The 115343-nt window shown below is 64.3% G+C and carries 106 protein-coding genes and 1 pseudogene (2 of these 107 only partly in view); 44 read left to right on the top strand and 63 right to left on the bottom strand.

Going from position 1 to position 115343, the window contains the following annotated elements; all coding sequences use genetic code 11:
* On the top strand, positions 1-1163 hold the 3' portion of the coding sequence (locus HU230_RS06095) for a glycoside hydrolase family 71/99 protein (protein WP_224943040.1). The gene continues 79 nt to the left of window position 1, outside the view; the window shows 1163 of its 1242 coding nt (coding positions 80-1242); its start codon lies off the left edge, out of view; it ends in the stop codon at positions 1161-1163.
* Positions 1164-1417: 254 nt separating this feature from the next.
* On the opposite strand, the gene HU230_RS06090 is transcribed toward HU230_RS06095, so the two are convergent.
* From HU230_RS06090 to HU230_RS06035, 12 genes are all read right to left on the bottom strand, one after another.
* Entirely contained in the window at positions 1418-2341 is a 924-nt protein-coding gene (locus HU230_RS06090; RefSeq protein WP_176532474.1) for a glycosyltransferase family 2 protein, read from the bottom strand.
* 11 nt (positions 2342-2352) lie between these two features.
* Entirely contained in the window at positions 2353-4176 is a 1824-nt protein-coding gene (locus tag HU230_RS06085) for a glycosyltransferase WbsX family protein (RefSeq protein ID WP_224943038.1), read from the bottom strand.
* 718 nt (positions 4177-4894) lie between these two features.
* Positions 4895-6931, bottom strand: a complete 2037-nt coding sequence (locus tag HU230_RS06080) for a tetratricopeptide repeat protein (RefSeq protein WP_176532476.1) — start codon at positions 6929-6931, stop codon at positions 4895-4897.
* On the bottom strand, positions 6928-8274 hold the full coding sequence (locus HU230_RS06075) for an HlyD family type I secretion periplasmic adaptor subunit (RefSeq protein WP_176532477.1): 1347 nt from the start codon (positions 8272-8274) through the stop codon (positions 6928-6930). The genes HU230_RS06080 and HU230_RS06075 overlap by 4 nt, the downstream gene beginning before the upstream one ends.
* Entirely contained in the window at positions 8264-10498 is a 2235-nt protein-coding gene (locus tag HU230_RS06070) for a peptidase domain-containing ABC transporter (RefSeq protein WP_176532478.1), read from the bottom strand. The genes HU230_RS06075 and HU230_RS06070 overlap by 11 nt, the downstream gene beginning before the upstream one ends.
* A 196-nt stretch (positions 10499-10694) precedes the next feature.
* Positions 10695-11309: a class I SAM-dependent methyltransferase gene (locus HU230_RS06065; protein WP_176535125.1), complete on the bottom strand. Its 615-nt coding sequence runs from the start codon at positions 11307-11309 to the stop codon at positions 10695-10697.
* 345 nt (positions 11310-11654) lie between these two features.
* Entirely contained in the window at positions 11655-13424 is a 1770-nt protein-coding gene (locus tag HU230_RS06060; RefSeq protein WP_176532479.1) for a calcium-binding protein, read from the bottom strand.
* A 203-nt stretch (positions 13425-13627) separates the two neighbouring features.
* Complete coding sequence (locus HU230_RS06055) at positions 13628-14899, bottom strand: calcium-binding protein (protein ID WP_176532480.1); 1272 nt, start codon at positions 14897-14899, stop codon at positions 13628-13630.
* Positions 14900-15569: 670 nt separating this feature from the next.
* Positions 15570-16727: a glycosyltransferase family 4 protein gene (locus HU230_RS06050; RefSeq protein ID WP_176532481.1), complete on the bottom strand. Its 1158-nt coding sequence runs from the start codon at positions 16725-16727 to the stop codon at positions 15570-15572.
* On the bottom strand, positions 16724-18718 hold the full coding sequence (locus tag HU230_RS06045; protein WP_176532482.1) for a heparinase II/III family protein: 1995 nt from the start codon (positions 18716-18718) through the stop codon (positions 16724-16726). Before HU230_RS06045 ends, HU230_RS06050 begins: the two co-directional genes overlap by 4 nt.
* Positions 18715-20901, bottom strand: coding sequence for a bi-domain-containing oxidoreductase (locus HU230_RS06040; RefSeq protein WP_176532483.1), 2187 nt, complete (start codon positions 20899-20901; stop codon positions 18715-18717). Before HU230_RS06040 ends, HU230_RS06045 begins: the two co-directional genes overlap by 4 nt.
* Before the next feature lie 112 nt (positions 20902-21013).
* Positions 21014-22252, bottom strand: coding sequence for a glycosyl hydrolase (locus HU230_RS06035; protein ID WP_224943035.1), 1239 nt, complete (start codon positions 22250-22252; stop codon positions 21014-21016).
* Between the two features lie 117 nt (positions 22253-22369).
* Between HU230_RS06035 and HU230_RS06030 the strand changes: the two genes are divergently transcribed.
* The 3 genes from HU230_RS06030 to HU230_RS06020 all read left to right on the top strand — a co-directional run bounded on the left by HU230_RS06030 (position 22370) and on the right by HU230_RS06020 (position 25834).
* Positions 22370-23722, top strand: a complete 1353-nt coding sequence (locus HU230_RS06030; RefSeq protein ID WP_176532484.1) for a glycosyltransferase family 4 protein — start codon at positions 22370-22372, stop codon at positions 23720-23722.
* 73 nt (positions 23723-23795) lie between these two features.
* The gene (locus HU230_RS06025; RefSeq protein WP_176532485.1) at positions 23796-25106 is read left to right on the top strand and encodes a nucleotide sugar dehydrogenase; all 1311 of its coding nucleotides are present in this window, start codon (positions 23796-23798) and stop codon (positions 25104-25106) included.
* A gap of 17 nt (positions 25107-25123) precedes the next feature.
* Positions 25124-25834: a class I SAM-dependent methyltransferase gene (locus tag HU230_RS06020; RefSeq protein WP_210284551.1), complete on the top strand. Its 711-nt coding sequence runs from the start codon at positions 25124-25126 to the stop codon at positions 25832-25834.
* A 21-nt stretch (positions 25835-25855) separates the two neighbouring features.
* Here HU230_RS06020 and HU230_RS06015 read toward each other — a convergent pair whose 3' ends face one another.
* From HU230_RS06015 to HU230_RS05965, 11 genes are all read right to left on the bottom strand, one after another.
* On the bottom strand, positions 25856-26527 hold the full coding sequence (locus HU230_RS06015; RefSeq protein ID WP_176532487.1) for a class I SAM-dependent methyltransferase: 672 nt from the start codon (positions 26525-26527) through the stop codon (positions 25856-25858).
* A gap of 85 nt (positions 26528-26612) precedes the next feature.
* The gene (locus HU230_RS06010) at positions 26613-27239 is read right to left on the bottom strand and encodes a class I SAM-dependent methyltransferase (RefSeq protein ID WP_176532488.1); all 627 of its coding nucleotides are present in this window, start codon (positions 27237-27239) and stop codon (positions 26613-26615) included.
* A complete protein-coding gene (locus HU230_RS06005; RefSeq protein WP_210284272.1) occupies positions 27236-28525 on the bottom strand; it encodes an MATE family efflux transporter in 1290 nt (429 codons plus the stop codon). Before HU230_RS06005 ends, HU230_RS06010 begins: the two co-directional genes overlap by 4 nt.
* A 26-nt stretch (positions 28526-28551) precedes the next feature.
* The gene (locus tag HU230_RS06000) at positions 28552-29844 is read right to left on the bottom strand and encodes an O-antigen ligase family protein (protein WP_176532490.1); all 1293 of its coding nucleotides are present in this window, start codon (positions 29842-29844) and stop codon (positions 28552-28554) included.
* Positions 29841-30956, bottom strand: a complete 1116-nt coding sequence (locus tag HU230_RS05995) for a glycosyltransferase family 4 protein (RefSeq protein ID WP_176532491.1) — start codon at positions 30954-30956, stop codon at positions 29841-29843. Before HU230_RS05995 ends, HU230_RS06000 begins: the two co-directional genes overlap by 4 nt.
* Before the next feature lie 3 nt (positions 30957-30959).
* A complete protein-coding gene (locus tag HU230_RS05990) occupies positions 30960-31718 on the bottom strand; it encodes a class I SAM-dependent methyltransferase (protein WP_176532492.1) in 759 nt (252 codons plus the stop codon).
* Positions 31715-32557, bottom strand: a complete 843-nt coding sequence (locus HU230_RS05985) for a hypothetical protein (RefSeq protein ID WP_224943034.1) — start codon at positions 32555-32557, stop codon at positions 31715-31717. The genes HU230_RS05990 and HU230_RS05985 overlap by 4 nt, the downstream gene beginning before the upstream one ends.
* Positions 32541-34814, bottom strand: coding sequence for a polysaccharide biosynthesis tyrosine autokinase (locus HU230_RS05980; RefSeq protein ID WP_176532494.1), 2274 nt, complete (start codon positions 34812-34814; stop codon positions 32541-32543). Before HU230_RS05980 ends, HU230_RS05985 begins: the two co-directional genes overlap by 17 nt.
* A 129-nt stretch (positions 34815-34943) precedes the next feature.
* Positions 34944-35603, bottom strand: a complete 660-nt coding sequence (locus HU230_RS05975; protein ID WP_224924331.1) for a hypothetical protein — start codon at positions 35601-35603, stop codon at positions 34944-34946.
* Positions 35604-35661: 58 nt separating this feature from the next.
* On the bottom strand, positions 35662-37176 hold the full coding sequence (locus HU230_RS05970) for an O-antigen ligase family protein (protein ID WP_210284273.1): 1515 nt from the start codon (positions 37174-37176) through the stop codon (positions 35662-35664).
* A gap of 31 nt (positions 37177-37207) precedes the next feature.
* A complete protein-coding gene (locus HU230_RS05965; protein ID WP_176532495.1) occupies positions 37208-38392 on the bottom strand; it encodes a polysaccharide biosynthesis/export family protein in 1185 nt (394 codons plus the stop codon).
* Between the two features lie 226 nt (positions 38393-38618).
* On the opposite strand from HU230_RS05965, the gene HU230_RS05960 reads away from it, so the two are divergent.
* From HU230_RS05960 to HU230_RS05940, 5 genes are all read left to right on the top strand, one after another.
* On the top strand, positions 38619-38915 hold the full coding sequence (locus tag HU230_RS05960) for a hypothetical protein (protein WP_176532496.1): 297 nt from the start codon (positions 38619-38621) through the stop codon (positions 38913-38915).
* A gap of 128 nt (positions 38916-39043) precedes the next feature.
* The gene (locus tag HU230_RS05955; protein WP_176532497.1) at positions 39044-39307 is read left to right on the top strand and encodes a hypothetical protein; all 264 of its coding nucleotides are present in this window, start codon (positions 39044-39046) and stop codon (positions 39305-39307) included.
* 125 nt (positions 39308-39432) lie between these two features.
* Positions 39433-40725: a hypothetical protein gene (locus tag HU230_RS05950; RefSeq protein WP_176532498.1), complete on the top strand. Its 1293-nt coding sequence runs from the start codon at positions 39433-39435 to the stop codon at positions 40723-40725.
* 7 nt (positions 40726-40732) lie between these two features.
* On the top strand, positions 40733-41512 hold the full coding sequence (locus HU230_RS05945; protein WP_176532499.1) for a metallophosphoesterase family protein: 780 nt from the start codon (positions 40733-40735) through the stop codon (positions 41510-41512).
* A complete protein-coding gene (locus HU230_RS05940) occupies positions 41505-42101 on the top strand; it encodes a hypothetical protein (RefSeq protein WP_176532500.1) in 597 nt (198 codons plus the stop codon). Before HU230_RS05945 ends, HU230_RS05940 begins: the two co-directional genes overlap by 8 nt.
* A 32-nt stretch (positions 42102-42133) precedes the next feature.
* On the opposite strand, the gene HU230_RS05935 is transcribed toward HU230_RS05940, so the two are convergent.
* Complete coding sequence (locus tag HU230_RS05935; protein ID WP_224943032.1) at positions 42134-43576, bottom strand: undecaprenyl-phosphate glucose phosphotransferase; 1443 nt, start codon at positions 43574-43576, stop codon at positions 42134-42136.
* Positions 43577-43671: 95 nt separating this feature from the next.
* Here HU230_RS05935 and HU230_RS05930 point away from each other — a divergent pair, with 95 nt between their 5' ends.
* Complete coding sequence (locus tag HU230_RS05930; protein ID WP_173641812.1) at positions 43672-43977, top strand: hypothetical protein; 306 nt, start codon at positions 43672-43674, stop codon at positions 43975-43977.
* Positions 43978-43989: 12 nt separating this feature from the next.
* Here HU230_RS05930 and HU230_RS05925 read toward each other — a convergent pair whose 3' ends face one another.
* On the bottom strand, positions 43990-44364 hold the full coding sequence (locus HU230_RS05925) for a helix-turn-helix domain-containing protein (protein ID WP_176532501.1): 375 nt from the start codon (positions 44362-44364) through the stop codon (positions 43990-43992).
* Between the two features lie 668 nt (positions 44365-45032).
* On the opposite strand from HU230_RS05925, the gene HU230_RS05920 reads away from it, so the two are divergent.
* On the top strand, positions 45033-45221 hold the full coding sequence (locus HU230_RS05920) for a hypothetical protein (RefSeq protein WP_176532502.1): 189 nt from the start codon (positions 45033-45035) through the stop codon (positions 45219-45221).
* Between the two features lie 194 nt (positions 45222-45415).
* Here HU230_RS05920 and HU230_RS05915 read toward each other — a convergent pair whose 3' ends face one another.
* The 8 genes from HU230_RS05915 to HU230_RS05880 all read right to left on the bottom strand — a co-directional run bounded on the left by HU230_RS05915 (position 45416) and on the right by HU230_RS05880 (position 49943).
* The gene (locus HU230_RS05915) at positions 45416-45628 is read right to left on the bottom strand and encodes a hypothetical protein (RefSeq protein WP_176532503.1); all 213 of its coding nucleotides are present in this window, start codon (positions 45626-45628) and stop codon (positions 45416-45418) included.
* Between the two features lie 836 nt (positions 45629-46464).
* Complete coding sequence (locus HU230_RS05910; RefSeq protein WP_224943030.1) at positions 46465-46722, bottom strand: hypothetical protein; 258 nt, start codon at positions 46720-46722, stop codon at positions 46465-46467.
* 61 nt (positions 46723-46783) lie between these two features.
* Positions 46784-47812, bottom strand: a complete 1029-nt coding sequence (locus HU230_RS05905; RefSeq protein WP_420840845.1) for an NAD-dependent epimerase — start codon at positions 47810-47812, stop codon at positions 46784-46786.
* A gap of 95 nt (positions 47813-47907) precedes the next feature.
* Positions 47908-48324: a hypothetical protein gene (locus HU230_RS05900; RefSeq protein ID WP_092125202.1), complete on the bottom strand. Its 417-nt coding sequence runs from the start codon at positions 48322-48324 to the stop codon at positions 47908-47910.
* Positions 48325-48379: 55 nt separating this feature from the next.
* Entirely contained in the window at positions 48380-48655 is a 276-nt protein-coding gene (locus HU230_RS05895; protein WP_176532504.1) for a hypothetical protein, read from the bottom strand.
* 157 nt (positions 48656-48812) lie between these two features.
* Positions 48813-49148 carry a hypothetical protein gene (locus HU230_RS05890; RefSeq protein ID WP_176532505.1) on the bottom strand — a complete coding sequence of 112 codons (336 nt, stop codon included), beginning with the start codon at positions 49146-49148 and terminating at the stop codon, positions 48813-48815.
* 25 nt (positions 49149-49173) lie between these two features.
* Positions 49174-49332, bottom strand: a complete 159-nt coding sequence (locus HU230_RS05885; protein ID WP_171948113.1) for a hypothetical protein — start codon at positions 49330-49332, stop codon at positions 49174-49176.
* A gap of 458 nt (positions 49333-49790) precedes the next feature.
* A complete protein-coding gene (locus HU230_RS05880; RefSeq protein ID WP_176532506.1) occupies positions 49791-49943 on the bottom strand; it encodes a hypothetical protein in 153 nt (50 codons plus the stop codon).
* A 255-nt stretch (positions 49944-50198) separates the two neighbouring features.
* Here HU230_RS05880 and ku point away from each other — a divergent pair, with 255 nt between their 5' ends.
* A complete protein-coding gene (ku, locus tag HU230_RS05875) occupies positions 50199-51176 on the top strand; it encodes a non-homologous end joining protein Ku (RefSeq protein ID WP_176532507.1) in 978 nt (325 codons plus the stop codon).
* Between the two features lie 329 nt (positions 51177-51505).
* Here the strand turns inward: ku and HU230_RS05870 are convergent, their stop codons facing one another.
* The 3 genes from HU230_RS05870 to HU230_RS05860 form a co-directional block, all read right to left on the bottom strand.
* Positions 51506-51952, bottom strand: a complete 447-nt coding sequence (locus HU230_RS05870) for a hypothetical protein (protein WP_176532508.1) — start codon at positions 51950-51952, stop codon at positions 51506-51508.
* Between the two features lie 52 nt (positions 51953-52004).
* Positions 52005-52676, bottom strand: coding sequence for a transposase (locus tag HU230_RS05865; protein WP_176532509.1), 672 nt, complete (start codon positions 52674-52676; stop codon positions 52005-52007).
* Positions 52677-52830: 154 nt separating this feature from the next.
* Positions 52831-52995 carry a Flp family type IVb pilin gene (locus HU230_RS05860; RefSeq protein WP_176532510.1) on the bottom strand — a complete coding sequence of 55 codons (165 nt, stop codon included), beginning with the start codon at positions 52993-52995 and terminating at the stop codon, positions 52831-52833.
* A gap of 323 nt (positions 52996-53318) precedes the next feature.
* On the opposite strand from HU230_RS05860, the gene HU230_RS05855 reads away from it, so the two are divergent.
* A complete protein-coding gene (locus HU230_RS05855; protein ID WP_176532511.1) occupies positions 53319-54953 on the top strand; it encodes a thiamine pyrophosphate-requiring protein in 1635 nt (544 codons plus the stop codon).
* An 82-nt stretch (positions 54954-55035) separates the two neighbouring features.
* Positions 55036-56250 carry an NAD(P)/FAD-dependent oxidoreductase gene (locus HU230_RS05850; RefSeq protein WP_176532512.1) on the top strand — a complete coding sequence of 405 codons (1215 nt, stop codon included), beginning with the start codon at positions 55036-55038 and terminating at the stop codon, positions 56248-56250.
* A 198-nt stretch (positions 56251-56448) separates the two neighbouring features.
* Here the strand turns inward: HU230_RS05850 and HU230_RS05845 are convergent, their stop codons facing one another.
* From HU230_RS05845 to HU230_RS05825, 5 genes are all read right to left on the bottom strand, one after another.
* On the bottom strand, positions 56449-57693 hold the full coding sequence (locus tag HU230_RS05845) for an ABC transporter substrate-binding protein (protein ID WP_176532513.1): 1245 nt from the start codon (positions 57691-57693) through the stop codon (positions 56449-56451).
* A gap of 41 nt (positions 57694-57734) precedes the next feature.
* Positions 57735-59213, bottom strand: a complete 1479-nt coding sequence (locus HU230_RS05840; RefSeq protein WP_176532514.1) for an ATP-binding cassette domain-containing protein — start codon at positions 59211-59213, stop codon at positions 57735-57737.
* The gene (locus HU230_RS05835; protein ID WP_176532515.1) at positions 59214-60140 is read right to left on the bottom strand and encodes a branched-chain amino acid ABC transporter permease; all 927 of its coding nucleotides are present in this window, start codon (positions 60138-60140) and stop codon (positions 59214-59216) included.
* A gap of 1 nt (position 60141) precedes the next feature.
* Positions 60142-61017 (bottom strand): branched-chain amino acid ABC transporter permease, encoded by an 876-nt coding sequence (locus tag HU230_RS05830; RefSeq protein ID WP_050404977.1) that lies wholly within the window; start codon positions 61015-61017, stop codon positions 60142-60144.
* 94 nt (positions 61018-61111) lie between these two features.
* Positions 61112-62335: an ABC transporter substrate-binding protein gene (locus HU230_RS05825; protein ID WP_176535132.1), complete on the bottom strand. Its 1224-nt coding sequence runs from the start codon at positions 62333-62335 to the stop codon at positions 61112-61114.
* 621 nt (positions 62336-62956) lie between these two features.
* Between HU230_RS05825 and HU230_RS05820 the strand changes: the two genes are divergently transcribed.
* On the top strand, positions 62957-63961 hold the full coding sequence (locus tag HU230_RS05820) for an IS30 family transposase (RefSeq protein ID WP_176529999.1): 1005 nt from the start codon (positions 62957-62959) through the stop codon (positions 63959-63961).
* Between the two features lie 101 nt (positions 63962-64062).
* Here the strand turns inward: HU230_RS05820 and HU230_RS05815 are convergent, their stop codons facing one another.
* Both HU230_RS05815 and HU230_RS05810 read right to left on the bottom strand, forming a co-directional pair.
* Positions 64063-65658, bottom strand: a complete 1596-nt coding sequence (locus HU230_RS05815; RefSeq protein WP_176532516.1) for an MDR family MFS transporter — start codon at positions 65656-65658, stop codon at positions 64063-64065.
* A gap of 192 nt (positions 65659-65850) precedes the next feature.
* Entirely contained in the window at positions 65851-66372 is a 522-nt protein-coding gene (locus HU230_RS05810; protein WP_176532517.1) for a YcgN family cysteine cluster protein, read from the bottom strand.
* 287 nt (positions 66373-66659) lie between these two features.
* On the opposite strand from HU230_RS05810, the gene HU230_RS05805 reads away from it, so the two are divergent.
* Genes HU230_RS05805 through HU230_RS05795 form a run of 3 tightly spaced genes read left to right on the top strand, consistent with a single transcriptional unit; the run spans position 66660 to position 70130 of the window.
* Entirely contained in the window at positions 66660-68933 is a 2274-nt protein-coding gene (locus tag HU230_RS05805; protein ID WP_176535133.1) for a transglycosylase domain-containing protein, read from the top strand.
* Between the two features lies 1 nt (position 68934).
* Entirely contained in the window at positions 68935-69513 is a 579-nt protein-coding gene (locus tag HU230_RS05800) for a DUF1214 domain-containing protein (RefSeq protein WP_176532518.1), read from the top strand.
* The gene (locus HU230_RS05795; protein ID WP_176532519.1) at positions 69510-70130 is read left to right on the top strand and encodes a DUF1254 domain-containing protein; all 621 of its coding nucleotides are present in this window, start codon (positions 69510-69512) and stop codon (positions 70128-70130) included. Before HU230_RS05800 ends, HU230_RS05795 begins: the two co-directional genes overlap by 4 nt.
* 88 nt (positions 70131-70218) lie before the next feature.
* On the opposite strand, the gene HU230_RS05790 is transcribed toward HU230_RS05795, so the two are convergent.
* Entirely contained in the window at positions 70219-71052 is an 834-nt protein-coding gene (locus tag HU230_RS05790; protein WP_176532520.1) for an MBL fold metallo-hydrolase, read from the bottom strand.
* Between the two features lie 91 nt (positions 71053-71143).
* On the opposite strand from HU230_RS05790, the gene HU230_RS05785 reads away from it, so the two are divergent.
* On the top strand, positions 71144-72001 hold the full coding sequence (locus HU230_RS05785) for a LysR family transcriptional regulator (RefSeq protein WP_176532521.1): 858 nt from the start codon (positions 71144-71146) through the stop codon (positions 71999-72001).
* On the opposite strand, the gene HU230_RS05780 is transcribed toward HU230_RS05785, so the two are convergent.
* Together HU230_RS05780 and HU230_RS05775 are read right to left on the bottom strand one after the other, a co-directional pair.
* The gene (locus HU230_RS05780) at positions 71998-72765 is read right to left on the bottom strand and encodes a hypothetical protein (RefSeq protein WP_176535134.1); all 768 of its coding nucleotides are present in this window, start codon (positions 72763-72765) and stop codon (positions 71998-72000) included. The genes HU230_RS05785 and HU230_RS05780 overlap by 4 nt on opposite strands.
* A 4-nt stretch (positions 72766-72769) precedes the next feature.
* Positions 72770-72964 (bottom strand): hypothetical protein, encoded by a 195-nt coding sequence (locus tag HU230_RS05775; protein WP_176532522.1) that lies wholly within the window; start codon positions 72962-72964, stop codon positions 72770-72772.
* A gap of 295 nt (positions 72965-73259) precedes the next feature.
* On the opposite strand from HU230_RS05775, the gene HU230_RS05770 reads away from it, so the two are divergent.
* Positions 73260-74192: a DUF2336 domain-containing protein gene (locus tag HU230_RS05770; RefSeq protein WP_224943028.1), complete on the top strand. Its 933-nt coding sequence runs from the start codon at positions 73260-73262 to the stop codon at positions 74190-74192.
* Here HU230_RS05770 and HU230_RS05765 read toward each other — a convergent pair.
* Entirely contained in the window at positions 74189-74533 is a 345-nt protein-coding gene (locus tag HU230_RS05765) for a DUF1491 family protein (RefSeq protein WP_176532524.1), read from the bottom strand. The two genes, HU230_RS05770 and HU230_RS05765, sit on opposite strands and share 4 nt — an antisense overlap.
* 226 nt (positions 74534-74759) lie before the next feature.
* On the opposite strand from HU230_RS05765, the gene HU230_RS05760 reads away from it, so the two are divergent.
* Together HU230_RS05760 and HU230_RS05755 are read left to right on the top strand one after the other, a co-directional pair.
* Positions 74760-75050, top strand: coding sequence for a hypothetical protein (locus tag HU230_RS05760; RefSeq protein WP_224943026.1), 291 nt, complete (start codon positions 74760-74762; stop codon positions 75048-75050).
* Positions 75051-75119: 69 nt separating this feature from the next.
* The gene (locus HU230_RS05755) at positions 75120-76403 is read left to right on the top strand and encodes an ankyrin repeat domain-containing protein (RefSeq protein ID WP_224943024.1); all 1284 of its coding nucleotides are present in this window, start codon (positions 75120-75122) and stop codon (positions 76401-76403) included.
* A 60-nt stretch (positions 76404-76463) separates the two neighbouring features.
* Here the strand turns inward: HU230_RS05755 and HU230_RS05750 are convergent, their stop codons facing one another.
* Complete coding sequence (locus tag HU230_RS05750; RefSeq protein ID WP_224943022.1) at positions 76464-77213, bottom strand: peptidoglycan-binding domain-containing protein; 750 nt, start codon at positions 77211-77213, stop codon at positions 76464-76466.
* On the bottom strand, positions 77206-79017 hold the full coding sequence (locus tag HU230_RS05745) for an ATP-binding protein (protein ID WP_176532525.1): 1812 nt from the start codon (positions 79015-79017) through the stop codon (positions 77206-77208). Before HU230_RS05745 ends, HU230_RS05750 begins: the two co-directional genes overlap by 8 nt.
* Positions 79018-79451: 434 nt before the next feature.
* On the opposite strand from HU230_RS05745, the gene HU230_RS05740 reads away from it, so the two are divergent.
* Together HU230_RS05740 and HU230_RS05735 are read left to right on the top strand one after the other, a co-directional pair.
* On the top strand, positions 79452-79829 hold the full coding sequence (locus HU230_RS05740; RefSeq protein WP_173643073.1) for a DUF5330 domain-containing protein: 378 nt from the start codon (positions 79452-79454) through the stop codon (positions 79827-79829).
* Between the two features lie 143 nt (positions 79830-79972).
* The gene (locus HU230_RS05735) at positions 79973-80404 is read left to right on the top strand and encodes a SufE family protein (RefSeq protein ID WP_173641789.1); all 432 of its coding nucleotides are present in this window, start codon (positions 79973-79975) and stop codon (positions 80402-80404) included.
* A 5-nt stretch (positions 80405-80409) separates the two neighbouring features.
* On the opposite strand, the gene HU230_RS05730 is transcribed toward HU230_RS05735, so the two are convergent.
* Both HU230_RS05730 and HU230_RS05725 read right to left on the bottom strand, forming a co-directional pair.
* Positions 80410-80823, bottom strand: a complete 414-nt coding sequence (locus tag HU230_RS05730; protein ID WP_176532526.1) for a Ros/MucR family transcriptional regulator — start codon at positions 80821-80823, stop codon at positions 80410-80412.
* A 182-nt stretch (positions 80824-81005) separates the two neighbouring features.
* Positions 81006-81878: a DUF308 domain-containing protein gene (locus tag HU230_RS05725; RefSeq protein ID WP_338077366.1), complete on the bottom strand. Its 873-nt coding sequence runs from the start codon at positions 81876-81878 to the stop codon at positions 81006-81008.
* 341 nt (positions 81879-82219) lie between these two features.
* Between HU230_RS05725 and HU230_RS05720 the strand changes: the two genes are divergently transcribed.
* Together HU230_RS05720 and HU230_RS05715 are read left to right on the top strand one after the other, a co-directional pair.
* Entirely contained in the window at positions 82220-83869 is a 1650-nt protein-coding gene (locus HU230_RS05720) for a glycosyltransferase family 39 protein (RefSeq protein ID WP_176532528.1), read from the top strand.
* Positions 83870-84094: 225 nt separating this feature from the next.
* Positions 84095-84874: a class II aldolase/adducin family protein gene (locus HU230_RS05715; protein WP_173641786.1), complete on the top strand. Its 780-nt coding sequence runs from the start codon at positions 84095-84097 to the stop codon at positions 84872-84874.
* Between the two features lie 105 nt (positions 84875-84979).
* Here the strand turns inward: HU230_RS05715 and HU230_RS05710 are convergent, their stop codons facing one another.
* The 3 genes from HU230_RS05710 to HU230_RS05700 are packed head-to-tail and all read right to left on the bottom strand — an operon-like array spanning position 84980 to position 89379.
* Entirely contained in the window at positions 84980-86344 is a 1365-nt protein-coding gene (locus HU230_RS05710; protein WP_234633907.1) for a M20/M25/M40 family metallo-hydrolase, read from the bottom strand.
* A complete protein-coding gene (locus tag HU230_RS05705; RefSeq protein ID WP_234633853.1) occupies positions 86256-87707 on the bottom strand; it encodes a glycosyltransferase family 87 protein in 1452 nt (483 codons plus the stop codon). Before HU230_RS05705 ends, HU230_RS05710 begins: the two co-directional genes overlap by 89 nt.
* Before the next feature lie 49 nt (positions 87708-87756).
* Positions 87757-89379 (bottom strand): helicase HerA-like domain-containing protein, encoded by a 1623-nt coding sequence (locus tag HU230_RS05700; protein ID WP_176532530.1) that lies wholly within the window; start codon positions 89377-89379, stop codon positions 87757-87759.
* Between the two features lie 354 nt (positions 89380-89733).
* Here HU230_RS05700 and HU230_RS05695 point away from each other — a divergent pair, with 354 nt between their 5' ends.
* The 11 genes from HU230_RS05695 (at position 89734) to HU230_RS05645 (ending at position 98486) form a co-directional block, all read left to right on the top strand.
* Positions 89734-90099 carry a hypothetical protein gene (locus HU230_RS05695; protein WP_092127034.1) on the top strand — a complete coding sequence of 122 codons (366 nt, stop codon included), beginning with the start codon at positions 89734-89736 and terminating at the stop codon, positions 90097-90099.
* A 62-nt stretch (positions 90100-90161) separates the two neighbouring features.
* On the top strand, positions 90162-90569 hold the full coding sequence (locus tag HU230_RS05690; RefSeq protein ID WP_092125172.1) for a DUF4332 domain-containing protein: 408 nt from the start codon (positions 90162-90164) through the stop codon (positions 90567-90569).
* A gap of 98 nt (positions 90570-90667) precedes the next feature.
* Complete coding sequence (gene folP, locus HU230_RS05685) at positions 90668-91525, top strand: dihydropteroate synthase (protein ID WP_420840843.1); 858 nt, start codon at positions 90668-90670, stop codon at positions 91523-91525.
* Entirely contained in the window at positions 91522-91902 is a 381-nt protein-coding gene (gene folB / locus HU230_RS05680; RefSeq protein WP_092125171.1) for a dihydroneopterin aldolase, read from the top strand. Before folP ends, folB begins: the two co-directional genes overlap by 4 nt.
* Positions 91903-91922: 20 nt before the next feature.
* Positions 91923-92414: a 2-amino-4-hydroxy-6-hydroxymethyldihydropteridine diphosphokinase gene (gene folK / locus HU230_RS05675; protein ID WP_176532531.1), complete on the top strand. Its 492-nt coding sequence runs from the start codon at positions 91923-91925 to the stop codon at positions 92412-92414.
* Between the two features lie 107 nt (positions 92415-92521).
* The gene (locus HU230_RS05670) at positions 92522-94396 is read left to right on the top strand and encodes a methylmalonyl-CoA mutase family protein (RefSeq protein WP_176532532.1); all 1875 of its coding nucleotides are present in this window, start codon (positions 92522-92524) and stop codon (positions 94394-94396) included.
* Positions 94393-94863: a GFA family protein gene (locus HU230_RS05665; protein WP_176532533.1), complete on the top strand. Its 471-nt coding sequence runs from the start codon at positions 94393-94395 to the stop codon at positions 94861-94863. The genes HU230_RS05670 and HU230_RS05665 overlap by 4 nt, the downstream gene beginning before the upstream one ends.
* A 12-nt stretch (positions 94864-94875) precedes the next feature.
* Complete coding sequence (gene scpA / locus HU230_RS05660; protein WP_176532534.1) at positions 94876-97032, top strand: methylmalonyl-CoA mutase; 2157 nt, start codon at positions 94876-94878, stop codon at positions 97030-97032.
* A 34-nt stretch (positions 97033-97066) separates the two neighbouring features.
* Entirely contained in the window at positions 97067-97363 is a 297-nt protein-coding gene (locus HU230_RS05655) for a nucleotidyltransferase family protein (RefSeq protein WP_176532535.1), read from the top strand.
* A gap of 1 nt (position 97364) precedes the next feature.
* Complete coding sequence (locus HU230_RS05650; RefSeq protein ID WP_224943019.1) at positions 97365-97619, top strand: HepT-like ribonuclease domain-containing protein; 255 nt, start codon at positions 97365-97367, stop codon at positions 97617-97619.
* An 84-nt stretch (positions 97620-97703) separates the two neighbouring features.
* Entirely contained in the window at positions 97704-98486 is a 783-nt protein-coding gene (locus tag HU230_RS05645) for a DUF3298 and DUF4163 domain-containing protein (protein ID WP_224944114.1), read from the top strand.
* A 15-nt stretch (positions 98487-98501) separates the two neighbouring features.
* Here the strand turns inward: HU230_RS05645 and HU230_RS05640 are convergent, their stop codons facing one another.
* Positions 98502-98972: an SRPBCC family protein gene (locus HU230_RS05640; protein WP_176532536.1), complete on the bottom strand. Its 471-nt coding sequence runs from the start codon at positions 98970-98972 to the stop codon at positions 98502-98504.
* A 158-nt stretch (positions 98973-99130) separates the two neighbouring features.
* Between HU230_RS05640 and meaB the strand changes: the two genes are divergently transcribed.
* On the top strand, positions 99131-100123 hold the full coding sequence (meaB, locus tag HU230_RS05635) for a methylmalonyl Co-A mutase-associated GTPase MeaB (protein WP_176532537.1): 993 nt from the start codon (positions 99131-99133) through the stop codon (positions 100121-100123).
* Positions 100120-100765 (top strand): annotated as a pseudogene (locus HU230_RS05630) (pyroglutamyl-peptidase I). Before meaB ends, HU230_RS05630 begins: the two are co-directional and overlap by 4 nt.
* A 134-nt stretch (positions 100766-100899) precedes the next feature.
* Here HU230_RS05630 and HU230_RS05625 read toward each other — a convergent pair.
* Positions 100900-102228 carry an adenylate/guanylate cyclase domain-containing protein gene (locus tag HU230_RS05625; RefSeq protein ID WP_176532538.1) on the bottom strand — a complete coding sequence of 443 codons (1329 nt, stop codon included), beginning with the start codon at positions 102226-102228 and terminating at the stop codon, positions 100900-100902.
* A 348-nt stretch (positions 102229-102576) separates the two neighbouring features.
* Between HU230_RS05625 and HU230_RS05620 the strand changes: the two genes are divergently transcribed.
* Positions 102577-103947, top strand: a complete 1371-nt coding sequence (locus HU230_RS05620; protein WP_176532539.1) for a TIGR03808 family TAT-translocated repetitive protein — start codon at positions 102577-102579, stop codon at positions 103945-103947.
* A gap of 8 nt (positions 103948-103955) precedes the next feature.
* On the opposite strand, the gene HU230_RS05615 is transcribed toward HU230_RS05620, so the two are convergent.
* The 4 genes from HU230_RS05615 to HU230_RS05600 all read right to left on the bottom strand — a co-directional run bounded on the left by HU230_RS05615 (position 103956) and on the right by HU230_RS05600 (position 108028).
* The gene (locus HU230_RS05615) at positions 103956-104450 is read right to left on the bottom strand and encodes a TIGR03809 family protein (RefSeq protein ID WP_176532540.1); all 495 of its coding nucleotides are present in this window, start codon (positions 104448-104450) and stop codon (positions 103956-103958) included.
* Between the two features lie 543 nt (positions 104451-104993).
* On the bottom strand, positions 104994-106670 hold the full coding sequence (locus tag HU230_RS05610; protein ID WP_176532541.1) for a S8 family serine peptidase: 1677 nt from the start codon (positions 106668-106670) through the stop codon (positions 104994-104996).
* 42 nt (positions 106671-106712) lie between these two features.
* Positions 106713-107459 (bottom strand): hypothetical protein, encoded by a 747-nt coding sequence (locus HU230_RS05605; RefSeq protein ID WP_176535138.1) that lies wholly within the window; start codon positions 107457-107459, stop codon positions 106713-106715.
* Positions 107459-108028: a sigma-70 family RNA polymerase sigma factor gene (locus HU230_RS05600; protein ID WP_092125157.1), complete on the bottom strand. Its 570-nt coding sequence runs from the start codon at positions 108026-108028 to the stop codon at positions 107459-107461. The genes HU230_RS05605 and HU230_RS05600 overlap by 1 nt, the downstream gene beginning before the upstream one ends.
* A 418-nt stretch (positions 108029-108446) precedes the next feature.
* Here HU230_RS05600 and HU230_RS05595 point away from each other — a divergent pair, with 418 nt between their 5' ends.
* On the top strand, positions 108447-109595 hold the full coding sequence (locus HU230_RS05595) for a GGDEF domain-containing protein (RefSeq protein WP_176532542.1): 1149 nt from the start codon (positions 108447-108449) through the stop codon (positions 109593-109595).
* A gap of 61 nt (positions 109596-109656) precedes the next feature.
* Positions 109657-110763 (top strand): DUF2336 domain-containing protein, encoded by a 1107-nt coding sequence (locus HU230_RS05590; RefSeq protein WP_176532543.1) that lies wholly within the window; start codon positions 109657-109659, stop codon positions 110761-110763.
* Here the strand turns inward: HU230_RS05590 and HU230_RS05585 are convergent.
* A complete protein-coding gene (locus HU230_RS05585) occupies positions 110760-111398 on the bottom strand; it encodes an NrsF family protein (protein WP_176532544.1) in 639 nt (212 codons plus the stop codon). The two genes, HU230_RS05590 and HU230_RS05585, sit on opposite strands and share 4 nt — an antisense overlap.
* 2 nt (positions 111399-111400) lie before the next feature.
* On the bottom strand, positions 111401-111946 hold the full coding sequence (locus tag HU230_RS05580) for a sigma-70 family RNA polymerase sigma factor (protein ID WP_176532545.1): 546 nt from the start codon (positions 111944-111946) through the stop codon (positions 111401-111403).
* A gap of 326 nt (positions 111947-112272) precedes the next feature.
* Here HU230_RS05580 and HU230_RS05575 point away from each other — a divergent pair, with 326 nt between their 5' ends.
* Entirely contained in the window at positions 112273-112944 is a 672-nt protein-coding gene (locus HU230_RS05575) for a hypothetical protein (protein ID WP_176532546.1), read from the top strand.
* Positions 112945-113067: 123 nt separating this feature from the next.
* Complete coding sequence (locus tag HU230_RS05570) at positions 113068-113847, top strand: enoyl-CoA hydratase (protein WP_176532547.1); 780 nt, start codon at positions 113068-113070, stop codon at positions 113845-113847.
* Here the strand turns inward: HU230_RS05570 and HU230_RS05565 are convergent.
* Positions 113844-115343, bottom strand: partial view of an acetyl-CoA hydrolase/transferase C-terminal domain-containing protein gene (locus tag HU230_RS05565; protein WP_176532548.1) — the 3' portion only. The gene runs 363 nt beyond the window's last position; 1500 of the gene's 1863 nt are visible here — the last part of the coding sequence; its start codon lies off the right edge, out of view; the stop codon is at positions 113844-113846. The two genes, HU230_RS05570 and HU230_RS05565, sit on opposite strands and share 4 nt — an antisense overlap.

Below are 115343 nucleotides of genomic sequence, written 5' to 3'. Positions count from 1 at the left end.
TCGCGCTTACGAGACGGATGTTTTTGACATCGTTATCCGCAAGCCTCCTGCCCGGCTCGCTCAGCGTGCTGGGTTCCAGCCATCCTGCTGCGGCCGCGGCACCCTCCCGGCCGCTGGTCGGAGCGATCCGATGGGACGCCTGGTATTCACCGGGCTCGCAGCCGACGGAAGCCATGAAGCAATCGCTTGGTCCCGAAAAATATCGTTGGCGAACGCCCTTCTTCGGAACACAAATGAACCGCGATCCCAACGCGCTCGATTTTTCGGCTTCGATCGAGGCCGAGATGGACAAGGAGATCGACCAGGCCATCTTTGCAGGACTGGACTATTGGGCGTTTGCCGCCTACGGCGCAAACCACCCGATGTCGAAAGCCCTGTACGCGTTCAGAGCCCGGCCAAAGGCAGCCGAACTGAGATACTGCATGTTCACCGAGCTCGGGCGATGGGGATCGGCAGCCAAGCTGTCCTCACTGCCCCAGGAGCACATCGGCCTCATGGCGGACAAGAACTATCTGAGGGTGGAGAATGATCGGCCGCTGTACTTCCTAGGCTTCATCAAGGGAGCGGATGTGCAACGAAGCTGGGGGGGCGTGCAAGGTCTCCGCACCCAGCTCGGCAAGTTCAAATCCGACGCCAACGGCGCCGGGCTTGCCGATCCCTACGTCGTGCTGGCGGGAGACACGAAATTCCTGAGCCAGGAAGCCGCCAATCTGGGCGCCGACGCGGTCGGGTCATATGCGATCACAACCGGCAACGGCCGCGGAAGCTTTGTAGATCTCGCGAAGTATGCCGAAAAAGGCTGGAACGATCTTTCCGCGAGCCAGGTCCCGGTCGTGCCCACGGTGATGACCGGATGGGACAGGCGCCCGCGCATCGAACGTCCCGTGCCCTGGGAAAAGTCGCAGCGTCCCGGCGATGGCGTCACCAATTTCTATGCCGCGCCGACGAAGAAGGAATTGGCCGGCCATCTGGCGCAATCGATCAGCTGGGTGAACAGCCGTGCGCCGGATCGCCGGGCCCCCGCGGTGCTGATCTATGCCTGGAACGAAAATGACGAAGGTGGCTGGCTGGTCCCCACCGTGCCCTGCCAAACCGATCGCCTGGAAGCGCTGCGCGAAGTTCTCAAGGCGACCGCAAAGACGGCGTCGAAGAACCTCTGCTAAAGCATGATGAGATTAGGTTGAGCTGGAACGGCGTCGGAAGTTTACCTCTCCCTTTGGGAGAGGTCGATTTGCACAGCAAATCGGGTGAGGGGTTACGGTCGACCGAAATCGCGGCAAGCCGATTCAACCAAAATTCATCCCGCTCTAGGTCGGTCTTAGAGACGTGCGTCGCGGCTTGCGTGAAGCCGCGACGCACTCTCAATCAGGGCTCCGTTCCGACTGCATCGGAACGGATAAGGCAGGCTTTCCCTCGATCAGCGCCAGCGAAGCGGTCTGGTCCGATCGTTCGACTCCACCGTCCGATGTTCCGGATGATAGGGCGCGTAGATCTGCTTGACCCAATAATTGAAGTTCGGGTGCAGCTTCACGAAGCCATAGAACGAATCGCCGAAATTGGACGGGCTGAGGCAGGTCTTGTTTTGCGGCCGCGACGAGATTGCGTTCAGGCAATACGACTCCATGCAGGCCTTCGTCTCGCTCTCCGCCACCTTGCTCAGACTTCGAAAGCTGTTGGTTGAGTGAAGTCGATACAGATAGCGGTCGGACTCGAGATAGGTCGGCTCGACCTTGGTGACAGCGCGCAGGGCGAAGTCCCAGTCGTGACAGTATTTGAGGTCGGCGAGCCAGCCCACCTGCCGCAGCAGTTCACGGCTGAAGACGAAGTTTCCGGTCGACGCGGCAATCTGGGAATCCAGGAATGTCCATGACAGCGGCGCACCTGCGATCTGGGCCCGATCGATTGCATAGCGCAGGCGCGTGGGAAACTGGTAGTTGCTGATCGACTTGCCGTGCTCGTCGATCGGCTCAACGGCCGAGAAGCCGAAGAACAGCCGCTCATTGGCATATTGATCCGCGAACAGCCGAACCCGCTCCTTCGAAAAGGCATCGTCCGAATTCAAAAGGAAGATCATGTCGCCGCTCGTCAGCGACAATGCCCTGTTCCAGGTGTAGTGGGCGCCGAGGTTTTGTGGGTTCTTGAGCAGCTTGCAGGAGACAAAGCGCTTTCCAAACGACCGCTTCTTGATCACCTTCTGTGCGACTTCAAAACTCCTGTCCGGCGAATGGTCGTCGACGATGACGAGCTCAATGTCGGCAAAAGTCTGCTGATAGACAGTCTCGAGGCATTCCTCGAGATACTGCTCGTGCTTGTAACACGCGATGACGACACTTGCGAGCATCGGCGGCGACCTCAACGTCTCACGATGATCGAATGGCGGGACCGCACCAGCGCGCTGGCGCCGTCGCCGACCTCCAGGACCGCGAGCTGATATTCACCGTCCGGCAGATCCCGAATCGAGAAGGACAGCTGGAAGCCGAAATAGCAGTCCTTGCTTTCGGCCTTCATGTACTCCTTCACGTCCACGCGCTCGTGCCAATCGACGATCAGGCAGTACCCGCTATTGACCGCGCCATCCGGCGCAAACGCCGACAGCACCAGGAATCCCGTTCGTTGCCGGCTTGCTTCGAACGTATTGCCCGCGCAGATCCAACCCCGCACCAATATCTCGAAGCGCGGATCGACGATCACCCGCTCGCCGGTTTGCGAATTGATGTTCTCGATGACCAGCAATGAACCTGCCGGATTATCGGATGCGCCTTCTGCCTCGACCGGCGTGCCGTTCCTGACACGCTGCACGCCCGAATGAGTGAGACCCGACCGGTGCAGGTTTGCGAGCACTTCGACATGGGTCGAAGCCTCCTTCACCGCCCACTCGAGCTCCTGCCTGCTCAGGCAATCGAGCAGATCCGGGCTATTCCGGATCTGCGCCGAAATCGGCTCAGCCGAAGCCACCCTTCGCACGACGTCGAGAAACGCTCGTCCGTGGCGCGAATCCGGCTCGAGATGAGCACCCTCCGCCCACTCGTTCCAGGAATTGATGAACACCAACGACTCGGAGAAGCTGTTGCCCTTGGCCCGCAGCGTCGCGTCGCGAAGCCAGACCTCAAACGCCTCCGGACTGGACCTGGTGAAGACGTGACCGCGCGCGCCCTTGCGAGGCGTATTGTCCCAGCGCGGCATCACGGCAGGAAAGAACGGGAAATCGTAGGTCTTGCCGATCGACGATCGCATCGCATCGACATAGTCGTACACCTTACCGGCGAAGGTCGGCGGAGCATCGACGTCGGCCGGCGGCACCTCCCGCGTCGAGACCGTGTGCGGCGGAAACTCGATCGCAGCATCACAATTGACGTCGCGCGGATCGAACTCTCCGAAGGTCATCGCGTTGCAAATCAGCAGCTCGCCGATTCCAAGCTCTCTGGCCCGCTCGCGCCAAATCTCGAACAGACGCTGCTTGTCCGGCAACAATGACGGCCTGTAGACGACGATGATCTTTCGACCATCGACAGTGATGTAACGCTCATCGAGCAGCAGGTCGGCCATGTCGTCGATAAAGCGGACATCGTCGTCGAGCGAGTGATTTTGTCCCAACAGAAGCTCGGCATCCGAGCCATCCCACCGGCGGGACCAGTTCTCGTTTGCCCAGCAGATGCAGAATGGCAGGTTCGGCTCGCCGTCCTCGAGCAGGAGCTGAAGCGGCTTTTCCAGCAACCGTCGCCCCTGAAACCAGTAGACGTAGTAACAAAATCCATCGATGCCGTATTTGCGCGCGAGGTCGCCCTGCTGGCGGCGCGTTTCCGGCAGCCGGACGTCATAGAATCCGAGATCGGCCGGCAACCACGGCGATTCGTGAGCCGGAAACTGGGCACGCATGCGCGCGACGTTGGTCCACTCGGAGAACCCCGGCCCCCACCACCTGTCATTTTCTTCAAATGAATGGAATTGCGGCAGGTAGAAACAAATGTAGCGCACCTCTTTGGTGGCGACGGCCGCCGGTCCGGCAATTGTCCTGTTGTCGTTGTTCGGAAACAGCAGATCATCGTAGTCTTCGATCGAGAAGCCTAACGCTACGACCACTTCGCTCGGCGTGAAATTCTCGAACAGCGGTATCTCGTAGTATTCGCCATCGTTCAGGCTGATGCGCAGATAGATCTGCGCATGCTTGGGCTCCACGAGCGTGTTTCGGAGGGCGCGCGCCAGCCGACGGCGCACACCCGGCGTGGATAGATCGATCCGGAATCCGGGACGTCCGATCACGCTCCGCGGACCGATGCGGGCCGGCATGGATCGGCCGGTGCGTCCTTCTTCGACACAGTGGGAAGCGACAAAGAGCGCTATCGAAACCGTTGAAGCAGGCGACTGGGCATCGACAATCCAACCCGAGATTCCCCGCCCCGAATATTCGAGGATCGCGCCACGCAACCGCGATCCTGACTGGAGATCGCTGATATCGGGATCCAGGAACAGGCTCTGCGGATGGTCTTCCTGCTGAACCGGACTGGCAACGGGCAACATATCCTTCGTATCCCTGACGCTCCGTTCGACCATCTTGTTCATTGCCACTCAATCTCCTGCCAACGTTTAACGCCGGCTCCAGTTTCTTTCCCGGTCACGCGGACGTTCGATCCCGGGATCACATTGCCTGACACGCTCCGGATCGTGACCTCTCGGTTCTTATCGATCATCTTCACACAACCAGAGGTGCAATGAGCATTTATTCCGCGAACCCACATTAACGCAATCTCTCTATCGTCGATATGAAAGCCATTGTTAGTTCTGCCTAGATTGTCACGCGGACATGCACGCTTCAGTGCCTTCGCGCCCAAAAACAAAGCCGTGTCACTGTCTCTGCCATTGCTTGCGCGCGACGTGATGTCCGCCTCCAACAATCTCAGCCGACGCTCTCGCCCATCGCCTGCAGACGACGCAGCGCACCTTCGTTGTTCTGTTGCGCCGCCAGTCGATACCAGCGCAGCGCCTGATCGCGGTCCTGCGCGACACCGTTGCCGGCACGCAGTGCATCGCCAATGGCGACTTGGGCTTCGGCCATGCCCTGCTCCGCAGCTGCCGCGAACCACTCGGCCGCCTTCGCCGGATCGGCGTCGCGGCCCTGACCTCGCCCGAGCATCACGGCAAGGTTGTATTGCGCGGTCGTATGGCCCTGGCGCGCCGCGGCCTCGTACCATTTCACGCCCTGGGCAAGATCCTGCTCGATGCCCTGCCCGGTGCAATACATCACCGCGAGCTTGAACTGCGCTGCGGCGCTGCCGCCATCGGCAGCCTTGACGATCCAGCCGGCTGCCGCCTGCGGATCCTTGAGGGCGCTCTTGGGATCGGAATACAGCAACGCCAATGTGTGCTGGGCCTCGACATGGCCGGCACTTGCCGCGCGCTTGAACCATTGGGCCGCGGCCGGTAGATCGACGGCGCCACCGGACCTTCCCATGTGAAGACCGCCCAACTGGAATGCCGCGGCGGAATGACCGACCTCGGCGGCATCGGTGAGCAACATGCGCGCTTGCGCAAGACCCGCTTCGGACGGCTCCTGCTGGATGAGAAACAGGGCATAGGCCGTCTTTGCATCGGCGTCGCCGCCCTTGGCCGCCTTGCTGAGCCATTCGGCAGCGCGCACCTGGTCGCGCGGCACACCGTTGCCCGCCGAGTAGAGCCGGCCGAGTTGCACGCCTGCGGCGCCGATGCCTCCCTCGGACGCGCGCTCGAACCACTTGATCGCGGCCGCGACATCGCGCGTCACGCCGTTGCCGTTGAGATAGAACACCGCGATGTTGTGGGCCGCCGTGGCATGGCCGCTCTCAGCGGCGCGTTCGAACCATTTCGCAGCCTGACGGATGCTGGGTGGAACGCCGGTGCCGGTGGCGTAGAAGCGCCCGGTAAAGAACTGCGCCTGCGCATCGCCGCGCTCGGCCGCCTTCTCGTACCAGTACGCCGCCTCGCGCAGATCCGGCTCGGCGGCGGTGCCGAGCGCGTAGAACTCGGCCAGCGCCTGGATCGCCGGCAGGTAATCCTTCCGTGCCGCCTTGCGCAGCGCGGTCTCGGCCTTGTCGAGGTCCTTGGCCACCCCTTTGCCGCTCAGCCGCAACAGCGCGATGTTGTAGAGCGCGATGGTATCGTCATGGGCAGCGGCACTCTGAAACAGCCGCGCGGCCTCTTCGACATTTTCGGGCAGCCCGGTGCCCTTGAGACACATGAAAGCGAGCGCAACCTGCGCGCGCACATGCCCCTGCTCCGCGGCCTTGTGATACCAGATCGCGGCCTGCGCAAAATCGACGGGAACACCGCGTCCCTGATAATGCACGTCGCCAAGCGCAAATTCGCCGGCCGCCGCCTTCTGCTCGGCCGCGGCCTCGTACCAGCGCAGGGCAACTGCGTGATCCTTGGTGCAGCCTTGCCCGTTGGCGTACATGTCGCCCAGGAGCGCCTGTGCGTCCGCCTTGCCGGCCTCCGCCGCCACCGACATCCAGAGGAAGGCGGCGTCGAGGTCCCTGGGCACGCCGATTCCGTTCGGGAACACCAGATCGTGGAGGTTGGTCGCCTTGTCACCCAGCCGCGCCGCGGTGGATTGCCGCCACATCTCGGGCCTGTTCGGTCCAAGCGCGGCCCAAAAACCGTGGAAGTAGATCAAGCCGAGCTGGAATTGCGCGTCGGTGTGTCCGTTCAGGGCGGCGCGCTCATACCACGCGACCGCGTCCGGAATGTTGCCGATGACGCCCTCGTTCCGCGCATAGAGCAGTCCGATCCGGTAATCCGCCTCCGGGTTGCCCGCGCGCGACGCAAGCCGCCACAAGCGCAACGCCTCGAGATATTGCCGGTTCTCGTAAGCCTCCAGCCCCCGTTCAAACTGCGATGAGTCTGAACGGGAGGAACCGGGCCGGAGCAAGTCGAGAAGGGATCGCGTCGATACCGTCATGGCTCGCGCATTGCTTCTTTTGCACTGCGCAGCATGCCGCCGAGCAGATACATCGCCACCGAACGGGTGCCGACATTGACATCGCCCTGCAGCGTCATGCCGGGAATGAGGCGGAAATTCTTCGGAACATCCTTGAAGTTGGTCTCGTCGACCGAGCATCGCGCCTTGTAGTAGGCATCGACCGGCTTTCCGTCATCATCGGTCGTGAAGGCGCCTTCGCTGATCCAGCGAATCTTGCCCTGCGCCGTACCGTGCTCCGCCGCGTTGAAGGCGTCGACCTTCATCGTGCAGGGGTCGTTCGGCCGGACGAAGCCGACATCGCGCGACAGGATCTGGATCTCGGCCTCGAGCCGGGTCTTGAGCGGCATCAGCGTGATGAAGGGATCGCCCGGCTTCAAGACCGATCCAACCGAGAGCTTGGCGAGGGTCAGGACGACCGAGGGCTCGGCAGCCGTCCACCGCACCAGGTCCTGATGCTTGATGGCCTTGTCATAGTTCGAGCGGGCGGTATCCAGGCTGTTGCGCGTCGTGACCAGATCCTGGCTCAGCTGCGCATTCCATTGCTCGGTGAAGGCCTTGCGATCGGCCTTCAACGATTCCAGCTGGTGTTGCGCCTCCAGCAGGGTGTTGTGCGTGTTGTCAATCTGGCGCAACAGCTCCAGGCGATTATCCTGAGACAGATACAGGTTCAGCTTGGACCCGCTGCCGCTTTCGGCAAGCGTCGAGCGCATGTCCTCGATCTTGCCGGCGATCTCGGCACGTTGACTGTAGCGCTCGTCGTCCTTCTTCGACTTCTGGATCGTCGCTTCGGTCTGGCTGATCTTGGAGTCGTAGCTGTTCACCTGCGCGTTGTACTGGGCGACGCGCTGGTCGTAGAGCGCCTTCTGCAAGGCATTGTACCGGGTAACTTCCGGATCGTTGGACTGACCGAATGTCAGCGGCTTTCCGGACAATTCGGCCTCGTCGCGGGCAACCTGTGCGTCAAGGCTGGCAATCTGCAGCTTGTACTGCGTGACATCGGCCACGGTGAAGGTCGAGTCGAGCGTCGCGAGCAGCTGACCCGTCTCAACCTGCTCACCTTCCCGAACATCGATCGTCTTGATGATCGATGCGTCCAGGGCCTGCAGCACGTTGATCTGATCGACCGGAACGATCCTGCCGCCCACGCTTGTGATGACCCGATCGACGCGCGTGAAGCACATGATCGCCACGACGGAGACCAGGAACGCCGACAGCACGAACAGCGTCGCGCGAGCCAGCAACGGCTCGGCCGCCTCGCGGATGGCATCGGTTTCGGACTGGAACTGGCGAACGGTCGCGAGCGAAGCCTGATTAGGAGACAAGGGTCGGACTCCTGAAGTTCTTCTCGTTGCGGCCCGCCGGCACGAGATGCGTATTCTGCTGGTACCAGAGCGAGCTATAGATGTCGTTTCGTTCCAGAAGCTCGTCGTGACGCCCGATGTCATTGACCACGCCGCGATTGAGCACGAGGATCGCATCGGCCTTCGTGAGCGACGACAGCCGGTGCGAGATGATGATCAGCGTGCGCCCCTGGGCGATCCGCGAAATATTCGCGTTCACGATCGTCTCGCTCTCGGCATCGAGCGCGCTCGTCGCTTCGTCGAGGATCAGGATCGGCGGGTTGACGATCAGCGCCCGCGCGATCGCGAGGCGCTGACGCTGCCCGCCGGAGAGATTCGTGGATCCCTCGTAGATATAAGTCTCGTAGCCGCGCGGCAGCTTGTCGATGAACTCCTCGGCGCCGGCCAAACGCGCCGCCCTGACAATGTCGTCGAAGGTCGCATCCGGCTTCGCGGCTGAGATGTTCTCGCGGATCGTGCCGCTGAACAGGAAGTTCTCCTGTAGCACGACGCCGACGTTGCGCCGGAGATGGTCGACATCGTATTCGCGGACATCGATGCCGTCGACCTTGATCAGACCGCCGTAGTCGGAGTGCAGCCGCTGCAACAGCCGCGTGATCGTGGTCTTGCCCGAGCCGCTCTTGCCCATCACGCCCAGTGTCGTGCCGAGCGGAATCTCGAACGAGATGTTGTTCAGCGCCGGCGACACCGCCCCCTTGTACTTGAACGTGACGCCGGAGAATTCGACCAGTCCCTTGAGCGGGACCCGCACGCCATGGCCGGAACGTCCCTCCTCAGGCGGCTGATTCACCAGCCGGCCGACGATCGTGACCGCCGTGCGCGCCTCGTCGTACTGGTTGATGAGTTGGGCCATCTGCATCAGCGGGCCGGCAACGCGTTGCGACAGCATCAGAAAGGCAAACAGCGCGCCGACATAGACCGGATCGCCGCTCGACACGGCCAGGTAGACACCGAACGCATAGGGCGCACTCACCGCCAACCGTTCCAACGGACGCACCACCGTCTGGATCGCGGTTCCGGTCAGGCCTTCGGCAAGACGCGCCTTGGCGACGCGCGCCACAAGCACATCCCACATGTGGCGCTGCCGCGTATCGAGCGCCAGCGATTTGATGGTCCGCATGCCGTTCAGGCTCTGGATCAGGAACGCGCCCTGTGCGCCTTCGGCCGCCAGGGTTGCCGAGGACTTCTTCCGGTAGGTCGGGAGCATCAGGACAAGCCAGGTTACGATCACCCCAGCAAAGCCGAGAACCATCAACGTCATGATCGGGCTGAAGAAGAACATGACCGGCAGGAAGAAGAACAGCGTCGTCGAATCGAGAACGGTCCCGAACAACTGCCCGGTCAGGAAGCCGCGAATTCGAAACACCTCGCGGATGTCCCGCGAAATCAGGCCGACGGCGTTCTGTTCGAAGTAGTCGATCGGCAGATTGAGCACCTTCTCGAACACATAGGTCGACAATTTGACGTCCAGGCGTGCCGTCAGGCGTTGCACCAAATATTGCCGCAGGAAGGTGAACGCCGCCTCGAACATGATGACCACGAACATGGCGATGCAAAGCACGTAGAACGTGTTGTAAGCCTTGTAGAAAATCACCTTGTCGGAGAGCAGCCGCCAGAACATGATCGGCGCCAGGCCCATGAAGCCCAGGATCAGCGCCGCGATCGCGACGTCGCGCAGGATCCGCCGTTCGCGGAACAGCAATGCGGTGACAAAGCCGAAGCTGAACGGCTGGGTCTCGTCGGAGATCTCGTAATCGCGCTTGGCCATGACGACATCGCCCGACCAGATGTCCTCAAAGCGCGGTTGATCGATGACGAGCAGTGCATCCTCGCTCGCGTTCGGATCCTGCAAGACCACCCGGGTGCTGTTTTCATCGCCTTCGAGGCGCAGCAAGACCATGTGGCTGCCATCGCGCAGCCGAACGATTACCGGCAGTGCCCGCTTGAGCTGGCTCAGCCCCTTCCAGTCCAGCGTGACGGCCTTTGCCGTCATGCCCGAGGAATTCGCGCACTTCAAAAGCTCGGCAAGCGTGACTTCCTGGTCACCGAGGAGATTGTCATGGATGAGCTGGGACGGGGTCAGGTGCAAACCATGCTGTCTTGCCACGATGACGAGACAGGCGAGACCCGAGGGCGGCAGCGCCTCCACCGAAGGTGCGCCGACGAGCGAGAGGTGTTTGGTCATGGAAGCCTCGAGGTTTCGACTGCGCAAGATCCGGTCCCTAGCGAGATATAACTTATCACTGTTAGTTCGCTAACGCAGCATTTTCAGCGCATCGTTCCGAAAAGATATGTGTCGCAACAAGCACAGAAGCCAGTTCCGGCTATTGCTACCGGTGGTTTAACCACGGAACCCTTATAACATTATTTAACATCAACGATCACGGGGCGACGGTCTCCGTCTCCCGGAAGTCGAAGCCGCAGGCCTCGAGCTGCGGCCGGAGCCGCCTCTCCTCGGCCTCCGGCATGAGCGCCAAGGCGCAGACCTCGAAGTTCCCGCTGCGAACGGACACCGTCGGAAACCCGGCGCTCAGCAGCAGGTTTCCCATCCGGTCGCACGAAAACCCGGTCTTGTGCGCCATGTGGTGGCGTCCCTGCTCGATCGCGCCGGAATGCCCGTAGATCATGTCAAGTGGCCGGATCGGACCGGCCGGCGAGACATAGGCGACTGCACCGAGGCCCTGGGTCAGCATGTGCTGAGCCACCGCCTCCAGGTCGGGCGACATGATGAGCGCGAACCCGTCCGGCTTGAGAACCTCGCGGAACTGGACGAATGTGGGATGTATCTCATGGGCATAGAGATGCTCCATCAGATGGGAGCACCAGATCGCGTCGAACGAGGCCGGCCGGCACAGTTTGGCGAGATCGGTAATCGAGCCGACGATGTCCGGACTCACGCTGCCGTCGACATCGAGGCGAACCTCCTCCCATTCATGCGACGTCAGGAGCGGCTGGATCCGCTTGGCAACCGTCGATCCAGCGCCGGCGTTCAGCATTTTCTTCTTGGCCAATTCGAGAGCTCCGCGGTTCGCGCATTAAGCGGCTGATTTCTGCAGCGATCGCTCGTCCTGACCAAAGTTGCCGGCGCCGCGGGAAACCATCGGCCACGGCACCACTCAATCGAGCGAGCCACACGCCTTTACAAAAGCTCCATGGTCCGAATGTGACGAACTAACGTTCTAACGTCCGGTAACGGAATGTCTGGAGCGGAACTTGAGACGGAGTTCGCCCGATCCGACGCCAAATGATCGACAAGTTCCGATCACCGTGTTCGCACACCAACAAAAGCGCCGCCCAACCGAGGTCGAGGCGGCACCCTCACTTCGTGAAGACCTGGGATGTTACAACCTGGTCGAGTGACCATCGTTGAAGATCAGGTATTCGATGTTGCTGATCTGGGTCACCTGGCCATTGCTGAAGTTGATGTCCAGAGAACCGTCCTTGCCTGCACTGATGTCGGTCACGTCGGTCGAGGCGTGATCCAGGAAGGTCAGCGAGTCCTTGTTGCCGGCGCCACCGTCAATGGTGTCTTTGCTGCGGAGGTTGGACAGGTAGAAGCAGTCCTGACCCGAGCCACCGACCATCGAGGCCGTGCCGGTGGCGGAGCCAACGAACGACGAACCGCCATTGCCGCCGATCAGCGTCTGCGTGCCCGAGCCGGCAACCATCGTATCGTGGCCGGAACCGCCATGCAGCGTGTCGTTGCCGGCACCGCCATAGAGCGAGTCGTTGCCGTCACCGCCGTAGAGCGAGGTCGCACGCGAGGCATCGCTGCCTGAATAGAGCACGTCGTTGCCGGCGCCGCCGTATTCCGCAACAGTGCCGGTGCCGCCTACCAGCAGGTCGTTGCCCGCGCCGCCATCCAGCGTGTCGGCACCGGCATCGCCATAGAGCGAGTCGTTGCCGGCACCGCCATAGAGCGAGGTCGCGTGCGACACATCGCTGCCCGAATAGAGCACGTCGTTGCCGCTGCCGCCGTATTCGGCAACAGTGCGGATACCGCCGACCAGCAGGTCGTTGCCGGCGCCGCCATCCAGCGAGTCGGCACCGGTACCGCCATAGAGCGAGTCGTTGCCCGCACCGCCGTCCAGCGTGTCGGAACCGATATTGGCAGGATTATACCCTGCACCGGCAACCAGCGTGTCGTCGCCCGCACCGCCATCGAGCAACGTGCCGAGCCCATAACCGGCGCCTGACTTGAGAACGTCGTTGCCGCTGCCACCGTACTCCGCAGCAGTGGCGGTGCCGCCCTGCAGCAGGTCGTCACCGGCGCCGCCATCCAGCGTGTCGGCAACGCCACTGGCACCACCTTCCAGCGTGTCGTTGCCGTCACCGCCCGACAGAAACGAGCCGTACCACGCAAACAAGTTCGCGTAGAGCAGGTCGTCGCCGGCTCCGCCGTAGATCTGATCGCTGTATGTGCCGGCGACCAGCGTGTCATTGCCCGCGCCACCGTCGAGAAACTGGTTGCCGAAACCCGCGCTCAACCAGTCGTCACCGGCGCCACCATACAGGCTATCATCGCCCCAGCCACCGAGCAGCTCGTCGTTGCCGCTACCGCCGTAAAGCGCACTGGAAACGCTCGTATCGAACACCGGGCCGCCGGACAGCAGCGTGTCGTCGCCGCTACCGCCAAACAGTTGCGCTGAGGTACCGCCCCAAAGCCAGTCGTTGCCGGCGCCGCCGTCCATCGTTTCGTGACCCACGCCGCCGCCGTACACCGTGTCGTTGCCAGCGCCGGCAAGAACCGTCGTCCCGCGGTTGTTGTTAAAGGTGATTTCGTCGTTGCCGGCGCCGGTCGCGATCAGCACCGGGGCGGCGCCGTTCACGGTCAGCGTCACGTCGCTCTTGGTGGCTTCGATGATCGCCTTCAGCTTGGGATCAAGCTTGATCGTATTATTGGCGTTGGTTTCGATCAGAACGTTGGCGTCCGGATCCGGGTTGCTGATCCCCGCCCCCACCTCGACCGGGATCGTCGCGCCGTCATCCGGGCTGGTGTAACCGATCCCCGCGCTGATCAGATAGTCGAGAATCTGTTGCCGGGTTGCGTGATCGATCGTGGAGCGGATCGCGGCCTTGAGCCCCGTCTGGTTCAGGTTTTGCGTCACCATCGATGGAGCCCCTGCTTCGACGCGCTACGTCATCTCTAAGCAAATACTCAAATTATCTCGATGACTCACAATTGGAGCAGGCTGCAAGACTATCAGACAACATTTTCGAGCACCACCTGCAATCGAAAAAAAGCGCCGCCTCAACCATGGTTGAGGCGGCGCCTTCGCTTAGTGCAGAGCTAGTTTAGTGCAGACCTGGGATCTTACAGCTTGGTCGAGTGACCATCGTTGAAGATCAGGTATTCGATGTTGCTGATCTGGGTCACTTGGCCATTGCTGAAGTTGACGTCCAGAGAACCATCCTTGCCCGCGGTGATTCCGGTCACATCGGTCGAGGCGTGATCCAGGAAGGTCAGCGAGTCCTTGTTGCCGGCACCGCCGTCAATGGTGTCGCTGCTGTGGAGGTTGGACAGGTAGAAGTAGTCCTGACCAGAGCCGCCGACCATCGAGGCCGTACCCGTGGCGGAGCCAACGAACGAGTCGTTGCCGCCGCCGCCGAGCAGCGTCTGGTTGCCCGAACCGGCGACCAGCGTGTCGCTGCCGGAGCCGCCATACAGCGTGTCGTTGCCAGCACCGCCGTAGAGCGTGTCGTTGCCGTCACCGCCGTAGAGCGAGGTCGCGTGCGACGCATCGCTGCCCGAGTAGAGCACGTCCTTGCCGGCGCCGCCGTACTCGGCAACGGTGCCGGTGCCGCCGACCAGCAGGTCGTTGCCGGCACCGCCATACAGCGTGTCGGCACCCGCACCGCCATAGAGCGAGTCGTTGCCCGCACCGCCGTCGAGCCGCGAGCCGTGCGACGCATCCGAGTTCGAGTAGAGCGCGTCGTTGCCGGTGCCGCCGCTGAGCAGATTGTTGCCCGTACCGCCAACCAGCACGTCGTCGCCGCGACCGCCCACCAGATCAGACGACGTACCGCCGTAGAGCGTGTCGTTGCCGGAGCCGCCGAGCAGCGTGTCGGCTCCAGTGCCGACCAGCAGATCGTTGCCGGTGCCGCCATCCAGCGTGCTGTGACCGGAGGCGTTGTCGACAAGCACGTCATTGCCGGCACCGCCGCTGAGCGAGTCATGACCCGCGCCACCGAAGATCGTGTCATTGCCGCCGCCGGCGAGGACCGTCGTATCGCCGGTGTTGTTGATGAAGACCTGATCGTTGCCGGAGCCGGTCGCGACCAGCACCGGGGTGCTGCCGTTGACCGACAGCGTCACGTCGCTGTTGGTGGCCTCGATGATCGCCTTCAGGTTGGCGTCAGTGTTAACAGTGTTATTGGCGTTGGTTTCGATGAGAACGTTGGCAGCCGGATCCGGGTTGGAGATCCCGGCACCCACCTGCACCGGAATCTGCGTTCCGTCGTCCGGGCTGGTGAATCCGACCCCTGCGTTGATCAGATAGTCAAGAATCTGTTGCTGGGTCGCGTGATCGATCGTGGAGTTGATCGCGTGTTTGAGGTCAGTCTGGTCGAGATTGTAAGTCGCCATCGATGTAGCCCCTGCTTGGGATACGAGGATTCAAGCCGCTCGCCCGCACTTAGGCTGTTGATTCACAACTGGTTTGTTGCGACGCAGCTCAAATGTGGACACAGGTTACGAACTTGTTAAGTCAATTGTTAAGTCCGCAATACCGAAGTGTCAATCAGCAATGCGCTATTAACGTCTGGTTCCATGAGACTTATGTGAGACTTAGCACCACCTCGGTCGCGGACTAACATTCAACGCAGGCAGCTCACAAATGTTAGCCGCAATGCAAAAAAGGGTAGTGATTATACGGGGTTTCATCCAGTCCCAAGATGGCGCCAGGGCGCGGAATCTCGCAGCCTTTGCGTGCGCTTCGACGCGATTTTCTGATCTGAAAAAATATTTCTGCGTCGCGTGAGAGCTTTTTCAGAAAAGCGTCAAACGTCACAACCGGCCGGCACGCGAGCGGCGTTATGCCGGGTTCTGGTTGCAGGCTGCGAGTGTCAAGCGGACAAAAACCGGGGAATCGATCGTAGAATCGGGGTAATTGAGCCGCTCGCCCAAAGCCGGAGGAGGCGAGATCAAGCATCCGATATAACAAATTAACATCAGATTCGTCGGAACCCGTTAGGGACAAGAGCGCGGCAACGGCAAGACGGAGCCCGATCACGGGCGAAGCATCCGTCTGCGGCAATCATCCAGCGGCGGCACGCGCGTAGATGGCCTCGAGCAGCCGCAGATTCTCGTCCGGCGCGTAGCGCTCGAGATAGGCGGTCCGTGCAGCCTGCCCCCATGCCGTTGCGAGATCGGACGCGCCCAGAAGCTCAACAATCCGCTGTCTGAGCCCTGCCGTATCGCCCGGCGGCACCACAGCGCCGGTCTTGCCGGCGCTCACCACCTCGGCAAGTCCGCCGATCTCGGATGCGATCACCGGCGTACCCTGCGCGAAGGCCTCGACCACGACCATCGGAAATCCCTCGTACCATAGCGACGGCACGACCAGCGCCCGGGCACTCGCCATCTCCCCAAGCACGTCTGCACGCGAGAGCGCGCCGAGGAACCTGACATTGGCGGGCGCCCGAGCTTCGAGCGCAGCGCGCTCTGGTCCTTCACCGACGATCCGCAAGGGCATGCCGGTCCCCGCAACAGCATCGAGCAATACGCCGACGCCCTTCTCGCGGCTCAGCCGTCCGACATAGAGGAGCCCCGTGCGCGGCATCGCCGGATCGGGTGCACCCGGATCGGCCATGAAGTTCGGCTTCACGTCGATCCGGCCTGCATCGAAGCCTGCCTGCGTGAACAACGTTCGGGCAAACTGCGTCAGCGCGATCAAGCGCACACCGGGACGCGTCCAGGTGCCGCGGCGCTGGTGCCGCGCGATCATGTAGGCCGAGGCCAGCGAGCCCGGCAGCGATCCGCGGTAGCAGCGATGGGCAACGCCCCAGAGATGGCCGCGGTCCAGGCACTTGTGGCAGATACGGCCGTCGCGCAGCAGCATGCCACCGGTGCAGATGGTGCGATAATTGTGCAGCGTCACTACCGCAGGCACGCGCTGTTGCCGGCAGACATCGAACACGGCGGGCGAGAGCAGCGGAAAAAAATTGTGGACGTGGACGATGTCGGGACGAAAGCGGTCGAGCGCCTCCGCGACGGCCCGTTTTCCCTCCGCATTATCGGCGATCGACAGCGTCGTCGCGATCCGCGCGGCAAGCGAATTGATCGCCTCGTTGCTGACCGTGAGCGTCTCAACGCTGTGTCCTGCGCCGCGCAACAAATCGACTTCGGCCTCGAACACGACGTCCTCGCCGCCGCGGCCCCCCTGATACCGGTTGTGAGCGACCAGTATCTTCATGATCGGCGTGCCGGCTCGGGAAACCAGCGCAGCTCCGTCACTAGGCTTTGGCTGGCGGCCAGCGTTCCGGAGCCGATCAGCGTCGTCGCCGGCACCTTGAGATCGAACGACGGCGAATACCAGCCGGCCGGCACGGTTTCGTCACCGCGATACACAGTCCAGCTAAGCGCCGCCGGCAGCTCGAGCTCGCCGTGTCCGCCGGGCCATGACAGCTGCGCGTTATGCCCTTCGAGCTTGCATTCGACGTCGGGACCAAGATGCCAGCTGAGGCTCGCCGGCGCAGCAAGCCCTTTATCGGCAAGCACAATATCGGTGACGACGAGCCGTGCCGCCAGACGCTGCAATTGCACCGAACGGCGATGCACGAGACGATCTGCTGTGTCCTGATATCCCGAATGCTCCGCGACGCAGCTTGCGTCCGCATCACGATCGTCCAGGCCACTCGACGCGATCAGCCGGCTCTGCGCATGCCGCGTCCACAGAAACGGCCCGCCCGACACCGACTGGTCGCGCCCGAACAGGCAGAGCGTGTTGTGCGCCAGCGTGGAACGGAAATGGGCACGCCATCGCGGATCGCCGTGATAGCAATAGGTGCCGGGGTCGGCGAGGATATCGACGCCGCCGATCCTGCATTCGAGCGACAGCGCATCCGCATGCGCATGCCCCGCAATGCGGCCGAAGCCATGCGGGCCGTGATCGCAGCGGCACCACACCGCCCGGTCGGCATCGACGAGAAAGGTCTGTCCCGCCTCATCAAGCAAATGCGGGCGGCGCGCGGGCCGCGCGGCGATCGCACGCGCCTTGATGCCGTCGGTCAGAAGAAACGTGCGCAGGTCGGGCTCCGGCAGCTTGGGCCACCACGGCAGATCGCCGAACAGGCGCGCGCCGGTGCCGAGCAAACCGAGCCAGCGATTGCCGGCGTGATCGTCGAGCAGCAGGCCAATGCCCTCGTCGCCATCACCCTGACGCGGAGGACGCGCGCGGTCGTCGAGCATCGCGGCGATGACGTCGCTCATGCGGCATATCGTGGTCCAGACCATGTCGCCCAGCTGGTGCCCGGACGCTTCGCCCTGCACTGCCGCGGCCAGCAGCAGTTCGAGGACAAAGCCGTGATAATCGGTCGCGAGCTCACGATTGCTGCCGCAGGCGAAGGTTTGCGCAACAGCCTCGTCTGCCAGCGTCCTGGCGGCATTCTGGCGCCACAGCGCGCTGTCGCGGAAAAAGGGAAACACACAGGCCGCCGCAAACTGCCCGGCAGCCTCCGCGATGATGTGGTTGTTGGCGGAGGAGCCACGGCTCGGGAACTGCGACAGCCAGTATTGATGCGCATAGAGCTGCGTCAGGAACTGGTCATTGTCGTCGAACAGCGCAGGCGCGCCGGGCCAGTTCTGTAGCAGCTGGCGCACCCAGGCCCACGAGATCAGCCGCACGCCGAGCTCGATGCCGCTGATCCAGTGCGGGCCGCGCGGAAACGGATTTTCGCGCCACCAGCTTGTGAGATGCGCGGCCACGCGCCTGGCGTAGCGTTCGTCCGAGGTCAGGTAATACGCCGATGCGAGCACCGTCAGATGGTGGTGACGCGACGGCTCCCAGATGTATTTGATGTTCCCGACCGCGGCTTTGTCGCGATAGGGCACCGCAAACGCGTACATGTCAGCGGGCGCCCGCTTGCCGCTGCGGACATCGACGAACCAGTCCGGCCGCTCGCCCAAAGCATCATGATCTCTGGCGAAGACCTGCCAATGTCCGGCGAGAATCCGGTCGGCAGCATGGATCAGCCGCTCGGTGGCGTGCTGCGGAGCGTGCGCCGGCAAAGGCAGCAGCTTCAGCCGCGGCCGCCGCGGGCCCGGGACAAGCCGGGCGCTGGCGTGTCGTGCGACATCGGGCGGCGTGATGCGCCAGAGCAGGCGCAGCAGCTGATCATTCACCCGGCCCGCAAGCTCGGACGGCTCCATGCGCTGCAGCCTGCGCAGATACCAGGCCGGATTCATCTCACGCCGGTCGAGGCGCGCGCGACGCCCTGCTCTGCTGCGCCGATCGTCAGATCGACCGGCATCCCGGCAGCGGCGCTCTCCTGCACCGCGAGCGTTGCGCGGGTGGTCGCAAGCAGCGATTCGGGCCCGATCGGCATCGCGGCCCCCGATGCGACCGCGGCGATGAAGGCATCCAGCATGGGCCGCTGCCCCTTGTCGAGCCGCGCTTTCTTCGCGGTCCGCTGTCCGGCGTGCCAGACCTCGAAGCCCGAGAAATTGTCGAAGGCGGCAAAGCCGGTGCTTGCCGATATTTCGAGCGCCTCCTTCGGCACACGCGGATCGCCGCCAGTGAGATAGCTGAGGCTCGCAACCGAGCCGTCGGCAAAATCGAACGTGGCGACGAGATTGTCGACATCCTTGCCCGCGGTACGCGCCGAGACGCGCACCGGCTCGGCGCCGAGCCACCAGGACAATACGTCGATGAAATGGCCGCCCTCGCCGACGAAGCGGCTGCCCTCGCTCTCGGCCTGCAGATACCAGGATGTTTTCTCCAGCGGGCCGGCGATCACGCGATATTGCAGCGCCTGCGGTCCCACCGGCGCGAACGCCGCGCGCATGCCCTGCAGCAGCGGCGAGAAGCGGCGATTGAAGCCGACCATCAGCCTGTTGTTGCCGGTCTCGCGGATCACCTGCTCCAGCTGATCGAGCGAGCTTGTGTCGATCGCGAGCGGCTTCTCGACAAACACCGCCTTGCCGGCGCACAGCGCTTGGGTCGCGAGGTCGGCGTGGGAGGCATGGCGCGTTGCGATCAGCACGGCATCGATGTCGTCGGCCTCGAGCACCGAGGCCGCATCCGTCGAGGCACGCGCGAAGCCGAACTTGCGCACCGCGGTGGCGCCGCTCAGGCCGGTGTTAGTGGCGACCTCGACGAGATCGACGCGCGCGTGATTTGCAAGCTGCGGCAACAACATGCTGGAGGCATAATTGCCCGCGCCGATGACGCCGAGCCGGACCCGGCCGCTGCGCAGCGCAACGGCCGGACGATAGACCATCTGCATCGCGCGGGGAGCGGCGTCCGGATAGGCGAACACCATGCCGAGACCAACCTCGCCCCGGCTCATGCGCTCGAATGCCGACGTTGCCTGCTCCAGCGGCACCACTTCGGAAATCAGCGAAGAAAAATCGAGCCGCCCATCGGCGAGCAGGGCGACGATCGCCTCCATGTTGCGCTTCTCGGTCCAGCGCACATGGCCGATCGGATAGTCGATGCCGCCCTCCTCGTAGAGCGGATCGTAGCGGCCGGGGCCGTAGGAGCGCGAGAATCGAACGTCGAGCTCCTTGTCGTAGAATTCGTTCCACGGCAGGTTCAGCGTGCATTTGCCGATGTCGACGATGCGGCCGCGGTCGCGCAGCAACGCGGCCGAACGCGACGCGAGATCCGGATCGTCGCTGCCCGCCGTGATGAACACGCAATCGACACCGTTGCCTGCGGTCAGCTGATCGATCCGGGCGCGAAACCCGGCCGCAGCATCATCAGATGCGACCGCGCAGATTGCGGCGCCCGCCGCCTCCGCCTGACGACAGCGCGGCTCCAGCCTGTCGAGCCCGACGACCACGACACCGGCGCTGCGTAGCAGGCGCACCATGATCTGCCCGATCAGGCCGAGGCCGATCACGCAGGCGGTCTCACCGAAACCGATTTCCGACTGGCGCATCGCCTGTAGCGCGATCGAGGCGATCGTCGTGAACGCGGCCTGGTCGAGCGCTGCACCGTCCGGCAGCGGCACGCAGAGGTTCACCGGCACCCAATTATATTCAGCATGGGTTGCATACTGATTGCCGCCGCAGCAGACCCGCGCTCCGACCGAGAAGCCGCCGACACCCTCGCCCACCTCCACGACGGTGCCCGACAGCGAATAACCGAGCGGCGTGTAGGAATCGAGCCGGTTCATCACCTTCTGATAGGTCGCAAGCAATCCCTGCTGGCGGACCGAGCGCACCACCTTGGCAACCTGATCGGGGCGCGCACGCGCCTTGCCGAGCAGCGACAGCCGGCCTTCGGTGAATTTCATCATCTCGGTGCCGGTCGACACCGCCGAAAATGCCGTGCGCACCAAAACCCCGCCGGGGCGGCAGCGCGGCGCCGGCACGTCGATCAGCTTGAGCTCGCCGCTCTTATAGTTTTGCGCGATCTGCTTCACGGTCGGTTCAATCGCCTCAAGTTAACAGTGCCCGTTGTATCGCGCCCGCCGCCCGCAACGAAGCCGGGAACATCGTCATCGTTATCTCATCGCCGAGGGTTTAACATCGTTATCATTCCAGCAACAGGACCGGTTTAGGCGAGATCTCGACCTCACCGTTGGCGACAGCTCCTTCGCCGCCGTCCAGGCCCTGGTAACGGCTAAAACGCGGGTCGACCCGATGTACGGACCGCCCCTTGGTGGTCCAGAGGATCAAGCCGTTGCGGCCATCCGGCATGCGGAGTTCGACGCGCCAGGTCGACGGCGACGTCCTGCCTGCCGCCACGACGCTGGCGCCGACCAACCATGACTGGACCGTGCGATAGGCAATTCCGCTCGGAAGCAGCCCGCGCGCCCGGTCCCACAATTTGCCGAAGTCGCTGCCCCCGCCGGCGAACTCGTACCAATAGAACCGGTCGACACCGCTGATCCATTTCAGGATATAGGCGCGCGCCAGAAAGCCATCCGGGTTGTCCTCGTGGGACGACCAGCCGGCCTCGGTGTCCCAGATCGGCCTTGTGGAGAGATCGTGCGCGGCGAGGATCTGCTTGAAGCGGGCGATGATTCCGATCACCGCTTCGGGTTCGCTCGTATAGCCGTGGAAGGCGAAGACATCGGCATATTGTCCGCCGCCTTGCGCCATGAAGGCCGTTTGCCAGCGATAGCCGTCGGGCGTGCCGTTGGACGACGGCGTCAGCACAGTCAGGGCGGGATCGCTGGCCTTGATGATCTGGTAGGCCCGTTTCTGCATCTGGACCATGGTCGCGATATCGCCCGAGTAATATTTGGGATCCTCGGGCTCGTTCCAGATTTCCCAGTATTTGATGCGGCCGGCGGCGCGCGTAACGGCCGCACGCACCCATTCGTCCCATGACGTGAGATCGGCAGGCGGCGAGCTTGCGCCCGGCGTGAATGCCGGCGGCGCATCCTTCACCGACGCGGCCCAACGCGGCGTGAAGGCGAGATTGAGGACGATCTCGACGTGCTCGCGCTCCGCCGCCGCAAGAATGGCGTCGAAGCGCGCCCAATTGTAGATGCCGGGCGCCGGGTTGATCTGCGCCCAGTAGATCGCGCCCCACAGGCGGACGCCGTCAAACTTGAGCGCCGGCCATGGCTGTGACTGCCCGATCGCATTGATCGTCATGCCGAAAAGCGTCGGCGGGATCACCACGTTCACATGGCTCACATTGAGCACATCGTTTGCCGCCGCACCGGCCCACTGCAGCGGCCATTTGTGAGCCAGCGGCGCCAGCGCACTCAAAACCAGCGCGATCAACGCCCTTTGTGCCCAATCCCTCACTCTACCTGCCATGTCGGTGTCTCGTCGCCGTCACATCCGCGGCGGGATTGCAAAATGGAAGCTACGCATGTTAATGCCGATGTTAGTCCGATTGTGATGTTGTTAGGTCAATGGTATAGATCATCGCAGATGTCGAGAGCTGAACCATCACCGCGGCGGATCCTGATCATCGTCGAGAACCTTCCGGTTCCTTTCGATCGCAGGGTGTGGTGCGAGGCAACGTCGCTGCGCAAGGCAGGCTATGAAGTTTCGGTGATCTGCCCGAAGGGTCGCGGCCATAACGAATCCTACGAATGCCTCGACGGCATTCACATTTACCGTCATCCGATGCCGGTGGAAGCGCGCGGGATCGCCGCCTATCTCATTGAATATCCGGTCGCGCTGTTCTGGGAGACCTGGCTTGCGATCAAGGTGGCGTGGAAGCAAGGCTTCGACGTGATCCATGGCTGCAATCCGCCCGACCTGATCTTCCTGATCGGCCTGCTGTTCAAGCTCGGCGGCAAGCGCTTCGTGTTCGACCATCACGACGTCAATCCCGAGCTCTACGAAGCAAAATTCGGCCGCAGGGATTTTTTCTGGCATCTGCTGCGGCTGGTCGAATATCTCACCTTCAAGACCGCGAGCATCTCGATCGCGACCAACGAATCCTATCGCGAGATCGCGATCACCCGCGGCCGGATGCCGGCCAACCGGGTTTTCGTGGTGCGCTCAGGCCCCAATCTCGAACGGGTGCGCTCCCGCCCCGCCGATCCGGCTTGGCGCCGCGGCCGGCGCTACAGTGTCGGCTATGTCGGCGTGATCGGCCAGTCGGAAGGCATCGATCTCCTGCTGCAGTCGATCAGCCACATCGTGCACGATCTCGGCCGTACCGACATCCAGTTCAACATCGCCGGCACCGGGCCGGAGTGGAATGCGGTGGTCAGACTCTGCGAAGAGATGCAGCTCTCCAACTATGTGAATTTCACCGGCGCTATCGCCGACGAGGCGCTGTTCACGATGCTCTCGACCGCAGACGTTTGCGTCAATCCGGATCGCGTCACGCCGATGAACGACATCTCCACCATGAACAAGATCATGGAGTACATGGCGCTCGGACGGCCGATCGTTCAGTTCGAGGTTCGCGAAGGCCGGCGCTCCGCGCTCGACGCCTCGCTCTATGCGGCGAAGAACGACCCGCAGGATTTCGCCGGCAAGATCATCACGCTGATCGACAATCCGTCGCTACGGCAGACGATGGGGGCATTTGGCCGCAGCCGCGTCGAGCGCGAATTGTCCTGGACGCACGAGGAGCCGAAGCTGCTCGCCGCCTATGAGGCGTTGTTCGCCAGGAAGCTCCCCTGGCAGAGCCGCGCGCCGCGCGCGACCGCCACCGCCACCGCCACCGCCACCGCCACCGCCACCGCCACCGCCACCGCGGAGCGGTCAACCTCGCAGGCGTCTGGTGTCAACGCCAATGCAGCCGCCGGGCGGGCATCGCGTTGAACGCCCCGCCGCCTCACTCACGCGAAACACGACGCGGCCACGCGCAGGTCGCTGGATTGTCGAAGGTCGAAGCATGAACGTCAGCATTTTCGGCCTCGGCTATGTCGGAACGGTCTGCGCGGCCTGCTTCACCGAACTCGGCCACCAGATCATCGGCGTCGACAAGAGCATCGCGAAGGTCGATCTGATCCGCGAGGGCCGATCGCCGGTCATCGAGCCGGGCATCTCGGACAAGGTGGCGCACGCGGTTGCAACGGGTCAGTTGACCGCAACCACCGACGCCACCGAGGCGATCGTCAACAGCGACATATCGATGGTCTGCGTCGGCACGCCGTCGTCCGGCAACGGCAATCTCGACCTGACCGCGATCCGGCAGGTCGCTATCGAGATCGGCCGCGGGCTGCGCGCGAAGAACGCGCCGCATACCGTGACGATCCGCTCCACCGTGCTGCCCGGCACCACCCGCGACACCGTCGGGCCGCTGATCGAGGAAGCCTCCGGCAACAAGATCGGACGCGATTTCGACCTCGCCTTCAATCCGGAGTTCCTGCGCGAAGGCAGCGCGATTGCGGATTTCAACGCGCCGTCCAAGACCGTGGTCGGCGCCTTCAACCAGGAAACCGCCGACCGCGTCATGGCGCTCTACAAGGATTTGCCGGGCGCCAAGATCACGCCGCCGGTCGAGACCGCCGAACTGGTCAAATATGTCGACAACAGCTGGCATGCGCTGAAGGTCAGCTTTGCCAACGAGATCGGCACCATCGCAAAGACGCTCGGCATCGACGGCCGCGACGTCATGAACATCTTCCTGCAGGACACCCGGCTCAACATCTCGCCTGCCTATTTGCGGCCGGGTTTTGCCTTCGGCGGCTCCTGCCTGCCCAAGGACGTCAAGGCGCTAAAGCACCTTGCGCACCGCCGTGGACTGTCGACACCCGTGATCGAAAGCATCCTGCCGAGCAACGACATGATCATGTCGCGCGGCGCCGACTGGATCCTGTCGCATGACGGCCGCCGCATCGCGTTCCTCGGCATCAGCTTCAAGGCCGGCACCGACGATGTCCGCGACAGCCCCTTCGTCGAACTGGTCAAAAGCTTGCGTGGCGAGCAGCGCGACATCCGGATCTACGACCCGAACGTGCAGCTGTCGCAACTGATCGGCGCCAACCGGGAATTCTTGATGCGCAACCCTGAGCTGGTCGGTTTGCTGCATGACGATGTGACGGCGACGATCGAATGGGCCGACATCATCGTGCTGACGACGGCCGATCCGCGCTTCGTTGCGGCACTGAAGGCAACCCGGCCCGATCAGGTGGTGCTGGAACTGTCGGACATTGGACTGCCCCGAGAGGTGCGCGCCAAAGTGAGCGGCTTCCACTGGTAGGGAACACCGTGGCTACCATGGCCCAGACCCGCGACCGACCCGAAATCCGCTTTCACGACGAGATCTCGTCGGAATGGGAGAGGCTGCATCAGAGCCGCACCTTCAAGGCGCGCACCGCCGCGATGTTCGATCTGCTCGGGAACGCGGACCTCAATGGCCAACGCTGGCTGGATGCAGGTTGCGGCACCGGAACGCTCTCCCGCCTGCTCGCCGCGCGCGGCTGCGACGTCACCTGCGTCGACGCCTCATCGGAGATGATTGCGGCCGCGCGCGACCGCCCCGCCAACGGCCCGCCGGCCGACCGGCTCACATTCCGGCAGATTCCGACCATCGCAAACCTGCCGTTTGCGGATCGATCCTTCGACGGCGTGCTCTGCGCGAGCGTGCTGGAATATGTCCCCGACGTGGCGCAGTGCCTCGCCCAGATCCATCGCGTGCTCAGGCCCGGCGGACTGCTCCTGGTCTCGATCCCCAACCGCGGATCGCTGCTGCGCCAGGGCTACAAGCTCGCGCATGCGGCTTCGTCGCGCGTGTCTTCGCGGCCGCTGTTCCGCTACCTCGCCTTTTCCAAATTCGACACCACGCCGGCCGTCATGCAGGGCCTGCTGCGACAACATGGTCTCACAATGCTCGGCGTCAGCTTTGGCGGCTCGCCGCTCCCGCCGGCGCTCGATCGCCGGCCCACGGTCGGCACGCTGATCAATATGCTCGCCCGCCGCGACGATTGATGCGGCGGGCAGATGCCTGCCTCACGCCTTGATCGCCATCAGCGACTTGGTCATGCCGAGATATCGCTCGCGATAGATCTTCGCGTCCGGGAATGTCTCCGTCATCTCGCGCCCGTCGAACAGGTGCCAGTCGGGCGCGGTCCGTTTGAACCAGAAGCGGTTAGACCTTTCGATCAGTGCGATTTGCTGTCGCCTCGGCAACAGGACGATGATTCCGGGCAGCCAGGTATGGCTCTCGATCGGAAAGTACCGATACGGCGTCTGCACATAGAACGACTTCGCGACCCGCGAGATCTCGCCAGCAAAGCGATTCTGGTGCTCGCGTGCGATATTGCGGAATGCCGTGTCACTCTCGATCGTCACGACGGCCTGCTTCGGCCCGGTGACATGTTCGATCACCGACGAGCAGAAGCAGAAGTCGAACGCCTGATCCTCGAACGGCAGGCGCTCGGTCTCCTGCAGCAGCACGGTCTTGAACCCGAAGCGCTCGCGCGCCGCCTTCAGATCGTCGGCCGAAATGTCGCAGACGGTGATGTCGGTATGGCGCGGCAGAACCGCGCGAATGTGCCGGCCGGTGCCGCCGCCGAGATCGAGGATCTTTGCGTCGAGCGGCAGGTTCACGGTGCGGACGAGGAACTCGCCGCGCCGCTTGCGCGCTGCACCGGAAAATCGGGCTTGAATTGCGCCCAGCAATGTCAGTCTCCTGCTACCGCTTGCGTGCGTCTAGCACGGCACGCGCAATTCTTCACGCAACGGCATATCGGCTCCCTGCTTCCGCTCACTTGATCGCCTCAAAGAAGATCGACTCGTCCGGCCGGTTGTCGAGCCGGTCGATGTCAGGGCAGATGCCCTCGCGATAGGCCCGGGTGTGGGTCTCGGAACAGCCCGCGTCGCGGAACAGCGCCGCGAGGGAGGCGCGCGTAAAGCCCCAGTGATGCGCGAAGGCGGCCTCCTTGCGGCGCTCGATCTCGAACACGCCCTTGAGGAAGGCCTGCGGCGCTGCCGGATCGTAGAGCGCGACGATCCTTTCCATGTCGGGGACGACGATGCGGCATACCCCGCCCGGCGCCAGCACCCGCGCGATCTCGCGCGCCAGCCGCTCGACCTCGTCAGGAAACAGATGCTCGAAAACATGCGCACTGAACACCGCCGCAAGGCTGCGATTCGCGAACGGCAACGGCTTGGTCAGATCCATGTAGCGGAGCCCGGCAAACTTCCCCTGGCGGTGCTCGGCATAGCGGGCGTCGCTTAACAGGCCGGCGAGATGCAACGCTTTCGCCGCGAGCGGCACCCGCGCGATCCACAGATGCATCGTGATGTCGGTGTTGATCCAGCCCGCGATGCCGCAATTGAAGGCGCCGATATGCAGCCGCTGCAGCGCGCGGCCGGGTGCGTCGTCGGTCATGTCTTCTCCCGCACCGAATTGGTCAGCACAACCACGATCACCGACGCCGCGCTGGAGGCCACCATCGCCGCTACCGCTCCCATCACCTGCCAGGCTTCCGCCGCAAGCGGCAGAACGCAGCACAGCGCGACGAGGCCAGCGATCCGGCTCAGCATGAACCGCTGCGGCCTGCCGGTCGCAAACAGCGGCAGCGCGAGGCCAAGCCACACCGCGTCGAGCGCCATCGCGGTCCCCATCAAGGCGATGCTGCCGGTCCCGATCTCGTAACTCTGGCCGTGAATGACAAGCGCGAGCATGCGCTGACCGAGCAGCACGACCATCGCGCCATAGGCGAGCGCGATCGAGCCGAGCAGCACCGCATTTTCGCGCGCAGCAGCGCCGACCGCACTGCGCCGGCCGGCGCGCAGCTCGGCTGCGATTTCCGGCAGGCGGACCGAGAACATCGTCGCGCAGAACTGGCTGAGCGGTGCGAACGCCAAGAGCAGGATCCGCAGCGACGCGCTCGCGTCCAGCCCGATCAGGAAGCCGCAGACCGGGATCAGCCCGATGCTGCCGATCCAGTAGGTGAGCGAGGTCGCGACGAACCAGCGGCCGTTCCGAAACAGCCGCCGCAGCGAGCCGCGGAAGATCCGGGTCTGCGGCCAGGCCAGGTCGCTGGTGTGAGCGAGCAACAGGCTGCCGGCGAGTGCCGCGGAGATCGCGATGCACGCCATCGCGGCGGCAGCGCCGGTCAGCTTGAGCGTGATCATCAGCCCGGCCGAGACGACGAGCGCCGCGCAATAAGTCAGCGACGACGCCACCGCGCGCGGCAGCCGCCCGTCGAGATAGCAGATGCGGCGGAACATGCTTTGCAGCCGAACCGCAGGGATCGCGAGCCCGGTTGCGATCACGAGCCCGCCCGCGACGCCGCCGACCGCACCGATCACGAGGCCGGCAATCACCAGCAGCAGGCCAAGCGCCGCCGAGAGCAGCAGCGACGACAGATAGAGGCCGAGCCGCAGCTGCGGCCACAGCGATTTCGGGATGCGATGCGCGGTCGCCGGCAGCCCGTCGTCGAACAAGCCGCGCAGAAACACCGCCTCGATCAGGATCGAGAACGACCAGGCGATGCTGAATTGGCCGAATGAATTGATATCGAGCACATTCGCCAGCACGATCGTCAGCACGAAGGCCGAGCCGCTGAGCAGCGCCTGATCGATCAGGCCGAGCGCGACATTGCCCCCGGCGCGCCGCAACCGGCCGAGCGCTCCGCGCGCAGCACCGGCGACCCGGTTCTGGGCCGCCATACGATCCAGCCTTTCCGTCAACGCACTCACGCCTCACTCACACGCAGTCTGGAAAACGCCCGCCGCGGCGCCATTTTCAGCCTGGCTTCCGGTCCGAAATAGCACCAGAACACCAGCACGCAGCCGAAATAATTATGCAGCAGCTGGCTCGAATCGTTGGCTGACGCGATCACGACGAACAGCAGCATCGCGAACGGCGCCAGCCAATACATCCCGCGCCGCTCGAAGGTGAAGACGATGGTGTTCCACAGCGCCCGCGCCAACAGCAGCATATAGAACGCGCCGCCGAGCAGGCCGAACTGGAGGAAGGCATCGAGATAGGAATTCTCGAACGAGCCGAACTCGGTGTTCCATGGCGCCATGCTCGTCAGCTCGTTCACGGGCGAGTTCGGCAACTCGTTGAAGAACCCGGAGAAGCCGTAGCCGAGCCAGGGGTGTTGCCAGAAGAAATGCGGCCAGACCGCCCAGAGGAACGAGCGGCCGGTCAGGTTTCCGCTGCGGCCGACCAGCCCGTACAACTCGTCGCTCGGCACGGCGAACACGACCAGCGCAACAAAGGCGAGGCCGAGCCAGTAGATTGAGGCAGCTCCCCTGCGCCCAAGCACCACCAGCAGCAGCCCGAAAGTCACGGCGAGTGCCGTCAACATGCTGATCAGCGGTCCTGCGGCGCCGGCCGCGGCGAGCGCAAAGAGATGACACCCCATCAGCAACAGCGACCAGCCGAACTGCCGCCGCGGCCCCGCCAGCATGCGGACGAAACAGATCAGCACCATGAGACCGAAGAAGGCGCCCGCGAGATTCTTGTGGCCGAACACGCCGGCATAGGCCTGGGTCCCGAGCACGGTCGGCCGATGCAGCGGATCATAGTCCCATTGCGAGCCGATCACCGGAAACAGCAGGACGTGAACGATCAGCACCGCGATTCCGATCCGGAACAGGGTGTCGACGAGCCGATCGACGGGGCACCTGATCACGACCCATGCCGAGAACAGCGTGGTCAGGAGATACATCGCGAACTTGATCGACGCGCCCGCCGGGTCGGCGCTCAGCGCCAGCGACACCAGCGCGAAGGCAATGAACGTCAGGTAGAGATGCGATTGCAGCATCAGCAGGCCAAAGCGCTTCCGATCGACCGCAACGTGCAGCAACAGCAGGATGTAAAGCAGCAGCCACGCGCCGCGGAACAGCGTGGACTCCCCGGCCCGTTCCGCGAACGAGATGCCCTCGATGAAATTGAACAGGAAATAGATGCAGCCGAGCACCATCACCAGATAACCGTGCAGAAAGACCTCGGTTCGAAACCACCATCTGCCGATCATTGAACGGCTTCCTGCCGGGCTGGCGCCCTCAAGAGATGATCGACCGCAGCCGTGAAGCGTGCCGCGGCATCAGCAAGCGCATCTCGTCGCACGCTCTGCCGGGCCTGTCGCGACATCGCCTCCCAGCGCGCGGGATGTTCGAGCAAGCCACGCGCCGCGTCGACCCAAACCTGCTCATCGAGCACGCAAACATGGCCATTAACCTGGTCGCGCACCAACTCGCCGCCTGCCCCAACATGGGGCGACACCAGGCAAGGAACCCCACACTGCAAGGCCTCGTTGCACACCAGACCCCACGGTTCCAGCAACGAGGGCAGCAGCAACAGCCGCGATTGCAGATAGACCTCCGATATTGCCTGCCACGGCACATAGCTGTCGTGGCTGACATCGATGCCGGCGCCCCCGAGCCGCGCCAGCATGCGCTGCCCGGCAGCGCCGGACCCGACCACGCGTACCCTTAAGCCGGGCAAGACCCGGCCGAGCGCGATGGCGGCGCTCTCGAAGAAGATCGCGTTCTTGGCGTCGTCGTTGATGCGGGCGCACCAGAGCAGGTGAAATGGACGGTCGTGGAAACCCGGGACGGTGTCCGGCGGATCCCATGCCGGCACCAGCGGCACCACGAACAGATCGTCGTCGCCGACACCCTCGCCACGAAAATACGCCCTGCCCTTGTCGCTGCAGCACACGACCGCGTCGCACTGGCGCAGCAGCCATGGCCGCGCCAGGCGATGATAGGCCGTGTTAGGCATCGTCTCGCGCCAGCCGTCGATCGTCAGCGCAAGCGCCCTGCCGTTGGCGCGCGCCCATGCCGCGCCGGCCAGCATCGAGGGATAAAGCCCATTGACGAACAGCAGGTCGGGTGCCAGCGCGTTCAAGGCGCGCCCGATCCCGATATTGAGATGGGTGTAACGCGACCGCGACAGCGGGATCGAGACACCGGGCACCGTGCGCGTCGTGTAGCGCGGCGTGAACGATCCGGCCCAGGAGCGATCGGCCTCCTGCGCGGTACAGGACAGCACCGCGAGATTGAGCCCACGGTCAACCAGCTCGTTGTAGAGCCGGTTGGTGTAGGGTGTGATCATGTTGTTGAAGACGACCACGCGCTGCGCCATGGCTTATCGGTCCCGCGGCGGCGGCGCCGCCTCGGCGCGCCGGCAGAGCGCCCCGCAATGATAGGTCGCAAGCCGGGTCGCAAGCTCGGGGCTGACCGACAACAGCGACTTCCGCACAAGGCTCTTGGCAAGCCCCTTGACTCGCGATGAATAAAAGGCGTGCACCGGCAGGCTGTGATCATAGGTACCGAAGCCGACAACATCGAGCCCCGCGGTCTCCAGCACCAGGCGAAACGTGTCCGGCGTGTAGAAATTGATGTGGCCGATGTCGAGCGTCGATTGCAGCGCCCGGCGATTGGTCCGCGCATGCAGCTCGCACGGCACTTCGAGATAGATGAAATTCCGCGCCACCCGGGCAAGCTCGTGCAGGAACGCGCGCGGCTCGGGCACGTGCTCGAGCACGTGGCTGGCATAGACGAGGTCGAACGATCCATCGGCGAACGGGATCGTTGCACCGTCATAGCTCGACCAGCGGAACGGGGCTGAAGCGGCGCCGTCGATCTCCAGATTGGTTGCGGGATCGATGACGTCGATGCCGGTGAAGTCGCGGCCGATGCCGATCGCGGACAGCCGCGCCAGCACGGCGCCGGTGCCGCAGCCGACCTCGAGCACACTGCCGACACTGGAGGCGGACGCGCCGAGCAAGCCGGCGATATGATCGGCCTTGTCGACCGCGCAGACGCGGCGCCAGTCGCGCTCCTGCGCCGAATAGACGCCCTCATAATGCGCGTTGTGCTGTCCGATGCTGAATTCCATCGTCATGGTCTAGCCATCGCTGCGGGCGGCATTCGGGCAAGCTCGTCGAGGCGGTCGTTCGATTTGCGCTCCAGATCGCGTCGCTCTGCCGGCGAGAGGTGGTCGAGATCGTATCCAATGTCGGCCATGGTGCGGGTCAGGATGTCGACGTTCCGTTGCGGGACAGCCGCAAGGCCGGCCAGCAGCCTGTCCCGGTGCAGCCAGCCCGGGCCCTTCAGGAGATCGATCGCCTCGGTGTACAATTCGGTCTTCACCAGACGTGCGAACTCGGCAACGACCACGCCCGACAAATCGGGCGGCAGGGCATCGAGCATCGCGAGCGCCATCGCGCTGCGCTTGACAGCGATCCAGCCCTCATTGGGTCCGAGCCGGTAAGACATCCGCAGCAGGTCGAAATTGGCGTCGCTCAAGCCCTGCCTCGTGTTGCGCAGCCAGAACAGCACCAGCCAGAGATACGGATCGGCCGGTGCGCAGCCGAGCGATTTGCGGACGGCCGCGTCGAGCTCGCCCATCCGGTCGTCCACCCGATCGCCGGATGCGAGCGCGTTCTCCGCGAGCCGCAGCCGGATCACCGCCGCGCTGCGGTCGACCGCCGGCATGCAATCCGATCGCGCCGCGGTGCGCGACAACAGCGGGCCGAGGTCATCGAGCTCGGCATCGCTGACCGGCACGTTGCGCAGGATCAGGTCCCTGGCGCCATCCAGCCGCGTCTGGGCCACGAAGGCCGGCAAGGTGGTCGCGCCCCAGGCGACCGACGAGCACGCGACCGCGGCCAGGAAGCCGCGCGCAAGCCAGATGGCGGCACGCCCGGGCATCGCACCGTGCGTCTCACTCGGTGTAGCCATATCGCCCATAATGCGAGTTGTAGTAGTAGTTCTTGCCGCCATAGCCGCTATAGCGGCTCATCGCGGCGATATCGGCCTTGTTGAGCACGACGCCGAGCAGGTTCTCGTTGACCGCGCGCGCGCTGCGCAGCGCCCGCTCGACCACCTGCACCTGGGTCTTGCCCCATTCCACGATGAAGACGAAGGAATCGACGAAATGCGCGGTGATGCGGACATCGACCACCGGCGTCAGCGGCGGGAAGTCGACGATCACGTAATCATAATGGCTACGGACCCCGTCGATGAAATCCTTCATCTGGTCGGAGGCCAGCACCTCGTGCGAATGCGCGATGCGCGACCGTGTGGCGCCGGGCAGGAAGGCAAGGCCGGTCTCGGGATCGCGCCACAACGTGTCCTGCAATGTCGCATTGTTCGACAGGACGTCGAGAATGCCGCGCTCGGCGCTCGCGGCGACCTTGCGGCTGAGCGAGGGATTGCGCAGGTCGCAATCGACCAGGAGCACGCGTGCCCCGCTCTGCGCGACCAGCTGCGCGAACACGAAGGCCAGCGTCGACTTGCCCTCGTTGGGCAGCGCCGAGGTCAGGCCGAGGATCTTCGACGGCTTGGTGACGTTGAGGTCCGCATTGACCTTGATCGAGCGAATTGCTTCCGAGAACCGTGAGAACGGCGAATCGATTGCAGCCCACAGCACCGGTTCATCGCCGCGCTGGATCATGCGCGCGCCGACCGGCAGGTTGGGACGAACGACCACCGGCGCCTTGAGCTGGCTTGGCGAGAGGCGGGGAACGATGGCAACGCAATCGGCGTCGAGGATGGTCTCGACCATTTCAGCGGTGCGGAACACCCGGTCATAGAGGTCACGCAACACGCCGAGCCCGAGCCCGGCGATCAGGCCGCCGAGCGCCGAGAGCGCGAGCACGACCAAGGTCTGCGGGTGGCTCTTGCTGAGCGGACGCGAGGCACGCGTGATCACCCGCGCCTCGCTGACCGGGAACGACTGCTGCTGCACATTTTCCATGTAGCGCTGCAGGAAATTGTCATAGAGCGAGCGGTAGGTCTGGGCCGAGCTCTCGAGCTCGCGCAGCGTGACCTGCGCCTGGTTGGTGGACTGCGACTGCGAAACCGACTCGTTCACGGCGCGCTCGATCTCGGCCTGACGCTGCAGGGCGATCGCATAGTCGCTCTTGTAGCTTTCGGCGAGCCGCTTCAGCTCGTCGATGATCGACGACTGGATCTCGCGCATCTGGTTGCGCAGATTGACGGCGGCCAGGTGATTGTAGCCGTAGCGCGACGACCAGTCGGCCTCGCGGTTGGCCAGCTCAAGATACTGCGATCGCAGCTTGGTGATGACCTGGTTGTTCAGGGTATCGGCAACCGTCGCGTCGGCGACGCCGCCCTTCACCACCGCCTCGATGCGGTCGAGCTTGGCCTTGGCGTCGGTGACCTGCGACTTCACATGGACCAGCTGGGTGTTGAGCTCGCCGAGCTGCTGCTCGTTGAGCAACTTGCCGCTGGATGTGACGATGTTGTTGGTCTTCTTGTAGTCGAGCACCGCGCGCTCGGCATTGGATGCCTGCGTGCGCAGCTCCTGGATGCGGTCCTGCAGCCAGACGCTGGCGCGGCGGGTCGCCTGATACTTGGAATCGAGCTGGTCGACGATGTAGGCGTCGGCAACACCGTTGGCGATCTGCGCAGCACGTTCCGGATCGAGCGAGCGGAAAGAGACCTCGATCACATAGGTCATGCCGCGGCGGCGGACGTCGAGTTGCTTCTGGAAGGTGCGGACCGCGCGCCGAGTCCGGTCGAACTCGTTGGGCGGCGCGCTGCCGGCGAACAGGCCGGATACGAAATCGAGCACGGCTCCCGCCGCGCCGGCCCTGGAGCCGATGAATTCCGGATCCTCGTTGAGCTTGAGGTCGCGGATCACCGCGAGCGCCACGTTCTCGGATTTCAGGATTTCGACCTGGCTCTCGACCGCGGAGGAATCGACCGGGAGCTCGCTCACCGGCGATTGCTGCTGGAAGGTCTGGAATTTGCGCGTGTCGATGATCATCGTGGCGAGCGCGGTATAGCTCGGGGCCGCCGTCATCAGGTAGCAGATGCCGCCGAACAGGCAGAGGCCCGCCGTCCCGAGGATCACCCAGTACTGCCGGAGCAGATAGGTGACAAAGGCGTCGAAGGTCTCCGCCAGCGACGGCAATTCGGCCGGACGATTTCTCAGATCGACAGACGGCGAAATCTGGTTACGCTGAAGCATCTCGTCCTATCGCCGCGCCGGCAGGATACACCCTGCCCTCGCGCCCTCCAGTGATCCCGGGAAGCGTCCCGCCGCCGACACCAAAGCGCGTTGCTGCAGAGAGTTCTCCATTGGGGATCGAACGCCCGCTCAGGGAGTAACTGTTGAAAGCAGCGTGGTGCCGCCGGTAGTCGTACCCGTCGTCCCGTTGCCGGATCCGGTGACCGACGAGGTAAAGCTGAAAATGCCGGTGTTCACGCTGTTGCCGTTGATGGCCTCGAGCGTGCCGCCGCCTGCGCCGCCGGCACCGAGGGCGCTGGTCTGGCCGCCGGATGCACCGGCGCTGCCCGCGCCGCCGGCGCCGGTCGCAGCGGTGCCGCTATCACCCGACGCCGCGGCAAACGCCATCACGGTGTCGAGGTCCTTGGTGTCGGCGATCGCCTGCTGAATGCGCGTCGCGTAGGGCTGATCGCTGCGCACGACGATGCGCGCGGCCTGGGCGAGGCCGGCGGCGATCGCGGTCTTCTGGTCCTTGCTGGCCTTGGCGAGCAGCGCAACGAGCGGATCGAGCGACGTCGGATCGTTGAGGGCGAAATCGCGCGCCCGCGAGGTCAATTCCACGCCGGCGTTCGGATATTGGGTCAGTAACTGTTCCGGATTGGCCTTGAAATTCGTGACCGCCTGCGAGAGCTGGATCAGCCCGCCGGGCGTTTCCGCCATCGCGGCGCCGCCGGGCGCCGCCAGCGCCAACATCGCCAATACCGCCAGGCGTAAGGCGGAAAAGCCGCCGGTTCGTTCAAATGTGAACACCGCTATCTCCCTAACGAATACTAACAGTTCGTTAGCATAGTCAGAGTTATCGCGCCAATTAAAACCCCTGCCCGGCCGCGCCGCCGGGCTCAGGCGCGAAATCAGCGTTAACTGGCGAACCGGCCGCAATACAGGCGTCCCTGTCGCCGCGAGCACTGCCGGCGCCCCTGCCGGAGCGGAAGGACTGTGACAGGCCCGCCCCGAGCATCGCGGCGATAACAACGGCATAGCCGGTGATCTGGAGCGAGAAATCAATCATCGAATGGAGTGCGCCGGCGGTCGACGCGCCGAGCGCCGCGAGCGGCACGATCACGTCGCGGCGACGGGTCCGCACGCCATGTGCGAGCACCCCGAAGGCTCCGAGCAGCGCGATCATGACCGCGCCGGCCATTAACATTCCACCGTCGGACGCCAGCTCGAGCCAGCTGTTGTGGGCCCGGTTCCAGGTCCCGCGCAACGAGATGTCGTCGGTGCGATAGGCCGGATAGACCCATTCGAAGGACCCGAAACCATCGCCGAGCCAGGGATGATCCCAGATCATCCGCAACGTCGCGCGATAGGTCGAGAACCGTCCCTCATCCGACAGGCCGATCGTGCTGAAGCGCGCGCCGACGCCGCCGCCGAGAAGTTGCAGCAGCGCCAGCGCAACCAGGCTGCCGACGCAAAGCGCCATGATCAGGCCGTAGCGACGCGGCATCCGGTTACGAAAGAAGATCGCGACAGCTGCGACCGCAGCGAGCAACGAGATCCCGACGCCGCCGCGCGATCCGGTCAGAAACATCGCCAGCAGGCAAGTGAGCCAGCCGAACGCATAGCCGGCGAGCCGACGCCGTGCCGGCATATCGAGGCGCGTCAACAGGCGTGGCAGGCTTGCCCGGTGCGACGGCCAGTGCCGCTCGATCAATTCGCAGCCGAACAACAGCCAGATCAGCGCACAGCAGCCATAATAGATGGCCGCCGTGTTGCGGTTGACGAAGGGAGACGTCAGCCATTCCAGATGGGCCTGCTTGTCGTGAAGCAGGAAGATCCGGGTGGGATCGATCGCGAAAGTGATGACGCCGAGGATCGCGTAGACCAAGCCGGCAATGGCCACCGCCCGCAGCAATCCGCGCGCCACTACGCGGTTCGCACCGAGCACGACCCCGATCGCAAAGCTGAGCAGGCAGACGATCCCGACGCCCGCTGAATAAAACGGCTGGTTGCGCGCGATCGTCGCGGCGGGCGGAAGCTCGGCCGGCAGCAATTTGCCGGCCTCTGCCCACAGCGCGTTCGGCGCCACGCCCAACCAGGGCCGCACCGCCGACTCCTCGTGCAGCACCAGCGTGGCGAGCGCGGTCAGCAGCGCCGTTACCGAGAGGATTGCAAGCTGGCTGCCGCGCAACGGCATCGGCAACACCCCGAGCAGCGCGACGCCGAGCAGAATCGACCAAATCGCCGGCGCGACGACCCCGACCGAGCCGAGCGGCAGCGGCGCCAGCGCGACGACGGCGCAGAACAGCCACGACGACCAGCGCACGGGCAACGGCAGTGCCGTCGCCTCGCCCGACCCGGAAGCTAATCGCAAACGTGTCATGAAGCCGGCCGCGCCGGCTCACGCCCGAGCATCAGGGCGCAAGCTTGATCGAATTACGAAGTAAAGTTGCGTTGTAGGCGGCCACGATCGGATCGTTCACCGTTGCGGTGACGAGGCGGATTTGCTGCATGAGCTTGGCGTCCTCGACAGATGCCGCGTTCGATACATAAAGCACGTCCTTGTTGCGCAACTGGAAACGCGTGGCCAGGAAATAGCCGGCCGGATCGCGGAAATTGATGTTGTAGACGACCGGGATGATCGGCCCTGAATATTTGCTGATGTCGACGCCAAGCTTGGCCGCCACTTCCGGCAGCTCGCCGCGATAGACGAACACCGAGGCCGGATCGGCCGAGGAATCGTTCAGGCCACCCGCCTTGGCGACCGCCTCGGCGAGCGAGATGCGCCAGGCCTCGAAATTGAACTGGCCCTGCGCGCCCGACGCGCCGAAGGCGACGAAGGTCTGCGGCTCGCGGTAGACATAGATGGTGTCGCCCGGATGCGCATAGATGTTGCTCTTGGGCTCGTAAACCAGCTGGCCGAACGGCACCGTGGTGCGCTTGCCGTCGCGCTCCAGCATCACCCAGGTATCGAAGCCCTGCCCCTTCGGGCCACCGGCGCGCGTGATGGCGTCGAGCACGCGCTCGCCCGCGGCGTTGGCGGGGAAGCGGTTAGGTGTGTTGACCTCGCCGAGCACAGAGATCAGCGAGGTGCGCTGCTCGATCAGGGCGACCACGGCCTGCGGCTCGATCGCGCGGTTCTTCAGCGCATCGACGATCGAGCGCTGCACCTCGGTCGGGGTGCGGTTCTTGGCGCGGATCGCGCCGGCATAGGGCACCGAGATGTTGCCGTCGGTATCGACGTTCTGGTTCGGCAGCGTGATGTAGTTGCCGGGACGCACGCCGGCCTCGGCCGGAATGAACAGACCGCCGGCGGCGGCCTCGAAGATCGTGACGCTGACGACGTCGCCAATACCGAAATGGATATCCTTGGGCGGCGGGCCTTGAATGCCGCCGGCGAGTTGCGGCGCGAATGACGCCAGCACGTTCTCGACCTGCGGCGTGATCTTGACCATCGCGTAGGGCAGACTTTCCGGATCCCGCTGCCCGGCGACGACATCAGAGCTCGTCGGACCGTTGGTCGGCATGTAATGGCAACCGCCGACCCAGCAGGCGGCCGCAAGCAATAACATTGCTCGAATGAAATTCGCACGCGACATTTAAAATGCTCCGGCCGTGCCGTAACACGCCGACCATCATAATCACAAGATTACGTGATATAGTGCACTGCAATTGATAAATAATGTTAGCAAGGTGAGGCAATTGAGCGACACCGGCGCGGCGCCGTGAGGCAACGGCCCGCGTGACCTCACTCTGGCTTTGATTTCGTGTGATGTTCCGATTATCTGTGAACGAGATGGTTTCAGTTAACCGATTGAGGGTTCGATGGCTCGCATAAGGCCGCTGGCGATTGCATTGGGAACCGTTGTGGTCCTGCTTGGCGGATCGGGCGCATTTGCTGCGGAATTGAGCATTTACAAGGCCCCGCGCACCGTCGAGCGGGTCAGCGCCAACTGCCAGCGGCTGCAGTATTGTCATGGCGATGTCTGCCAGTGGAAGCGGGTCTGCTGGCACGGTTGCCCGGATCGCTATTCCTGCGCGCCGCTCTATGGCGCCTATGGGCCGTATGGCGGCCGCGACTACTGGGCCGCCTACAGTTACGGCGACCTGCGCCCGTTCTGAATGTTATTCGATTAACAAAACCGTTGGCTACTCCAACGCCGGCCGGCACCGCGCCGACCGGTTTGCGACGACCGGTTTAACCCCGGCTTAGGATCCGGCCCGATAATATGCGGGCGCAGGGTTTGGTTATGTTATTTGTTTTGCTTGGCAATTTGATCGGCGGCGCTGTGCTCGGGCTGCGCCAGCACTGTCTGGTGCTGGTGCCGGTCGTGCTTGCGGAACTCATGCTACTGGCCGCCGTCGGCGTAGCGCGCCTCTTGTGGTCGGAGACCGCGCTGCTCATGATCACCGCCATGGTATCGCTGCAGGGCGGATATCTCGCGAGCACCTTCGCACCGCGGCTCCGGACCCGCACCTCGACACCGCTCGTCGCCCTGCGCCGCCCGCATTAACGCGGCATAACGCTGCCCCACCTTGCGTATCCGATTTCGATTGACCTCGCAGCGAGCCCGGGGCATCCCGCTGCCTTGCGTTCTCACCTTCCGCAGGACCTGTTTTCCAAGGATTTGCCCCTCCCGTGTGGAACGTCACGGCTTTCATCTGCATCTTGATCGGGACGTCGATTCCGGTGGGCTTCATCGACGCATCGCTCGCCATTGGCCTGGTCGGCGCAGCAACGTCGCTCGGGCTGCTGGCAAGCCTGACGGCGATCCGTCCAGGTGAACTGTCTTTCCTGAAGCGGGTTGCCGGGCCCGCCGTTGCGGTCGCCCTGGCGCCGCTGCTCTGGATCATCGTCCAGATGCTTCCGCTGCCGTTCTGGGCGCATCCGGTGTGGAAGTTCGCCGGCGAAACACTGGATGCATCGCTCACCGGCAGCATCACGATCGACACCGGCGCGAGCCTTGGCGCGCTGCTGCTCTGGCTGTCGCTGCTCTCGGTCATGATCACTGCTGCGGCGATCGCGATCGATGCCCGCCGGGCCGACATGGTGACCCGTAGCATCGTAGCGACGGCCGTAGCCGCGACCCTGATCCTGCTGTTGTACAGCGAGCCGATCAAAGCCTGGCTTGGCGCGGCCGACGTTGGGCGCGACGGGACAGCAAACGGATTCCTCGTCGTCACTCTGATTGGCGTTCCGCTCAGCCTTGTGCGCGCGCTCGACGTGGGAGGACATGCTGACGGCCGCACGGCGGCGCAGTTGGTGCGATTGCGCTGGCTGCTCGCCGCAAGCGCACTGTTCTGCGCTGCCAGCGCCTGCTGGTACGGGCGGCGCGGCGCCGCGATCGCGATCGTTGCAGGCATCGCGCTCGTCCTGATGACCTTCGCCGCGCGAAAACTTCATCTGCATCGCTGGAGCAGCGCTGCCGCTGCGGCTGCGATCGCGCTGATCGCGCTGGCAACGGCGATCGCCAACCGTCATCCCGACGTGGCGCTTGCCATCGCCTTCGTCCACGCGCCGGCCGAACTCGTGCAGTCGACCCACAATCTGCTCGCCGACCTGCCCGCGCTCGGCGGCGGCGCCGGCACCACGGCAACGCTGGCATCGACCTACATGGACTGGCAGGGGGCGACCACGCGGCCCGTGGTGGCGACCAGTGCCGCAGCCTTGATCGCGCAGTTCGGTTCCGCCATGTTCTGGACTTCACTCGCGGTTACGATCGTGGGCATCGCTGCGTTCACGGCCGGTGCACGCAATCGCGGCCGTGACTGGTCCTATCCCGCGGCGGCGGCAGCCGTGTTGCTGACGCTGACGCTCGCCGCCTTTACCTTGCCGGAATTGCCGGCGCTGCCCGGAGTGATCGTGTTGGGAGCCGTGATCGGAACAGGACTGGCACAGCGGATCAGCCGTTCACCGTTGCAGGCGGGCTAGACTACAGATGCGCAGCCTCCTCCGGCGTATGGTCGGCCAAACCGGCGACCTCGAACATGACGAGGGCGACGAGACCTGCATCTATGCCGTCGGCGATATCCACGGACACGCCGACCTGCTGCACGAGATCTGCGCACGGATCGATGCCGATATGCGCAAGTCGCGTCCGGCGCGGCCGATCCAGGTCTTCCTTGGCGACTACATCGATCGCGGACCGGATTCGCGCGATGTGATCGCGATGCTCGAACAACGCCGCCGGACCCACAGCGTGGTCTGCCTGCTCGGCAATCACGAGGCCTGCCTGCTGGAGTTTCTCGTCAATCCCGACATGCTCGCGCAATGGCGGCAATTCGGCGGCCTGCAGACGCTGATGTCCTATGGACTGACGCCCTCGCTCAATCCCGACGCCGCGGAACGCAGGGCGCTCGCCGGGCAGTTGGTCCGCCAGATGCCGCCGGCCCATCTCGCCTTCCTGCGCTCGCTGCCGATCACCTTTTCCTGCGGCCGCTATTTCTTCGTGCATGCCGGCGTCAGGCCCGGCGTCGCGCTCAAGCGGCAGCGCAAGGAAGATCTGCTCTGGATCCGCGACGACTTCCTGGTGTCGGAAGATGATTTCGGCAAGGTCGTGGTCCACGGCCATACGCCGGTGCACGAGGCCGAGCTGCTGCGCAACCGCATCAATGTCGACACCGGCGCCTATGCGACGGGCCGCCTGACCTGTGTCAAGCTGGAGGGCGCGCGGCGAACCCTGCTGATGACCGGCAACCGGGCAGCGCGCCATGGCTGATGCGAAGGCTGACGCGACCCGGCATCACCCACGGCAGCTGTCGCCGGCCTTCGTGCCGGCCGCAATCCTGATCGGCGCCGCGACGCTGGCGTTGTCGATCTGGTGGCTCGCCGCCGATGCATTGCGCGGCAAGCCTTCGCTCGCGGCCGCCCTCGGCGTGGTCAGGAGCGAGCTGTGGCTCGCCGACGGCTGGAGCGAGTTGCAGACCTCGCCCGAGGCGGCCGAAGCCGCCTTCACCCGCGCGCTGCGGCTCTCGCCGATGGACGCCGGCGGCTGGTTCGGCCTCGCCTCGGCGACCGGGCGGTTCGACTGGCTGAACCCGACCGCATCGAAGGCGCTGAAGATGTCCTACTACACCGGCTTCAACCGCAGCGACCTGGTCGCGCCGCGCCTGATCCTGCTGGCGCAGGTCGATACCACGCGCGATGTGGAACTGGTCGATCTGCTGCAGCGGCAGGTCCGCCTGATCCTCACCCGCGCGCCGGAGCTGAAGCCGGCGCTCGGCCAGGCCTATCGCATGGCAACCGATGCCAACCGGCGCATCATCGAGGCGGAATTCAAGGACGCCAGCCAGAGCATTCCGGAGTAGCGGGCGCCGGCACACGTCGGATGCCCGATCCGCTAGATTCCCTTGTGCCGCAGCACCGCGCCCACGGTGCGCAGCAGGATGCGCAGGTCGAGCACGAAGCTCCAGCTCTTGATGTAGATGAGGTCGTGCGCGACGCGCAGCTGCATGTCCTCGATCGCGGGAGTCGCGCCGCGCAGTCCCTGCACTTGTGCGAGACCGGTGATGCCCGGCTTGACGTGCTGGCGCTGCGCGTAGCTTGCGATCAACTTCGAATATTTGTCGTCATGCGCCAGCGCATGCGGCCGCGGCCCGACCAGCGACATGTCGCCGCGCAGCACGTTCACCAGCTGCGGCAGCTCGTCGATGCTGCGGCGGCGCAGCGTGGCGCCGATCCCGGTCAGCCGCGGATCGTTCGCGCGAGCCTGCGTGATGACATCGCCGTCCTCGAGCACATGCATGGAGCGGAACTTGAGGATGGTGAATTGCCTGCCGTCGAACCCGTTGCGGCGCTGCCGGAACAGGACCGGCCCCCTGGAGTCGAGCTTGATCGCAATCGCGGTCCCGATCAAAAGCGGCGCGAACAGCACCAGAAGACCACTCGATGCCACGATGTCGAACAGCCGCTTGCCGGCTCGCTCCACCGAGGTCAGTGGCGAGCGCTGCATTTCCAGCGTCGGTATCGGGCCAGACGCCACCATCCGCAGCGCCAGGAACCGCTCCGCCGTCCGATCCGGCAGCAGCCGCACCGGCAGCGGTGACGCCCGCAGCTGATCGCACACAAACTGGATGCGCGGTTCCTGCTGCCAGGGCATCGCCAGGATGATCTCGTCGGCGCCGCACTCCCGCGCCGCGCGAATGGCTGACGCGACGGCGGCGCGGTCGCCCGCGTCGTCGGACAGGCCGGACAACTGGATCCGTCGCACCTCGCTGAGGCCGAAATCGCGCAGCAGGCTCGATTGCCGCACCCGGGACAATTCGTCCGCCGTCCCGACCACCACCGCACGGCGCGTCGCCAGCATGCCGCGGTCGATCGCACGTTGCAGCGGCGCCTGCAGCAGCATCCGTCCGGCCACCAGCCCAAGGCCGCCGATCACGCCAAACGACATCACCGACCCGCGCGAGACGCCGGAGCCAACCTTCAGAAGGAAGATGATCAGGGTCATCAGCAGGACCACCAGCAGCCACCCGCCGAGCAGGCTGCTCCAGCGCCGGTCGAGACCGGCCAGCACCTGCGCATTGTAGAGGCCCTGCGACTTCGCCACGAACATGTGAAGGATGGCGGCGAGGACCCCGATCCCTAGAAAACCCTCGAAGCTGTTGCTATAAACCGTGTGGTAGTAAAACAGGTGATAGGCCGCGCCGCCAATGATGCTGGACAGCCCGACGATGATCATCTCGAAGACGACAGCAAACGCTTCGAGCGAGGCAAAAGCGAACGAGAAGGCGCCGAAGCTAACCGGTACCTTCGCTATTCGAGCGTCCGAAAGGTCCGCCATCGGGAATTAACATTCGTGTTAACAATTCACATGTTTAATATCAGGCAGGTCGTGAGCTCGCAAGACCTGCCGGCAATATCAGGCAGAGAGCGTCTATGAGTTCATCGGCTGGCGAAACCGAGGCCGCGCTGCTGGCCCTCCTCCATCTCATCCGCCTGATGGGCGCCGAGCTCGTCGCAGGCCAGCACCGCGACGACGTCGAGGTGCTGGTCAAGGCGGTCGAAACAAAGCTGCGATCAGCCCGCTTTCCGGCCGAAATGCCGAATCAGGACATTGTCAAAGGCCTGGATCTCGCACAGGCGAGGCTGCGTCCGATCCTCGAGGAGCTGCGCGCAAGATCCGAGAAAGCGCATCTGAGCGACCAGCTGCTGCTGGCTCCCAGGCCCTCGCGTATCCACTAGCGGCAGCTTACGTCAGCTCTGGACTTCACCACGGCGGGGCAAACCGTTCCCGCCGCTGGATCTGAGCGCAAGCTTCTCCTCGATCTTCATTTTCTCGAGCAGCAGGTCGGTCACAATCCGGCGCAGCCGTTCATTTTCCAGCCGCAATTCGTCAATACGGTTGTGGGCGTGGGGAATACCATCTCGATCATCTGCGCGAGCGGCAAGCTCGGTCACAGTACCATTCGGGTGATGGCCGCGTGCAGCCTCCTGCTTGCGCCAGCGGTGAAATGTCATCACGCTAACGCCCAGCACCTTGCACGCTTGGGCTTGTGACTGCCCCCGCGCCATGAGTTCCTCGGCTTGTTTGACCTTGGAACTGATCTCGTCAGTTGAATGACGCCTCATTGGTCATCTCATTGCCCCCTAGATTAGCAATCATCGCATGGCCTATAAGCTATGTAAATGCAACAGGAAATTCAAATTGAGGATTTCCCGGGGGGCCTTCGGGAGCCTCGAACTTGCCGTCGGCAGCGCCGCATTGTGCGAAGAAACACCGAAGCTGCAAGGTGTTTACCGGAATATATGAGCAATATTCCTGCCGTAAGACGACCTCACAGAAAAAGTTATACGACTTTTCTGCGCATGACAATTTGATCTGGATAACTGGCGCACCGTTTGCATTCCCGAATGAGAAGCAAATGAGAACATCCAATCGGTCCCGCGACAGATTGTGAGTGCACCATGCCTCTCCGCGATATCTACGCCGCCGGTCAGGCGAGAGTTTCACAACATTCTAACAAATTAATCCCGCGACCTTCGCGTCCGGCAGCTTGCGGGCACGCACGCGCAGCGGTAGTTACTAAGACGTTAGGTGTCATGAGAGTTTCAACATATTTGAGGATCATTTTCAGAAAACCTAACACTCATAGCTCGATCCGCGAATTATCAATTAGGCGCTTTCCCACCCGAGGCCATCAGGCGGAACCACGACCGCCCGACAATCCGCGAACTATTCTGTGCTGACGCTTGTCAGAGCCAGCCTCTGATCGACACATTTTACGAGGATCGACACTATGGCGCGTCTCAAGGTCTTCGAGGGGAAGCAATCCGCGTCCAACGAGGCGACCGACGCTTTGGAACGCCTCCTCGCGGAGAATTCCGAGCTCCGGCACACCGCCGTCGAGTTGATGTTGCAGACGTGGATCCTGCGCGAGCGCCTGTCCTACGTCGTGGCGCACAAGCCGGTGCGGCAAGAGCACTGACTGCCTGCCCTCACGACCACAAATTGTCCACGGCAAGATCAGCTAGATCGAGCCAGCTCGCCCAAAACCAGGATCGGGCGAGACAATATTCAATTTAAAATTGAATTGTCCATAGCAGCAGGCGCCGACATCCTCGCCAGACTGGCTTGGATGTGGCCGCAAATTCTGCTCAGTGAGAAATAGGCTGACGGACTTCAGCTGTGGTGAACCCGGCGCAATGCGACACGCGGGGCGTTCTGCTCACGCGACATGCCGAACGAACGAGACGCGGCTGGGCGCTCGTGGATTTCACGCAACGCGGCGATATCAAGCATCAGCGCAACGACTTCGTTGCGCAGCGATTGATTGGTTGCGAGCAACGCCTCTTCGATTGGCTGATGCGAATGTTGAACTTTGTGCTGCTTCATGGCGCGCCCTCGCTCTGCGGTTAGGGGTATGAGCGATGTGATTGAAGTTTCGATGACAGGGTTAGATCACACATATGGAATGCGGTTAATGGGGCAGGTTTGCGACGAACGTGGCTCCGCGATAAATTTTCTCAACCAGGTTCCACAACCTGATCGCGAAACGTTCGATCGACGGCCTTAAATGTGTCGTCGCGATGGGATGTCAGCGGCAGCGACGCGGCGCGCCGCCAAAGAGCGCAGCCGGCACTGACCGTGAGGCGCGAGCAAGAGCATGAAATCATTTGACGATCGTTGATCGCAGCGATCGCCGTCGAAACCGGCGACACGTCTGCTGGCTATCACAATGTCGCCGCGTCGATGGCTCGGGACGTGATGAAGTGTTCCAGCCTCGAACCAGATATTCCACCAAACACGGCGTGCACACACTAAATCTGCTGCTTTCGATCAATCAGCTTTCTTCGCCGCGCATAACAGGTTGAACCGAACAGCATGGATGCAGCGAACCGGCACCGCGTCCTCTGCAGTGATCGCAGAATATTTCGATCCGTTTCGGATCTCGAGGTCGCGGATCTGAGCATTCGGATCCGCCCTGACGATGCGGCGGAGGGAATCAACGCCACACATTCGATCATGCAAGATATTCACCTCGACCTGGCCGAATGCGACAATGCTATTCTAATTCGAAATGAGTGGTAATGAGGCATTCCGGCTTCAGCAGAGGCAGCGAAATGCCTTCGCGTCTCACATGCGCTTGCACGATTGCCACGGCGGACAGCAGCGGATTCGACCAACCGCCATAAGCATCGCTAATTCGCAACGTGCGTCGCGATCGTGCGCTATTTCGATTTGGGAGGCGTGTCGTCGCCCATCTTGCCGCCATTGGCGACGCATTTGTTGAAATAGTCGCGCTGATCCTTCGCCCCGCCCCTCGCGCTGCCGGAAGCAGGATTGCCGGGCTCTCGCGGCGGAAACGCCCGCGCGACCAAGGCATCGCAGGTGCGTGCGACCTGGGCGTCGATCGCGTGCGCCGGAACGATTGCGCCGGACATGATGATCACGGCTGACGCGAATGCAAAACCACTGATAACTCTCATTGCCGCGCTCCGTTCCACGCCGCGCCAGGTTTTTCTCGAGCCGGAATTCGCAAGGAGCGCACTAAGTCCGATCGACATTGTGATAAGCCCGATACCAGGCGACAAATTTGGCAATGCCGTCCTCGATCCGCGTCTGCGGCCGAAAGCCGATTTCACGCTCCAGATCGGAGACATCGGCTGACGTCTCCATTACATCCCCAGGTTGCATTGGCAACAACTGCCTTTCAGCCTGCCGGCCGAAGCCCTGCTCGAGCAGCGCGACCACATGCATCAGTTCTTCCGGCCTGCTATTACCGATGTTGTAGACGCGCCACGGCGCCTTGCTCGAACCGGGGTCGGGATGCGCGCCCGACCAGTTGACGTCGCCCTCGGGCGCGCGGCCGATCAGCCGCACCATCGCCTCGACCACGTCATCGACATAAGTGAAGTCGCGCCGCATGTTGCCGTTGTTGAACAACTGGATCGGCTTCCCTCCGGTGATCGCATCCGCAAACTTATAGAGCGCCATGTCCGGCCGATACCACGTCCCATATACGGTGAAGAACCGCAGCCCCGTCGTCGGGATGCGATAGAGGTGGCTGTAGGAATGGGCGAGCAGCTCGTTGGCCTTCTTGGTCGCGGCATACAGGCTGACCGGATGATCGACGTTGTCGTGGACCGAGAACGGCAGCTTGGTGTTGGCGCCATAGACCGACGATGACGACGCAAACAGCAGATGCCGGCACGCAGTATGCCGGCAGCCCTCGAGGACGTTGAGGAAGCCCTCCAGATTGGAATCCATGTAGGCATGCGGGTTCTGCAGGGAGTAGCGCACGCCGGCCTGGGCAGCCAGATGCACCACGACCTCGAAGCGATAGCGCTCGAACAGCGCTTGCATCCCGGCGCGATCGGCGAGGTCGAGTTCCAGGAAGGTGAAGCCACGGTGCTGCTTGAGCAGATCGAGCCGCGCGTGCTTGAGCGCCGGATCATAATACTGGTTGAGATTGTCGATGCCGATGACCGGCTGCCCTGCCCGCAGCAAATGCTCCGCCAGATGGAAGCCGATAAAGCCGGCGCAGCCCGTGACGAGTAGATTGCCTGCGATCACCACGTTTCGCCTGTGCCTTTCGCCTTGCGCCGGACCAGGTCGCACGCCGTCAGGCGCGGGCCGCAGCTTCCGGCTTGGCGTTGCGGCCGCGGGGCGCGTCAGTTGCTGGCGGCCGGAGGTTTGTAGTCAGGAAAGCGGCTCAGTACCGCGGCCTTCATGAACTTGAAGTGCGCAATCTCGGTCGCCAGTTCCTTCAGCCGACGCTGGCCGTTGGAGATCTCGGCGTCAAACAGGTCTTGATGATAGTTGTCAAGCGCCTCGCGTTCCAGATACTCGTCGGTGCCGTTGCCCAGCGTCACCGCCGCGCGGGCCAGAACATCGTCGACACGGCGGCCAAGGCCGGATTGCTCGCTTTCGGCCGCCTGCAACGCGGCCTCGATCGCTGCCATGATCGATCCGATTCGGGCGCGATCGGTCTCGGCATCGCGCTCGGCCGAGCGTGCCTTGAAACCTTCCTCGCTCCGCCGCGACCTGATCAGGTCATGCGCGCGAGCCCGCAGAAACAGTTGAAACATCTGTCAGTATCCGGTTCGGGCCCACTCAGGCAGTATCGCTCAAAATCGCCCGGTCTTAGTTAAAAAAGGGTGAACTATCCTGTTGCCCGGCCCTCAGGTCGGCCTTCCACTTGATCCAGGCCTTGTCGTGCTTGTCATAGAGCTCGACCCACCGTCCCTCGACGGCTGACGGCATCAGCTCCGCACCGTGGGCTTCCCCGCCCAGCATCGGCAGGGAGGCGTCCAATCCTTCGAATTCCGACGTCTCTTCAAGCGTAAGACCGACCAGCACGCGCCGTCCGCTGACATCGACGACATACCGCCTTGGCGAATGCCCCCTGAGATCACTCATACGTGCAAGTTCCCTCACGATGCGCGGGCCAACGGCAACACCCCGCCGGCACGCGAACCCAGCCCGGCTGCCGCAACGAAGACAAGATGACCGATTGCATGTCGCCCGCCAACCCCAACTCACGCCACTGTCGCGCTACCTCTGCCGAGCTAGCCCGCTAGAACGCGCGGCGCATATGGCCGAATGCGGTGACCGGCTGTTCCCGCCTCGCCGATTTGGCGGCTGGCGGCGCCACATACGGCGCATAGATCCGATATTGCGCGCGGCGCTTGCGCGATCGCCACGAGCGCGTGGCGAAACCGGAGAAGAAGCCGGCAACGAACGCCGCCGCAAGGATGAGAACAGGAGAAAGCATCACATTCATCCACGTTATAACCGATGTTATTAACATTCGGAGTTGTGACGACATCATGATTGCGCGCGCCGAAAGAATGTTCAGCCGCTGGAATTTTTTGTGCAATCGAACGGCGCGACAATGACCCGGCGCCCACATCGGTTGTTCTCGCGCGCGAGGCGCCTCAGGAGAACCACCACAGCATGAATTTCAGGAACATCGAGCTGAGCAGATAGATCCACCCCGCCATCGCCAACAGCGTCAGTCCGACGAAGGCACCTGAAACGCTTTTCTCCTTGAGGCGCGCCAGCAGCGAGTTTTTTTCTTCTTGCGGATAGAACATCTCAAGCTCAAGACGCATCTGATTCAAATCAGCTAGCAGCCAATTTCGATGATCTCATGACGCGTCACGGCGGCAATTCGCTTCGCACGTCACAGATCTCGGCTGCAAAATCTCGTGAAGGCGAAGGCCGTCGACGACGATTCATGGCTCACGTCCTGGCTGACAAAGTCTTGGCTCAAGAAAATTCCGCGTGACACGGTCAGCGATCGGCTCCCGCGACCTCAGCAGTCCGCGCGCCGGAATTTTTCAGTTGCGTGATATTGCGCGCTGCGCCGCGGATGCGCGTCGCGCGTCAAACCAATCGTCGAGCCAGAGAATGCCATGCGACCGCACGCACGAGGGCCGTGGCGAGCTGTAGGCGTGATCGACCGCACACCCCGCAAGCGCATGGTGGCCGCCCTGCTTGTATCTCAGTTTAACAAGCAAGATCTCGCATGCGGGAGGCCGCGATCGCAGCGTTACACCCGGAAAAAGGCGAACCAGATAATTCCGAGGATCAAGACTGCGAGCCCGGTCGAGGCCGTGAGCAGCGCGAGAACCGATGGTCCGGGCTCGGCCTGGCGCGCCTCGGTCGGGGTTTCGATGATCTGACCGTGTCGTTCCGTTGCCATGGCGACCTCGTTGCTTAAGTGCCTGAAATTCCGGCGATTGCCGCTCCCCTTCGGAGGGCCAACGCGTGATCCGGAGCGATGTTCCGGGGCCGTTTGACTGTTGCCCAACCGTTGTCGCCGCCACCGCGTCAAACGGGCGCAGGCTTGAGGCCACGGTTAACGCCGTTGCCAAATTCACCGGGCCGCGATGTTTCAAACCGGGGTTCCCGGTGTTATCCTTGATCGTTCCGTCGGTTGCGTAATCGGAGTTTCCCTATGGCCCCCCGCGCCAACTGGAAGGGCTTTTTGCGCCTTTCGCTCGTGACTTGTCCGGTTGCCCTGTATCCGGCGACGTCGGATACCGAGAAGGTCTCCTTCAACCAGATCAACCGCAAGACCGGCCACCGGATCAAATACGCCAAGGTCGACGCGGAGACCGGTGAGGAAGTCTCCGCCGATGACATCATGAAGGGCTACAAGGTCGACACCGACACCTATATCGAGGTCACCAAGGAAGAGCTCGACGACATCGCGCTGGATTCGACCCGCACCATCGAGATCGACGAATTCGTGCCGCGCAGCGAGATCGACAGCCGCTATCTGATCCGCCCCTATTATCTCGTTCCCGACGGCAAGGTCGGCCACGACGCCTTCGCGGTGATCCGCGAGACCATCCGCAGCATGGACAAGGTCGCGATCGGCCGCGTGGTGCTGACCAACCGCGAGCACATCATCGCGCTCGAGCCGCTCGACAACGGCCTGATGGGCACGCTGTTGCGCTACCCCTACGAGGTGCGCAGCGAGAAGGAATATTTCGACGACATCCAGGATGTGAAGATCACCAAGGACATGCTCGACCTCGCCAAGCACATCGTCGAGCAGAAGTCCGCCGAGTTCGATCCGGAGGATTTCGAGGATCGCTACGAGCAGGCGCTGATCGACCTGATCAACCAGAAGCGCAACGGCATCAAGATCGCCAAGCCCGCGGCGAAGGCCGGCGGCAATGTCATCAACCTGATGGACGCGCTGAAGAAGAGCCTCGCCAACGAGAAGCAGGCCGCTCCGGCCAAGGCCGAGGCAAAGGCGGCGAAGGGCAAGAAGCCGAAGAAGCGCATCGAGGGCCAGCGCGAGATGCTGCTGCCGATCTCGGGCAGCGGCAAGCGCGAGCCCAAGGAGGCGGTCAAGCCCGAGCCGAAGAAGGCCGAGAAGCCCGCGCGTGCACAAGGCACCGCGGCGCGGAAGAAGGCGGGTTGAGGTCGCGGCGCTGCGATTGTCGATTGATCCCGAGCCGAAATGCCCTGGTCGACGAACGGATCGCGCTGCATCGCGATGACACGCTTGTCACGTTGCAGTGCCTGCGCCGCGTCCGGCCGCGTTGATCAGATGCTCGACCGCGATCTGCCAGCGCGGCTCCTGCTGGGTGCCTTCCGATAGCTTCATAATGTAGTCGGTGCACCGACGCCAGCGTGGCATCTGAGAGCACCAGAGGAGGTGCACGTTCGCTGGACGGGAGTAAATTGAGTGCACTGTCACTGCAATTGAACTGTTGCAGTTTATTGCGGGTCGATTTGAGCTGCAGAAGGTCAATGCCTTCGTCCCCTCAGCGTCACATCCGCCGCTCGCACTGCTTCCACTTGATCGTCCGATGCAACAATCGCTTCGTACATAGCCTCGTGAAGCTGTCCAGGATCAGGAGATAGCGCGAATGCCAATGCTGCTGCCGCCCTCGCCTTCCGAAACACGAGCAAAGCCTCTGGTGTTGTCCCGTCGGCATCTTCGCTAAGCTTGAGATATTGCTCGTCGAACTTCTCAGTTAGAGAGTCGAGCTTGCGCCGCACGGCGAGTTGATCTCCTCGTCCACGACGAAGAAAGTCAACGGCGGCGTCTATTTCATTTCCCTGTAAGCCAGTGCCCGCGACAGCAACGAGACATGCTGTCAAGGTCGCATGTCGCCGTTGCTCATCGTCAGCCTTTCGGAAAGAATCCGCCAAACTTGGTGATATCGAATCAAGACGCAGACGAACTCCCATCAAGGTACTTTCAATGGTGTTACGGTGACAGTGCACTCAATTCTTCCGATGATCAATCTTCATCCTCGGCCGATGGCTTGGGTCCGCGCTTGCCGGGCTTGAGAATTCGTCCGGTCTTGCGTTCGAGGCGGCTGAGAAAACGGTCGTCACCGAGCGGCCTGCCGACGCTCTCCGCGGCGCGGAGCGAAGCGAACAGGTCGGCCTCCGGTTCGGATGCCAGCAGATCGGCGAAATTCGGGAAGCGATCGCGCACCGGCGCCAGCGTCGTGACGCCGTCGTCCTTGCCGCGAAGATGCGCTCGCACGCTCGACCAGCGCCAGTCCTGCGCCCGCGCCACCAGGCGCGCCCGCACCGGGTTCAACGACACGTAGCGCAGCGCCGCCGTGAGATGCTGCTCGTCCATGACGACGGCGCCGAACCTGCCCTGCCAGAAATGGCCGGTGCGCTTGCGCCGCCCCTGGATCGTTCCGGCATAGGTCCGATGCACGCGGGCCAACGCCCGGCGCAGCCCGTCGCCATCGGAGGGCACAAGGATGAGGTGCACGTGATTTGGCATCAGGCACCAGGCCCACACCTCGACGCCGGCCGCAGCGCAATTGGCGCCGAGCAGATCGCGATAGAGCGCATAGTCGCCATCCCCGAAAAACGTCTGCGCGCGGCCATTGCCGCGCTGAGTGACGTGGTGCGGATGACCTGGGACGACGACGCGGGCGAGACGGGCCATACGGCATGATGCCCGTCCGGCAGACGGAAGTCAAATTTAGTGCACTGTCACCGTAATTTGTAATTTGATGTTCGCGCGCATCGCGATGCTCGCGCGCTAAATGGAGACGGCGGAGGCGACTGAATCAGAAGGTGTGAAGCGTGTCCGGCGGCGATTATTTGAATGCCGAAGTGACGGCAGTGAACTGGCCGCTCACACTGGTGCCGATGCCTCTGACGCCGGCGACGATCACGATGCTGATGCCGCCGGCAATGATGGCGTATTCGATCGCCGTAGCCCCGACGTCATCGCGCAGAAATCTTGCAAGCAACGCGCGCATGAAAAGCTCCTGTCCGACGCCCGCGGCTTTTTCTCCCGCGCCGTAGCAATATTCCAGCAAAACTAGGCCACATTGGTTGACGGCCCATTGATGGACACGATGAACGATCGCTTAAGGGTTGCAGAGAAACTCGCTGCTAGTTCTGCCTGCATCCCGTCCTCGCCCCGCAAGGCGGCAAGCCGCGATTGGGCGTAAACGCATATCAGGACTACCTGATCCGGCCCCGGCGGCGCTTTACCCTCGCGGCGGAATCCTGTTCCTTTATCGGACAGGACGACAACGAGGCCGGAACGAACCGGCCGCATCCAAAGGGAGTGAGCGTCATGAAGCTCGGCACCGCGATCGCGGAAATCATGAAGCGCGAGGGGATCGAGATCCTCACGGGCTACCCGGTCAACCATCTGATCGAATACGCCGCCAGCGCGGACATCCGCCCCGTGATGGTACGCCAGGAGCGCATCGGCGTGCACATGGCGGACGCAATCTCCCGCGTCACCTCGGGCGAGAAGATCGGCGCGTTCTGCATGCAGCACGGACCGGGCGCCGAGAACGCGATGGGCGGCGTCGCGCAGTGCTACGGCGAATCCGTACCCGTCCTGGTGCTACCGATGGGTTATGCGCGCCGGCTTGCCAACATCGATCCGAACTTCAATTCCAGCCAGGCGATGAAGGCGTTCTCGAAATCCTCGGAGCCGATCAACATCGCCGCTGAGGTCTGCAACATCTTCCGCCGCGCCTTCACCAAATTGAAGAACGGCCGCGGCGGGCCGGTGATCGTCGAGATCCCCGCCGACATGTGGAACGAGGAGGCGCCGGAGCCCCTGAACTACACACCGGTGCTGCGCACCCGCTATGGCGCCGATCCCGTCCATGTGAAGGAAGCCGCAACCCTGCTCGTCAACGCCAAGCGTCCGGTGATCTATGCCGGCCAGGGCGTCCACTATGCGAAAGCCTGGCCGCAGCTGAAGCGCCTCGCCGAGCGGCTCGCGATCCCGGTCACCACGAGCCTCGGCGGCAAGTCGTCATTCCCCGAGACGCATCCGCTGTCGCTCGGCTCCGGCGGCCTGGCCGTGCCGCGCGCGGTGCCGAAATTTCTCGGCGAAGCGGACGTGATCTTCGGCATCGGCTGCTCCTTCACCGAGACGTCGTTCGGGATCGCAATGCCGAAGGGCAAGACCATCATCCATTCGACGCTCGATCCGAACCACCTCAACAAGGATGTCGAGGCCACAATCGGGCTCGTCGGCGACGCCGGCCTCGTCCTCGACGCGCTGCTTGAGGAGATCGGCAAGACCGTGACCGCGGACCGCAACGCCAGCGTGGTCACTGAAGAGATCGCCGCCTCCCACAAGGAATGGCTTGTCAAATGGATGCCGAAGCTCACGCATAACGACGCGCCGCTCAATCCCTACCGCGTGCTGTGGGATCTGCAGCACACCGTCGACCTCCACAACACCATCATCACCCACGACGCCGGCAGCCCGCGCGATCAGCTGTCGCCGTTCTGGAAATCGGTCGAGCCGCTGTCCTATATCGGCTGGGGCAAGACCACGCAGCTCGGCTACGGGCTTGGTCTTGCGATGGGCGCCAAGCTGGCAAAACCGGACAAGCTCTGCATCAATGTCTGGGGCGACGCCGCGATCGGCTTCACGGGGATGGATTTCGAGACCGCGGTGCGTGAGCGGATTCCGATCATGTCGATCCTGCTCAACAATTTCTCGATGGCGATCGAATTGAAGGTGATGCCGATTTCGACCGAGAAATACCGTTCGACCGACATCTCCGGCGACTACGCCGCGATGGCCCGGGCCTTCGGCGGCTATGGCGAGCGGGTGATCAAGCCCGAAGACATCATCCCCGCGATCAAGCGCGGCATCCAGAAGACCAGGGAAGGCGTGCCGGTGCTGCTGGAATTCATCACCAGCAAGGAGACCGAGGTGTCGCGGCCGGGGACGTGAGGGCACCTCACACGCCCTCACCCACTTGATTTGACCTCGCCTGCACGGGCAAGCTCCCTCCGATCCGAGATCGGAGGGAGAGATGGCGCGCATCCTGGTGCTGGGTGCCGGCTTTGCCGGTCTGTGGGCGGCGCTCGGTGCGGCCCGCAAGCGCGACGAGATCGGCCCGCGGGCTAACGACACCGAGATTCTCGTCGTCGATCGCAACGCCTATCACAACATCCGGGTGCGCAATTACGAGGTCGATCTCGGCGATGTCGCGCTGCCGCTGCAAGACCTGCTCGATCCGGTCGGCGTCAGGCATAGGGTGGCCGAGGTCGCGGCGATCGATCCGGCGCAGCGCGAGGTCGGCGTCAAGACGAGCTCCGGCGCGGACACGCTGACTTACGACCGGCTGGTGCTGACGACCGGCAGCGAGCTGGTCCGCCCCGCCATATCGGGCCTTGCCGCGCATGGCTTCGACGTCGACACCTACCAGGCGGCGATGCGGCTCGACACGCATCTGGCGACGCTCGGCAAGCAGCCGCCCTCGCCGGCCCGCGCGACGGTGGCCGTGGTCGGCGCCGGCTTCACCGGGATCGAGGCCGCGGCCGAGATGCCGGCCAAGCTCGCGCACGCCGGCATCGCCGGCGATCACCGCGTCATCCTGATCGATCCCAATCCGGTGGTCGGCGCGACGTTCGGCGCGCATGGCCGTCCCATCATCAACGAGGCGCTGGCCGCCCTCGGCGTCGAGACGCGGCTGAACGTCAGGGTCAGCGCCGTCGGCGCCGACAGCATCACGCTTGATAGCGGCGAGATCATTCCGGCCGCTACCGTGGTATGGTGCGCCGGCATGCGCGCGAGCCCCCTCGCCGCGATGCTGCCGGTGAAGCGCGACGCGCTCGGCCGCCTCCTGGTCGACCATTGCATGCGCGTCGAGGGCCTCAATCGCGTATTCGCCGCCGGCGACGTCGCGGCCTGCCTGATCGATGGCGAGCATCCGACCGTGATGTCGTGCCAGTTCGCGCGGCCGATGGGCCGGTTTGCCGGCCACAATGTGGTCGCGGATCTGTTCGGCGAACAGCTGCTGCCGCTCACCATCGACTGGTATGTGACGGTGCTCGATCTCGGCGCCTGGGGCGCGCTCTACACCACCGGCTGGGACCGCGAGGTGCATACGTCAGGCGCCGCCGCCAAGCTCACCAAGCAGATCATCAACCAGCAGCGCATCTATCCGCCGCGCAACGGCGATCGCACCGCACTACTTGCGGCCGCGGCGCCGACGATCCAGACGGCACCGCCGACGCGTAAGTAGTTTGGGTTGCGGCGGCTGCCTCGCGCGGGGGAACTGAAGATGACAACCTCTCCGCCGTCATCGCGAGCCACCCGGTCGGCGCGAAGCGCCGCCGGATGACAGGCTCAGCGAAGCAATCCATCGCTCCACTCGCGCGGATAGATGGATTGCTTCGTCGCTTCGCTCCTCGCAATGACGACGCAGCTTTGAGCTTTACAGTTACTGCGACAGCTTCACAAAATCCGGAAACTTCAGCTTCCCTTCCGCGATCGCCTTCGGCCAGACCGTGATCTGCTTGCCGCCCTGCCACTGGAACACAAGGCCGGTGACGGCACCCGGGCCGGACTTGATGCCGTGGGTGAACTCGTCGTTCTTGCCGTAGAACTGGATCTTGCCGATCGTGCCATCGAAGTCGGTCTTCTCGAGCTCGGTGACCATCTTGTCCGGATCGGTCGAGCCGGCGCGCTGGATCGCTTCCGCAATGATGTAGACCTCGTCATAGGCGGTGTAGCCGGTATAGGCCGGCGGCGTGCCGAACTTGGCCTTGAAGGCGGCCGCGAACGGCTTTGTCTTCGGCGTCACCGCGACGTCGGGCGTCGCCACCGCGAGCGAGGGCACGCCTTCGGCCGCGCCGTTGGTGTCGCCCCAGAAGGTCGGGCTCAGCGCCTGCGCGCTGATGCCGAACATCGGGATCGGCACCTGCTGGTTCTTCCACTGCACCGTCGGCTGCACGCCGACATGGGAGATGCCGGTGACGATCACGTCGGGCTTGGCGGCTTCCATCTTGTTAAAGATCGGCGTGAAGTCCGTGGTGTCGGGCGAGAAGCGGATGTGCTCGACGACCTTCAGGCCGGCCTTGGGCAGGCAGGCCTCGTAGCCGATGTCGAGCGGCTTGGTCCACGCCGCGTCCTCGCTCATGATCGCCACCGACTTGAACTTGAGCTGATCGACCAGCAGCTCCTTGGCCGCGTCGCAGACGAGCTGCGCCTGCGCGGCCGAGGTCAGGTAGCCGTGGAAGGTGTACTTGTTCTTCTCATAGTCGTTGTGGATCGCCTTGGTGATCTCGTTCGAGGCGGCGCCGGGGGTGATCAGCGGCATCTTCAGCCGCGACGCCCACGGCTCGAGCGCCAGCACGACCTCGCTGATGTAGCTCGCGATCACGGCCGAAACCTTGTCCTCGCTCACCGCACGCTGGAACGCGCGCACGGAATCCGCCGACGAGCTCTTGTTGTCGTAGGTGACGATCTCGATCTTGCGGCCCATCACGCCGCCCTTGGCGTTGATCTCGTCGGCCGCGATCTGCGCGCCGCCCGGAGTTGCCGCGCCCGCGATCGACTGCACCTCGGCGATGATTCCGATCTTGATCGGGTCCTTGGACTGCGCATAGGCCGGCGCCGCGAGGCACAGCGCGAGCGCCGAGGCCAACAGGCTCACGCGGGTGGCGGTTGAATATGCTGGCATCATGATCTCCCTTGCTTGTCTTGTTATTCTTCGAACTTTGAGCGTCAGAGAAAGTCCTTGCCGGCCTCCGCGGCGAACCGGCCCGGATCGCCTTCCCAGACGATCCGCGCGTGCTCCAGCACATAGACGCGGTCGGCATGCGGAAGCGCGAAGGTCACGTTCTGCTCGCCGAGCAGCACCGTGATCTTGGTGGTCTGGCGCAGCTTCTCCAGCGCCTTCGACAGCAATTCGAGGATAACAGGTGCGAGGCCGAGCGTCGGCTCGTCCAGGATCAGGATCTGCGGCTGCATCATCAACGCGCGGCCGATCGCCAGCATCTGCTGCTCACCGCCGGACAGCGTCTGCGCCATCTGGCCCTGGCGCTCCTTCAGGATCGGGAACAGCTCGAACAGCCAGGCCAGCTGCTTCGCCCGTGCCGCGTCGTCGAGGTGCTGGCCGCCGAGGTCGAGGTTCTCCCGCACCGTCATCTCGCCGAACAATTCGCGCGATTCCGGGCACTGCACGAGGCCCGAGCGGGCGATCTTGGCCGGCCCGGTGCCACGCAGCTTCTGCCCGCCGCGCAGGATCTCGCCGGTATAGGGCAGGAAGCCCGAGATGGTGTTGAACAGCGTGGTCTTGCCGGCGCCGTTGAGGCCGACGATCGAGACGAACTCGCCCTCATGGACGTGGATCGAGACGTTCTCCAGCGCCTGCGCCTTGCCGTAATGCACGCTGACATTCTCGACCTGCAGCAGCGGCACCTTGTCCTTGAACGAGGTCTCGGGCCGCGCATGGGTCTCGATCGCGCCGCCGAGATAGACCCGCCGCACGGTCTCGTTCTTCATCACGTCCTCGGCGCGGCCGGTCGTGATCTCCTCGCCGAGATACATCGCAAGCACACGGTCGACCAGGGCTGCGACGCTCTTGACGTTGTGGTCGACCAGCATCACCGCGCGTCCCTCGTCGCGGAAGCTGCGGATCAATTGCGAGAACACCCCGACCTCGGCGCTGGTGAGGCCAGCAAACGGCTCATCGACCAGCACCACCTTCGGGTCGCGCGCGATCGCCTTCGCCAGCTCAAGCCGACGCAGATCGGCGAACGGCAATGTCGGCGGGCGGCGATCCATCACCGCCCCCAAGCCGACACGTTCGGCGATCCACCTGGCACGCTCGGTCAGCGCCTTGTCGGGAAACAGCATGAACAGGCTGTCGGGCAATAGCGCGACCATGATGTTCTCGAGCACGGTCTGCCGGTTCAGCGGCCGCGAGTGCTGGAACACCATGCCAAAGCCCTTGCGCGCGATCTTGTGCGCCGGCAGCCCGGCCACGTTCTCGCCGTCGAACAGCACCTCGCCCGCGGTCGGGCGCTCGATGCCCATCACGCTCTTCATCGCGGTCGACTTGCCCGAGCCGTTCGGCCCGATCAGGCCGAGGATCTCGCCGGGATGCAGGTCGAACGACAGGTTCTTCACCGCGGTCAAGCCGCCGAATCTCTTGGTCAATCCACGGACGGTGAGCGTTGCTGTGGTCACAGTCTGATCCATTTAGGAGCGCGCCTCGCGTGACAGGGCCGCTCCGAGGAAACCGCCGGGGAAGAATAGCACGACGAGCAGCGCCACCGCCGAGACGATGAAGGTCGCAAGCTCGCCGGTCGGACGCAGGAATTCGCCCGCGACGATCAGGAAGATCGCCCCTAACGCCGCGCCCAGCACGGTGCGCCGGCCGCCGAGCACGGCGGACACGATCACGTTCACGCCGACCGCGACGTCGACCACGGTGCCGACCGAGGCGGTGCCGAAGTAGAACACCAGCAGCGCCCCCGACAGGCCCGAGAAGAACGCGCTGACGATAAAGGCGGCGAGCTTGTGCTTGACGATGTTGAAGCCGAGCGCGCCGGCCTGCACCGGGTCCTGCCCGCTTGCCTGAAGCACGAGTCCAACCGGCGATTGCGACAGTCCGTACAGGATCGCGGCGCTCACAGTCATGAAGCCGAGCGCGATCCAGTAATTGGCGCCGGCATTGATCGTGATGACATCGGGGATGGTGAGACCGATCTCGCCGCCGGTCAGGTCAGCGAACACCACGATGAAATTCTGCAGCATCAAGACCGCAACCAGCGTGGTCAGGCCGAAATACGGTCCCCTCACCCGCAGCGCCGGCAGCGCCAGCACGAAGCCCGCGACCACCGACGCCAGCGCGCCGAGCAGGATGCAGACATAGACCGACCAGCCGAACTGGTTGTTGAGAATGCCGGCGGTGTAGGCGCCGGTGCCGATCAGGAAGGTCGGCCCGAAATTGACCTCGCCGGCGAAGCCGAACAAGAGGTCCCAGGCCATCGCGAACACGCCGAAATAGAACGCGACGGTGAGCAGCCCGAGGATGTAGCCAGAGACATAGAACGGCAGCGTCGCAGCAACCACCACGCAGACCAGCGAAATGAAGAACAGGCGCGAGGTAAAGAAGTTGGCCATCTCAGCGCCTCCCGAGCAGGCCTTGAGGCCGGATATACATCACGAACACCAAAAGCAGCAGCGCCGGAATGGTGCGGTAGGCCGGCGAGATCATGTAGGCCGTGATGGTCTCGAGATAGCCGACGACGAAGGCCGCGATCAGCGAACCGGAGACGCTGCCGAGGCCGCCGAGCACCACAATCGAGAACGCGCTCGCGGTCAGCGGCCCGACGCTGTAGGAGCTGACGCCTAAGAACATGCCGAGCAGCACGCCGGCGATACCGGCCAGGATGCCGTAGATGCCCCACACCACGATGTAGATCTGGGTCAGCTCGAGCCCGAGCAAGGTGACGCCGCGCGGGTTCATCGAGGCCGCCAGCACCGCCTTGCCGGTCCGCGTGCGGTTCACCAGCAGCCAGAGCAGGCCGATCACGAGACAGCACACCAGCGCGGTGAAGATGTTGTTGCGCGGCGTGCGGTTGCCGAAGATATCGACGACGCCCTCGACGATCGGCAGCACCGTCTTGGCATTGTTGGTGAAGAAATAGGCGATCAGCTCCTGGATCATGATGCCCCATAGCAGGGTGCCGGTGAGGACGAAGATTTCCTTCTCCTCGTTGGGGATCCGCCTGGAATTCTGGATCGGCTTCACGACCGCGAAATAGGTCGCGAACGCCATGATCAGCGCCACGCCGACACCGAACAACGCGCCGGTGTAGATGTCGAGGTGCAGCACGCTGGCCGCGGCCCAGGCCGCGACCGCTGCGGCCACCATGATGGCACCGTGGGAGAGGTTGAGAACGCCGGAGACACCGAAGATCAGGGTGAAGCCGGTGGCACCGAGGGCATATAGCGCACTGATGGCAAAGCCATCGATCAGGATTTGTAAGGCAAGCATCTCAAATCGGCCGCGGCAGCAAAGCTGCCTGTTGTGGAGGACGCGGAACTGAATGCGGATGCTCCCGGGACCGGCCCGGGAGCATGATCATCGATCAGTTGGTGGTGAGCTTGATGAAGCTCGGGAACTTGAGATCGCTCTTGGCGACCTCCTTCGGCCAGACCGCGACCTGCTTGCCGCCCTGCCACTGCAGCATCAGTCCGGTGATCAGGCCCTTGCCGTATTTGATCGAATGGGTGAACGGATCGTCCTTGCCGTAGAACTGGACGCGTCCGATGGTGCCTTCCCAATCGGTCTTCTCCAGCGCATCGACCATCTTGTCGGCCTCGACTGAGCCCGCGCGCTTCACCGCATCCGCGATGTAGTAGACCTCGTCGTAGGCGGTGTAGCCCGCATAGGAGGGATAGTTGCCGTAGCGCTTCTTGAAGCCTTCCGCGAACGGCACCGACTTCGGCGTCACCGCGACGTTCGGACCCGACACGCCCTGATACAGCACGCCTTCCGCCGCGTCGTTGGTGTCCTTGCCGAAGGTCTCGTTGGTCGCCTGCGAGGAAATGCCGAACATCGGGATCGGCACCTGCTGGTTCTTCCACTGCACCGTCGGCTGAACGCCGACATGCGAGATGCCGGTGATGATGACGTCGGGCTTGGCGGCTTCGACCTTATTGAAGATCGGCGTGAAATCGGTGGTGTCGGGCGAGAAGCGGATATGGTCCACGACCTTGAGCCCGATCTTCGGCAGGCACTCCTCGTAGCCGACGTCGAGCGGCTTGGTCCACGCCGCGTCCTCGCTCATGATGACCGCGGTCTTCATGTGCTTCTGATCGACCAGCAGCTCCTTGGCGGCGTCGCAGACCGACAGCGCCAGCGCCGCCGAGGTCAGATAGCCGTGGAAGGTGTACTTGTTCTTCTCGTAGTCGGCGTGGACGCTCTTGCTGATCTCGTTGGAGGCCGCACCGGGCGTGACGAACGGCGTCTTCAGGCGCGAAGCCCAGGGCTCGAGCGCCAGCACGACTTCGCTGATGTAGCTCGAGATGACGACGTTGACCTTGTCTTCGTTGACCGCGCGCTGGAATGCGCGCACCGAGTCCGCCGACGACGAGTGATTGTCGTACGAGACGATTTCGATCTTGCGGCCGTCGATGCCGCCCTTGGCGTTGATCTCGTCGGCGGCGAGCTGCGCCGCCTGCGGGATCGACGCCCCGGCGATCGCCTGCGCTTCGGCGATCACGCCGATCTTGAGGGTGTCAGCCGCCAGCGCTCCGCCGGGGCTGGCTGCCAATAGGCCCAACACGGCCGCTCCGGCAAGTTGCTGCATCGCATGAACAGGCAGTCGCGATGTTCTTTTCACCCTGTTTCTCTCCTCTTTTTGTTCGGCTGCTTCGAGCTCTTGGGGCCGGACTATAGCTGCGACAAAATGCGCAGCAAGTGAAACTGCGCGCAGATCGCCATGCATGGACGACAACTAAAGTAGTGGGTGGGCGCTCGCCGGCTGAATAAATTTGAGGCAGCGCGGGAATAAGAGCGTGGCGCTCTCAGCGCGTCATTCCGGATTCTCGCTTCGCGAGCCCCGGAAGGACGGGTAGACGGGACGAAGCCCTTGCCACTGATTTGCCCGACGGCGCAAGATCCCCGCAGAAGAATATTTCGATTTATCAGAAACATAGCATAGTGCTATACATGCTTTCGTGCGCCCTCTTCAAGAGAGAGGCGGAACGCAGCGCAAGGCTCGGACGATTTATGTCGCAAGGATGCGAAGCTGCGTCCATCGATGTCGCAACACATTCGGTGTCGTCCCTGCGAAAGCAGGGACCCATACGCCGCGGCGGATATTGTGAACGGGACTCGTCGTTCCAACATCGCGCAACAAGCAGCATTTGGGGTTATGGGTCCCTTGGGTTCACGACACAAGTGCAACACCTGCTAGGGTGTTGTGGCGATGGGACAATGTTATGGCCAGCTCAGCCTTGAAGAGCGCGTTGAGATTTACCGCCTGCATGTAGGCGGTAAATCTCAAAACGATATTGCGTCTGCGCTTGACCGCGCGACGTCGACGATAAGTCGGGAGCTGAAGCGCAACTCGCGGCCTACCAAGGTCTGGAAGGGCGGTTACGAACCGGTCCGGGCTCAACAATTGGCCGAACGTCGGCGACGGCAGGATGGCCGCTTCAAGCTGGCGCGCCAGCCGGCCCTGCGGGACTGCGTCGGCAAAAGCCTTGCGATGGGACATTCGCCGGAGCAGATCGCTGGTCGACTGGCGCGAGAACATGGTCGCGTCATGATCAGCCACGAGTCAATCTATCGTTTCATCTATCATCGTACCGCCCAGAAGGATTACTGGCACCGCCTGCTGCCGCGCCATAAACTCAGACGAGGGCGCCGGCGACGCCCAGGCGGCAGCCCTGCCAGCTTCATTAAACAACGGCGCTCGATCGATGAACGACCCTCCGAGGTCGAAGGTCGCGGGACGCCGGGTCATTGGGAAGCCGACTTCATGCTGTTCGCGCGATATGGCCAAGGATTGCTGGTTCTCCACGAGCGCCAAACTCGCTTCAGCATCGTGCTGCACCCACGCGATCGGAAAGCTGTCCTCACCGCTCGGACCATCGCCCGTCAACTCGGCAAGCTTCCACAGGCGATCCGTAAAACCATCAGCTTCGACAACGGAACCGAGTTCGCCGAGCATCACAGGCTTCACAACGCCCTCGGCGTCCAAACCTTCTTCTGCGATCCCCATAGTCCCTGGCAAAAAGGCGGCGTGGAAAACTCCATCGGGCGCTTACGACGCTCTCTGCCACGCAAAACTGACCTCAGGTTCATCACGGCAGCCGTCCTCAGGCGCCTCGCTCAGCGCCTCAACGATACCCCACGCAAATGCCTCGACTTCAAGACCCCCGCCGAGGCATTCTCCAAACTCAAATCAATCGTTGCACTTCAAACGTGACTCCATCTCCCTGCTTTCGCAGGGACGACACCGGTAAACTCGGCGACGTCACGAAAATCCGGCGTCCGCGCGGGCAACGTTTTCTGGCGCGGTGCCCGCCCCTACTCAGCCATCTCCGCCGGCGGTCGGGCGGCCGGACCGGCGAGCGGGCGCTCTTCCATCGTGATCATGCAGATCGAAGCCGTGGTCAGCAGCACGGCGGCGGCGCCGAACACGTAGCGGAACGCGGTGATCATGTCGGCCATCGGGATCGCGCCGACGGTGCTGGCGGAGGCGGCATGGTGTTCGCCGGCGAGCGAGATGTCGGTCCCCAGCGTCATCAGCAGGATCGTGGTGAAGGCAGCGACCGTGAACGAGGCCATCATGGCGCGGAAGAAGTTCATCGCGCCGGTCACGGTGCCGACCTGCGGACGCGCCACCGCGTTCTGCAGCGACACCACGCTGATCGGGAATGTGGTGCCGAGCCCGAGCGCGAACACGCTCATCAACAGCAGCAATCCCCACAGCGGCAGCGTCGTCACGGCCATCCCGACGGCGCAGATCGCAGCCACCGAGGTGCCGACGATCGCGACACGTTTGTAGTGCTTGGCCTTCGCCATGGTCCGGCCGGCGATCGCCGCACCGAAGGTCGAGATCGCCGCGAGCGGGATCAGCGCAAGGCCGGCCTCGCTGGCGGTGAGGTGATAGACCACCTCGTAATAGAGCGGCAGGTGCACGGTGAGCCCGACCATGGCGCCGAGCGCACAGCCGCCCGCGCCCATCGCGAACGGCACCACCGAGCCGCCGAGCAGCGACAGCGGCAGGAACGGCTCGTCGGCGCGGCGGGCGTGCCAGACGAAGGCGCCGGCGAGCGCGATCGAGGCGCCGATCATCGCGGTAATGGTCGGCGACAGCCAGGACAGACGCGTACCGCCCCAGGTCAGCACCAGCATCAGCACCACGGCCGAGGCCATCAGCAGCACGCCGCCGAGCCAGTCGACCTTGCGCTTGCGGTGGAACACCGGGATCTTGCTCATCTTCGGCAGCAGCAGCGCCAGCGCCGCCGCCGCGAGCGGCAGGTTGATCCAGAAGATCATCGACCAGTGCAGATGCTCGGCGAATACGCCGCCGACCACCGGGCCGAGAATGCCGCCGGCCATCCAGACGCTGGAGAAATAGGCCTGATAGCGGCCGCGCTCGCGCGGGGTGACCACGTCGGAGATCACGGTCTGGACCACGGGCATGATGCCGCCGCCGCCGAGCCCCTGCAGGCCGCGGGCAACGATCAGCATGGTCATGCTGGGCGCGATCGCGCACAGCACCGAGCCGACCACGAACAGGCTGAGCGAGGTGATGATCATGACGCGGCGGCCATAGATGTCGCTCAGCGTGCCGAACACCGGCGCCACCGCAGTGGAGGCGAGCAGATAGGCTGTGATCACCCAGGACAGGTTGGTGACGTCGTGAAACTGGCGCCCGATCGTCGGCAGCGCCGTCGCGACGATGGTCTGGTCGAGCGCGGCCAGGAACATCGTCAGCATCAGGCTGATCACGATGGTGCGGACTTCATCCGGATTGAGCGGTGCCGGCGGCGCCAGCGGCGGCGCGTCACTGAGTTCGATCACCTCGCTCGGGAGGTGAGACAGCTCTTCGGCAATGTCTTCAGGCAATGTCTCTTGGTCGGCAGGAATCCGGCTCTGCCGTTCATACTTGTTCATTTGGGGCGTAATGCTGCTGCGCGGGCGCGTGCCGCGATGGAATCATTCTCTGATCCGCAATTTATGCAGCAATTCGCTGCTGAGGCAGGCACCTCAGCGCATGGGTGCATCCCACAGCAGTGTTCTCGCGATGACGTGATTGTAGAACAGCCGGCGCCGGCTCTCGCGCCGTCATCGTTGCGTCTTGGAAATCTACTTGGAGATCTTGGGCCGCTTCTTCAATTGCGCCCGTTTCGGCAGCAGCGCCGGCCAGCGCACGATGTGATCCTCGAGATCGGCGTCGTTGACATCGAGTTCGGTGCCTTCCACCCGCCCGCGTACCGAGACCCCGGCTTCATGAACCGTGTTGGGATCGCCGGAGATCAGAGGATGCCACCAGTAGAGGTCCCGCCCCTCGGCCACGAGCCGATAGCCGCAGCTCGGCGGCAGCCAGTTCAGGGTTCGGACGTTCTCCGGCGTCAGGCGGACGCAATCCGGAACCTGGTCGGAGCGGTTCGGGTAGTCCTTGCACGTGCACAGGCCGGAATCGAGCAGCTTGCAGGAGATATGGGTGAAATAGATCTTGCCGGTGTCCTCGTCCTCCAGCTTCTCCAGGCAGCAACGTGCGCAGCCGTCACACAGGCTTTCCCACTCGGCGTTAGACATCTCTTCCAACGTCTTGGTTTTCCAGAAGAATCTCTCCTGGCCCGACGGGCTCTTGGGCGGTGCGGTCATGATATCCCTAACATGGCGGTAAAGCTCTTCTTGGGACGCCGGCGCTCCCTCCGCAAGGGGGTGATATTGCGGGGTCGAAAAAGCCGGTGGGCAGCGTTAGGGCTCTCATTAAATTCACAAGCCGCGCCATTGGTTTATGGCAGCCGCTCGGATAGAACAACGAACGAGTCCCCAACGACGCAAAAGCGCCTTGGGATTGCCGCAACATCGAAGCAAGACGCTGGCCTGTGCCCGTTTCGGGCGCCCGCAGCGCTGTCGAACTGATCAAGGGTCCGGTCCTTCAGATCATGCCGTCGCATTGGAAACAGAAGGTCCGGAATTTCTTCCTGGACCTCGATGCGCGTATCGACTCGACGCTGTTTTCGTCGGGCAAGGGGCTACGCGAACTCTACGAGCGCTATTCCACCTTCATGGACCGCTTCTATGTCGGCCGCTGGAAGCGCTGGGTGTTCATCGAGCCGCTGTCCGAGGCCGCGACCATCGGGCTCGGCGGCATGATCCTGATGCTGACGCTCGCGATCCCCGCGTTCCGCGAGACCGCCGACGAGGACTGGCTGAAGAAGTCCGACCTCGCGGTGACCTTCCTCGACCGTTACGGCAACCCGATCGGCAGCCGCGGCATCAAGCATAATGACTCGATCCCGCTGGAAGACTTTCCGGACAATCTGATCAAGGCGACGCTCGCGACCGAAGACCGCCGCTTCTACGACCATTTCGGCATCGACGTTCCCGGCCTCGCCCGCGCGCTCGTCACCAACGCGCAGGCCGGCGGCGTCCGCCAGGGCGGTTCGTCGATCACCCAGCAACTCGCCAAGAACCTGTTCCTGAACAACGAGCGCACCATCGAGCGCAAGGTGAAAGAAGCCTTCCTTGCGATCTGGCTGGAGACGCGGCTCACCAAGAACGAGATCCTGAAGCTCTATCTCGACCGCGCCTATATGGGCGGCGGCACCTTCGGCGTCGACGGCGCGGCGCACTTCTATTTCAACAAGTCGGTGCGCGACGTGAACCTCGCGGAAGCCGCGATGCTCGCCGGCCTGTTCAAGGCGCCGACCAAATACGCCCCGCACATCAACCTGCCCGCGGCGCGCGCCCGCGCCAATGTCGTGCTCGACAACCTCGTCGATGCCGGTTTCATGACCGAGGGCCAGGTGTTCGGTGCCCGCCGCAATCCGGCGGTCGCGGTCGACCGGCGCGACGAGAATTCGCCGAACTATTATCTCGACTACGCCTTCGACGAGATGCGCAAGCTGGTCGACACGTTCCCGAAATCCTACACCGAGCGCGTCTTCGTGGTCCGCACCGCGATCGACATGAACGTGCAGAAGGCGGCCGAGGAAGCGATCGAGAACCAGCTCCGGCAGTTCGGGCGTGACTATCACGCGACGCAGGCCGCGACCGTGGTGTCCGATCTCGACGGCGGCATCCGCGCCATGGTCGGCGGCCGTGACTACGGTGCGAGCCAGTTCAACCGCGCCGTCGACGCCTACCGGCAGCCCGGCTCGTCGTTCAAGCCCTACGTCTACACCACGGCGCTGCTGAACGGCTTCACGCCGAACTCGAAGATCGTCGACGGCCCGGTCTGTATCGGCAATTGGTGCCCGCAGAACTATGGCCATTCCTATTCGGGTCAGGTCACGCTGACGCAGGCGATCACCCGCTCGATCAACGTGGTGCCGGTCAAGCTCTCGATTGCGCTCGGCGGCAAGGAAGGCCCGAAGGCCGGCCGCGCCAAGATCGTCGAGGTCGCGCGCCGCTTCGGCCTCAAGGCGCCGCTACCCGATACGCCGTCGCTACCGATCGGCTCCGATGAAGTCACGGTGATCGAGCACGCAGTTGCGTATGCGACCTTCCCGAACCGCGGCAAGGCGGTGACGCCGCACTCGGTGCTCGAGGTGCGCACCGGCGCCGGCGATCCGGTGTGGCGCTGGGACCGCGACGGTCCGAAGCCGCGGCAAGCCATTCCGCCGAATATCGCCGCCGACATGGCCGGCATGATGAGCCACGTAGTCAGCGAAGGCACCGCGCGCCGCGCCGCGCTCGACGGCATTCCGACCGCAGGCAAGACCGGCACCACCAACGCCTATCGCGACGCCTGGTTCGTCGGCTACACCGGCAACTTCACCTGCGCGGTCTGGTACGGCAATGACGATTATTCGCCGACCAACCGCATGACCGGCGGCTCGCTGCCGGCGCAGACCTGGCACGACATCATGGTCGCCGCGCATCAGGGCGTGGAAGTGAAGGAACTCGTCGGCGTCGGCATGGGGCAGAAGCTGCCGCCGCAGCCGGCGCAGGCCAATGCCCAGGCCAACGCGGCGCCGCGCGTGCTGGAGACCAAGCCGGGTCCGCCGCCGGTTTTGACCAAGCGTGGCGCCGATATCCTGGTGAGGGTCGAGAAGCTGCTCGACGAGGCCGCCAAGACGGCCAACAAGACCACGCTGAACGAGCCCTCGAAGGCCGGCAACCCGGAGTCCTCGAGCGCGCTGGCGTTCCCCGAAAACTACGTTGCCGCGGCCGGGCCGGACGGCGCGACAGCACCTGCGCCACGCAAGAACTGACGTGCGGCTCCTCCTCTCAACCCTGCTGGCCCTCGTCATTGCCACCGCCGTCGGCCTCGGCCTGACCTACGCGACGGCGACGCGCGGCACCGATCTCGGCACGCTGAAGATCGGCGCCTGGACCGCGCGACCGAAGAACGGCACCTCCGACGTCGACCCCTATTCGCGGGCCACGATCGCGCGCAGCGGCGAGCTGCCGATCGGCACCGGCGACGGCATCGCGTTTTCGGCAACCACCGACGACAAGAACAAGCCGCTCGACGGCCGCTGCGACATCGTGGTCAGCGGCGTGACGCCGGCGGCGCGGTTCTGGACGCTGACGCTGTTCGACCGCAAGGGCCATCTCGTCGCGAATTCGCTGCAACGTTACGGCTTCACCAGCCAGGAGATCATGCGCGCCTCCGATGGCACCTTCGAGATCCACATCGCCTCGCGCTCGCGCGCCGGCAACTGGCTGCCGACCGGCGGCATCGAGCGCTACGCGCTGATGCTGCGCCTCTACGACACGCCGGTCGGGGTCGCGACCCGCACCCAGCGCGACGCGCCGATGCCCTCGATTGCAACGACGGGCTGCCCATGATCCGCGTGCTGTTCACGATCCTCGCAGGCGTGCTGCTCGGCGGCGTGGTGCATCTCGTCAGCGTACTGGCGCTGCCGCGCATCGCCTCGCAGGACGCCTATTCGCGGCTCACGCCGATGACCAGGCTCAACGAGGTGACGCAACTGCCGCTGGCCGACCCGAGCAACTCGCCGATGCCGCTGATGGATCCGGCCTTCGCGGTGGCGATCTGCCGCTACGATCTCTCCACCGGGCCGCTCAAGCTCACCGTGCCGGTGAGCCAGGCCTATACCTCGGTATCGTTCTACACCCGCAACGAAGTCGCCTATTACGCGATCAACGATCGCTCCGCCGGCAAGAAGGTGATCGAGCTCGATCTGATGACGGAAGCGCAGCACAACGAGCTGCCGGAGGACGAGGAAGTCACCGCCGCCGACCGGCTCATCATCGACTCGCCGACCTCGACCGGCCTGATCTTGCTGAAGGCGCTGGCGCCGGAGCCCGGCCTGATGCCGCAGGCACAGGCCTCGCTCGCGGCCTCGTCCTGCAAGGTGCAGGCCGAGCCCGTCGCGACGAAGCAGGAAGCCCCGCCGCCACTGCCCGTTCCCGCTCCACCGCCTGCGGCGCGCAAGCGCTAGCTCGCAAGCATGATCCGGAAAAGTGCGAAGCGGCTTCCCTCGCGACAAGCGCGGAGCGCTTGCGCGGAGATCATGCTCAAATAAAGCGCTAGCGCCCGTGCCGGGCGCAGCGGCAGCTCTCGTAATCGACGGGATCGTGGCTGTTGACGATCGTGACATCAGGACCATGCGCCGCCTTCAGCTGGCGCAGCCGCTCCTGGTTCTGGATGCGCGTCGCGCGATCCATGTCGGCGCGGCGCTGGAACATGCCGAGCACCAGCGGGATCCGCGGCCTGGCATCGAGCTGCGCGTGGTGGAAATAGGCGTCGCCGGCGTGCAGCAGCCACCTGTCCTTGTCGCGCACTGCGATGCCGCAATGGCCGAGCGTATGGCCCGGCAGCGGGACCATCAGGATGTCCGGCTCGCGATCGCCGAGCGCGCGCACGCCCTGGAAGCCGAACCAGTCCTCGCCGCCGGCGCCGTAGAACGCCCAGTCCGGACCGTGCTTCCACTGCGCCGTGATGTAGCGGCCTTCCGGCGGCGCGACCTGATGCGTCACCGCCATGTCGTACTCCTTGCGATGAACGTGCACCTTGGCCTTCGGAAAGTCCGGCACGCCGCCGGCATGGTCGCGATCGAGATGCGTCAGCAGCAGATGCCGCACATCGTCGGGCGAGAAGCCGAGCGCCTTGACCTGGCGGACCGCCGTCTCAGCCGGATCGAGCCGCGGTGTAGTCTGCCGCACCCATTTGCGCCCGAGCCGCGGCGGGTCGCCGATGTCGTCGAGCCCGATGCCGGTGTCGACCAGCACGAGGCCGTCGTTGCTCTCGACCAGCAGGCAGTGACAGACCATCCGGGCGCGCTGGAAGATGCTGCCGCTGCCGTTCACGAGCCGCTTGCCGATCGGGCACATGGTGCCGGTGTTGAGATGGTGGATGCGCATGACAAATCCTCCGCTGAAGCCGGTGCAGACTTGCCAGTCGCGTTTCCATAGGTAAAATATTGTCTTTCTATCACTACGATAGGATATGCCTATGGATATCCGCGAACTCCGCTATTTCGCCGCGGTCTACCGCGAGCGCAACCTGACCGCCGCGGCGAAGCGCTGCTTCATCTCGCAGCCGTCGATCTCGGCGGCGATCACCAATCTCGAAGCCGAGCTCGGCACCACGCTGTTCATCCGGCACAAGAAGGGCATGGCGCCGACGGAGTCCGCCGCGCAGTTTCACGGCGTCGCCCGCAGGATCATCGACGAGGCGGATGCGGCGCGAAATCTGTTTCGCAAACCCACGACAAGGCAGCCGCTGACGCTCGGCCTGTTGCGCACGCTCGATCAGGCGCGGACGATCGCGCTGCTGAAGCCGTTGACGGCCAATGCCGATCTCGCGCTTCGGCTGGTCGGCGCCAATGAGAAGGCCGACGCGCGGATCGTCGCAAAGACCATGATCGGCGCCGGCGAGCACTTCATCCCGCTCTGGAGCGAACGCTACGTCGCGGCACTGCCGCCATCGCATCCCCTCACTCTGAAAGAGACGCTCCGGACCACTGACTTCGCAGGCGTTCCGATGATCGATCGCTGCCATTGCGAGCAGCAGGAATTCTTCAAGCGCACCGCGCCGTCGCGCAAGCCGGTGGCAATCGCGAAATCGGAGGAGTGGGCGATGGCGCTGGTCGCGGCTGGGGTCGGCGTTGCGATCGTTCCCGAAGGCGTGGCGCGCGGCAATCCGGATGTGGCGGTACGCCCGATTGATGTCGACGTGACGCGCCAGATCGGCCTCGCCTACCCCTCGGCCCACCCGCCATCGAATGCGCTGAAGGAGTTCATTGCGAGCCTGCCGCGGCAGGCGAGCAGCCGCGGAGTCAAATCAGCGCGGAAAGCGAAGCGGGCCTAGCCCTTCGACACCACGGCCTGGCCCGTGGCCGGTCCTGAGACCAGCGGCGCATTGGCGGTGAGCCGGGCGAGCTCGTTGATCTGGCGTTCGGCGTCGGCGGCCATGCCATCGGGCGCCTGGATCACCAGCCGCTCCAGTGCCCAGCGATAGGACGAGATCCGCCGCTCCAGGCTCTGCTGCACCCATTGCACGATCAGCGTATTCTCTTCCATCCGTGCCACCGCGTCCGCCTTCTCGCGCGGCGACACGTCGGCGATCATCTTGAGGCTGGCACTGCGCTTGCGATCCAGCTCGATCACCTGGATTGCGGTGGCGAAGAACGGCTCGAAGCGCGTGATGTCGTCGCGGACCTGGTCGATCAGCAGCGAATAGCGCGACGCGAACGAGCGATGTGGCTCGTCGATCAGATTGCGGCCATACGCCGTGCGATCGAACACGACCTTCTGCCGCCACGGCGAAGGCAGCGGCTGGTAGTCGCCGTACACGCTCTTCCACGCCGGTCGCGACAGCGGCGGCTCGATGAACTGATAGGCGAGATCGCGCAGCTGACGTTCGTGTTCGGTGAGCTGGAATTGCGAGGCGTTCTTGCCGACGCTGCCGGTCGCTTCGGCACCCATCCAGCGATGCATGTCGTCGTTGCGGAAGTCGGCGCGGGTGCGGCCGAAATCGCCGCCGCTGCAGCCCGCAAGCGCCGAGCCCGCCAACAGCAGGATCAGCGCCGGGAGTGACCGCCGGGCGGCGGTCCGCTGCGCAAGTTCCGGCATTGGATCAGGAGCGGCGTCGGCGACGACGGCCCTGCGCAGTGCCCTGCTCCGGTCCGCGACCGCCACCGGTCTCCTCCGTCGTTCGCTCGATCCGCACGACGGGAAGGATCAGCACGGTCCCCATGCCTTCGCCGGCAGCGCCGGCAACGCTCGGCCGCCGTGCAGCCGCATCCGCCGGAAACTCAACGATGGTGCCCATGTTCCGTTCTCTCTGGCCCCGCACGGACATGATTTGCCCCGCGCTCGCCGAGTTAAGAACGCGCATGGTTAACGACATCTTAAGCCGCCGATACGGACGGTTACGGATGTGGTGCTGTGCCTCAATAGACACGTGCAAATTCGAGCGTTCGCCTTCACGGCTTGTTTTCCTTAACTGCGTCTTAAAACAGCCTGCGTAGGCTCGCTGCCACAAGGTTTTCAAACCGAGTCTTATTGGCAAGTCGCGTACGCCCGAGATGAGCGCAGCTCCGCTATTTCCTGGTTTCGATGGGCTGATGACGCTCTCCCGCCGCGAGGGAGTCGACATCCGCCCCACTTTGCTGCGCGTCCTGACCGACCTGTATGTGCAGGCGAGCGCGCACTCCGCAGATGAAGAGCGCCAGTTCGTCGAGCTGACGTCGCGCCTGATCGACGAGGTCGACGACGCGACCCGCGCCGCCGTCCGCGCGCGGCTTGCGATCTATCCGGCAACGCCCGCCAGGATCATGGACAAGCTCGGGCTGCGCCGCACCGGTCCGGAGCAGCCGATGCCGGCTGCCGCGCCAATTCCCGCACCCGCACCGTCCGCGCTGCCCGCCAAGATCCCGACCGAGGCAGAGCTGCGGATGGCCGCGAGCCTTGCGATGCGGCCAAACGATGCCGCCGAGATCTCCGACATGTTCTTTGCCGCCAGCGCGAAGGAGCGCGCGCAGATCCTGCACAATCTGCAGGCGACGCCGCTGAAGGCCGCGGCGCGGATTCCGGCGGCTCGCGCCGCGCGCGCGATCCATATCCTGGAGATGGCGGCATTTGCCGAGGACCTCGATAACTTCGCGCTCGAACTCGGCGAGGCACTGATCCTGCCGTCGCGGATCGCGGCGGAGGTCGTCAATGATCCCGGCGGCGAGCCGCTCGCCTGCGCGATGCGGGCGCTTGATGTCTCGAGCGCCGCATTCCAGCGGATCCTGATGTTCCTCAATCCGGAAGCCGGCTCGTCGGTCAACTATGTCTATCGGCTGTCGCGGCTCTACGATCGTCTCAGCGAGCGCTCCGCGCTGGTGATGCTGGCGGCATGGCGCGGCTCGACCATGGCAGTGGCGCGCGCCAAGTATCGCTCGTCGCTCTATGATGACGAGCGCCATCGCGTGCGCGCGGTATCCTCGCCGACGCGACCGGCGATTCAACCGGGCAGCGCGCCTGGCATTCGCAACCAGAAGTCTGGAAGCTAGGCCTTCGCCAGATCGAGAAAGTGCCGCCCGGCGCGATCTTCGGTCTCCACGATCCAGGCATCGGGATCGAAGCGGAGCTCCTTGGTCAATCGCTCCTCGACCGAAGGCTCGGACACCGGCTGCTGCGCCGTCGGCACGAACAGCCGCTCGGCCGGACGGCTGTCGTCATAAACCGTCTGCGGCGCCGGCGCATACAGCATCGCATTGCCGTCCATCAGCGCCACCTTGACGAACACGGCGCCGGCTTCCTCGGCGCCCTTCTTGCGGATCGCGCCGAACACGCCTTCGGTCTGGCAGCGACGCAGATACGCCGCGACCCATATGCTGGTTTTCAATCGCATGCGCCGACCTATAGGCCAGCGCCGTGGCCACGTCCAATTGTCACAGGCGGCATCACACACCGGCGGGTTGACCGAAACAAACCTCGCTCATATCCTTGCATCTGCGGTGCAAGCCGCGCCCGGGTCCACGGGAAGGGTTGAACCCACTTGCACCTGATACGCGGCCAACCAAGCCTTTGTGCAGCCGGTTTTGTGGACCATCGGCGATTGATGCACGGAGGTTTCCATGGACCGATCGCCCGCGCGATTGAATCTCGAACATCTGAAGAAGCAGGCCAAGGAGCTCATTCGCCTTTACCGGCGACAGGCCCCGGAGGCCTACGCCCGCTTCCGGCAGGCGCTTCCGGCTGCGGCCGGGCGCAGCGACGCGCAGATCGTCGCACTTGATCTGCGGCTCCACGACGCGCAGTCCTGCGTGGCGCGCGATCTCGGCTTCGCCTCATGGCCGGACCTGCGGCGCTATGTCGAAGCCCAATTGCCGCCAGGCAAGAGCAAGGCCGACCGGGTGCGGCGATGACTGCAGCTGGTCTATGCCGCAGACGTCGACGGTACCACCGATCGCGCCAATCCGCGCGTCGCGGTGCGGATGCTCACAGAGGATCCCGATCTTGTGGCCGATGATCCCTATCTCGCCTGCGCCGTCGGCGACGAGGAGACGATACGGCGCACCGCAGCCGATGATCCCGCATGGGTCAACCGCCCCGGCGGTCGGTTGAAACTGCCGCCGCTGGTCGCGGTGGCGCATTCCAGCCTGCTGCAGATTCCGGAATTTCAGGCGCGGCTGCATCGCTGCGCGCGCCTGCTGCTTGAGGCCGGCGCCGATCCCGACCAGCACATCAGCAGCCGTTGGCCGCCCGGATCGCTCGATGCCCCCGATGACAGCAATCCGCTGTCGGCCCTGTATGGCGCCGCCGGGCGCAATCACGATCTCGGGCTGACCCGGCTGTTGCTCGAGGCTGGCGCCAATCCGAACGACAATGAATCGCTGTACCACTCGCTCGAAGGCTCTGTGACGACAGGCGCCCTGCTCGAGCACGGCGCGCGGATCGCAGGCACCAACGCGATGTACAAGGTGCTCGACGACGAGAACGTGCCGGCGCTCGAATTGCTACTGCGGCACGGCGGCGATCCAAATGAACCTGCCCGCAACGCGCCGTTGACGGATTGCGGATCGCCGCTGATGTGGGCGATCCGGCGGCGGCGATCGCGGACATGCATCGCGGCCTTGCTCAACGCCGGCGCGGATCCACACATCACGACACCGGACGGTCTCAGCGCCTACCGCTACGCTTTGCAGTTTGGACTGACCGAGGTCGCCGAACTGCTGCGGCAACGCACCGGCGATGAGACGCTGGCCGATGACGAGCGTTTCGTCGCGGCGTGCAGCAGCGGCGACGAAGACGAAGCGCGGGGGATCCAGGCCGCCCGGTCAGATCTTCCGGGATCGCTTTCACCAAGGCAGTTGCGGCTGCTTCCCGAGCTCGCTGCGGCAGGCGGCGACGATGCGGTGCGGCTGATGGTCAAGCTGGGCTGGCCCATCGCGGTGCGCGGCGGCGATTGGGATGCATCCGCGCTCAATCATGCGGTGTTCCGCGGCAATGCCGCGCTGACGCGTTTCCTGCTCGAGCCCGGCGCGGAGTGGACCGAGCAGCACGGTTTTGGCGACAACGCGTCCGGCAGCCTTTCATGGGCATCCTGCAATGAGCCGGTCAGTGGCGGCGATTGGGTGGGCTGCGCGCAGGCCCTGCTCGATCACGGCATGCCGCGCGCTATTCCGGATCGCGACGATCCGGAATCGGTGCTGGTGGCCGGCCGCAAGAAGCCGTTCTCCGACGAGGTCCGGGACGTTCTGCTGGGCGAAGCCGTCTGATGACAGTCGAGGAGAGACGTCATGGCCGGGTAACACCCGGCCATGACGGGAGGACAAAATCTAGTCGATCGAATGCCCGATCATCGTGCTGAGCTCGTGCACGAGGCGATCGGACATCTGTCCGGTCACCGGCAGCTTGCGCGCGCGCTCGAATTTCGCGATCGCGGTCTGCGTGTCCGAACCGATCGTGCCGGTCGGCTTGAGCTGGCCGTAGCCATATTCGGTCAGCGTCCGCTGGACCGCTGCGATGCGCTTGCCGGCCGGGCTCAGATGCTGTGTCGGGATCGGCGCCGGCGGACGAGGGACGCTGGATGGCGCAGATGCCGGCGGCGCGGCGGTCGACTTCATCACCAGGCTGGCCATCGGATCGACCGGCTTCGCTTCAACCGATTTGGGCTCCACCGGCTTGGCTTCAACGGACCTGGACTCGGCGGGCTTGGTCTCCACCGGCTTCACGTCGACCGGCCTTGATGGTTCCACGGCAGCGGGCTCGACCGATCGGGCGGCGGCCTCGGCCGGACGCGGGCGCGGAATCGGACTGATGGCGGCGGCAACCGGGGCCGGCGGCGGCAGCGTCACGACCGAGCCGCCGAACATCGGCGACGGATGACGGCCAGCCTGCAGGAACAGCGCATTGATCAGGATCGCAACAATGGCGGACAATGCCAGCACGCCCGCAACCAGATCCTTCGGACTGTGCAGCAGCAGGCGCAGGACGAGGCCACGTTCCTCCTCGGCCGCGATGGCCACCGCCTTGGCGCCGCGGCGACGGCGCGGCGTTTCGTCGTCATCCAAAGTCTGTCTAGGCACTCTTCTTCACCTGTTGGGTTTGTTCTTGCAGTCCGGACCGCAGCGCGGGCTTCAGCGTCGAGACATTGCTGGACGGCTCGACCGCGGCCGGCGGAGTGAACGACAGCGGCAGCGCGACCGACACGACGGTGCCCTCGCCCACCTTGCTCTCCACATTCATCTCGCCATGGTGCAGTCCAACCAGCCCCTTGACGATGGAGAGGCCGAGGCCGGTGCCTTCGTGACGGCGCTGATAGGTCTTGCCGGCCTGGAAGAACGGATCGCCGATCCGCTTGAGGTCGTCGGCAGCGATGCCGACGCCGGTGTCCGAGACCCGCAGCATTAGCCGCGATCCCTCGACGCCGGCCGACACGGTCACCTTGCCGCCGCGCTCGGTGAACTTGATGGCGTTGGAAACCAGATTGAGAACGATCTGCTTGAACGCGCGCGAATCGCCATTCACGATCGGCAGGTCGTCCGGCACCCGGGTGACGAGGTCGACACCGCTCTCGCGCGCCTTCAACGCCACCAGATTGCAGCAATTGAGCAGCGCCGGCCGCGGCGCAAATGGCTCCGGCGAAATCTCGAAATTGCCGGACTCCATCTTCGACATGTCGAGGATGCCGTTAACGACGGACAGCAGATGCTGGCCGGAGTCGTTGATGAGCTGCGCGTATTCCTTGCGGCGGGCCGCGTCGAGGCCGAGTACACCTTCCTGCGCGATCATCTCGGAGAAGCCGATGATGGCGTTGAGCGGGGTCCGCAGCTCGTGGCTCATGGTGGCCAGGAAGCGCGTCTTCGACGCATCGGCCTGCTCGGCCGCATGGCGCGCTTGTTCCAGCGCGTGCTCCTGCACCTTGCGATCGGTCACGTCGCGGATCACGGCGACCACCTCGGCATCGGCGGAGGCCTGCTCGAGCGCCCGGCAGCGCATCTCGACCCAGATGAATTCGGCGGCCGCCTCGCCACGCGCACCGTCGCGGCGCACGCGGAACTCGACGCTGCGGGACTCGCCGCGCGCGGCGTCCGACAGCGCGGTGAGATAGGCCGGACGATCGGCGACATGAACGCGGTCGAACAGGCCGTGGCCGGACAGCCGCGATGCCGGCACGCCGAGCATGATCTCGACCGCGGGCGAGATGAAGCGCACCGCGCCGTTGCGGCTGTGCCGCGACAGCACGTCGCTCATGTTGTGTGCGAGCAGGCGGTAGCGCTCTTCCTCGACGTAAAGCAGCGCCACGCTGGTGCGCGCCAGTGACTCCGCGCCGAAGGCAAGCCCGGCCGCATAGAAGATCGCCGACACCACGCCGAAGCCGACCAGCGTGCTGTTCGACGCAACCGCGGGATCGACCACCGGCAGCACGTGGTAATGGCCAAGCACGCTGAGCAGCGCGGCACAGATCATCGCCAGCGCGAACGCAAACGCCACCACGCGCCGCGACGCCGACAGCGCCGCCTCGATCGGAATCACGACGAGCCACACCGCCGCGAACGACGCGATGCCGCCGGTCGACGCCGCGACCATCATCACGAGACCGGCGAGCGCCAGCGAGGACAGCACATGCGCGCCTTCGTAGCGGCCGGTGCGCGACAGGAACCAGGATAGCAGGATCGGTGCGATCAGCCAGGCGAAGGCCGCGACCTCGATCGCCGTCGGCGCCCCGCGCATCGCCAGAAAGGCAGGAAACGAGGCCAGCGCCGCCAGACTGCCGAGCAGCCGCGGTGCCATGAAGGCACGGTGGCGCGCACGCGTCAGCGCATCATATTGCGCCGACGGATGCAGCAGCGCATCCAGGCAATCGCGGATCAGACTCAAACTACTCACAGCACTCGCGCTTCGGCTTAATCGTCAGACAGACGCGCCGGAACGCCTCCTTTGTGATTGCAGGCCAACGTGTCAGAGCGAACTTAAGCGAACGCTAAGGCGGGGCGGCCTGCTGCCAAACACCGTGCATTGGCGAGGCTTCGACGCTGTCATTCACCGGTCATTTGTCGGGGATGGTGAACGGCTGGTTTCCGGGTGCGACAAACTATGGTTTCGAAATGGTGGACGCGGCGCAGTATGCCGATTTGGCACCCGTCAGCTGCCATCAATCGAAAATTTACGGCGAATCAACTCAGGCGAATTTTCCGCGATTTTTCGGCGGATTTACTTCAATGCAGATACTTCCGATTTATCGACCGATGCTAACCGTGAGGGCAATAGCGGCATCGACCGCGCAAGAAGCAAAAGACAAGATAGACGACCGGGATCGCGCCATGTTCTTCCTGCTGCGTTTGGCATTCTGGCTCGGGCTTGTGCTCGTGCTGCTGCCGAGAGACAAAACACCTGAAGCGGACAAGACACCGCAGATCAGCGCATCGGACGCGGTGTCGGCCGCGACGGCGACGATCAACGACATGGGTCAATTCTGCAAGCGTCAGCCTTCCGCCTGCGAAGTCGGCGGCCAGGCCGCGACCGCGATCGGCCAGCGCGCGACCGATGGTGCGCGCAAGCTCTACCAGATCATCACCGACAAGAAGCCGCCCGACCACACCGGCTCGATCGGCAAGGATGATACCGACCCGGGCGCGTCCCGCGACACGCTGACGGCGGACGATCAGATGATTGAATTCCGCCTGCCGCCGATGCCGTAAGCGCCAATCGAGCGCTTTCGCGTGAGGCGGATGCCGGCTCGCGTGAAGAAAACGCGTCAAAACAACCGGGAACCGGTTCCATTTTCGTCGCATTCGCGGCCCGCCTTCCTATATAAGCCGTCGAGAATAGGATGCGGGCCACGATGACGACGATCGACGAAATCAGGGACAATTTTGCGCTGCTGGACGAGTGGGACGACCGTTACCGCTATGTCATCGAGCTCGGCCGCACGCTGGAGCCGTTGTCGGAGGCGGAGCACTCGGCCGAGAACAAGGTGCAGGGTTGCGTCAGCCAGGTCTGGCTGTCGAAGCGGATCGATCGCGATGCCAATGGCGAACCGCGCCTGAACTATATCGGCGACAGCGACGCCCACATCGTGCGCGGCCTGGTCGCGATCGTGCTGACGCTGTTTTCCGGGCACACGCCGAAGGAAATCCTCGCCACCGACGCGCTCGCGCTGTTCGACGAGTTCGGCTTCCGCGACCATCTGACGCCGCAGCGCTCCAACGGCCTCCGCTCTATGGTCGATCGCATCCGCAACGACGCGCGCGAAGCGCTGGCGTCCGCCGCGTAAAACCCTTACTTCCGCTTCCGCGCCTGCTGGCCAAGTCCCATCTTCTTGGCGAGCTGCGACCGGGCCACCGCATAGTTCGGCGCCACCATCGGATAGTCGGCCGGCAAGCCCCATTTGTCGCGATATTGCTCGGGCGTCATGTTGTACTGCGTGCGCAAATGGCGCTTGAGCGACTTGAAGCGCTTGCCGTCTTCGAGACACACCAGATATTCCGGCGTGATCGACTTCTTCGTCGACACCGCCGGCTTGGCCGGCTCGCTCGGCGTGTCGGCGCGGCCGCTCGACACCCGCAGCAGCGCCGCGTGGACCTGGCTGATCAGGCTCGGAATATCCGAGGCCGGCGTCGGATTGTTGCTGAGATAGGCCGAAACGATGTTTGCGGTCAGCTCGACCGGCGTTTTGCCTGACGTATCGGACATGGCTCAACCTTCCCCGTGCTATCGACGGCCCGGCGCCCCCAACCGGACAGTATCCGCGTGCAGCAATACATCAATGGAATCGCGTACTACTTCGCGAATATGAGCGGATTACAGCAAATCTGACAAGAACAGCCGTATTTTTCCGGCCTCGAACCGGCCGCTCGCAAGTATTGATGCGGACCTTAAGGCCGCTGCTCCAGATGCGACCTGAGCTCGTCGATCGAGGTAAACCGCATCATGCCCTCCGGCATCTGCGCCTCGATCGATCCGTCCGAATAGAGCGAATAGGCCATGCCGTCGACGACGCCCGATTTGAGCACGGTCACCGGCGGCTGCTCCTGGGGCGGCGGTGGATGGCCCGATGATGGCGCCGCGCCGGCTGACTGGGTCTCGCCGAAGGTCGACGGCCGGGGCGTGCGCCGTGGGGTGACATCGACCGACCTCGGCCGCTCGGCCTTCGGCCAGGCATCGTCGAACGTTGCCGGCGCGGGCGCGGCCGGACCAGGACGCAACTCCGGCGACAGCAGATCCGGCGTCAGCGGCTCGGCCGTACGGCTCTGGGCCCGCTCGCGTTCCTTCCGCGAGGACGAAAACAACAGGTTGCGCCGCTTGGGCGTGGCTTCGCCCTCCGGGGACGCTCCACCCGGCACGGGCGGCGGCGCCTCGCCCGGCGCGCCACGCGGGGGGATTTCGTCGTGCCAGGGCGGCGGGGCCGTGGACGCGGATGGCGGGACCGGCGGCGGAGGCGCGGCGACCTTGGGCTCGCGCGGCGGCGGGAAAACAGGATCCTCGGCGGCATTGCGCGGGGAAGTTGCAGACGCTAGCGGAACCTCGGTCCGGGCGCCTGCGGCAACGGGATCTAGCCGCCTGGCGATGACCTGGAGTTCCCGAAGGATGGCGGCGAGCGCCAGCACGATCGCGCCGGTGCAAACGCCGGTCACGCCTGTCGTGATCAACGCGCCGCCGACGCTGAATTCCTTGTAGGGGATTCCCAAGCCGATCGCCGCCAAGCCCGCCACAACCAGGCCCACGCCGACGACCAACAGACCAACCATCATCTAACTAACCCCCGGGAGATCCGACCGAAAATCGGCGTGGGCCACCAACGCCACGATACCGTCATATTGCCCACACCGCCAACCGCCAATTGTAGACGGAGTTCCCTAAAATCCCACTTAACAGGGCCCTGATGCGCTTCTTGATCGCGGCTGCGGCCACGTGCAGGCCCCGTCTCCCGTAGATTTACTGGCTACGAATTGCTGCCAATATATTGCAATGCATCTGGGAAATTACGCCACAATTACCAATTACTTGGAAACGGAACTGCGCTATGGATGCCGGGGAATGAGGCCCTAAAGCGCCAAACTGGGCCACAGGCACGCCGGTATCACTAGCTATGTCATCGATTACGACGTCTGCCCTCGAGGCGCCTGCACGGCGCTCGGTGGAGAAGACCTGCGACGATCTCGCTTTCCTCGTCCTCGGCGTGGTCGCCGTGGTCGCCGGCCTCACATTCCGCGATTACGGTCTCGGCTGGGACGACTACACCCACGCTGAATACGCCGACCTCCTGCTGCGCATGTACGGGTCCGGGTTCAAGGACACCGGCGCGCTCTCGTTCGCCAATCTCTATATGTACGGCGGCGGCTTCGATATGGCTGCGGCGCTGTTGCACAAGGTCATCCCGCTCGAATTGTTCGAGACGCGCCGCCTGCTCGGCGCGATCGTCGGCGTGATCGGGCTTGGCGTAACCTGGCGCCTGGCGCGCCGCGTCGGTGGCCCGCTGGCGGGACTGGCGGCCCTGCTGCTGCTCGCGCTGTGCCCGACCTTCTACGGTCACATGTTCATGAATCCGAAGGATGCGCCGTTCGCCGTCGCGATGGTGGTCCTGATCATGGGCCTCGTCCGCCTGATCGAGGAATACCCGGCGCCTTCGCCGCGCACGATCCTGATCGTGGGCCTCGGGGCCGGCCTGTCGATCGGCTGCCGCGTCCTTGGCGGCCTCGCCCTGATCTACGCGGTGGTCGGCTTCATCCCGCTCTGGATCGAGGAATTCCGCAAGCAGGGCCCGCGCGAGGCGACCCATCGCTTTGCCCATGTCATCTATGTGCTGCTGCCGGGGCTCGTGCTGGGCTATCTCGTGATGGGCCTGATCTGGCCGTGGTCGATCATGGAGCCCGGGCATCCGCTGGAAGCGGTGACCTATTTCTCGCACTTCTTCGAGAAGCCGTGGAAGGAGATGTTCGACGGCGCGCTGGTCTCGGTGCCGGACATGCCGTGGTCCTATCTGCCGACGCTGTTCGCGCTGCAGCTTCCCGAAGTGCTGCTGGTGCTGCTGAGCGCGGCCGTCATCACCACCTTCATGTCGCTGTCGCGCACCGATGTGGCGGCGAAGCGCAAGTCGGTCATGCTGATGCTGACGCTGGCGGCGACGCTGCCGCTGGTGATCGCAATGGTGAAGCGGCCGGCGCTCTACAACGGCATCCGCCACTTCATCTTCGTGATCCCGCCGATGGCGGTGCTTGGCGGCGTCGCCTTCGCCCGCGGCATGGACTGGCTCGGCGAGAACCGCCGCGCCTGGCAGCCTGCGGCGCTCGCCGTGTTCGCGTTCGGCCTGCTGCTGCCGCTCAGCGAAATGATCCGCCTGCATCCGTATCAGTACACGCACTTCAACCACATCGCCGGCACGGTGCGGACCGCCGACAATTTCTTCATGCTTGACTATTGGGGCCTGGCGCTGAAGCAGGCATCCGACGGGCTGCGCGAGCAGCTGGCGGAGCGGCAGGAAGTGCCGCCGCAGCATCGCAAGTGGAAGGTCGCGGTGTGCGGACCGCAGCGCCCCGCGCAGGTCGCGCTCGGGCCGGACTTCACGATCGGCTGGGACAGCCATGCCGCCGACTTCGCCATGACGCTCGGCGAGTTCTACTGCAAGGGCCTGGCCGCCCCCGTGATGGTCGAGATCAAGCGCGACGACGTCGTGTTCGCCCGCGTCTACGATATCCGCGGCCGCAGCATCTCGAGCCTGCTGGCGATCCCGGCACCGTAAGGCGTTTTCGAACGAAGTCGATGCCGGTTCGCGTCAATCAGAACCGAATATGCTCTCGCCTATCGCGGCCTTGGAAGATCGATCCTGCGGCTGCCCACCGACCGTTGCCGTTCGGATCGTGGGCCGCATGCCGGCATGACTGTCACGCCGTTACGCTGCCTTGCTGCAATCCGGCGGCGGCGCTAGGCTCACACCAAGCAACAGCCATCAATGGAGCAATCGGCCATGTCGCCAGCGGAAGCGCGCCTGAAGGAAGTGCCGTCGGATATCAGTGCAGCGGAATGGGAGCAGCGGATCAATCTCGCTGCCTGCTACCGGCTGGTGGCGCTCTACGGCTGGGACGATCTGGTCGATACCCACATCTCCGCCCGGGTGCCCGGACCCGAGCATCACTTCCTGATCAACCCCTACGGGCTGATGTTCGACGAGATCACCGCCTCGAGCCTCGTCAAGGTCGACCTCGACGGCAACCAGCTCTCGAAGAGCGACTACAGCATCAACCCGGCCGGCTTCACCATCCATTCGGCGATCCACGAGGTGCGCGAGGACGCCGGCTGCGTGCTCCATCTGCACACCGTCGACGGCACTGCGGTGTCGAGCGGCCCTGATGGGTTGCTGCCGCTGAACCAGACCGCGCAGCTGGTCACCCATGATCTCGCCTATCACGACTATGAAGGCATCGCGCTCGACCACGACGAGCGCCCGCGCCTGCAGCGCGATCTCGGCACCAAGAACCACATGCTGCTGCGCAATCACGGGACGCTGACGGTCGGCCGCTCGGTCGCGTCCGCCTTCGAGCGGATGTACCATTTGGAGCGCGCCTGCTCGATGCAGGTGGCGACCCGCGCGCTCGGCGGAAGCGCCTATCCGGTCGACCAGCACGCGATCGACAAGAACACCGAGCTGCTGTCGAACCCCGATCGCGCCGAGCTGCGCTCGACCCAGCTGGTCTGGCCGCCGCTGCTGCGCAAGCTCGACCGCGTCAATCCCGGCTACCGTGATTGAAATTTCACAATCTTCGGGTAAGCTAGCGGCCAAAACCCTCTGCACGACCTGAATCAAAACGCCGCCCAATTCCGGGCGGCGTTTTTGCATTCGGGGCGTCTCGCTTTATTTGGCCTCGGCGAACGCCGCCAAAATCCGCGCCCAGGAGCGGATGCCCTTGTGGTAGCTCTTGAGGTCGTACTTCTCGTTCGGCGAATGGATGTTGTCGTCGTCGAGCCCGAAGCCGACCAGCACGCTATCGAGGCCGAGCGTGCGCTTGAAGTCGGCGACGATCGGGATCGAGGCGCCGGAGCCGACCAGCAGCGCCTCCTTGCCCCATTCGTCGGTCAGCGCGCGGCGGGCGGCCGCCAGCGGCTTCATGTTCCAGTCGAGCGCGATCGCCGGCGCGGAGGAATGATCGATGAATTCGGCCTTGCAATCCGCCGGCACGCGCGCCGTCACGTAATCGCGGAACGCCTTGCGGATCTTCTCGGGGTCCTGTCCTTCGACCAGCCGGAACGAGACCTTGGCCGATGCCTCCGCCGGGATCACCGTCTTGGAGCCCTCGCCGGTATAGCCGCCGACAATGCCGTTGATGTCGCAGGTCGGCCGCGAGGAGACCTGCTCGATCAGGAGCCGATCCTTCTCGCCGGCGGGCACCGACAGGCCGATCGGCTTGAGGAAGCTGTCCGCCGTCAGATTGAGCTGCTTCCATTGCGCCAGAATGTCCGGCGGCAGATCCTTCACGCCGTCATAGAACCCGGGGACGGTGATGTGGCCGTTCTCGTCATGCAGGCCGCCGAGGATCCGCGTCAGCACGCGGATCGGATTCTGCGCGCCGCCGCCGAACACGCCGGAATGCAGGTCGCGATTGGCGGCCTTGATCTTGACCTCATCATAGACCAGGCCGCGCAGCGAGGTCGTGATCGCGGGCGTGTTCGGATCCCACATGCCAGTATCGCAGACCAGCGCGAAGTCTGCCTTGAGCTCAGCCTTGTTCGCTTCCAGGAACGGCACGAAATTCTTCGAGCCGATCTCCTCCTCACCCTCGATGACGATCGTGATATCGATCGGCAGCGATCCCGCCACCGCCTTCCAGGCCCGGCATGCCTCGAGGAAGGTCATCAGCTGTCCCTTGTCGTCCTCGGCGCCGCGCGCGACGATGATCTTGCGCCCATCGGCATGGTCGGTCACCACGGGCTCAAACGGCGGACGGTGCCAAAGATTCAGCGGATCGACCGGCTGCACGTCATAGTGGCCGTAGAACAGCACATGCGGACGCCCGTCGGTCGCGCCGTTCAGCTTGCCGACGACGGCCGGATGTCCGGCGGTCGGCCGCACCTCGGTTTTGAAACCGAGGGTTGCGATATCCTTGGCGAGGTGATCGGCAGCCGCCTTGCAGTCATTGGCAAAGGCCGGATCGGCCGAGATCGATTTGATCCGCAGCAGCGTGAACAGCCGCTCGAGACTGTTGTCGAAATCGGCGTCGATGCGGTCGAGGACGGGCTGCAGCTTGGCGTTGGACATCGCTTATATCCCATTGGTTGGACATTGCGCCAAGTTGTAGCGCGCCGGCCGCCGCAGGCAAAGCTTCTCCACTTTCCTTGCCGGAAGACTTGCGGATGTGCCAGACCAGGCCCGCGATCAGCACAAAGGTCGCAGCAAGATTATTGCCATAGGCCCGCAGCGCGATCGGATACCACGGCAACGAGAGCCCGAGCAGGGCACAAACGACCGCAACCACGACCCAGGTTCCGGTCCGAACCTTTGGCCGCGGATGATAAACGGCACGATGCATCAAGACCGTGATCGGGAAGAACAACCACACGAAGTAGTATTCGCGTGCCAATGGCGAAGCCACCGTCATCAGACAGAACAGGATGCCGATCTCCTCCGCGTCCGACCTTTCGGTCCGCAACCAGGCCGGCGGCATGACCCAGATGTAGCCAAGCCCGATCAGGATGCTCACCGCGACGATGACCCAGTTCGCCGTCGCGAAGTCGAGATCGACGAGGTTCATGTAACGCGGCGGCTTGCTCGGATCGTCCTGATTGTAGTTCAGCGGCCGCAGCAGCCGATGCGATACTGCGATGATAGACTGGTTTACTGACGACCAGTTCTGCTCGGCCCGCTGGCCAAACCCCTCGGCCGAACTCGCCCCAACCATGCCGTGGTACCAGGTCTTCAATTCGGCAGCGTTGTGCTGAAAGCCACGGAATGGCACCGGCAGGACGAACAGGAAGAAGACCAGAAATGCAGTCATGCCGGCGATCGCGCCCCAGCGCCTGCGCCAGACGAGATAGGGCAATACCGCAATCGGGAACACCTTGATTGCGGCCGCCAGGGCAAACATGCCGCCCGCAAGCCACGACCGCCCGCTCCGCAACAGCCAGAAGCCATAGAGCATCATCGCAAGCAGGATCAGGTTTGGCTGCCCAAGGTCGAAGATATCGATGACGAAGGTCACCATGAGGCAGCCCGGCAGCGCCTCAAGCCAGGGCCCCGGCTCGCGACCCGATCCCGCCATCGCGTGCGAGAACTGCGCAACCATCCACCACGCGGCGGCGTTGAGCAGGGAAAGGCACAAGTAAAGCGGGATCTTGCCGAAGAACGCCGGAATCGCGAGGAGCACCGCCGGTAACGGCGGGTAGATGAACTCGAAATAGCCGGAGGCATCGGCGGGATAGAGGCTGTGACCGTGCAGCACTTGCTGTCCGGCCCAGAACCACAATGGATAATCCTTCGTCTTGCCGTGTCCCCAAATCTCCGGGACCAGAACGTCTGCGGTCAGCCCGATGCAGCAGACCAAAAACAACAGATGAAACGGCGCCTTCAGCGAAGGATATCTCAGCAAATGTTCGTTCCAATCAGATGACGACAATGCTGGGATGATAGCTCTAATATTATCTGCGCAGCAATCCTCCGAGCGCGCCGCGCACGAGAGCGCGGCCAATCGATCCCCCGACCGATCCTCCCACCGACTTGCCGAGATCGGCCGCCACGCCGCCGATCACCTTGTCGGTCACGGAGCGCGTGACGTTGCGCGCGATCACCTGCCCGGTCGACATGCGGCCGCGCTTGACGTTGGTGCCGAAGATCGTGGCGGCGATCGAGCCGATCTGGCCGAGGATGCCGCCGCCTTCGCCACCATCCGCACCGCCCGCCGGAGCCGCCGCCCCCGACAGGCGCTTCTGGATGATCTCGTAGGCGGATTCGGCGTCGATCGCGGTGTCGTATTTGCCCTTCACCGGGCTTGCATCCATGATCGCCTTGCGCTCTTCCGGCGTGATCGGCCCGATCCGCGCCGACGGCGGGCGCACCATGACGCGCTCGACCATCGACGGCGTGCCGCCGCCCTCGAGGAACGAAACCAGCGCCTCACCCTTGGCGAGCTCCATGATCACCCGCGCGGTATCGAGCTTCGGATTGGGCCGGAAGGTCTGCGCGGCCGCCGCAACCGCCTTCTGGTCGCGCGGCGTGAAGGCGCGCAGCGCGTGCTGCACGCGGTTGCCGAGCTGCGCCAGCACCTTGTCCGGCACGTCGATCGGATTCTGCGTGACGAAATAGACACCGACGCCCTTGGAGCGGATCAGCCGCACCACCTGCTCGATCTTGTCCATCAGCGCCTTCGGCGCATCGGTGAACAGCAGATGCGCCTCGTCGAAGAAGAACACCAGCTTCGGCTTCGGCAGGTCGCCGGCCTCCGGCAATTCCTCGAACAATTCCGAGAGCATCCAGAGCAGGAACGTGGCGTAAAGCCGCGGGCTCTGCATCAGCTTGTCGGCGACGAGGATATTAACCATGCCGCGGCCGTCGCGGTCGGTCCGCATGAAATCCTTCAGCGTCAGCGCGGGCTCGCCGAAGAACTTCGCGCCGCCCTGGTTCTCGAGCACCAGCAGCTGGCGCTGGATCGTTCCGACCGTCGCCTTGGACACGTTGCCGTAGCTCTGGGCGGCCTTGCGGATCGACGCCAGCGGATCTTCGCCGTCGTCGGCGCCCTTCTTGCTGCTGTCGGGCGCGATCGCATCCAGCAGGGCGCGCAGATCCTTCATGTCGATCAGCGCGAGGCCGTTCTCGTCGGCGACGCGGAAGGCAACGTTGAGCACGCCCTCCTGCACGTCGTTCAGATCGAGCATCCGCGACAGCAACAGCGGTCCCATCTCGGTAACGGTGGCGCGCACCGGATGGCCCTGCTCGCCGAACACGTCCCAGAATACGGTCGAGAATTGATCGGGCTGGAAGGTCAAGCCCATCTCCTGGGCGCGCTTCACAATAAAGTCCTTGGCCTCGCCGACCTCGGAGATACCGGAGAGATCGCCCTTGATGTCGGCGGCGAAAACCGGAACGCCGGCGCGCGCAAATCCTTCAGCCATGACTTGAAGCGAGACGGTCTTGCCGGTTCCGGTTGCACCGGTGACGAGGCCATGCCGGTTGGCCAGCGCCAGCGTCAGCCAGGCTGTCTCCTCACCCTTGCCGATAAAAATCTTCTCGTCGGTATCGGCCAATTTATTGTCGGAGGTCGCCATCGCTTCGCCTCTTCGCGCAGATTTAGATCGTTTCGATCATCGAACCCGGTTCGATACCGAACCAGTGCCAGCATATTGCATCTTGCCGGTCGATTGAAACCGTCAGCGCAAGCTGACGTATATTGTCGCGCCACTGGTTCCTCATATTTTATTCCCGGCGAAGTGACGAAAGGCATTGCGCATTGCGACAAGATGGTGTGAATCCGCCGCTCACTCTTGCAGCGAGGCCACAGTCACGACGCGATCGAAAAAGAAAACGAACTGAAATGCGCGGATCGCTTGTATTTCGTGACACAGGCGCTCAAGATAAATCTTTAAGAACGACCCGGCAAAGTCCGGTTGAGGCGGGGCAAGATGGATGAATTGGTTGGACAGCTGGCCGCGAAGGCCGGCATCGACGGCGCTGTCGCTGAGAAAACCATCGGCATCGTTCTGGGTTTCCTCCGTAACGAGGGACCTTCCGACAAAGTCCAGGCTCTGATCGACCAAATCCCCGGCGCCGAAGCGGCGATCGCCGCCTCCAACAACAGCGGTGGCCTATCGCGGTTGATGGGCGGCGGCCTGATGGCTGTCGGCACCCGGCTGATGGCGCTTGGCCTGAGCATGGGTGAAATTCAGAACGTCGCGCGTGAACTTTTCAGGTTCGGCCGCGACAAAATCGGAGCGGATCAAATGGGCGAGATCATCTCGGGGACACCGGGCCTCAGCCAGTTTGCCTGAAGCACTTTCCCAACGCCCCTGCACGCGCGCTCCCTTCTACCTGTTACCTGCATACGAGTATCATGACATACCCCCTCTCCGAGATCGAAGGCCTGTCCGCCTATTGCGCCACCAAACTGAAATCGCAGGGTATCCGCACGACCGACGCGCTGCTTGAAGCGGCCCGCACCGTCAAGGGACGCAAGGCGCTCGCCGCCAAGACCGGGATCAGTGAACAGCAATTGCTGGAATGGGCCAACATCTCCGACTACATGCGGATTCCCGGCATGGGCAAGGCGAAGGTCGGGCTGGTCCGCGCCGCCGGCGTCACCACCGTGCGCGAGCTCGCGCAGCGCAACCCGTCGCGGTTGGCGCAGAGCATGAAGGACGCCAATGTGCGGCGTAAGCTCGTCCGCGTGATGCCGTCAGAAAAGTCAGTCGAGCTGCTGATTGAACAGGCACGCAAGCTGCCGCTCAAAATCACCTATTAGCATCACTATTAGGCTGCCTTAACCGCACCCGCGGCCGCCGGCGCCACGCATCGCTGCGGCACCTTGACTTGCCGCTGCGGTCAGCGCAAAGCCACCGCATGATGGCAATCAGGCCCATAGCATCGGCGGTAACCGGCCCGGCCGTATCAGCGGTGCTGCCGGCGCTGCTGTCGCGGTCCTATCCGGCGGTGATGGGTATCCTGAACGTGACGCCGGATTCGTTCTCCGACGGCGGCCAGTTCATCGCGCCCGAACAGGCGCTGGCGCAGGCCCGCAGGCTGATCACCGAGGGCGCCGACATCATCGACATCGGCGCGGAATCCACCCGCCCCTACGGCTCGCAGCCGGTCACCGCCGAGGCCGAGATGGCGCGGCTGAAGTCGGTGCTGGCCGAGGTCGTCGCGCTCGGCGTGCCGGTCTCGATCGACAGCATGAAGTCGGAGGTCGTGGCCTGGGCGCTCGACCAGGGCGCTGCGATCGCCAATGACGTCTGGGGCCTGCAGCGCGATGCCGGCATGGCGCCGCTCGTCGCCGCACGCGGCGTGCCCGTGATCATCATGCACAATCGCGAGCAGGCCGATCCGGCGATCGACATCATGCGGGACATCGCCGCGTTCTTTGAACGCTCGCTCGAGATCGCGGCGCGCGCCGGCATTGCGCCCGACCGGATCGTGCTCGATCCCGGCATCGGCTTCGGCAAGACGCCGGAGCAGAGCATGATCGCACTGGCGCGGCTTGCCGAGCTCAACGCGTTCCGCCTGCCGGTGCTGGTCGGCGCCTCCCGCAAGCGTTTCATCAGCACGATCGTGGCCTCGGAGCCGCAACAGCGGATCGGCGGCTCGATCGCGGCGCATCTGATCGCCGCGCGGAATGGCGCCCGCATCATCCGTGCGCACGACGTCGCGGAAACCGTTCAGGCGCTGCGGGTGGCCGCGGCAATCGAGGGACAGCAATGACCGACACGATCTTCATCACCGGGATCGTCATCCATGCCCGTCATGGCGTGATGGAACATGAAACCGAAGTCGGGCAGCGCTTCGTCATCGACCTCGAGCTCTATACCGACCTCTCGGAATCCTCGCGCACCGACCGCCTCTCCGACACGGTGTCCTATTCCAACGTGGTGGCGACCGCGACGTCGGCATTCAAGAACACCAACTACAAGCTGCTGGAGCGCGCCGCCGGCGCGGTGGCCGATGACATCCTGACCACCTTCCCGCGCGTCAGGGCGGTCAAGGTCACCGTGCACAAGCCGCATGCGCCGATCGCCGCGATCTTCGACGATGTCGGCGTGGTGCTGACCCGCTCGCGGCATCCGCCGTCCCAGAGTTGAACGCCCAAGGTTGAACGCTGATGGCTGACGTCCTGATCGCACTCGGCGGCAATGTCGGCGACGTCCGCACGACGTTTCGCAAGGCGATCGCCAATATCTGCGGCATGACGCAGGCCGCGCTCCTGGCGCGCTCGTCGGACTATTCGACACCGCCCTGGGGCGAGCAGCAGCAGAACAGCTTCATCAATGCCTGCATCGAGATCGACACCAGCCTCGATCCGCACGCGCTGCTGTTCACGCTGCACAAGATCGAAAGCAAATTCGGCCGCGACCGCAAGAACGAGCAGCGCTGGGGACCGCGCACCCTCGACCTCGACCTGATCGCCTATGACGACGTCACACTCGACAAGCCGGAACTGACGCTGCCGCACCCGCGTTTGTTCGAGCGCGCCTTCGTGCTGGTGCCGCTGGCCGAGATCGTTCCCGACCGCGTCATCGCCGGGCGCCGCGTCGCGGATGCGCTGGCTGGGGTCTCGACGGGCGGTATTTTCCGTCTAGCGGACCTCGATTAAAACCGCACGACCTCAAACAACCGTTTGGCTTGGCCGCCCGCCCGTGGCAATTTCCGGCCAAATCAAGGGGACCCCGTCGCGGGGCCGATGAAGGACGATTTGGGCGGATGACGACCTCGACTGACGATTTGGCTCTGGCTTCGGATTTTGCACCGGCGACCTATGACGACTGGCGGAAGCTGGTCGACGGCGTGCTGAAGGGCGCGCCGTTCGAGAAGCTGGTCGGCAAGACCTATGATGGCCTGAGGATCGATCCGATCTACCGCCGCGCGACCAACTCAAGTCCGCTTCCCGGCCGCGCCGCCGCCACTCCCTGGCAAATCCTGCAGCGGGTCGACCACCCCGACGCCGCAGCGGCCAATGCGCAGGCCTTGCAGGATCTCGAGAACGGAGCGACCGGCCTCGAATTCGAGTTCGCCGGCGGTCCCGGCGCGCGCGGCTTCGGTCTTTCCGATGCCAGCAAGAAGACGCTGGCGCGGGCCTGCGGCGGCGTCCATCTCGATGCCGGCATCATGATCGCGCTCAACCCGGTGATCGGGCGCGAGAACGCCGGCGAGACGTTTGCCGACATGGTCGAGGCCCGCAAGCTCGATCCGGCCAAGCTCGACCTGCATTTCAATTACCAGGCGCTCGGCACGATTGCCGTGCGCGGTGCGGCGGCAGCCAGCTGGGCCGACTACGCAAAGCCGTTCGGCCAGGTCGTCAACGGCCTGATCAAGCGCGGCTTCAAGGGCCCGTTCGTACTGGCGGACGGCCGGCCGGTGCATGATGCCGGCGGGTCCGAGGTGCAGGAACTCACTTTCACGCTCGCGACCGCGCTCGCCTATCTGCGCATGCTGGAAGCCGCAGGGCTCGACCTCGATGCAGCGCGCGCAGCCGTCTCATTCCGGCTCAGCGCCGATGCCGACCAGTTCCTGACCATGGCGAAATTCCGCGCGCTGCGCCGCCTTTGGGCAAGGATCGAAGAGGCCTGCGGCCTTATGCCGAAGCCGATCTTCGTCAATGCGCAGACCGCCTGGCGGATGCTGACCCAGCGCGACCCCAACGTGAACATGCTGCGCGCGACGATCGCGACCTTTGCCGCCGGGCTCGGCGGTGCCAACGCCATCACCGTGCTGCCGCACACGCTGGCGCTCGGCCTGCCGGACGATTTCGCCCGCCGCGTGGCGCGCAACACGCAACTCGTGCTGCTCGATGAGTCCAACCTTGCCAAGGTCTCCGATCCCGCGGCAGGCGCCGGCAGCATCGAGACCCTGACCGCGCAACTCTGCGAGGCGGCGTGGACGCTGTTCCAGGAGATCGAGAAGGCCGGCGGCGTCTTCACCGCGCTCGAGCAGGGGCTGCTGCAGAACAAAGTCGCCGCGACGCGGGCGCAACGCGAAGCCAATGTGGCGAAGCGCCGCGACGTGCTGACCGGCGCCAGCGAATTCCCCAACCTCCACGAGGCCAACCTCGCGGTGCTGGATGTGAAACCGGCCGCGCCGGTGTCCACGGCAGGTGCCAAGGTCAGCTTCGAGGCCCTCGCGCCGATGCGGCTCGCCGAGCCGTTCGAGGCGCTGCGCGACAAGTCCGACGCCGCACTGAAGGCGCGTGGCGCACGGCCCAAGATCTTCCTCGCAAACCTGGGCACGCCAGCGGATTTCACGGCCCGCGCGGCATTTGCAAAAAGCTTCTTCGAGACCGGCGGGATCGAGGCCATCGACAGCGAGGGCTTTGCCGACGCGGCCGCTCTTGCCGCAGCGTTCACGGCCTCGGGCGCCGCGATGGCGTGCCTTTGTTCCTCTGATAAGGTCTATGCCGTTAGCGCCGCTGAGGCCGCCAAGGCCCTTCACGGCGCCGGAGCAAGGCATATCTATCTGGCAGGGCGGCCCGGCGACCAGGAAGCAGCGCTGCGGGCGGCCGGCATCGGTGAGTTCGTCTTCGCCGGCGGTGATGCGCTGGCGACATTGCGCGACGCCTATCGGCGGATGGAGCAGGCATGACGGCAGAGACACCAGCGAAACCCGTTCTGACCGGCGGTTGCCAGTGCGGCGCCGTGCGCTTTGCGGTGTCCGCGGCACCGAACCGCGTCAGCATCTGTCACTGCCGGATGTGCCAAAAGGCCTCCGGTGCGCCGTTCGCCTCTTTCGCCGACATCAACAACGAGGATTTCGCCTGGACCCGCGGCAAGCCGGCGACGTTCAAATCCTCCTCGATCGCCGAGCGCGACTTCTGTGCCGCCTGCGGCACGCCGCTCAGCTTCCGGCGGATCGACGGTCCCCGCATCGAGATCATGACCGGCGCCTTCGATCGGCCCGACCGGGTGATCCCGACGCAGCAATTCGGAACCGAGTCCCGCCACGGTTGGGTGGTCGGCATCGCTAATCTGCCGAGCCATACCACGATGCAGAATTACGGACCGGAGAAGATGGCGACCATCGTCAGCCATCAGCATCCGGACCATGACTAAGGAAGCCAAGGAATGACCCGCATTCCCAATTTCGCCGATGTCACCTTCCAGCCCGTTGCCACGGCGATGCCGGCCGCGAGCGCCGAGCCGTGGCTGACGCCCGAGGGCATCCCGGTGAAGTCCGTCTACGGCGAGGCCGATCTCGAAGGCATCGATTTCCTCGAGACCTGGCCCGGCATCGCGCCCTATCTGCGCGGCCCCTACCCGACCATGTATGTCAACCAGCCCTGGACCATCCGGCAATATGCCGGCTTCTCCACGGCGGAGGACTCCAACGCCTTCTATCGCCGCAACCTTGCCGCCGGTCAGAAGGGCCTGTCGGTCGCGTTCGACCTCGCCACCCACCGCGGCTATGACAGTGATCATCCGCGCGTCTCCGGCGACGTCGGCATGGCCGGTGTCGCGATCGATTCCATCTACGACATGCGCACGCTGTTCGCCGGCATCCCGCTCGACCAGATGAGCGTGTCGATGACCATGAACGGCGCAGTGCTGCCGATCCTCGCGCTGTTCGTCGCAGCCGCCGAGGAGCAGGGCGTGCCGCCGGAGAAACTGTCGGGCACCATTCAGAACGACATTCTGAAAGAGTTCATGGTGCGCAACACCTACATCTATCCGCCGACGCCCTCGATGCGGATCATTTCCGACATCTTCGCCTACACCTCGCAACGGATGCCGAAATACAATTCCATTTCGATCTCCGGCTATCACATGCAGGAAGCCGGCGCGACGCAGGACCTCGAACTCGCCTATACGCTCGCCGACGGCGTCGAATATCTGCGCGCGGGACTAGCCGCCGGCCTCGATGTCGACCGCTTCGCACCGCGGCTGTCGTTCTTCTGGGCGATCGGCATGAACTTCTTCATGGAAGTCGCCAAGATGCGCGCGGCGCGGCTGCTGTGGGCCAAGCTGCTGAAGCAGTTCAACCCGAAGGACCCGCGCTCGCTCAGCTTGCGCACGCATTGCCAGACCTCGGGCTGGTCGCTGACCGCGCAGGACGTCTTCAACAACGTGATGCGTACTACGATCGAGGCGATGGCGGCGACGCAAGGCCACACCCAGTCGCTGCACACCAACGCGCTCGACGAGGCGCTGGCGCTGCCAACCGACTTCTCGGCGCGCATCGCCCGCAACACCCAGCTGTTCCTGCAGCAGGAGAGCGGCACCAACCGCATCATTGATCCCTGGGGCGGTTCCTATTATGTCGAGCGTCTGACCCGCGATCTCGCCGGCAAGGCCTGGGGTCACATCCAGGAGGTCGAGGAACTCGGCGGCATGGCCAAGGCGATCGAGGCCGGCGTGCCGAAGCTGCGGATCGAGGAAGCCTCCGCCAAGACGCAGGCGCGGATCGATGCCGGCAGGCAGGCAGTGATCGGCGTCAACAAGTTCAAGCCGGAGAACGAGCGGCCGATCGACGTCTTGAAGGTGGAGAACTCCACCGTGCGGCGGCTGCAGATCGACAAGCTGGCGCGGCTCAAGAAGGAGCGCAACCAGAAGGACGTCGATGCGGCACTGGCCGCGCTGACCCGCTCGGCCGGCGAAGGCAACGGCAATCTGCTGGCGCTGGCGATCGACGCCGCACGCGCCAAAGCCACGGTCGGCGAGATTTCGGACGCGATGGAAAAGGTATTCGGCCGCCACCGCGCCGAGATCAAGTCCATCACCGGCGTCTACAAGCGAGAGGCAGCGGCCATGTCCAACAAGGTCGAAAAGGTGCAGGCGCTGATCGACACCTTCGAAGAGGCGGAAGGCCGCCGCCCGCGCATCCTGGTGGCAAAAATCGGCCAGGACGGCCATGACCGTGGCCAGAAGGTGATCGCATCCGCCTTCGCCGATGTCGGCTTCGACGTCGATATCGGACCGCTGTTCGCAACCGCCGACGAAGCCGCGCGGCAAGCGGTCGAGAACGACGTCCACATTCTCGGCGTCTCCTCGCTCGCAGCAGCCCATCTCACCGCGGTGCCGGAACTGAAGGCCGCGCTGAAGAAGCACGGCCGCGAGGACATCATGATCATCATCGGCGGCGTGGTGCCGCCGCAGGATTACGACGCGCTCTATGCCGCAGGGGCCGAGGCAATCTTCCCGCCGGGCACCGTGATCTCCGACGCCGCCGAGGAGCTGATCCACAAGCTTAACGCCCGGCTCGGCCATAGCGCGGCGGCGGAGTAGATGATACATTGGTGGGATTGCAAGGTCCCAAGCCATGACGCGCGAAGAAGTCGTAGCCGCGATTCGAGAGAACGCTGATGCCATCAAGGCGGAGGGCGTGTCGAGGCTCGCGATCTATGGATCGCGCGTGCGCGGCGACTATCGGCCCGACAGTGACGTCGATGTGCTCGTTGAAGTCGAGCCGGACGCCTCATTTTCGCTACTCAACCTGATCGGTGTCGAGCACATCATTGAAGACGCGACGGGCTTGCAGGCGCAAGCAACTATGAAGCGATCCCTTCCTCCTCGGCTCGCACAACAAATCGCCGACGACATTCTCGAAGTCTTCTGACGTGCAGCCGACCGTTGCAGACCGCATAGGCCACATTGCCACAGCGATCGACAGCATTCGGGACATAACTGCCGGGCAAACCCGCGAGAGCTTCGCCAACAATCTGGTAATGCGGCTGGCTGTAGAGCGGCTGCTTGAGATGATCAGCGAAGCATCAAGGCACATTCCAACCGATCTGGAGGCCAAGGAACCCGGCATCAACTGGAGGCGATTGGCCGATCTCGGAAACTGGTACCTATCATCGGACCGACGCTGATCTGTTATGGATCATGATTGAAGATGATTTGTTGCCATTGAAGGCGTTCGTCGATCAAATCACCTGGGAATTGAAGCATTGACGATCATCGCGAAGTGGGCCGTTGCCCTGATAGCGGGCTTCCTCTTCATTTCCCCCGCCGTCGCCGCCGATCCCAAACCCGACGCCACGATCAAGAATCCGAGCATCGAGGCCAACGTCTATCTCGACGACAAGATCAAGGCTGATCCGGCGCTGGCGGCCGATTGCCTCGCCGAAGGCCGGAAGTGGATCGACAAGAACGCCGCCGAGGCGGCTTCCGCGCGCAAGGACGAGCCTGAGCTTTTCAAAGACCGCGGCGGCTATTCATTCGAGCGCAAATATTCGGTGCGCTCCGTCGTCGACGGCCGTTATGTCAGCGTGCTGCGCGACGACTACATGGACACGCTCGGCGCGCATCCAAACACCGACGTCAACACCATCCTGTGGGATGCGACGGCGAAGAAGCGCATCAGCATCCGTCCCTTCTTCACCGAGACAGCTGACAACGGCCCTACCCTGACGGCGATGCGCAAGGCCATCGTCTCAGCGCTGAACGCCGAGAAGAAGCGGCGCGGTGCCGGCGAGACCGCAACCGCCGAGCGGTACAAGGTGCTGAAGCCGACCCTGCTCAAGATCGGCGCCGTGACGCTCGCGCCATCGACCGTGTCCGGCAAGAGCTCCGGCCTCACCTTCCACTACCCGCCCTATGCCATCGGTCCCTATGCCGAAGGTCAGTATGTCGTCTTCGTGCCGTGGGAGACGCTGAAGCCGTATCTGACGGCGGAAGGCGCGAAGATCTTCGCCGGCGCACGGCCGAAGGCCGACGCGGACGATCAGCCGCAATAGCTGCTTCAGCAGGCCTCAGCCTGGCTGGCGCGCCAGCGCTCTGACCAGGGAGCCGGTCCAGTCCGGGATCCACGCCTGGAACTGGCTGTGCCAGCGATCGGCGTCAGCAGGCGTCGTGTCGAGCTTGACCGACCATTCGATGAAGGTGCGATTGCCCTCGACGACCGGCAGCAGATGCATCGTGCCCTCGTAATGGGTCGGCTGCGGCGCGTCCGAGCCGGCATCCGCCAGAAACGGCAATGGCTCGATGCTGGCATAGGTCAGCGAATGCTGCGTGTCCGAGTGGCGGGCAAGGCGTTGCCTGACCCAGAGCCCGAGATAGCAGAAGCGCCTGACAGCACCGACCTGGTCGCCGCGCTTGTCGTCCTCGATCACGCTTTCGCTGACGCCCTCGATATAGGCGGGGTAATTGTTGAAGTCGCGGATCAGCGACCACACGGTATCGAGCGGATGGTCGAGGACGGCGCTGTAATAGGCTCGGGTCATGGCAGGCTCCGGATGTTGGCCCGCAGTGATGCGGAACGGGCCCTGATCAACCGCATGGCAGCGGGCGCGCCCACCCGATTTCCGATCTCGCGATTGATCGGGGACGAGCGTGGACTCCGCCCTCGCCTGCAACCGGCAGCCGTTGTAAACCAAGGCCCATGACCTCGCCGAAGCCCGCCTCTCCCGACATCCACGCCCTCGCCAAGCAGCTCCGCGCCGGCCACCGCGCCGCGCTGGCGCGGGCGATCACGCTGGTGGAGAGCCGGCGCGGCGATCATCAGGCGGCGGCGCGCGAGCTGGTGCAGGCGCTGTTGCCCGACACCGGCAAGGCGGTGCGGGTCGGCATCACCGGCTCGCCCGGCGTCGGCAAGTCGACCACCATCGATGCGCTCGGCATGTTCCTGATCGAGCGCGGCCACAAGGTCGCGGTGCTCGCGGTCGATCCGTCCTCGGCGCGCACCGGCGGCTCGATCCTCGGCGACAAGACGCGGATGGCGCGGCTCGCCGTCTCCGACCAGGCCTTCATCCGCCCCTCGCCGTCCTCGGGCACGCTCGGCGGCGTCGCGGCGAAGACCCGTGAGGCGATGCTGTTGTGCGAGGCCGCCGGCTTCGACGTCGTGCTGGTCGAGACCGTCGGCATCGGGCAGTCCGAGACCGCGGTCTGCGACATGACCGACTTCTTCCTGGCGCTAATGCTGCCGGGCGCCGGCGACGAGCTGCAAGGCATCAAGAAGGGCCTCGTCGAGCTCGCCGACATGATCGCGATCAACAAGGCCGACGGTGACAACCTCAAGCGCGCCAACCTCGCCGCTGCCGACTATCGCAGCGCGCTGCATATCCTGGCGCCGCGCTCGGAGCACTGGCATCCGCCGGTCGAGACCTATTCGGCGCTGACCGGCACCGGGCTCGACCGACTCTGGCAGAAGATCCTCGACCACCGCACCGCGATGAACGCCTCGGGCGAATTCGAAGCCCGCCGCCGCGAGCAGCAGGTGAAGTGGATGTGGTCGATGCTGGAAAGCCGGATGATGGCGCGGCTGCGCTTGGACGCTGCGATCCGCGCCAAGGTCAAGAAGATGGAGGCCGAGGTCGCCGGCGGCCGCATCTCGCCCGCGGTCGCCGCCGAGCAGATCGCGGAGATGCTGCATTGAGCGGCAAACTGCGCATCCTCGTCACCGGCTTCGGGCCGTTCCCGGGTGCGCCGTTCAACCCGACCATGCCGCTGGTCAAGCGCCTGACCGGGCTGCGCCGGCCGGCTTTCGACAACTTCGCGCTGACGGGCCACATCTTCGACGTCACCTATGCGGCCGTCGATCGCGAATTGCCCGAGCTGATCGCACGACATCGCCCGCAGGCGCTCTTGATGTTCGGCCTCGCCGGCCGCACCTCGCATCTGCGGATCGAAAGCCGCGCCCGTAATGCGGTGACGACGCGCTTTCCCGATGCCGACCGCCGGCATGCGCGCAAGGGATCGATCGAGAGCGGCGCCGATGCGCGGGTGTTCGGGCCGCACACGAGAAAACTCCTGCGCGCAGCGCTAGCCACCGCCATCGACGCGGACATCGCGCGATGCCGGCAACTATCTCTGCAACTACCTGAGCTGGCGCGGGATCGAGGCCGTCAACGGCAACAACGGCCTGCACCTCGCGCAGTTCATCCATGTTCCGCCCCTCGCCCATGACGGCACGGCCGCATCGGGCAAATCATCCATCACGCTGGAAGCGCTGGTCGATGCCGGCGAAGCCATGCTGCTGGAGCTGGTGAAGCTGACCCGGCAGGCTGCGCGCGCGTGAGCGACGCTGGTTGGACGAGTCCTCTCAAACAGAAGCGTCGCGTATCTCGGCACCGTAGAAGGCTGATGTCCTAGCAACGGGCACAAGCAATCGTCGAAGGTCGGCCAACAGAGCCGCCGTTGGTGAGGCCCCGCCTACTGGACAGCAGCGAACAAATCCCAAGCCCCCGGGATGCCCTTGAGATCGAACGAGCCGCGCTCCGCAAATTTCAATCCGGCTCCCGCGACCAGGTCGGTCACGACGCGCGATACGAGCACTTCATTTGCATCGGACCGCCCCATCACGCGAGCGGCGACGTGAACTGCTATTCCGCCGACGTCCCTGCCGCGCACCTCAATCTCGCCGGTGTGCAGTCCGGCGCGCAGCGGCAACCCGAGCTGGCGCGCAGCTTCGCCCAGTGCGAGAGCACAGCGAACGCCGCGTCCAGGTCCATCGAACGTCGCCAAGATTCCATCGCCCGTATTCTTCACCAGCTTCCCCCGATGCCTCTCGACGACCTGTGCTGCCAAGCGGTCATGAGAATCAAGCAGTTCGTGCCAGCGGCGATCACCGACCTCGATGGCTTTCGTCGTGGAGTTGACGATGTCCGTGAACAGGACGGTAGCCAGGACACGATCGACATCCTCTCCTGCCTCAGGACGGTGACCGGTGACAAACTCCTCGATGTCGCCGATCACTCGTTCGCATTCGGCCGTAAAGAAGACACCGTGCGGAAGACCCTCGTATTCGATGTATCTCGCGCCAGGTATTGCAGCCCCCAGCTTCCGTCCCTCCGATACGGGCACCACGGCATCGGCCTGGCTGTGCAGCACGAGAGTTGGGACGCGCACGCTTTGCAACACCGGCGTTACGTCGATCAGTCGGTTCATCACCATGATCGCCTTGAAGGCACCGGGGCTGCAACTCATCCGCTCGAACTTGCCGAGCGCTGCGAGCTGCTCTTGGGAAGCGTCCGCCAGCCCGACAACGTGTTTCATCATCTGCCCCGAGCCCCAGTTTGCAACAGCCCTGTCAGCAAACGCCTCGAACTGGGCCGCGGGGATCGAGTAGCCCGCGCGCACGAAGCCCCCGACCAAAACCAGGTGGGAAACACGATCTGGATGTGTGGCCGAAAAGAGGACGCTCATGGGACAGCCTTCCGACATGCCCAACAAGACCGTCTTGCGGGATCCCACCGCATCGAGCACGGCGCGAACGTCGTCCATTCGCTCTTCCAACGACGGCACGCCGGACACGCGATCGGACAGTCCCTGACCGCGTTTGTCAAAGCTTATGATCCGGGCGAAGCGTCCTAACCGCTGCGCGTTGTTGCTTATGCACGGCAACTCATGCACGACCTCAAGGTGGGAGATCGAGCCAGGCACGATCAGAAGGTCGATCGGCCCGTCCCCGGTCACCTGATAGGCAATACTGACATCGCCACTGCGCGCATATTGCGTCTGGGGCATAATGAAATCGGCCATATCCAACTCCAGTACCGCGACGTGTTGAAGCTTAGACGATCGAAGAGCTTTTCGTGGCAATTGCAAATACGAAATAAGAAACATTAGCACACGACGCAGGTCTGCTTTGGAGGAAATGCTATTAATCCGCGCCTTGACTGCGGCCTCTGGAATACTGGATCACCCGCTTTCGCCGGTGATGACGCCGCGAGATCGTTGTTTGACAACGTGAACAGGCTGCACCGGGGGTTAACCCTACCGCCAACAATCGCCCGGCTGCGTCGGCGTGTTCACCATGCCGCGCCGCATTTCGCGCTACCACTCGGGCGCGAACGTCACCGCTCGCGAATGTTTGCGAGGGCTGTGCCCATGGATGTCAACCGCCGCCATCTGATCGGAGCCTCCGCCGCCGGCGTCGCCGGCGCGCTTGCAATGTCGCCGGACGCGGCGCGCGCCGCGCAGTCGGCCGGCTCGCTCGGCCGCGACGTCACGCAATATGGCGTCCGTCCCGGCAGCCCCGACGACCAGACCCGCAATTTGCAGCGCGCGATCGATGACGCCGCGCGCGCGCAGGTGCCGCTGGCGTTCCCGCCCGGCGTCTATCGCACCGGCCTGTTGCGGCTTGCGCCCGGCAGCCAGCTGATCGGCGTGCGCGGCGCCAGCCGGCTCGCGTTCAACGGCGGCGCCTCGCTGCTGGAAGGCGAAGGCGCCGGCGGCATCGTCCTGATGGGCCTTACCTTCGACGGCGGCAACGTTCCGCTGCCGGCGCGGCGCGGCCTCGTCCATTGCCTGTCCGGCCGCGACATCCGCATCACCGATTGCCAGTTCACCGACAGTGGCGGCAGCGGCATCTGGTTCGAGCAGATGTCGGGCGACGTCAGCAACAACGTCTTCACCGGCATCGCGTCGACGGCGCTGGTGTCGTTCGACGCACTCGGCCTCATCGTCTCGCGCAACACCATCAAGGGCACCAACGATAACGGCATCGAGATCCTGCGCACCGCGATCGGCGACGACGGCTCGATCGTCGTCGACAACCGCATCGAGGACATCAAGGCCGGTCCCGGCGGCTCCGGGCAGTACGGCAACGCCATCAACGCCTTCCGCGCCGGCAACGTGATCGTGCGCGGCAACCGCATCAGCAATTGCGACTTCTCGGCGGTGCGCGGCAATTCGGCCTCCAACATCCACATCACCGACAACAGCGTCAGCAATGTCCGCGAGGTCGCCCTCTATTCGGAGTTCGCGTTCGAGGCCGCGGTCATCGCCAACAACACCGTCGACGGCGCCGCGATCGGCGTCTCCGTGTGCAATTTCAACGAAGGCGGCCGCATCGCGGTGGTCCAGGGCAACATCATCCGCAACCTGCTGCTGAAGCGCCCGATCGGTACCGACCCAAACGACGGGGCCGGCATCGGCATCTATGTCGAGGCCGACAGCGCCGTCACCGGCAATGTGATCGAGAATGCGCCGACCTTCGGCATCGTCGCCGGTTGGGGCAAGTATCTGCGCGACGTCGCGATTTCGGGCAATGTCGTGCGCAAGGCGTTCGTCGGGATCGGCGTCTCGGTGGTGCCGGGCGCCGGCACCGCGCTGATCAACAACAACATGATCTCGGAAACCCCGCGCGGCGCGGTGGTCGGGCTCGACCACGCCCGCCCTGTTACCACCGACCTGTCGGTGGGCGGCGCCCAGCAATATGCGCAGCTGGTGGTCGGCGCGAACGCGGTGCGGCGCTAACCTTCGGCCTACAGCGCGTTGCGCAGCAGCGGATAGCGCCGCTGGATGGTGTCGAGATCGAGCACCGGCGGCGGCATGACCGGAGGGGGCTTCTCCAGCGGCGGTGCGTCGGCCACAACGGGCGGCTGCTCGAGGACCTCGGCGGCCGTTTCCATCGCGGCCGCGACTGCGGTCATCGCGGCCTCGGCCAATGTCGCCGTCTCCGAGCGGCGCTGCTGCACCGACGAAAGATCGCGCGGCGGCAGCTTCGACTTGCCGCGGCCGAGCCAGGACAGATCGACCGGCGAATTGTCGAGCGAGGCTTCGCGGGTCAGCAATTCGCGCCAGATGTCGACCGCGGCCCGGGCTTCCCTGATGTTTTCGAGAAAGGCCTGCTCGCTGTGATAGCGGCGCCAGCGTCCGGTTTCGAACAGCTCGTTGAGGTGCTCCAGCCTTTGCTCGGCAAGGTTGCACCAGCGTGCAACGATCTCCTGGCCTCTGGCCACGTCGGTCCGATGTGTCATTCAACTTGCCCGCAGGGAAAGAAACGGACGCAGACGCAACGGAACCGAATCAACTGGACGCGACACTGATATTCTGTGGAAAAGGTAAATAAAGTCTAACCAAATTCTTAATCGCGGACGGGCGATGAATGAAGTCCGCTCAACTACGGAGTTTGTTGCCCGAACCATCGTCAAGTCATCGACTTGCGTGGTGGCGATGCGCGTCGCTGCCGATCGCTGCGCAGCCGAACGATCCACAGCAAACAGCCGCGGCTATCGCGCGCATCCCGTCGCAATCATGCAGCGCGACCGCGTCCGTCCAGTGCGTCATGCAAGGATGCCCCCAAAATGAAAGACCCGTCCGGGGGGGACAACCGGACGGGTCAAAGCCATATGGGCGCTTGGGGTGGATGGGCGCTCGCGCCTGATATAGCCGGGGAGGGATAAACCGCTCCCACACACATAAGTCGTGAGAGAGCGGCGGACGTTCAAATCGCCGGCGATTTTTTTAACCTTCTCGACGCCCGGTTCCATCGCACCGTTGCAGGCGCCCAGCACCGAAAATCACTGTGCGGCGCGGTGATTTGCGGCGGAATCGTCCGATGCGATCGACGGCGCCGCTTCATTCAACGCGCGGCTCACGGAAGTGTTATTGCCGTCCGCCTCATGTGCAGGCTGCGACGGTTTGTCCAAGGTGGCCGCGACGGGCGCGCTGGTCGCCGCCATCACCGCGGCAAGCGCGTCCGCCTCGCCCGCCCCGAACAGATCGTCACGTCCGGGTGTTCCGAGATCGCGGGCTGTGCCGGTCAGAACCTTGCGCACCTCGGCGGGCTTCAATGCCGGACTGCGCTCCAGCACCAGTGCCGCGATGCCGCTGACGAACGCGGCCGAAAAGGAGGTGCCCGACATCAGCTGGTATTTGCCGTCCGGCACCGGCACCAGGAGATCGGCGCCCGGCGCTGCCAACGCGATGTAGCTGCCGCGGTTCGAGGCAGCCATCAGCCGCTCGCCGGCATCGATGCCGCCGACCGCGATCACGTCGGGATTGGCGGCCGGATACAGCGGCGGCGATTTCGGGCCGGCATTGCCGGCCGCGGCAACCAGCACGACGTCCCTCGCCGCGGCGGCGGCCACGGCGCGCGCGACAAGTGCGTCCTGCGGTCCGGCAAAGCTCATGTTCACGATCTGCGCGCCGTGCGCCACCGCGTAATCGAGGCTCCTGAGGATCACGTAGGACGTGCTCTCGGCGCCGCCGGCGGCCGCACCAAAGGCACGGATGGCCAGGATCCGCACTTCCGGCGCGCTCCCCGTCAGCCTGACGCGCGCAGCGATCACGCCGGCGACGGCGGTGCCGTGGGCATGCGGGCCATCCTTGCTACCGAGCGCATCGAACGTATCCGCGACCGTGTTGGCCAGTTCCGGATGGGCGGCATCAACGCCGGAGTCGATGACGGCAATGGTGACGTTCATCCCGCGCGCCAGCCTGTGCGCCTCCGGCAGACGCAGCTGCGCCTGGGCGTATTGCGCCGGATCACTGCCGCCCGCTGGCGGCTTCTGGTCCTGCAGCGCGTAACGGTAGTTCGGCTGCACGGAGCGGACGCTGCTGTCGCTTGCGAGGTCGCGGGCCACCGCGTCGGCGGAGCGATTGCCGTCCGTGCGGAACAGGCCGATCGTCGCGCCCAGCAGCGGGATGTTCTGCGAGGCGATCCGCCTCAGGCCATGGCGACGCGCCAGCGCGTCGGTCTGGGTCTCGGTCAATGCGCCGTCGATCTCCGCCACGAGTTCGTTCGGCACGGTTCGCGTGGCCGCCACGTCCTGCGCGCGGCTGCTGCCGCCACCGCCGGCCCTGCCCTTCCTCGCAGCGCCCTTGCCGCCACCGTTCACGGCGACCGGCCGGCCGGAGCATTGGCGCGTGCCGTCATCGCAATCGGAAGAGAAACGGGGGGCGTCACGCACATGGGGTGGCGGCATGCTCGATCGCGGTCCCTCGCCGGTCCACGACGTCGCCGGGCCGTGGAGCGGCGCGCGGCCAGCCGTGCCGTCCAGCCCGCCGCCGGCGTTGCCACCGGCCCTGCCGATGCCGGGATTGACCCGCGGCCCGATGGAGAACTGCGGCCTGCCGCCGATCGGCGATCGCATGAAATTCTGGGCGTAGGCCGAGCCGGCAACAGAGACCAGCAACAACGCCGCGGCCGCAATGGCCGCTCTGTTCGTCGATCTGGTCCGGCTGTTGGCGGTCATGGTGACCTCAACTCGGCGCAGACCGTCAGCTACTGGTTATGGCTACGGCGTCTCGACCGTGAGGCTGACGATCTTCTCTTTCTGCAAACGGGCAATCAGCGCCGCGACGCTGTCCTTGTCCATCGCGCGGAACTGCAAGCGGAACATGCCGCCCTTCCCGTCGAGGATCGCGCCCTGGTAATTGTCGAGCAGCGATGTGATTTCGGCGATCCTGGCATCCGGCGTGAAGCGCACCAACAGCCGCGTCGGCGCGGCCGCCACGCTGGCACCGAGGTCGCGGGTGATCGGCGCACTGGGTGCGACGGCCGCGCTCGGTGCGCTGGGGGCGCTGCGTTGCTCGGCGGCATCAAGCGAGGCGGTCTGGAACGAGGCCGGCTCGCTGCGCATCAGCACCGCACCGATCACGCCCGCCTGTAGCAACACAACGATTGCACCGACGCTGGACGACCAGGCCAGCGTCCGCGGCGACAATTTCGAAAAGAACTCCGAGACGGAGGCCGACATGCGCGCGCCCGCCGACGGCTTGCGCTCCGGCTCGGCATCGATCGCGGCAAACAGCTTCTGCATGGCACGCGCAGACGGCGCACCGAGGCTCTCGTTGAGGCCGATGGTCTCGGCATATTCCTCGCGGATGACGGCATACTGCCTGGCCAGTTCCGGATCCGAAGCGAGCGCGTCCTCGACGCGGCGCGCGTCACGCGCGTTCAGCGTGCCGGCCGCATGCCAGGGCAGCAGCATCTCGACATCGTCAGGATCTTGACCCTGCACCTTCTTGTTGCTCGCAGCCATCATGGCCAACCTCGCTCGACACCGGCTGCCTTCAGCAACTCGGCAAGTTTCTTGCGCGCATAGAACAGGCGCGTCTTCACGGTGTTCTCCGGAATCCCGACGATCTCTGCGACGTCTTCCACGGATTTCTCGTGATAGTAGACAAGATCGACAATTTCCCGGTGTTCCGCCGATAGTCCCGTCAGGCACTTACGCAGCGTGTCACCCGTGTCCTTCTTCTGCACCACCGTTTCCGGATCGTCGGACGTGTCCTCGATCGCGTTCGCGGCCTCATCGTCCAGTTCGGCGTCTTTCCTTCGCCGCAGCGAAGACAACGCCTTGAACCGGGTAATCGCCAGAAGCCAGGTTGAAACGGCGGATCGTCCCTCGAATTTGCCCGCCTGACGCCACACGTCCAGAAAGACCTCGCTAATGAGGTCCTCCGCCACCTGTTCGTCCCGCACGAGCCGAAGCCCGAAGCGGTACACCCTGACATGATGCCGTCCGTACAGCACCTGCATGGCGAGCCGGTCGCCTTGAGCGATCCGAGCGATCAGAACCTCGTCTGAAGCCGCCTGTGTCGCGCTCAATGGCCGTCTCGCAAAGTTGGTCTGAGGGGGGTGGTGCGTGGTTCGACGCGAGAGGCAAGATTCTTCACAATACGGCAATGTCCTGACCGCATGTGTGATCTATGACACAGTCGACGATCCCAATGAGGAAAAATCGCCGGAGACTCGGTAAGCGGTATCATAATAGTGAAAACTCTCGCGGACTCGCACCATCCGGCGCGACCATACCAAGGCTTTGCCGGCAAGCCAGCGCTGTCGCGAAGCGGGCGCCGCCGCAAGCCCCCGCCCCGACCGCTTCCGACCCGCCTCCGTGAACGGATTCCCCTTACGAAACAAGGGTGATGACCGGGTTTCACCGGGGCAGATTCGGTTCCAAAAGATACCAAACCTAAAGGCTTTCCCACTTAGATTTTCGCCGGATTTCAGAAATGGCGAGACCATGGGCAGCGCTGCGTCGTCACTTCCCAGCCCGATCGCGGGTACATCGGAAAGCGGCCGTCCCAGACTGACGCGCGAGCGCCTGACGCGCCGAGCCAGGCAGCGCCGCCAGATCCAGTCGATGATCGCCGCCTGCTTCGTGCTCGATGCCGTCGTGCTGCTGATCTACGCCCATGCCGGCACCACGTCGGTCCCGGTGGCGGCGGGCTATGCCCTGACCGGCCTCTCCCTCGTCGTCATCTATGTGCTGCTTTCGGAGCGCGGCTTTCACGAGCGCTTCCGCGACCACTACCTGGTCGCGCCGCAATCGGCCGTCAACATGGTGAACCTGCTGGTGTTCACCTACATCGCGCCGGAAGTCGGCGTGCTGTTCCTCTGCAACCTGTTCGTGGTGTTCGGCTTCGGTGCGCTGCGTACCTCGGCGCGCCAGACCGCGATCATCTGGACCATCATGGTGCTGGGCCTCGCCGCGCTGTTCCTCGGCACCGACAAGGCGATCGGGATGCCGACCGGCACCAGGATCGACCGCCTCGCCACCATGCTGGTGTTCGCGCTGACGATCGGGCGCTGCATGTATCTCGGCATCTTCTCGAACTCGATGCAGCAATCGCTGTATCAGAGCGGCGTGAAGCTGAAGGAGGCCTATCGGCGCATCGAGGAGCTCGCCGAGCTCGACGAGTTGACCGGCACCTCCAACCGCCGCAGCATCATGCGCACGCTCGAGGAGGAGATCGCGCGCTGCGCCCGCAACGGCGGCTCCTGCGCGGTGGCGCTGATCGACCTCGACCATTTCAAGCGCATCAACGACGTTTACGGCCATCCAATCGGCGACGAGGCGCTTCGTACCTTTGCCATCGGCATGTTCGCCAATCTCCGCAGCATCGATCGCTTCGGCCGTTACGGCGGCGAGGAATTCCTGCTGGTGCTGCCCGACCTGTCGCAGGATCAGGCGATGCGCGCGCTCGAGCGGCTGCGCGCGATTATCGCCGGCCTCGACTGGAGCGCATTCTCGCCCGGCATGCAGGTGACGATCTCCGCAGGCGTCACGACGCTCAAGCCGCACGAAAACTCCGATACGTTACTCGCCCGCGCCGATGGCGCGCTTTACGCAGCCAAGGCGAGGGGACGCAACCGCATCGCCAGTGCCTAACATCCTTTCATTACCCTATTCGGCGCCGGAGAAGCCGTCGCCACCGCTCCAGGACAGAGTCATGAGTTCGAAGCCCGAGACCGCCCCCGAAAGTCTGCTCGACGAGCTGCAGACGACGCTCGCGCACGGCACCGTCGCACGCCGTGTCGAGACGCTGCGCCGCGTGACCGACCTCTTCATCAACGGCTCGGTCAACTATTCGGACCAGCAGATCGTGCTGTTCGACGACGTTTTCCAATGCCTGCTCGAGCACATCGAAAACGCGGCCAAGGCGCTGCTCGCCAACCGCCTCGCCCCGATCGAGACCGCACCGCCGCAGACCATCCGTACCCTTGCATTCGACGACCTGATCGAGGTCGCAGGCCCTGTGCTGACGCTGTCGCCGCGGCTCGACGACGACACCCTGATCGAGACCGCGCGCAGCAAAAGCCAGGCGCATCTGCTCGCGATCTCCAACCGCAAGACGCTGAGCGGCGCCGTCACCGACGTGCTGGTGCTGCGCGGCAACGACGAGGTGATCCAGAGCGCGGTCAACAATCCCGGCGCGGAATTCACCGAGCGCGGCTTCACCCGGCTGGTCAGCCGCGCCGAGGGCGACGACAATCTGTCGACCTGCGTCGGCCTGCGCCCGAACATCCCGCGGCATCTCTATCTCAAGCTGGTCGCCAAGGCCTCGGACACGGTTAGGCAGCGGCTCGAGGCTGCCAATCCGCAGCAGGCCAAGGAGATTCCGATCGCGGTGAAGGAAGCGACACGACGCGCGCGCTCGGCGCCCGCCGCCGTGACGCCGAACACCACGATCGCGCATGCGCTGGTCAAGTCGCTCTACCAGGACGGCCGGCTCGACGAATTCCAGCTCGCGGCCTTCGCCGAGGCCGGCAAGTTCGACGAGACCAATGCCTCGCTTGCCGCGCTCGCCAATGTCTCGGTCAGCATCGCCGAGAACATGATGATCGAAACCCGTGCCGAGGGCGTGATGATCCTGGCCAAGGTCTCGGGCCTGTCATGGTCGACGGTGCGGTCGATCATCAATCTGCGCGACGACATCTCGGGCGGTGAGCCGACCGATTTGCAGGCCTGCAAGGACACCTATGAGCGGCTGCGGCCGTCGACCGCGCAGCAAGTGCTGCGCTTCCATCGCATGCAGCAGTCGGCGCCCGCGGCCTAGTATCGTAGCGCCCTCGCTCCCATCAGCGCGCCGACACTTGCGACGATCGCTGTCGCCAGCGTGTACCAGGTGGCAACGAACAGCGGCGAGTCATCGGTGCAGTGCGACGCATAGACGGTGGCCGCGAGCCCTGCCGAGAGCAGGCCTGCGACTGCGCCCGCGATCGCAGGCCGCGCCGGTGCGCCCTGCCGCAGCCCGTACAGCGCGCCGACCAAGAGCGGCAGCGACATGGCGGGGATCGCGGTCATGCACGCCACCGAGTTCTTGCCGATCAGGCGCGTCATCATCGGCGTGCGCTGCGGCATCATCATCTCGCCGCTGATCGCGGCAACGAGGATGCCGGCGGGAATCAGCAGCCACCAGCCGAAGCTGCGCAGCGAGGCTTCCGGCCGCGACAGATGCAGGCTGACCGCAATCGCCGAGGCGGCGAGCGCCAGCGTCACCGCGAATTTCAGATCGAAGAACGGATTATGCATCGCGGTCATCACGTCGGGCCGCACGCCGAGCTCGGCGAAGAAGATCAGCAGCGAGACCGGCGCCGCCGCCAGCAGCGCCAACATCAGCGCAAGGCCGATCGGACGAGGCCGATAGGCATTGTCGGCGGTCAGGGTTCGAATGAGTTGATCGGTGTCCATGCTCATCGGTCCCGTAATTTCGCGGTCAGGCTCGCAAGCCCACGATGCAGTGCGACCCGCACCGCGCCCTCGGTCATCGCGAATTTCGCGGCGGTGTCCTTGATCGAGGTGCTGTCGACCGCGATCGATTGCAGCACGTCGCGCTGCCGCGCGGGCAACGCCTGCAACTGGGCGGTCACCTCGCCGGGCGAGGCCGTCGGCTCCGGTATTTCCCCCGGCAGCGTCTCGGCGAAATCATCGATATTGACGAAGATGCGCCTGCCGCGGCGGCGCAGGGCGTCGATCAGCTTGTTGCGCGCGATCGCGAACAGCCACGGCGCGAACGGCGCGCTCGTGTCCCAGGTCTGCCGCTTCAAGTGCACCGCCAACAAGATGTCCTGCACGATGTCCTCGGACTGATCGACCGGTTGTCCCGCGCGCGCCAAGCCACGCCGCGCCGCGGCACGGAGTACCGGCGTGATGGCCTTGAGCAGGCGATGATACGCCGCGTCATCGCCTGAAATGGCCGACCGCATCAGGTCGGTCCATTCATCCTCACGTTCGCGCACGCAGGCTCCTGAATTGCAATTCGGCCGATCTTTCAGTTTGTTACGCGGCACGCCAAAGACATCACGAACTCGTGATAATCACCCTCAGGCAACGCCGCGCCGAGGATCAGCCTCAAAGAATCGCTCCGGCGGGTTTGCAGACGGAAGGGCTCATAACACCGATCGGTCCGACACGCATCGGTGCAGCTGCTGCCGACGATCCACCGGGACGAAATTGCCCAGCTTTTGCCCTCTGAGGCCCGAAGATTCCCTTTTTTTGCCCCGGTGTAGACACGCAGCGGGGGCTCATTTCGCGTTCGGACGGGCGAAATGGGGAGATCATCAGAATGAAGATCAAAGCCAGCGTGCGCTTGGCCTTGATGGTTGCGACAGGCCTGACAGGGTTCTTTGTGTGTTTCGCCGGACCGTTGCCGGCGCATGCGGCCGGTACGGATCCGGCCGCGGCGAAATCCGACAATGCTTCGACCGACAGGTCCGCGGACCAGAGTTCGCGGCATGGCCGGCGCCATGCGCGCCACCAGTCTTCCAAGACGGCTGACAAATCCGAGAGCAAGAAGGCCGCGAGCAATGCCGGCAGCGTGACGTCGGCGGGCATGCCCGCCACGGTCGCCAATGCCAATGCGGAGCTGACGTCAGGCGACAGCAATGGGAGCACCGCGCCCGCCAACGTCAATCCGGTGATGGCCGCCTCCGACAAGCCCGGCGACGCGCAACCCGACGGCAGCGTGGTCGCATCCGACCAGCTCAACGACCTCGACCGGGCCCTGCAGCAGGAGCAGCCGGCGGAACAACCGCAACCGGTTCAACCGCAGACCGCCCAGCAGGAGGCGCCTGTGGCGCAGCCGCCGCCTGTCGCCGTAGCGGCACCCAAGCCGGCCCCGGTTCTGGCGAGCAGCGACAGCGCGAACTGGGACCAGACCTCGCTGATCGGGAAGATCTTCATCGGCTTCGGCGCCCTGCTCACGGTGGCCTCGGCCGCACGCATGTTCATGGCCTAGCCGCGGCGTTGCGGCTTGCGGCGCGGGGTAGCGCCGCACCGCGGCCCAAAGCCGCTTCAGCCACTTGAAGCGCATCCCGCCAGCGGGCACATTGCCCGGCAAATCAGGCACGGGGTTTGCGTCATGGCTACGTTCGAATTCATCATCGTCGAAAGCAAGGGACCGGTCAGCGTCATCACGCTGAACCGGCCGAAAATGTTGAACGCGCTGTCGTTCGGCGTGTTCCGCGAGATCGCCGCGGCGGTGGACGATCTCGAGGCCGACGACAAGATCGGCTGCGTCCTGATCACCGGCAGCGAGAAGGCCTTCGCGGCGGGTGCCGATATCAAGGAAATGCAACCGAAGGGCTTCATCGACATGTTCAACAGCGACTTCACCGCCATCGGCGGCGACCGCGTTGCCCGTTGCCGCAAGCCGACCATTGCCGCGGTCGCGGGCTATGCGCTCGGCGGCGGCTGCGAGCTTGCGATGATGTGCGACATCATCATCGCCGCCGACACCGCCAAGTTCGGCCAGCCGGAAATCACCCTCGGCACCATCCCGGGCATCGGCGGCACGCAGCGCCTGACCCGCGCGATCGGCAAGTCGAAGGCGATGGATCTCTGCCTCACCGGACGCATGATGGATGCGGCGGAAGCCGAGCGCTCGGGCCTCGTGTCGCGGATCGTTCCAGCCGACAAGCTGCTGGAAGAGGCGCTTGCCGCAGCCGAGAAGATCGCCTCGATGTCGCGTCCGACCGCCGCCATGGCCAAGGAGGCTATCAACCGCGCGTTCGAGACGCCGCTTTCGGAAGGCATGAATGTCGAGCGCAACCTGTTCCACTCGACCTTCGCACTCGAGGATCGCTCCGAGGGCATGGCGGCCTTCATCGAGAAGCGCAAGCCGGTCAACAAGAACCGTTAATCCACGCGGCTCCACTGCAATGCTGCGGTGACGAGCGCGCGATAGGCGCGCTCGGCGAAATGAGTCGGCTTGTCGAGACCGAGCCGCGCCAGGCATTCGCGGTCGGCGGCGTCAGGCGGATGCCGCATCCCCTGCCACAGCAGGCCGGCGAGTTGCAGCGGGGTCTGCTGCGCCTTCTGCAATATCTGCAGGGCCGGAATCAGCCGTTGCTCGACGTCGGTGAAATCGCTGCCGAACGGGAATGACGGCAGCAGACCTGCGTCACGTGCGGGCTTCAGCGCAGTGCTGATGCGCTCGGGATAATTTTCGCGGTGAGCGGCCGGGATTTCGTGATTGCGCGGCAGCTTGCCGGCATCCTTGGCTTGCCGCATCAACTCGCCCTGGAAGCGCGAGTCCGCCACCTGCAGCATCGCGGCGATCACGTCGGCATCGGACTTCCCCCTGACATCGGCGACGCCGTATTCGGTGACGAAGACATCGCGCAGGTGCCGTGGAATGGTCTCGTGACCGTAGGACCAGCGGATGTTCGACTGCGTCTGCCTGCCGGACTGATGGGTCGCCTCCAGCGCCAGCACCGAGCGCGCACCCTCGAGCGCGAATGCCTGCGCCACGAAATTATACTGGCCGCCGACGCCGCTCACGACCTGGCCGTTCTCGAGCCCGTCGGAGATCGCAGCGCCCAGCAGCGTCGCCATCATCGCGTTGTTGACGAAGCGCGCATCGACGCGGGCGCGGCGCTTGCCGTCCTCGTCGCCGAAGATCTCGTTGGTGAAGGACACCGGCATCATCTGGATTCGCGCCAGCTGCTCGCCCGTCATCTCGCGCAGCGCCCGATAGAAGGATTGCGGACCCAGAAAGAATGCGCCATGCACGATCACGCCGCCAACGTCGCGCTTGAGAATGCCGGCGTCGATCAGCCCGAGAAACGCCTCGAACAGCATCTCGCTGACGCCATAGAGGCCCTTCTCGAACGGCCCGGTCTCGGCCACCGCGAGCTGTGCGCTACCGGGCGCAAGCCGCTGCATGATGCCGTGGAATTGGCCGTTGTCGCGGTGGCGCACCACGAGCCCCTGCGCCAGCGCATCGCCGACCTGCCCGATCCCGATCTGCAGCGTGCCGCCGTCGCGGACCAGACCCGCGGCGTGCAATCCGATCGCATATTTGGTGTCGCTGATCGGCTCCGACGGCGGCGCGAACAGCGGGAAGTCGGTGTCGGGACTGTCGAGCACCGCGGCGAATTCATCCGCCGGCAGATCGCCGGGCCCCGGCATGAACGGCAGCTCGGAATTGACCTGGCCGATCAGCTTGAATGAGGCCCGCCCCTGCGCACGGGCGCGCAGCACGTCGAGCGTCGTGTCGGTGTTGCAGCTCAGGCTGTAGCGCGGCACGCCGTCGACCACGCGCTTGGCGACGAGTTGGGGAACGACATTCAGTCCGCGCGACAGCAGGTATGACGCCGCGTGGGTGTAGTTGGCGGAAATGTAGTGCTGCTGGGC

The organism is Bradyrhizobium quebecense (assembly GCF_013373795.3).
Classification (GTDB): domain Bacteria; phylum Pseudomonadota; class Alphaproteobacteria; order Rhizobiales; family Xanthobacteraceae; genus Bradyrhizobium; species Bradyrhizobium quebecense.
This window is presented reverse-complemented; position numbering and strand designations above follow the sequence as displayed.

Coding starts and splice junctions, on each gene's coding strand:
- scpA (WP_176532534.1), top strand. CDS start 94,876: ATGACCCGCATTCCCAATTTCGCCGATGTCACCTTCCAGCCCGTTGCC.
- HU230_RS05570 (WP_176532547.1), top strand. CDS start 113,068: ATGGCTACGTTCGAATTCATCATCGTCGAAAGCAAGGGACCGGTCAGC.
- HU230_RS05805 (WP_176535133.1), top strand. CDS start 66,660: ATGCCGTCGCATTGGAAACAGAAGGTCCGGAATTTCTTCCTGGACCTC.
- HU230_RS05930 (WP_173641812.1), top strand. CDS start 43,672: ATGAGTTCATCGGCTGGCGAAACCGAGGCCGCGCTGCTGGCCCTCCTC.
- HU230_RS05760 (WP_224943026.1), top strand. CDS start 74,760: ATGGACCGATCGCCCGCGCGATTGAATCTCGAACATCTGAAGAAGCAG.
- HU230_RS06045 (WP_176532482.1), bottom strand. CDS start 18,718: ATGAATCCGGCCTGGTATCTGCGCAGGCTGCAGCGCATGGAGCCGTCC.
- HU230_RS06030 (WP_176532484.1), top strand. CDS start 22,370: ATGTCGAGAGCTGAACCATCACCGCGGCGGATCCTGATCATCGTCGAG.
- HU230_RS05920 (WP_176532502.1), top strand. CDS start 45,033: ATGGCGCGTCTCAAGGTCTTCGAGGGGAAGCAATCCGCGTCCAACGAG.
- HU230_RS05615 (WP_176532540.1), bottom strand. CDS start 104,450: ATGACACATCGGACCGACGTGGCCAGAGGCCAGGAGATCGTTGCACGC.
- folP (WP_420840843.1), top strand. CDS start 90,668: ATGATGGCAATCAGGCCCATAGCATCGGCGGTAACCGGCCCGGCCGTA.
- HU230_RS06005 (WP_210284272.1), bottom strand. CDS start 28,525: ATGGCGGCCCAGAACCGGGTCGCCGGTGCTGCGCGCGGAGCGCTCGGC.
- HU230_RS06065 (WP_176535125.1), bottom strand. CDS start 11,309: ATGCTGAACGCCGGCGCTGGATCGACGGTTGCCAAGCGGATCCAGCCG.
- HU230_RS06060 (WP_176532479.1), bottom strand. CDS start 13,424: ATGGTGACGCAAAACCTGAACCAGACGGGGCTCAAGGCCGCGATCCGC.
- HU230_RS05985 (WP_224943034.1), bottom strand. CDS start 32,557: ATGGCTACACCGAGTGAGACGCACGGTGCGATGCCCGGGCGTGCCGCC.
- HU230_RS05825 (WP_176535132.1), bottom strand. CDS start 62,335: ATGCAGCAACTTGCCGGAGCGGCCGTGTTGGGCCTATTGGCAGCCAGC.
- HU230_RS05610 (WP_176532541.1), bottom strand. CDS start 106,670: ATGACCGCCAACAGCCGGACCAGATCGACGAACAGAGCGGCCATTGCG.
- HU230_RS05585 (WP_176532544.1), bottom strand. CDS start 111,398: ATGGACACCGATCAACTCATTCGAACCCTGACCGCCGACAATGCCTAT.
- ku (WP_176532507.1), top strand. CDS start 50,199: ATGGCCCCCCGCGCCAACTGGAAGGGCTTTTTGCGCCTTTCGCTCGTG.
- HU230_RS05840 (WP_176532514.1), bottom strand. CDS start 59,213: ATGGATCAGACTGTGACCACAGCAACGCTCACCGTCCGTGGATTGACC.
- HU230_RS05960 (WP_176532496.1), top strand. CDS start 38,619: ATGGCTCGCATAAGGCCGCTGGCGATTGCATTGGGAACCGTTGTGGTC.
- HU230_RS05655 (WP_176532535.1), top strand. CDS start 97,067: ATGACGCGCGAAGAAGTCGTAGCCGCGATTCGAGAGAACGCTGATGCC.
- HU230_RS05890 (WP_176532505.1), bottom strand. CDS start 49,148: ATGTGGGCGCCGGGTCATTGTCGCGCCGTTCGATTGCACAAAAAATTC.
- HU230_RS05595 (WP_176532542.1), top strand. CDS start 108,447: ATGGGCAGCGCTGCGTCGTCACTTCCCAGCCCGATCGCGGGTACATCG.
- HU230_RS05900 (WP_092125202.1), bottom strand. CDS start 48,324: ATGTTTCAACTGTTTCTGCGGGCTCGCGCGCATGACCTGATCAGGTCG.
- HU230_RS05845 (WP_176532513.1), bottom strand. CDS start 57,693: ATGATGCCAGCATATTCAACCGCCACCCGCGTGAGCCTGTTGGCCTCG.
- HU230_RS05720 (WP_176532528.1), top strand. CDS start 82,220: ATGTCATCGATTACGACGTCTGCCCTCGAGGCGCCTGCACGGCGCTCG.
- HU230_RS06055 (WP_176532480.1), bottom strand. CDS start 14,899: ATGGCGACTTACAATCTCGACCAGACTGACCTCAAACACGCGATCAAC.
- HU230_RS05915 (WP_176532503.1), bottom strand. CDS start 45,628: ATGAAGCAGCACAAAGTTCAACATTCGCATCAGCCAATCGAAGAGGCG.
- HU230_RS05725 (WP_338077366.1), bottom strand. CDS start 81,878: ATGGTTGGTCTGTTGGTCGTCGGCGTGGGCCTGGTTGTGGCGGGCTTG.
- HU230_RS05935 (WP_224943032.1), bottom strand. CDS start 43,576: ATGGCGGACCTTTCGGACGCTCGAATAGCGAAGGTACCGGTTAGCTTC.
- HU230_RS05895 (WP_176532504.1), bottom strand. CDS start 48,655: ATGAGTGATCTCAGGGGGCATTCGCCAAGGCGGTATGTCGTCGATGTC.
- HU230_RS05700 (WP_176532530.1), bottom strand. CDS start 89,379: ATGGCGACCTCCGACAATAAATTGGCCGATACCGACGAGAAGATTTTT.
- folB (WP_092125171.1), top strand. CDS start 91,522: ATGACCGACACGATCTTCATCACCGGGATCGTCATCCATGCCCGTCAT.
- HU230_RS05605 (WP_176535138.1), bottom strand. CDS start 107,459: ATGGCTGCGAGCAACAAGAAGGTGCAGGGTCAAGATCCTGACGATGTC.
- HU230_RS05990 (WP_176532492.1), bottom strand. CDS start 31,718: ATGACGATGGAATTCAGCATCGGACAGCACAACGCGCATTATGAGGGC.
- HU230_RS05945 (WP_176532499.1), top strand. CDS start 40,733: ATGCGCAGCCTCCTCCGGCGTATGGTCGGCCAAACCGGCGACCTCGAA.
- HU230_RS05870 (WP_176532508.1), bottom strand. CDS start 51,952: ATGGGAGTTCGTCTGCGTCTTGATTCGATATCACCAAGTTTGGCGGAT.
- HU230_RS06010 (WP_176532488.1), bottom strand. CDS start 27,239: ATGACCGACGACGCACCCGGCCGCGCGCTGCAGCGGCTGCATATCGGC.
- HU230_RS05735 (WP_173641789.1), top strand. CDS start 79,973: ATGACGACGATCGACGAAATCAGGGACAATTTTGCGCTGCTGGACGAG.
- HU230_RS05755 (WP_224943024.1), top strand. CDS start 75,120: ATGCTCACAGAGGATCCCGATCTTGTGGCCGATGATCCCTATCTCGCC.
- HU230_RS05690 (WP_092125172.1), top strand. CDS start 90,162: ATGACATACCCCCTCTCCGAGATCGAAGGCCTGTCCGCCTATTGCGCC.
- HU230_RS05925 (WP_176532501.1), bottom strand. CDS start 44,364: ATGAGGCGTCATTCAACTGACGAGATCAGTTCCAAGGTCAAACAAGCC.
- HU230_RS05785 (WP_176532521.1), top strand. CDS start 71,144: ATGGATATCCGCGAACTCCGCTATTTCGCCGCGGTCTACCGCGAGCGC.
- HU230_RS05880 (WP_176532506.1), bottom strand. CDS start 49,943: ATGGCAACGGAACGACACGGTCAGATCATCGAAACCCCGACCGAGGCG.
- HU230_RS05855 (WP_176532511.1), top strand. CDS start 53,319: ATGAAGCTCGGCACCGCGATCGCGGAAATCATGAAGCGCGAGGGGATC.
- HU230_RS05865 (WP_176532509.1), bottom strand. CDS start 52,676: ATGGCCCGTCTCGCCCGCGTCGTCGTCCCAGGTCATCCGCACCACGTC.
- HU230_RS06000 (WP_176532490.1), bottom strand. CDS start 29,844: ATGATCGGCAGATGGTGGTTTCGAACCGAGGTCTTTCTGCACGGTTAT.
- HU230_RS05775 (WP_176532522.1), bottom strand. CDS start 72,964: ATGGGCACCATCGTTGAGTTTCCGGCGGATGCGGCTGCACGGCGGCCG.
- HU230_RS05980 (WP_176532494.1), bottom strand. CDS start 34,814: ATGCTTCAGCGTAACCAGATTTCGCCGTCTGTCGATCTGAGAAATCGT.
- HU230_RS05625 (WP_176532538.1), bottom strand. CDS start 102,228: ATGGCCGATTTCATTATGCCCCAGACGCAATATGCGCGCAGTGGCGAT.
- HU230_RS05830 (WP_050404977.1), bottom strand. CDS start 61,017: ATGCTTGCCTTACAAATCCTGATCGATGGCTTTGCCATCAGTGCGCTA.
- HU230_RS05910 (WP_224943030.1), bottom strand. CDS start 46,722: ATGAGAGTTATCAGTGGTTTTGCATTCGCGTCAGCCGTGATCATCATG.
- HU230_RS05795 (WP_176532519.1), top strand. CDS start 69,510: ATGATCCGCGTGCTGTTCACGATCCTCGCAGGCGTGCTGCTCGGCGGC.
- HU230_RS05695 (WP_092127034.1), top strand. CDS start 89,734: ATGGATGAATTGGTTGGACAGCTGGCCGCGAAGGCCGGCATCGACGGC.
- HU230_RS05940 (WP_176532500.1), top strand. CDS start 41,505: ATGGCTGATGCGAAGGCTGACGCGACCCGGCATCACCCACGGCAGCTG.
- HU230_RS05730 (WP_176532526.1), bottom strand. CDS start 80,823: ATGTCCGATACGTCAGGCAAAACGCCGGTCGAGCTGACCGCAAACATC.
- HU230_RS05715 (WP_173641786.1), top strand. CDS start 84,095: ATGTCGCCAGCGGAAGCGCGCCTGAAGGAAGTGCCGTCGGATATCAGT.
- HU230_RS05780 (WP_176535134.1), bottom strand. CDS start 72,765: ATGCCGGAACTTGCGCAGCGGACCGCCGCCCGGCGGTCACTCCCGGCG.
- HU230_RS05810 (WP_176532517.1), bottom strand. CDS start 66,372: ATGACCGCACCGCCCAAGAGCCCGTCGGGCCAGGAGAGATTCTTCTGG.
- HU230_RS05835 (WP_176532515.1), bottom strand. CDS start 60,140: ATGGCCAACTTCTTTACCTCGCGCCTGTTCTTCATTTCGCTGGTCTGC.
- HU230_RS06070 (WP_176532478.1), bottom strand. CDS start 10,498: ATGACCAAACACCTCTCGCTCGTCGGCGCACCTTCGGTGGAGGCGCTG.
- HU230_RS05575 (WP_176532546.1), top strand. CDS start 112,273: ATGAAGATCAAAGCCAGCGTGCGCTTGGCCTTGATGGTTGCGACAGGC.
- HU230_RS05665 (WP_176532533.1), top strand. CDS start 94,393: ATGACGGCAGAGACACCAGCGAAACCCGTTCTGACCGGCGGTTGCCAG.
- HU230_RS06080 (WP_176532476.1), bottom strand. CDS start 6,931: ATGACGGTATCGACGCGATCCCTTCTCGACTTGCTCCGGCCCGGTTCC.
- HU230_RS06020 (WP_210284551.1), top strand. CDS start 25,124: ATGGCCCAGACCCGCGACCGACCCGAAATCCGCTTTCACGACGAGATC.
- HU230_RS05620 (WP_176532539.1), top strand. CDS start 102,577: ATGGATGTCAACCGCCGCCATCTGATCGGAGCCTCCGCCGCCGGCGTC.
- HU230_RS06025 (WP_176532485.1), top strand. CDS start 23,796: ATGAACGTCAGCATTTTCGGCCTCGGCTATGTCGGAACGGTCTGCGCG.
- HU230_RS05765 (WP_176532524.1), bottom strand. CDS start 74,533: ATGCGATTGAAAACCAGCATATGGGTCGCGGCGTATCTGCGTCGCTGC.
- HU230_RS06050 (WP_176532481.1), bottom strand. CDS start 16,727: ATGAAGATACTGGTCGCTCACAACCGGTATCAGGGGGGCCGCGGCGGC.
- HU230_RS05995 (WP_176532491.1), bottom strand. CDS start 30,956: ATGGCGCAGCGCGTGGTCGTCTTCAACAACATGATCACACCCTACACC.
- HU230_RS05955 (WP_176532497.1), top strand. CDS start 39,044: ATGTTATTTGTTTTGCTTGGCAATTTGATCGGCGGCGCTGTGCTCGGG.
- HU230_RS05860 (WP_176532510.1), bottom strand. CDS start 52,995: ATGCGCGCGTTGCTTGCAAGATTTCTGCGCGATGACGTCGGGGCTACG.
- HU230_RS05590 (WP_176532543.1), top strand. CDS start 109,657: ATGAGTTCGAAGCCCGAGACCGCCCCCGAAAGTCTGCTCGACGAGCTG.
- HU230_RS05670 (WP_176532532.1), top strand. CDS start 92,522: ATGACGACCTCGACTGACGATTTGGCTCTGGCTTCGGATTTTGCACCG.
- folK (WP_176532531.1), top strand. CDS start 91,923: ATGGCTGACGTCCTGATCGCACTCGGCGGCAATGTCGGCGACGTCCGC.
- HU230_RS05770 (WP_224943028.1), top strand. CDS start 73,260: ATGACGCTCTCCCGCCGCGAGGGAGTCGACATCCGCCCCACTTTGCTG.
- HU230_RS06035 (WP_224943035.1), bottom strand. CDS start 22,252: ATGGCAGGTAGAGTGAGGGATTGGGCACAAAGGGCGTTGATCGCGCTG.
- HU230_RS05965 (WP_176532495.1), bottom strand. CDS start 38,392: ATGTCGCGTGCGAATTTCATTCGAGCAATGTTATTGCTTGCGGCCGCC.
- HU230_RS06090 (WP_176532474.1), bottom strand. CDS start 2,341: ATGCTCGCAAGTGTCGTCATCGCGTGTTACAAGCACGAGCAGTATCTC.
- HU230_RS05850 (WP_176532512.1), top strand. CDS start 55,036: ATGGCGCGCATCCTGGTGCTGGGTGCCGGCTTTGCCGGTCTGTGGGCG.
- HU230_RS05640 (WP_176532536.1), bottom strand. CDS start 98,972: ATGACCCGAGCCTATTACAGCGCCGTCCTCGACCATCCGCTCGATACC.
- meaB (WP_176532537.1), top strand. CDS start 99,131: ATGACCTCGCCGAAGCCCGCCTCTCCCGACATCCACGCCCTCGCCAAG.
- HU230_RS05885 (WP_171948113.1), bottom strand. CDS start 49,332: ATGTTCTATCCGCAAGAAGAAAAAAACTCGCTGCTGGCGCGCCTCAAG.
- HU230_RS05790 (WP_176532520.1), bottom strand. CDS start 71,052: ATGCGCATCCACCATCTCAACACCGGCACCATGTGCCCGATCGGCAAG.
- HU230_RS05740 (WP_173643073.1), top strand. CDS start 79,452: ATGTTCTTCCTGCTGCGTTTGGCATTCTGGCTCGGGCTTGTGCTCGTG.
- HU230_RS05970 (WP_210284273.1), bottom strand. CDS start 37,176: ATGACACGTTTGCGATTAGCTTCCGGGTCGGGCGAGGCGACGGCACTG.
- HU230_RS05820 (WP_176529999.1), top strand. CDS start 62,957: ATGGGACAATGTTATGGCCAGCTCAGCCTTGAAGAGCGCGTTGAGATT.
- HU230_RS05815 (WP_176532516.1), bottom strand. CDS start 65,658: ATGAACAAGTATGAACGGCAGAGCCGGATTCCTGCCGACCAAGAGACA.